Annotated in this window: 75 protein-coding genes and 2 pseudogenes; 50 read left to right on the top strand and 27 right to left on the bottom strand. The window is 57.6% G+C overall.

All coding sequences use genetic code 11. The features are described 5' to 3' along the window. Positions 1-684: 684 nt before the first annotated feature. From BK658_RS30895 to BK658_RS27670, 18 genes are all read left to right on the top strand, one after another. Entirely contained in the window at positions 685-1,572 is an 888-nt protein-coding gene (locus BK658_RS30895; protein ID WP_404943205.1) for a tyrosine-type recombinase/integrase, read from the top strand. 245 nt (positions 1,573-1,817) lie between these two features. Then, positions 1,818-2,129 (top strand): hypothetical protein, encoded by a 312-nt coding sequence (locus BK658_RS30890; protein ID WP_404943204.1) that lies wholly within the window; start codon positions 1,818-1,820, stop codon positions 2,127-2,129. An 828-nt stretch (positions 2,130-2,957) separates the two neighbouring features. Continuing rightward, complete coding sequence (locus BK658_RS27745; protein ID WP_123585091.1) at positions 2,958-4,445, top strand: methionine--tRNA ligase; 1,488 nt, start codon at positions 2,958-2,960, stop codon at positions 4,443-4,445. Further along, a complete protein-coding gene (locus BK658_RS27740; protein ID WP_123585090.1) occupies positions 4,442-4,930 on the top strand; it encodes a hypothetical protein in 489 nt (162 codons plus the stop codon). Before BK658_RS27745 ends, BK658_RS27740 begins: the two co-directional genes overlap by 4 nt. 2 nt (positions 4,931-4,932) lie before the next feature. Next, positions 4,933-5,400: a GNAT family N-acetyltransferase gene (locus BK658_RS27735; protein WP_123585089.1), complete on the top strand. Its 468-nt coding sequence runs from the start codon at positions 4,933-4,935 to the stop codon at positions 5,398-5,400. Positions 5,401-5,641: 241 nt separating this feature from the next. Continuing rightward, entirely contained in the window at positions 5,642-7,279 is a 1,638-nt protein-coding gene (locus BK658_RS27730) for an amino acid adenylation domain-containing protein (protein ID WP_123585088.1), read from the top strand. 233 nt (positions 7,280-7,512) lie between these two features. Next, on the top strand, positions 7,513-7,896 hold the full coding sequence (locus BK658_RS27725; RefSeq protein WP_123585087.1) for a cupin domain-containing protein: 384 nt from the start codon (positions 7,513-7,515) through the stop codon (positions 7,894-7,896). Between the two features lie 28 nt (positions 7,897-7,924). Further along, a complete protein-coding gene (locus BK658_RS27720) occupies positions 7,925-8,986 on the top strand; it encodes an NAD(P)/FAD-dependent oxidoreductase (protein ID WP_185019914.1) in 1,062 nt (353 codons plus the stop codon). Then, positions 8,983-9,900: a type 1 periplasmic-binding domain-containing protein gene (locus BK658_RS27715; protein WP_123585085.1), complete on the top strand. Its 918-nt coding sequence runs from the start codon at positions 8,983-8,985 to the stop codon at positions 9,898-9,900. The genes BK658_RS27720 and BK658_RS27715 overlap by 4 nt, the downstream gene beginning before the upstream one ends. Then, entirely contained in the window at positions 9,897-10,820 is a 924-nt protein-coding gene (locus BK658_RS27710; protein ID WP_221178625.1) for an alpha/beta hydrolase fold domain-containing protein, read from the top strand. The genes BK658_RS27715 and BK658_RS27710 overlap by 4 nt, the downstream gene beginning before the upstream one ends. A gap of 1 nt (position 10,821) precedes the next feature. Continuing rightward, a complete protein-coding gene (locus BK658_RS27705) occupies positions 10,822-11,187 on the top strand; it encodes a nuclear transport factor 2 family protein (protein WP_185019913.1) in 366 nt (121 codons plus the stop codon). A 33-nt stretch (positions 11,188-11,220) separates the two neighbouring features. Then, the gene (locus BK658_RS27700) at positions 11,221-12,615 is read left to right on the top strand and encodes a SidA/IucD/PvdA family monooxygenase (RefSeq protein WP_259740157.1); all 1,395 of its coding nucleotides are present in this window, start codon (positions 11,221-11,223) and stop codon (positions 12,613-12,615) included. Then, positions 12,612-13,934 carry a diaminobutyrate--2-oxoglutarate transaminase gene (ectB, locus tag BK658_RS27695; protein WP_123585082.1) on the top strand — a complete coding sequence of 441 codons (1,323 nt, stop codon included), beginning with the start codon at positions 12,612-12,614 and terminating at the stop codon, positions 13,932-13,934. Before BK658_RS27700 ends, ectB begins: the two co-directional genes overlap by 4 nt. Positions 13,935-14,113: 179 nt before the next feature. Further along, on the top strand, positions 14,114-15,766 hold the full coding sequence (locus BK658_RS27690; RefSeq protein ID WP_221178624.1) for an AMP-binding protein: 1,653 nt from the start codon (positions 14,114-14,116) through the stop codon (positions 15,764-15,766). After that, positions 15,757-16,455: a rhodanese-like domain-containing protein gene (locus BK658_RS27685; protein ID WP_123585081.1), complete on the top strand. Its 699-nt coding sequence runs from the start codon at positions 15,757-15,759 to the stop codon at positions 16,453-16,455. The genes BK658_RS27690 and BK658_RS27685 overlap by 10 nt, the downstream gene beginning before the upstream one ends. Positions 16,456-16,500: 45 nt before the next feature. Next, complete coding sequence (locus tag BK658_RS27680; RefSeq protein ID WP_123585080.1) at positions 16,501-17,820, top strand: NAD(P)/FAD-dependent oxidoreductase; 1,320 nt, start codon at positions 16,501-16,503, stop codon at positions 17,818-17,820. Between the two features lie 12 nt (positions 17,821-17,832). Next, complete coding sequence (locus BK658_RS27675) at positions 17,833-18,834, top strand: DMT family transporter (protein ID WP_123585079.1); 1,002 nt, start codon at positions 17,833-17,835, stop codon at positions 18,832-18,834. Between the two features lie 599 nt (positions 18,835-19,433). Next, positions 19,434-19,988, top strand: coding sequence for a hypothetical protein (locus tag BK658_RS27670; RefSeq protein ID WP_123585078.1), 555 nt, complete (start codon positions 19,434-19,436; stop codon positions 19,986-19,988). Positions 19,989-20,294: 306 nt separating this feature from the next. Here BK658_RS27670 and BK658_RS30885 read toward each other — a convergent pair. Together BK658_RS30885 and BK658_RS27665 are read right to left on the bottom strand one after the other, a co-directional pair. Continuing rightward, a pseudogene (locus tag BK658_RS30885) lies at positions 20,295-20,425 on the bottom strand (helicase-related protein); the annotation flags it as partial. A 92-nt stretch (positions 20,426-20,517) separates the two neighbouring features. Then, entirely contained in the window at positions 20,518-21,873 is a 1,356-nt protein-coding gene (locus tag BK658_RS27665; protein ID WP_123585077.1) for a serine hydroxymethyltransferase, read from the bottom strand. A gap of 1,659 nt (positions 21,874-23,532) precedes the next feature. Between BK658_RS27665 and BK658_RS27660 the strand changes: the two genes are divergently transcribed. Further along, positions 23,533-24,132: a helix-turn-helix transcriptional regulator gene (locus BK658_RS27660; RefSeq protein WP_123585076.1), complete on the top strand. Its 600-nt coding sequence runs from the start codon at positions 23,533-23,535 to the stop codon at positions 24,130-24,132. Continuing rightward, positions 24,122-25,000 (top strand): queuosine precursor transporter, encoded by an 879-nt coding sequence (locus tag BK658_RS27655; protein ID WP_123585075.1) that lies wholly within the window; start codon positions 24,122-24,124, stop codon positions 24,998-25,000. The genes BK658_RS27660 and BK658_RS27655 overlap by 11 nt, the downstream gene beginning before the upstream one ends. Before the next feature lie 210 nt (positions 25,001-25,210). Here the strand turns inward: BK658_RS27655 and queC are convergent, their stop codons facing one another. The 3 genes and pseudogenes from queC to BK658_RS30880 form a co-directional block, all read right to left on the bottom strand. Then, positions 25,211-25,909, bottom strand: coding sequence for a 7-cyano-7-deazaguanine synthase QueC (queC, locus tag BK658_RS27650; RefSeq protein WP_123585074.1), 699 nt, complete (start codon positions 25,907-25,909; stop codon positions 25,211-25,213). Positions 25,910-26,428: 519 nt separating this feature from the next. Continuing rightward, the gene (locus tag BK658_RS27640; RefSeq protein ID WP_123585072.1) at positions 26,429-27,811 is read right to left on the bottom strand and encodes an LLM class flavin-dependent oxidoreductase; all 1,383 of its coding nucleotides are present in this window, start codon (positions 27,809-27,811) and stop codon (positions 26,429-26,431) included. Positions 27,812-27,850: 39 nt separating this feature from the next. Continuing rightward, positions 27,851-28,006, bottom strand: a pseudogene (locus BK658_RS30880) (amino acid ABC transporter permease); the annotation flags it as partial. A 220-nt stretch (positions 28,007-28,226) separates the two neighbouring features. On the opposite strand from BK658_RS30880, the gene BK658_RS27635 reads away from it, so the two are divergent. From BK658_RS27635 to BK658_RS27620, 4 genes are read left to right on the top strand one after another with little or no spacing between them, the layout of a single operon-like run. Continuing rightward, complete coding sequence (locus BK658_RS27635; protein WP_123585071.1) at positions 28,227-29,264, top strand: isopenicillin N synthase family dioxygenase; 1,038 nt, start codon at positions 28,227-28,229, stop codon at positions 29,262-29,264. A gap of 28 nt (positions 29,265-29,292) precedes the next feature. After that, complete coding sequence (locus tag BK658_RS27630) at positions 29,293-30,108, top strand: MetQ/NlpA family ABC transporter substrate-binding protein (RefSeq protein ID WP_123585070.1); 816 nt, start codon at positions 29,293-29,295, stop codon at positions 30,106-30,108. Next, on the top strand, positions 30,105-31,085 hold the full coding sequence (locus BK658_RS27625; protein ID WP_123585069.1) for a methionine ABC transporter ATP-binding protein: 981 nt from the start codon (positions 30,105-30,107) through the stop codon (positions 31,083-31,085). Before BK658_RS27630 ends, BK658_RS27625 begins: the two co-directional genes overlap by 4 nt. After that, complete coding sequence (locus tag BK658_RS27620) at positions 31,082-31,753, top strand: methionine ABC transporter permease (RefSeq protein WP_123585068.1); 672 nt, start codon at positions 31,082-31,084, stop codon at positions 31,751-31,753. Before BK658_RS27625 ends, BK658_RS27620 begins: the two co-directional genes overlap by 4 nt. Before the next feature lie 354 nt (positions 31,754-32,107). Here BK658_RS27620 and BK658_RS27615 read toward each other — a convergent pair whose 3' ends face one another. The 5 genes from BK658_RS27615 to BK658_RS27595 form a co-directional block, all read right to left on the bottom strand. Continuing rightward, positions 32,108-33,220, bottom strand: a complete 1,113-nt coding sequence (locus BK658_RS27615) for an alkene reductase (protein WP_123585067.1) — start codon at positions 33,218-33,220, stop codon at positions 32,108-32,110. Between the two features lie 43 nt (positions 33,221-33,263). After that, the gene (locus tag BK658_RS27610; protein ID WP_123585066.1) at positions 33,264-34,433 is read right to left on the bottom strand and encodes an FAD binding domain-containing protein; all 1,170 of its coding nucleotides are present in this window, start codon (positions 34,431-34,433) and stop codon (positions 33,264-33,266) included. A gap of 117 nt (positions 34,434-34,550) precedes the next feature. After that, positions 34,551-36,788, bottom strand: coding sequence for a xanthine dehydrogenase family protein molybdopterin-binding subunit (locus BK658_RS27605; RefSeq protein WP_123585065.1), 2,238 nt, complete (start codon positions 36,786-36,788; stop codon positions 34,551-34,553). Further along, positions 36,785-37,258 carry a (2Fe-2S)-binding protein gene (locus BK658_RS27600; RefSeq protein ID WP_123585064.1) on the bottom strand — a complete coding sequence of 158 codons (474 nt, stop codon included), beginning with the start codon at positions 37,256-37,258 and terminating at the stop codon, positions 36,785-36,787. The genes BK658_RS27605 and BK658_RS27600 overlap by 4 nt, the downstream gene beginning before the upstream one ends. Next, positions 37,255-38,520, bottom strand: coding sequence for a c-type cytochrome (locus tag BK658_RS27595; RefSeq protein ID WP_123585063.1), 1,266 nt, complete (start codon positions 38,518-38,520; stop codon positions 37,255-37,257). The genes BK658_RS27600 and BK658_RS27595 overlap by 4 nt, the downstream gene beginning before the upstream one ends. Before the next feature lie 230 nt (positions 38,521-38,750). On the opposite strand from BK658_RS27595, the gene BK658_RS27590 reads away from it, so the two are divergent. The 3 genes from BK658_RS27590 to BK658_RS27580 all read left to right on the top strand — a co-directional run bounded on the left by BK658_RS27590 (position 38,751) and on the right by BK658_RS27580 (position 41,844). Then, positions 38,751-39,965, top strand: a complete 1,215-nt coding sequence (locus BK658_RS27590; RefSeq protein ID WP_123585062.1) for an MFS transporter — start codon at positions 38,751-38,753, stop codon at positions 39,963-39,965. 194 nt (positions 39,966-40,159) lie between these two features. Next, positions 40,160-41,059: a LysR family transcriptional regulator gene (locus BK658_RS27585; protein WP_123585061.1), complete on the top strand. Its 900-nt coding sequence runs from the start codon at positions 40,160-40,162 to the stop codon at positions 41,057-41,059. 107 nt (positions 41,060-41,166) lie between these two features. Then, a complete protein-coding gene (locus BK658_RS27580) occupies positions 41,167-41,844 on the top strand; it encodes a DsbA family protein (RefSeq protein ID WP_123585060.1) in 678 nt (225 codons plus the stop codon). Between the two features lie 90 nt (positions 41,845-41,934). Here the strand turns inward: BK658_RS27580 and BK658_RS27575 are convergent, their stop codons facing one another. Continuing rightward, on the bottom strand, positions 41,935-42,657 hold the full coding sequence (locus BK658_RS27575) for a pirin family protein (RefSeq protein ID WP_123585059.1): 723 nt from the start codon (positions 42,655-42,657) through the stop codon (positions 41,935-41,937). A 224-nt stretch (positions 42,658-42,881) separates the two neighbouring features. Here BK658_RS27575 and BK658_RS27570 point away from each other — a divergent pair, with 224 nt between their 5' ends. Together BK658_RS27570 and BK658_RS27565 are read left to right on the top strand one after the other, a co-directional pair. Then, positions 42,882-43,832: a GlxA family transcriptional regulator gene (locus tag BK658_RS27570; protein WP_123585058.1), complete on the top strand. Its 951-nt coding sequence runs from the start codon at positions 42,882-42,884 to the stop codon at positions 43,830-43,832. Between the two features lie 186 nt (positions 43,833-44,018). After that, positions 44,019-45,515, top strand: coding sequence for an ATP-binding protein (locus BK658_RS27565; RefSeq protein ID WP_123585057.1), 1,497 nt, complete (start codon positions 44,019-44,021; stop codon positions 45,513-45,515). Here BK658_RS27565 and BK658_RS27560 read toward each other — a convergent pair. Beyond that, positions 45,462-48,257: an ATP-binding protein gene (locus tag BK658_RS27560; protein ID WP_123585056.1), complete on the bottom strand. Its 2,796-nt coding sequence runs from the start codon at positions 48,255-48,257 to the stop codon at positions 45,462-45,464. The two genes, BK658_RS27565 and BK658_RS27560, sit on opposite strands and share 54 nt — an antisense overlap. A gap of 333 nt (positions 48,258-48,590) precedes the next feature. Between BK658_RS27560 and BK658_RS27555 the strand changes: the two genes are divergently transcribed. Then, complete coding sequence (locus tag BK658_RS27555; protein ID WP_123585055.1) at positions 48,591-49,166, top strand: flavodoxin family protein; 576 nt, start codon at positions 48,591-48,593, stop codon at positions 49,164-49,166. Positions 49,167-49,209: 43 nt separating this feature from the next. Next, a complete protein-coding gene (locus tag BK658_RS27550; protein ID WP_123585054.1) occupies positions 49,210-50,034 on the top strand; it encodes an alpha/beta fold hydrolase in 825 nt (274 codons plus the stop codon). Between the two features lie 33 nt (positions 50,035-50,067). On the opposite strand, the gene BK658_RS27545 is transcribed toward BK658_RS27550, so the two are convergent. Beyond that, positions 50,068-50,532 carry a helix-turn-helix domain-containing protein gene (locus tag BK658_RS27545; protein ID WP_123585053.1) on the bottom strand — a complete coding sequence of 155 codons (465 nt, stop codon included), beginning with the start codon at positions 50,530-50,532 and terminating at the stop codon, positions 50,068-50,070. 278 nt (positions 50,533-50,810) lie between these two features. On the opposite strand from BK658_RS27545, the gene BK658_RS27540 reads away from it, so the two are divergent. From BK658_RS27540 to ycaC, 5 genes are all read left to right on the top strand, one after another. Further along, positions 50,811-51,806 carry an MBL fold metallo-hydrolase gene (locus BK658_RS27540; protein ID WP_123585093.1) on the top strand — a complete coding sequence of 332 codons (996 nt, stop codon included), beginning with the start codon at positions 50,811-50,813 and terminating at the stop codon, positions 51,804-51,806. Between the two features lie 47 nt (positions 51,807-51,853). Next, positions 51,854-52,777: a LysR family transcriptional regulator gene (locus BK658_RS27535; protein WP_123585052.1), complete on the top strand. Its 924-nt coding sequence runs from the start codon at positions 51,854-51,856 to the stop codon at positions 52,775-52,777. Between the two features lie 150 nt (positions 52,778-52,927). After that, a complete protein-coding gene (locus BK658_RS27530; protein ID WP_123585051.1) occupies positions 52,928-53,557 on the top strand; it encodes an antibiotic biosynthesis monooxygenase in 630 nt (209 codons plus the stop codon). Beyond that, on the top strand, positions 53,554-55,392 hold the full coding sequence (locus BK658_RS27525) for an amidohydrolase (protein WP_123585050.1): 1,839 nt from the start codon (positions 53,554-53,556) through the stop codon (positions 55,390-55,392). Before BK658_RS27530 ends, BK658_RS27525 begins: the two co-directional genes overlap by 4 nt. A 68-nt stretch (positions 55,393-55,460) precedes the next feature. Then, positions 55,461-56,087, top strand: a complete 627-nt coding sequence (ycaC, locus tag BK658_RS27520; RefSeq protein WP_019690857.1) for an isochorismate family cysteine hydrolase YcaC — start codon at positions 55,461-55,463, stop codon at positions 56,085-56,087. Between the two features lie 43 nt (positions 56,088-56,130). Here ycaC and BK658_RS27515 read toward each other — a convergent pair whose 3' ends face one another. Together BK658_RS27515 and BK658_RS27510 are read right to left on the bottom strand one after the other, a co-directional pair. Beyond that, positions 56,131-57,558: a mechanosensitive ion channel family protein gene (locus BK658_RS27515; protein WP_123585049.1), complete on the bottom strand. Its 1,428-nt coding sequence runs from the start codon at positions 57,556-57,558 to the stop codon at positions 56,131-56,133. A gap of 86 nt (positions 57,559-57,644) precedes the next feature. Beyond that, positions 57,645-58,661, bottom strand: a complete 1,017-nt coding sequence (locus BK658_RS27510; RefSeq protein ID WP_123585048.1) for an alpha/beta hydrolase — start codon at positions 58,659-58,661, stop codon at positions 57,645-57,647. Between the two features lie 160 nt (positions 58,662-58,821). Between BK658_RS27510 and BK658_RS27505 the strand changes: the two genes are divergently transcribed. From BK658_RS27505 to BK658_RS27495, 3 genes are all read left to right on the top strand, one after another. Next, positions 58,822-59,718, top strand: a complete 897-nt coding sequence (locus BK658_RS27505) for a LysR family transcriptional regulator (protein WP_123585047.1) — start codon at positions 58,822-58,824, stop codon at positions 59,716-59,718. 132 nt (positions 59,719-59,850) lie between these two features. Further along, a complete protein-coding gene (locus BK658_RS27500; RefSeq protein ID WP_123585046.1) occupies positions 59,851-60,504 on the top strand; it encodes a hydrolase in 654 nt (217 codons plus the stop codon). Positions 60,505-60,570: 66 nt separating this feature from the next. Further along, entirely contained in the window at positions 60,571-60,984 is a 414-nt protein-coding gene (locus tag BK658_RS27495) for a DoxX family protein (RefSeq protein ID WP_123585045.1), read from the top strand. Positions 60,985-61,117: 133 nt separating this feature from the next. On the opposite strand, the gene BK658_RS27490 is transcribed toward BK658_RS27495, so the two are convergent. After that, entirely contained in the window at positions 61,118-62,857 is a 1,740-nt protein-coding gene (locus BK658_RS27490) for a dipeptidase (protein ID WP_123585044.1), read from the bottom strand. Positions 62,858-63,247: 390 nt separating this feature from the next. On the opposite strand from BK658_RS27490, the gene BK658_RS27485 reads away from it, so the two are divergent. Continuing rightward, positions 63,248-64,123, top strand: a complete 876-nt coding sequence (locus BK658_RS27485) for a DNA/RNA non-specific endonuclease (protein ID WP_123585043.1) — start codon at positions 63,248-63,250, stop codon at positions 64,121-64,123. Positions 64,124-64,251: 128 nt separating this feature from the next. Here BK658_RS27485 and BK658_RS27480 read toward each other — a convergent pair whose 3' ends face one another. Next, positions 64,252-65,016, bottom strand: coding sequence for a substrate-binding periplasmic protein (locus tag BK658_RS27480; protein WP_123585092.1), 765 nt, complete (start codon positions 65,014-65,016; stop codon positions 64,252-64,254). A 326-nt stretch (positions 65,017-65,342) separates the two neighbouring features. On the opposite strand from BK658_RS27480, the gene BK658_RS27475 reads away from it, so the two are divergent. Then, complete coding sequence (locus tag BK658_RS27475) at positions 65,343-66,227, top strand: alpha/beta fold hydrolase (protein WP_123585042.1); 885 nt, start codon at positions 65,343-65,345, stop codon at positions 66,225-66,227. A gap of 1 nt (position 66,228) precedes the next feature. On the opposite strand, the gene BK658_RS27470 is transcribed toward BK658_RS27475, so the two are convergent. Further along, entirely contained in the window at positions 66,229-66,999 is a 771-nt protein-coding gene (locus BK658_RS27470) for a DeoR/GlpR family DNA-binding transcription regulator (RefSeq protein WP_123585041.1), read from the bottom strand. 265 nt (positions 67,000-67,264) lie between these two features. Between BK658_RS27470 and BK658_RS27465 the strand changes: the two genes are divergently transcribed. Further along, complete coding sequence (locus BK658_RS27465; RefSeq protein ID WP_123585040.1) at positions 67,265-68,545, top strand: haloacid dehalogenase-like hydrolase; 1,281 nt, start codon at positions 67,265-67,267, stop codon at positions 68,543-68,545. Positions 68,546-68,839: 294 nt separating this feature from the next. Then, on the top strand, positions 68,840-69,400 hold the full coding sequence (locus BK658_RS30500; protein WP_259740155.1) for a hypothetical protein: 561 nt from the start codon (positions 68,840-68,842) through the stop codon (positions 69,398-69,400). Positions 69,401-69,976: 576 nt separating this feature from the next. Here the strand turns inward: BK658_RS30500 and BK658_RS27450 are convergent. Next, the gene (locus BK658_RS27450; protein ID WP_123585038.1) at positions 69,977-71,527 is read right to left on the bottom strand and encodes a sensor domain-containing diguanylate cyclase; all 1,551 of its coding nucleotides are present in this window, start codon (positions 71,525-71,527) and stop codon (positions 69,977-69,979) included. Between the two features lie 343 nt (positions 71,528-71,870). On the opposite strand from BK658_RS27450, the gene BK658_RS27445 reads away from it, so the two are divergent. Further along, positions 71,871-72,065: a hypothetical protein gene (locus tag BK658_RS27445; protein WP_123585037.1), complete on the top strand. Its 195-nt coding sequence runs from the start codon at positions 71,871-71,873 to the stop codon at positions 72,063-72,065. 165 nt (positions 72,066-72,230) lie between these two features. Here BK658_RS27445 and BK658_RS27440 read toward each other — a convergent pair whose 3' ends face one another. From BK658_RS27440 to BK658_RS27425, 3 genes are all read right to left on the bottom strand, one after another. Next, positions 72,231-72,587, bottom strand: coding sequence for a hypothetical protein (locus tag BK658_RS27440; protein WP_123585036.1), 357 nt, complete (start codon positions 72,585-72,587; stop codon positions 72,231-72,233). 715 nt (positions 72,588-73,302) lie between these two features. Then, positions 73,303-74,415: a CapA family protein gene (locus BK658_RS27430; protein ID WP_123585034.1), complete on the bottom strand. Its 1,113-nt coding sequence runs from the start codon at positions 74,413-74,415 to the stop codon at positions 73,303-73,305. Between the two features lie 173 nt (positions 74,416-74,588). Beyond that, the gene (locus BK658_RS27425) at positions 74,589-74,795 is read right to left on the bottom strand and encodes a hypothetical protein (protein ID WP_123585033.1); all 207 of its coding nucleotides are present in this window, start codon (positions 74,793-74,795) and stop codon (positions 74,589-74,591) included. Positions 74,796-75,148: 353 nt separating this feature from the next. Here BK658_RS27425 and BK658_RS27420 point away from each other — a divergent pair, with 353 nt between their 5' ends. Next, complete coding sequence (locus BK658_RS27420) at positions 75,149-75,412, top strand: hypothetical protein (RefSeq protein WP_123585032.1); 264 nt, start codon at positions 75,149-75,151, stop codon at positions 75,410-75,412. 205 nt (positions 75,413-75,617) lie between these two features. Here BK658_RS27420 and BK658_RS30495 read toward each other — a convergent pair whose 3' ends face one another. From BK658_RS30495 to BK658_RS27405, 3 genes are all read right to left on the bottom strand, one after another. Continuing rightward, on the bottom strand, positions 75,618-76,058 hold the full coding sequence (locus BK658_RS30495) for a hypothetical protein (RefSeq protein WP_123585031.1): 441 nt from the start codon (positions 76,056-76,058) through the stop codon (positions 75,618-75,620). A gap of 189 nt (positions 76,059-76,247) precedes the next feature. Then, positions 76,248-76,922, bottom strand: coding sequence for a DUF3313 domain-containing protein (locus BK658_RS27410; RefSeq protein ID WP_123585030.1), 675 nt, complete (start codon positions 76,920-76,922; stop codon positions 76,248-76,250). A gap of 283 nt (positions 76,923-77,205) precedes the next feature. Then, complete coding sequence (locus BK658_RS27405) at positions 77,206-77,886, bottom strand: phytanoyl-CoA dioxygenase family protein (RefSeq protein ID WP_123585029.1); 681 nt, start codon at positions 77,884-77,886, stop codon at positions 77,206-77,208. 378 nt (positions 77,887-78,264) lie between these two features. Between BK658_RS27405 and BK658_RS27400 the strand changes: the two genes are divergently transcribed. Further along, positions 78,265-78,891: a TetR/AcrR family transcriptional regulator gene (locus BK658_RS27400; protein WP_123585028.1), complete on the top strand. Its 627-nt coding sequence runs from the start codon at positions 78,265-78,267 to the stop codon at positions 78,889-78,891. A 193-nt stretch (positions 78,892-79,084) separates the two neighbouring features. Then, positions 79,085-80,356, top strand: a complete 1,272-nt coding sequence (locus tag BK658_RS27395) for an OmpP1/FadL family transporter (RefSeq protein ID WP_123585027.1) — start codon at positions 79,085-79,087, stop codon at positions 80,354-80,356. A gap of 112 nt (positions 80,357-80,468) precedes the next feature. Here BK658_RS27395 and BK658_RS27390 read toward each other — a convergent pair whose 3' ends face one another. Continuing rightward, positions 80,469-81,254: an SDR family NAD(P)-dependent oxidoreductase gene (locus BK658_RS27390; RefSeq protein WP_123585026.1), complete on the bottom strand. Its 786-nt coding sequence runs from the start codon at positions 81,252-81,254 to the stop codon at positions 80,469-80,471. A gap of 172 nt (positions 81,255-81,426) precedes the next feature. Further along, positions 81,427-82,887: an efflux transporter outer membrane subunit gene (locus tag BK658_RS27385; protein ID WP_123585025.1), complete on the bottom strand. Its 1,461-nt coding sequence runs from the start codon at positions 82,885-82,887 to the stop codon at positions 81,427-81,429. Positions 82,888-83,107: 220 nt separating this feature from the next. Between BK658_RS27385 and BK658_RS27380 the strand changes: the two genes are divergently transcribed. The 3 genes from BK658_RS27380 to fabF are packed head-to-tail and all read left to right on the top strand — an operon-like array spanning position 83,108 to position 88,714. Continuing rightward, a complete protein-coding gene (locus BK658_RS27380; protein WP_123585024.1) occupies positions 83,108-84,217 on the top strand; it encodes an efflux RND transporter periplasmic adaptor subunit in 1,110 nt (369 codons plus the stop codon). Then, entirely contained in the window at positions 84,214-87,363 is a 3,150-nt protein-coding gene (locus tag BK658_RS27375) for an efflux RND transporter permease subunit (protein ID WP_123585023.1), read from the top strand. Before BK658_RS27380 ends, BK658_RS27375 begins: the two co-directional genes overlap by 4 nt. A 58-nt stretch (positions 87,364-87,421) precedes the next feature. Further along, positions 87,422-88,714 (top strand): beta-ketoacyl-ACP synthase II, encoded by a 1,293-nt coding sequence (fabF, locus tag BK658_RS27370; protein WP_123585022.1) that lies wholly within the window; start codon positions 87,422-87,424, stop codon positions 88,712-88,714. The last annotated feature ends 222 nt before the right edge of the window (positions 88,715-88,936 follow it).

The following is an 88,936-nucleotide window of genomic DNA, read 5'->3' as shown; positions in this document are numbered from 1 at the left end:
AGTGGCATCAATTTAACGGGGAGTTGGTGTCCGGTTTTGAAGGGGCAAGTCCACTCTCCAAACGCTGAATAGCCACGTGTTTCGTAGGCAGAGTTGAATGTCGGCTTCTGGCCGAATCTGTCGAAAAGTAGCCTCCGGCAAAATCTCATCATCGACCGGCAGGAGAGCACAGAGCATGATGAGGCAGTTATTAAGTGGGCAGGAGCGGCTGTTTTCCTCATCAACCTTGAAGACCAAATCCCGAGAGATCATCTTTTGCGTAGGATTGATCGGCGTCTTGATCTAGGTGACTGGTGCCATTATTTCGCCGATTTCTATAGCCTGATTGGACGCTCCCCCCAATTGATCCTGGGTTGGTGATCCGCATGCAGATCGTGCGCTACTGCTATGGCATCCGCTCCGGGCGACCGAGTTGCGGTTCTTTTTTGTACTGAGGCTAACTGATTTCCAGCAAACCCATGGGGAACCAGGAAGAGCACTCGCGGCGAATGCGGACATTCGAAAACTGAATGCGCAAAAGGGGCCTCGAGAGCGTTTCGGTCTGGGGGATGGCGGGAGCTACGAATGCCTCTGAAGTGATTTGTAAAACATGGGACCTTTCCAGCCTCGCTGAATGTGTACATTATCCAGTACATCGAAAGCGCTGGCGGTAGAAAAACCTCAACGCTTTCAAGGAGAAAGAGTGTGGATTCCAGTCTCGTTTCCCGCTCCAAATACAGAAAAACGCCACTCAATGAGTGGCGTTTTTTTTGCGCGTTATTTTATTGGTACGTCCGTTCGCAACGTAAAAAACCTCGTAAAAATTGCAGCCTCAAGGATATGGATGGCTTGCACCTATTCGTCAGCTCGAAGGGTGCCAAGAGCTGGCATTTTCGTTTCAACTGGCTGGGTAAGCCGGTTCGCATCTCCTTAGGAATGTATCCGGAAATAAGCCTTAAAGACGCTAGGCTGGCACGCGATCAAGCGCGAGCCTTGGTCGCCAAGGGAACTGACCCTCGCGCGGCTCGAAGAGAGGATCGTTTTACCGCTTTGGCGGCTGATGAGAACTCCTTTACAGCAGTCTTCCTCGCATGGCGAACCTTCAAGGCAGTCACACTGAAGCTGGGACGCCAAACCTTGCTTTCTCAGATTGATCGCATCTTTGCCAAAGACGTTTTGCCTTTGCTGGGCCCTCTACCCATCGCCGAGATTTCTCGTCAGCACTTGATCGAGTTGCTACGCAGAATTGAGAGTCGTCAGGCGTTCACTACGGCAGAGAAATGCCGGACCTGGTTCAACCAATTGTTCCGCTATGCGATGGTTGAAAAAGGGCTGATGACCAACCCCTCGGCAGACCTTGATATTGTCGCGATTCCCAAACCGCCGGTGACGAACAATCCCTATTTGCTCATGGAGGAGATACCTTTCTTCCTGCAAAAGTTACGTACCTACGGAGGCAGCACCGCAACGATTATGGGTTTACGCTTGCTGTTCCTCACGGGTGTGCGGACCGGCGAGTTGCGCTTGGCTGTACCTGAGCAGTTCGACTTGGTACGAGGAATTTGGACAATACCGGCCGTGATCGTTAAGTAACTGCAGGTACGGTTAAGAAAGGAGGGCAGTAAGATCCCGCCTTATGTGGTTCCGCTCTCGCGTCAGGCGATCGCGATCGTCTATGAGTTGTTGAAACTTAGGCGTCCAGCTCAGCGCTACTTACTCTCTCATCGCAGTGATCTATCAAAGCGGATCAGCGAGAACACCCTTAATACGGCGATCAAACGTATGGGCTACGAAAGGCAGCTCACACAGGTCACGGAATTCGCGCAACGCTCTCTACCGTGCTCAACGAGCTTGGCTACGAGGACAAATGGATTGATGCGCAGTTGTCTCATGCGGAGCCCAACAAAATACGAGCCACTTACAACCATGCCCTCTATGTCGAACAGTGTCAGCGGATGATGCAGGATTGGGCTGACCAACTTGATCGATGGGAACGTGGGGAGAAGGGTATCGTCGCGGCTCCTGCGGCGAATCTATCGGGTGAGTTGGACATGATTGCGGAATACTTGAAGAGGCTGTCTGCTGGCGGAAGTCCTCAGCTTGGTGGTGCCTTGGGGCGTGAGCGCGCGGCGTTGTCGCGGAGGCTTTAACATGGCAAATGCCTTGGACTGATTGGAGTAATCGCTGCCATCGATTAGTTGGGATGGTTGCCTCGCGGTACAGGAAGTTTGCAATTGTCCCAGCGCCGCGTTGGTGATTGATCGTGCGCTTAGTGCGCCAGTTAAAGCCGGCGGAGGATAGTCGATGAAAGTTCGATACCGGTAAGAAATGGCGAATCAACCAGACCCCGAGTCATGCATGTTGCACCGTGAGGTGCAGGGTGAAACGTTGACAGGGGAAACCGATGGGCCAGCCATGTTGGGGGATACTTCAACTATCACGCCGTGCCAGGAAACCTGTTACGTCTTGATGGTTTTCGAGTTGCGGTCTGCCGCTTATGGCGGCAAGCCCTCAAACGACGTAGCCAGAGAAACAGGCTTCAGTGGTCGCGATATGGACGCCTTGCCGACCTCTATATACCAAGGCCCAGAACCGTTCATCCTTACCCAGAGGAACGCTTCGCGTCACGTACCTGAGGCAGGAGCCGTATGCGGTAGTTCCGCACGTACGGATCTGTGCGAGGGGTGGCAGGTAACCGCCATCCCTACCGCGACTATCAGGTATAGCGGATATCTTACACACAATGATGACATTGAGCCGTTGCATCATCGGCCCGAAGTTTTTTAGATTCATATTGCTATTACAGCGCTGGATGCGCTCAGGATCACGACGCCCTTGCGAAGCTGTGTTGTAGGACGCGAGGGGCGGCTTGGTGTGTATCAAGTAAAGGCCGAAAAGATTGATCGCGATACAGAAGTACGGGCCCATGCCGGATAAGTTTGGCGACTGTTCGATTACATCAGATGAAGCGAGATAGAATGAAAAGGAAATTCATTGTCACGATCACTCCGCCCACTCCGAACGGCGACCTGCATCTCGGCCACCTATCTGGCCCCTTCCTCGCGGCCGATGTCTGCGCCAGGATGTTGAAACAGCAAGGGCATGACGTACTGCTGTTTTGCTACTCCGACGACTACCAAAGTTATATGTTGCGAAAGGCACGTCAACTTCGGCGCGATCGGTTTGCGCTCGCCAAGCTCAATAGCAAGCAGATCCAACTGTCCCTCGAAATGATCAACATCGAATGCGACCGTTTCCTGCAGACCGCCGAAAGCGAAGCATTCGCAGAAAGCGCGAATCACTACTACCAGCTAGTCAAGCAGGCCGGGCAGCTGCAAAAGAAAGCGACCAAAGTATTCTACTGCGGTTCCTGCTGCGTGTACGGCTATGAAGGCCTCGGTCGCACGCACTGCAACTGGTGCGGCGCATCTTCCGATGCAAGCCAGTGCGAGGAATGCGCGCGCGCACCGGATATCGACTGCATTGACCACATGACCTGCATGCTGTGCCAGTGTCAAATGGAGCCGCGCACGGTAGAACGCTGGATTTGGCAGCTTGGGAAGAATTTCGCGAGCCTGCGTGAGCACTATCGGCATGCCCCGATGCGCCCGGCATTGCGCACCTACCTCGATGAAATGCTGGGCGACGAAAACACAACCTGGGGCATCACACGTCCCGGCGACGCCGGACTTCAGCTCGACGATGCGGTCGAAGAGTTGCGTGGACAGCCGATCCACACTTGGTTCATGGGATTGGCAGGCTATCGGGCAACTTTGAAAGAATACCTGGAACGCCAGTCCGAGTGCGGACAATTTTCCGAATGGTGGAACAAGGATACGCAACTGGTTCACTTTCTCGGATTTGATTGCTCCTATAGTCACGCGCTCGGCTACGCAGCCTTGCAGTCTATCGATCAGGATGCGCCTAAGCCAGGCGTCTGTCTAACCAATCAGTTTCTTAAGCTGGACGGCGAAGATTTTTCGACCAGTCGCGGCCATGCGGTATGGATCAGGGAACTTGTTGCCCAGCATCCGGCCGACTCGATCCGCCTGTTCACCGCCATCTGCGCACCGGAAAATGCGACCGAAAATTTCGATCGCACCCAGTTCGAGCATTGGCGCTGCGAGGTGTATGACCGCATCGTCGATTCCTATCACCGGGATTTCTCGCAAGCTTCCGCGTGCAGCGGCAGTCTCGCCGATGGCCACGCCGCACGCATCGAAGCTACTCAGAAGAGATGGCAGGCCGCTACATCACTCGAGGAGTTCTCGATCTCGAACATGGCAATCACCGCCTTGGAAGTATTCGAAACACTCGCCTCCACCGACAACCTGTCGGTACGGCGGCGCTATTGGGCCTTGTTCGCCGACATGATAGGCCCGTTGTGCCCCGATATGACGCTCGAACTTAAGACGCTGATTCACGCACCCGTTGTGCAGCCGGAACGCAAGCTGGAGCTTGCATGAATACGATGAAGTATCTGCCGCGTCTTTCCCAGTCGTATCCGACCGTCTCGGTCAATGACCGGAAATTCAAGGTCTACGGCGTATTTTCGGACCCAAGTAAGGTCGCGTGCTTTCCCAGTCAGGAAGAATTGGTCTCCCGCATCGGCGAGATGACGGGTGCGCCGACAGACCCTGCCGACCATGGGCTCGGGTTTGCGATCGTCCATCTTGCCCTCGATGGAGACTATCTCCTGCTGAGTCAGTGGGTCGACGCGAACATGCTGCAGCACCGCGTCTACAAGTGCGTTGTCGACAATCGCAAGCTAACTAACGTCGAGTCGCTCGCGGAAACCGGAATCATCGCCTGTGTATGGGAACTTGAAATCATGAAGTTTGAACGCGATTCCTGGGTGCGCACGATGTTGAACGCCTCTCCGGATGCGGTTCGGCAGCCCACCGGCGATCCGGAAGCCTATCTGCAAAGCACCTATACGGGGTGGGTATAAGCATGGATATCGAGGTCAGATCGATACGTCAGGCGGATCTTCCCCATCTATTGCGCCTATGTCGTCGTCATGCTGAATACGAGGCGGCAATATGGTTCGAGAATAACCAGATCGAACGTTGGTCCGAGGCATTGTTCTCCACATCCCCCGACCTGTTCGGCTGGGTGGCGGAGGCCAACGGACGCGTGTGCGGTTTCATGACAGTGACGGTCGATTATGCGACGTGGAATGCCGCGCATTTTTCCCATATGGATTGTCTGTATATCGAAGATGAATACCGAGGTTACGGTATCGGCCGGCGCTTCTTCGACTGCCTTGACGCATTTTGCCGCGAGCGAAATATCGGCCACGTTCAATGGCAGACGCCGCCAGACAATCAACTCGGCATCGGTTTCTACCAGCGCATGGGCGCGACCAACAAGCCGAAGCTACGTTTCTTTCACACGGTCTCACCGAGAGAAGAAGCATGAGTATCGATCATGCGACTTTCTGGCCGACGAAATACAGGTGCAGGATTTGAACCTGCCCTAGGTTCGTTTGATCGCCATCCCCACTGTCAATCGTATGAGGTATCGGTCGCTGATCACTAGATCCATGACCTGCAGTATCCCGATGTGATGTATTTCTGTATTGCGCAATTAAAGGCTGGGGTGCTGGAAAACCCCATCCGTATCCGTCAAGTCAACGAGACAACAAGGAAGTGCTGTGCTCATGAACGTGCCTTTGCCGCCCTGGTCAATTGATCCCGCATTCGAGTCGACGAAGGCGCCCGCGCTGGGCGACCTGTTTTGCATGCCTGCGGAAAATGCCCCTGGCAAACCCGCGGTTTCCGACGGTACCGATGTTTACACCTTTTCCGAACTCGAACAGCATGCGCAGACGCTGGCGAAGTGGCTGCATGAGCATGGCGTAGCGGCAGGTTCCCGCGTCGCCGTGCTGGCGGAGAAATGCGCGCTGATGCCGATCTTGGCCTCAGCAATATGGAAGTGCGGCGCAGTCTATGTGCCGCTTGACGGCGCGCAACCCCAAGCTCGACTACGGAAGCTGATCGAACGACTGCAGCCGAGCATGGTGATCGCGCTCGTAGAACAGCAGGCGCTGGCACCGAGGGACCTGTGGCTCGACCGCGCTTATCTGAAGGAGCTGCTTGCCGGACCTGCGATGGAATTCCGCACGGTTGCACACGATGCCGACGATCCGGCCTACATCATCTTCACGTCGGGATCGACCGGCGAGCCGAAGGGGGTGGAAATCACGGCTGGAAGCTTGACGGCGTATTTCGGGAATCACAACCAGGTATTGCGGTTTACGCCGGATTCGCGCGTATTCAGCTTGTCGCCCTTCCACTTCGACGTATCCATCGAAGATACGCTCCTGCCACTGTCGCTTGGCGCATTCGTTTACCAGTTCAGGCAAATGCACGTCGGTGCGATCATGCGATCGATACTGATCCGGGAGAAGATCACGCACCTGATCGCCGTGTCGACCTTGCTCACCTTGATTACCGAAGATGGCAAGCACATCACGCCGGAAAATTTCGCGCACATGGAAATGGTCATGACCGGTGCCGAAGTCTGCGATCCGGGCGTGATTAATCTTTGGAAGTCGCGTTTGCCGAACATCCGCATCATCAATGCCTATGGCCCGACTGAAGCGACCATCGTTTGCCTGACTCATCAGATCGATGTCATCGACAACGAAAGAAAGACTGCCTACCCGATTGGCAAGCCGTTACGCAACGTCGTCCTCAAGATCATGGCGGCGGGCAAGGAGGTACGTGAGCCGGGAGAAAACGGCGAGCTGTGGATCGGCGGTGAGCAGGTGATGCGCGGTTACTTCGATCAACCGGACGAGAACGAACGTGTCCTCGTGGTGGTGGACGGCATTCGTTATTACCGGACCGGCGACATCTGCTGTTTCGATGAGCGCGGCAATGTCGTGTTCCAAGGGCGGAACGACGACGAAGTGAAAATCAACGGCCGCCGCATTCACCTTGGAGAAATCCGGCAGCTGGCATTGACTTATCCCGGCATCGAACGTGCAGCGGTGTCGGTCATTCATCGAAATAACCGCGACTGCATCGCGCTGGTCGTAATGACGGCGAGCCTGCAGATCGCCTTGGATGCAGAACGGTATCTGCATCAACAACTGCCGACTTACATGCACCCGAACCTGTTCGCGTGGTCGCCAACCCTGTCGATCAGTTCGTCTGGCAAGACTGATGAACGTGTCCTCATTACGCGCTTGAAAGATGCAGCCAAGCTATCCGGTTCGAGTCATTTCGCCCTGTCCAACCGCAGCGTATTCGAACCCATCATGCAGACGCAGCAACGCGTGAAACCAACTTGACCATTTTGTAGAAGCATCTGTCCGAGATACTGGCGCGTCTGGTGAATCTTAGTAACATCGATTCAGCAACTAAAATGAAAAGCCTTGGTTTGGGTACGATTTTACGATCAATGTACTCCTTATCCTGTCCGGCGAGCTGAACGTCGATCTAGCCGAGCCTGTCAACAAGAGTGTGCCGCCGCGGGCCGCAGAAGTTCTAACTTCACTCGCATTGATGTTTCAGGAGGAAAGTTATGTTAATTAAAAAATTGTCGGATCAAACATTGGCGCACGAATACGGTTTGGACGGTGTGCGGACGTTTCCATGGACAAACGTGAACGCGCCGTTCGGATCGGCGTATTGCATTGTGGCGCCGCATAGCTCCTCGCTCGATCACGTTAACCAACCGGCGGACGAGGACGAACTCTTTATAGGCATCGAGGGCAAGGCTGTCGTCATCATCGGCGACGACGAGTTCGAAGTCACAAAGGGCGATCAGGTCTTCATTCCGCAAGGGCTGCGTCACTTCGTGCGGAACGACAGCGACAATCCGTTTCACTTCTACACGATCTGGTGGAATGACGGCGGCGTTGAGTTGTTCTCCGCCGCACGCAAGTCCCCGGAAATCCATGACTAAAGTTACGCCTATCTGCGGAAGACACCAGATGAAGGACGTCATTATTGTAGGCGCAGGACTGATGGGCTCCGCATTGGCCCATCAGTGCGCTCGCCTAGGTCTCGATACGATGCTGATCGAAGCTGGCTCGGCAGGTGGTGCTGGTGCCACGGCGCATTCGCGCGGTATCGTGCGCGTGTACGATCCTCATCCCAAACTCATGGAGTGGGCAGTACGCGGCGTGCGTGAGTGGAGCAATTGGACATTGCCCGGCCCTTCGCCGTTCGTAGTTTGCGGTTTGTATTATTTTGTCAAGCGGGCCAACCGCGAAGCGGCGCTTGCCGCGCTTTCTGGGTACGATCATGCGGAATTTCCGATTGATGTACTTCCCGCGTCCTCACCCGCGCTACCGGATAAGCTCAGACATCTTGTCGAGGGCGACGGCATCGTGCTGCATGAACCGTGTGCCGGATATGCCGATACCCGCCTAGCAGCTCGCATGTTCGTGCAGTCGGCCAAGGAGCACGGCGCAACGGTACTGGAAGGCAGCAAGGTCTTGAGGGTGGGCTGCAACGAGGAGTCGGCACATGTGATGCTCGCGCATGCGACCTTGCAGGCGCGCCGGATCGTCTTAGCAGCCGGTGCTGCGACCTCATCGCTGGCGCAGGTGCCCGGAATGTTCTGCCGGTCGATTCCGCTCAGCAGCGTGCGTAGTCCCGTGAAGGCCGTTCCGCCGTATTGCATCATCGATGAATTGTCGGGCGGATACATACGGCCGGATGGCTCGGAATTCCTCTTTGCCGGTGGGGCGCTTCAGCATGACGCGGCGAGACACGAGCAACTGTTGTTCGATTTGCCCGGTGCCGGAGTGCGCAATGCTGAGCTTGCGCAACACTTGACCGGTACGCAAGCTATCGAGCTGCTGGATACGCGGCCCGGTTACGACGGCTATACACCTGACTTCATGCCGCACATCGGTCCGAGTCCGGATGCTGAACGGATCATTTTTGCCACCGGCTTTTCCGGCCGCGGCGCAAAGTACATTCCGGCTGTGGCGGTCGAGCTAGCACGTCAGTTGGCGGCATTGTCGGGAACGGGAGTGCTGTCATGAGCATCCGTCTCGCCATGGTGGCCTGCCTCGACGAGCGACGCTCCGTTCACACCGTCACGTTCAAGCGCGCGGTCGCATTGTTTGCGCAATTCTGGAACCAGCGCCGGAACGAAGGCGGCGAAGTGTCGATCGAACTGTTCAATGACAACGCCGATGCCGACACGGCCGCTCAAGTCGCTGCCGACATCGTCGAGTGGCGTCCGCATGCGGTCATCGGTCATTTTGCCTCGGCGGCGGCAGCAGCAGCAGCACCTATCTATGCAGCGATGGATATACCGCTGCTTCTACCGGCGGCAACGGCACGCCACCTTACGCGAAGCGCCACGACATATCGCATCTGCGACCATGATGACAACTATGTGCACGCGATCGGCCGTTTCTGCCGGCGTCATGACTTGCGGCTTGACGATATCCGGCACGACGGGACCGTTCATGGGCGAAGCGTCGCCAATGCGTTGCGCAACCAGGCACCGGTATCGGACCAAGGGCAGAGTTGCATTCTGTTCAGCGGCAGCTTCCGGCGTTCGATCGAGTTCATGGCCGAGTGTGGCAGCAACGAGCGGACCTTGCTGTTGACCGACGATGCCCTGGCGCCGGAGATCATCGCTCCGGCACAAGCTTATGGCAGCGACGTCTTCATCATCGGCCTGGTTCCCAAGCCCCAAGGCCGGGATGCCGAACAATTGCGCAAGGCTTATCAAGCGACATACGGTGCCGAACCAGGCTGCTATTTCTGGGAGACCATCGCAGCGATGCAGATCGCGGTGGAAGCACGCGGGGAAAACTTGCAAGGAAAGACGTGGAACACTGTGCTCGGTAAACTGCGTTTCGATGACGAGCGCGAATGTTCACCGGCCAATTGTGCGGCGTATCGCGTGACGTCCGCCGGCGGTTTCGAGGAGTGTGAATTTTGAATCGTTTGCACCCAGAGTTCCGGGCGCTCGCCGCAGCGCGCAAGATTATCGGCGGTGGGCGGCCTGCCATCAGCATCATGGAAGACCGTGCCAATGCGGAACGGTGGATTAGGCGCTTCGCCAGCGGCGAAATAGAGGCCGGCGCGCATATCGTCAAGGGCGAGCATGCGACGGTCATTCACCCTGTCGCCGCTGACGGCGCGGCGCAGAGGGCGAACATGCGTGTGCTCTATATCCACGGCGGCGGGATGGTCTATTACAACAGCGCCATTTTCACTCCGCTGCTGCAATTCTGGGCCAACACGCTGGGAACGCCGATCGAAGCATTCGACTATCAAAAGGCGCCGGAGCACACGCTGGAGGAATCCATCTCGGGCCTGATGCAGTGTATCGACGCCCAGTTGGACGACGACGGCCGACCGACCGTACTGGCCGGCGACAGCGTCGGTGCGCTGCTTGCCTTATACATCGCGACACGTCATCGCCCCGGCCGTTTTGCCAAGCTGTTGCTCATCTATCCGGTATTGGAACTGCAGTCGGAACATCCTTCCTACGCGGAATACGGCGAAGGATATTTTCTCGACGCGAGCGCGATGCGGCGCTTCAGGGAATTCCTGCTGCCTTACTTCCAGACGCACGGGTTCGATCCGTTCAAGCTCAGCGCAGAGGAACGTTGCGCGCTTCCGCCCTGCACCTTGGTCACCTCCGGCTGCGATGTCTTGCGCGACGAAGGGTTGTCGTGGAAGGTCGCGATGGAGAAGAGCGATGTCGCTGTCCGGCATTATCACTTCGACGACTTGCCCCATGACTTCTGCCTTTATACCGGCAAGCTCGATGTCGCGAGAACGGCAGTCAAGCGCATTCTGTCAACCCTTAATGCCACAGAGACAAACGAGGTAGAAATGAATGGGGGTGTTTGAGATGGATCTGGAAAAACATTACCGATCGATTCTGAAGGATATCGTCGACGCATTTAACAAGATGGAGTTGTCGTCGATCATGTCCTGTTTTACGGACGATGTCGTTGTCCGATACAACGAACATATCATCGCTGGCGCAGACAGCTTGCGCGCGTTTCTGCTGGAACGTTACGCCGACCTAACCGAGTACAAGCTGGAAAAGACGTTGCGAGTATTTTCGGCGGATGTGGCGGGTGTGGAGGTCGTTGCCCGTTACACCAAAAAATCGAGCGGTGAACGAATGATAGTCAGGATCCATGAATTCCTTGAATTCGAAGGCCGCAAGATAAAACGCTGGGATTACGTCGGGCATGTCGCCGTCGCATGAAAGAACAATCAATACATGGATGTAGAGAATCTTATGCAAACTTACGACATCGTTGGCATTGGCTTCGGGCCAGCAAACATCGCATTGGCGATTGCCCTTGAAGAGTATCAATTCACCGGTTCGCGGCTGTTTCTTGAGCGGCGCGCAGGTCCGAGTTGGCAGCCGGAAATGCTATTGCCTGGGTCTGATATTCAAAACCATCCTTGCCGCGACCTTGTGACGCCGCGCAACCCGCGTAGCCGATACACCTTCATGAATTTTCTGGTAGAGAACCAGCGTCTGTTCGACCACCTTAACCTGGGGCTGGAGTTTCCGCTGCGTTATGAATATGCCCAATACGTGTCGTGGGTTGCAGATTTCTTTTCCAAGGATGTGCGCTACGGCACAGCGGTCGGTTCACTCCGGTTGGATCCGTACGATCCCAATCTGTTTATCGTGACGACGGAAGCTGGCGAGTCGATTAGGGCGCGCAGCGTGGTCGTCGCGCCTGGCCGTACGCCCTTGATCCCGACCCTATTTGCCGATTGCGATCCAGCCAAGGTGTTTCACCTGACCGAATTCAACCATCGCCTGGAGGCGTTGGGGAAAATGGCTCCTCTGCAGCATATCGCCGTCATCGGCGGAAGCCAGAGTGCGGCGGAGCTCGTTCTGCATCTGCGCGACCGCTGCCCGGATGCACAGATCAGCAACGTGATGCGTGCCTACGGCTATCGTTTGAAGGACACCAGCCAATTCAGCGAGCACGTGTATTTCCCGGAGTTTGTCGACTACTACTACAACCTGTCGGGCGATGGAAAGAAGCGTATCAACCAACATCTGCATTACACCAACTACTCGGCGGTCGACAAGGATTTGATCACCAGCCTGTACGCCAGGATGTACGAAGACAGGCTGCGCCAGGCTGAACGCATCCGCATGGCCTCCTCGAGCGAAATCCTATCCTGCGACCTTCAGGACGGAACGCAGGGGCGCTTGCAGCTTGAAGTCAAGGAGGTAAATACAGGTGCCGTGGAGAAAATCGAAAACATCGATGCCATCGTGCTGGCCACCGGTTTCCGCAACTTGGGCGTCGGCGAAGGCGAGGAGAGTTGCCCGCCGATCCTGAAAGATCTGCATGAACACTTGACGGTCAACCAGAACGGCATACTGCATATCCAGCGCGATTACAGCTTGTCGGCACGCGACGGCCATGCGGTCCCGCCGCTCTACTTGAATGGGCTCTGCGAATCTTCGCACGGCTATGGCGATGCTGGCTCGTTCAGCCTGCTGGCATTGAGGGCGCGTGATATTTACGAGTCGCTGTCAGGAAAATTGGAAAATTCAGCCGTCTCGCGACGGCCGGACGCCTGCACGGCAGCCCAGAAGCAGCGACAACCAGTGTGTCATACCGATCGTGTAGCCGAATTCACAGGAGCCGAAGTGCAATGAGTACGAGCAAGGATGAGAGCGCGATTTTCGCTCAGCACGAATCGACAGTGCGGTCATACTGCCGCCGTTTCCCGATGGTGATCGAACGGGCATGCGGAAGCTATTTGTACGACACCAACGGCACTCGCTACATCGACTTTCTGAGTTGCGCCGGCTCGGTGAACTATGGCCATAATCCGCCCGAATTGAAGGCGGAGCTGCTCAAGTACCTGCTGTCGGACGGCATTCAGGCCGCACTCGATATGCACACGGTGGCCAAGCGCGAATTTATCGATGCGTTTTACCAAACCATACTCAAGCCGAGACAAATGGATTACCGGCTCCAGTTCACCGGGCCGACGGGTACCAGCGTGATCGAATCGGCCGTCAAACTGGCGCGTAAGGTGACCGGGCGCAAAAATGTTGTTGCGTTCACCAACGGCTTTCATGGCATGTCCGGAACTTCGCTCGGCCTGACCGGCAATCGCTATCATCGGCAGCAGGTCCAAGACACCCACGTGACGAGAATTCCCTACGATGGGTATCTGCCGGGCGATGTCGACAGCGTTTCCTACCTGCGTAAACTGCTTGTCGATAGCAGTTCGGGTATCGACATACCTGCAGCGGTGGTTCTAGAGACGGTCCAGGGCGAGGGGGGGATCAATGTCGCCTCGGTGCAGTGGCTACGAGACCTGCGCGCGTTGACCAGCGAGTATGGCATCCTGCTGATCATCGACGATATCCAGGCAGGTTGCGGACGCACCGGTCAATTCTTCAGTTTCGAATTCGCCGACATACAACCCGACCTGGTTTGCCTGTCGAAATCGCTCAGCGGTTTCGGATTGCCGTTTTCCCTGTTGTTGATCGCGCCGCAGCACGACAAATGGCAACCGGCCGAAGACAATGGCACGTTCCGCGGCAACAACCTCGCATTCGTGTCGGCCACGGCCGCGCTGTGGCTTTTCTGGTCGGATCAAAAGCTGCAGCGGGATATCCAGCGTCGCGAAAAAATGGTGCAAACCGTTTTGCACCGGTTGGCTGAGCAATTCCCGAACGTCATCGCAGACGTGCGCGGACGAGGCTTGTTCTACGGCATGGAATGTGTCGACCCCACCATGGCCGATAGCATCGCGCAGGAATGCCTGCGCCAGCATTTGATCATCGAACGGTGCGGCGGGGAAGACCAGGTGCTCAAGCTCATGCCGGCGCTGACCATTGATGACGCCATATTGTCAGCGGGGCTGGAGATCATCGCGAATGCCGTTGCCACCTGCGTCAAGCGGGCGGAAGCATTGATCGATGTGCAATGTCGCGAGGCCGTAGCTTTCGCGGCGACATAGCACTACCGTGAACGAGTGATAATTGGGGTTTCGACTTAGAGCCCGAATCAGCAGTTTACCCTGCTTGCGCGGCGGCGTTTCTCGAGATGCCCGAAAGTTAGATCCTTAACATTCGCATCAATATTCCAACGCGATGGATAAGCGTGAGTTGGGTTTTACTCAGGGAAGGGAATAATTGAATGGATATTGCAGTCGACACTCAATCGGTGTCCATGCCGCCATGGTCGGTTGATCCAGAAGATAGGTCCGGTGCGGCACCCGCCATCGGGGATTTGCTGGTGGCCGCAGCGCTCAAGTGGCCGGAGCGCACGGGGGTGAACGATGGCGAGAGCAGCTACACCTATGCCGAGCTGGAACGGGGTGCCAGGACGGTCGCGGACTGGCTGGCCGGTCACGGGGTAAGAGCCGGGGATCGGGTGGTGGTGCTGGCCGAGAAACGGGCGGTCATGCCGATCCTTGCCGTCGCAGTGTGGAAGTGCGGTGCCGTCTACGTCCCGCTCGATGCAACTGAGCCGGCGGCTCGGCTGCGCGCATTGGTCACCCGGCTGGAACCGGTGGCTGTGATTACCCTGGGCGCTCAGGATCCAGGGATCTCAGCTAACTGCCTCCTGAACGCAGAGCATCTGGCCTCGCTCCTGGCCGGGCCAGCGGCGGACCATGTCACCGTGGCCCACCAGCCGGACGAGGCTGCGTACATCATCTTCGCCTCCAGCTCGAGCGGGGAGCCTCAAGGCGTCGAAGTAGATGTAGCCTCTCTGTTTACTTACTTCTGCAATCACAACCAAGTGCTTCGCTTTACTTCTAAGTCCCGTGTCCTGAGCCTGTCACCGTTCAACGTTGACGTGTCGCTCGAGGACACGTTGCTGCCCTTGTCGTTGGGTGGTTACGTCTTCCAGTTCCGAAACCTGCCCGCCGGGGCCGTCATACGTGCCGTGCTCGGCCGCGAACGGATCACCCACCTGGTCGCGGTCTCGATGCTCCTTGCCATGATCACCGGGGATGGGCGGCAGCTGACCCGGGCCAAGCTCCCAGATTTGGAGACTGTGATGACGGGTGCCCAGGTTTGCGATCCAGCGGTCGTGCGAATCTGGCGGGAGCAGCTGCCGCAGACCCGGTTCCTGCACGCCTATGGCCCGCCTGAGGCCACGATTTTCAGCGTGACCAAGGAGATTGGGCAGGTGGACGACGGTCCAGAGACTGTCTGCTTGATCGGTCGTCCGCTGCCCGGCATGGCGGTAAAGATAATGAAAGACGGGGAAGAGCTGTGCCAACCCGGTGCCGAGGGTGAGCTGTGGATCGGTGGCAAGCAGGTGATGCGGGGCTACTTCGACCGGCCAGATGAGACTGCGCGCCACGTCGTCAGCCTAGCCGGAACCCGCTTCTTCCGGACCGGGGATATTTTCAGTTACACCGTGGACGGCGACCTTGTGTTCCATCGCCACGACGATGGCGAGATCGTGTGGCTAGCCGGCCGGCGTACTCACCTGAGCGAGGTCCGCCGTGCCGCTCTGGACTGTTTGGGTGTGGAGGGGGCGGTCGCCGGAGTTGTCCGGCGCGCAGGCCGGGATCTTGTCGTCCTCGTCGTCCTGTCCCAGCAGCCGCAGGTGGTAACCAAAGTAGAGGAACATCTGCGCGCCGTACTGCCCGGCTACATGCGCCCGACAGTCTTCGCCTGGTGGCCCGCCGGATCGGCTGCGTCCACCCCTCCCGTCGAAGGGCGCGATCTGATCGAGCAGGCCAAGACTGCCGTTATGCAGTCGAACGTTAACCATTTTGTATTTTTGGCAGACGGGACCGTCGAGCCATTTGAAGAGGTACAACCATGTCAGTAGCAGTCAAGGAAAGCGTTACCAAATATCTGGAGGAGGCACTTGGTAGGCCGGTGGACATCCACCAGTACTCGGACGACACCACACTCAATGCACTGGGTCTAGATTCTCTCCTGACCGTTGGTGTGCTGGTCTCGCTGCTAGAGGATAGCAGCGTTGACATAGGCGAATACGCTGACTCCTTGGTGGCCCCGAGCACTCTGGGCGACCTGTTCGACATCGCCAACCGATTCATGTCGGACGGGAAACCTACGTCGGACGGAGGGGAGATGTCGCGAGAACGGCGTAGCCAGTTGGAGTTCTACCAAGAAAAGCTGGCGTACGAGATCGACTCGGCAGATCTGGAGGCGGCCCTCGCGAGCGGCCAGGATCTGGTCGTGGTAGATGGCCGCAGCAGTGAAGCCTACGAGGTGGAGCACATCCCCGGCGCGATCAGCATCCCGCACCGGTCGATCTCCCAGAACTCGCTCACCGACCTGAGCAAGTCGCCGCTGTACGTCGCCTACTGCGATGGCATCGGCTGTAACGCCTCGACGAAGACGGCGATCAAGTTTGCGTCCGCCGGCTTCCGGGTCAAGGAACTGATCGGAGGGCTGGATTGGTGGAAGCGGGACGGCCACGCCACCGATGGCACCGCAGGCCAAGCCCATAGTTACCACGTCGACTGCGGATGCGCCGACGGACCGGCGTAGGGTTCCGAAAAAAGTTAATTTTGGCAGAAGAAAGGAAGCAAATTAATGAGCACTCTGCGTTCTGATCGCACAGAGCTGGATGTCGCAGTGGTTGGCGGCAGCATCGCTGGCATGGCCACCGCGATCCGGTTCAGCAAGATGGGTTACCGAGTCGCCGTCCTCGATAAGAAGAAGATGGCCAGCCAGCCACACAAGCAACTGTGCACGCACTTCATACAGCCGCACGCGGTGCCGCTGCTGACCGAACTCGGGCTGGCGCACCTGCGCGGGTCGGATTGGTCCGTGTCCACCAAGGCCGTCTTCGTCACTCCCGGCGGCTTGATCGAAGGGCCCGGGAGCTACCTGTCTGAGGTGCCGGATTCGTTCGCCCTCAACTTGGAACGGCGTGTGCTCGATCCGGCCATGCGGGCGGCCGCGCAGGAACAAGGTGTGCAATATCTCGACGCCACCAGCGTGGAGGGCATTGAAGAGGACGAGGAGGGATGGAATCTCGACACGACCAGTGAGGCAGGGCGCCAACGCATCCATGCCCGGCTAGTGGTAGCCGCCGACGGGCGTCAGTCGCGGTTGGCCAAGTTGCTGGATAGCGAGGTCGCGCTCTACCCGAACGAGCGCGCCTGCCTGTTCGGTTATTTCTCGGGGATCGAGGCCCCGGAGGGCAAACGCTCGATCTTCGTCATGCACGAGCGTGACCTGGCCTGCACCTATCCGCTCGTCGAAGGCAGGACTCTGCTCGTTTTGTTCGCTGACAAGGCGCGAATAGAGAGCTGGCGCGGCACTGAGGAGCGGATGCAGCGCTTCCTTGAGTACTTCAACGCTCTACCGGAGGCTCCCTCGACTACCGCCGCGGTCCCGCTGTCGAAGCTGATGGGGTACAGCGACTATCCGAGCCAGGTTCGCCAGCCGGTGGTGGGCACGGTCCCGTTTGTCGGGGACGCGGCGCTGTCCCTAGACCCAATGAGCGGGGTCGGGTGCGGTTTCGCGCTGTCCTCGGCCGACTTGCTGGCCCGTTCCTTCGTCGGCCGCTCCCTGGATAAGGCCGGGATCGCGGAGGGTCTGGTCGAGTATCGGCAGCGGTTCTCCGACACGATTCTCCCTCACGTGGAGGGCATCTGCGCGGACTCTCTGGTTGAACGCAACGAGGCGTTCCGGCTGAAGATGTTCCAAGCCATCAGTGCCGATCCGGACCTGAGCCGGAAGTACTTAGCAATCACCGGGCGCATGCTGCTACCGTCCGAGTTCCACGCAGATCTAATGCGTGCGCTGACGAAACGGGCCTTCGCCGGCCGCAGTGCTAGCGCTAGTGGCGCCGTGACCCCGGTTAGATCGAACCACTCCAGCCCAGCCCATGCAACTGGTAAGTAGGGAGCCCCTGAAATGCGTATGCAATTTTCGCCGATGTTCATCGGTATCCTGTGCGGTTTTAGTGCCAACCTGATTTGGGGATTGGCGTTCCTGATCCCTCTACTGCTGCCCGACTCGGACTCGGTGGCTCTCGCCTTGGGCCGGTACTTGGTCTTTGGCGTGCTGTCCGCCGGAATTTTGATAGCCCGGCGCAGTGCAGAGATACGAGGACTGAATTGGCGGGTGTGGGGTACCGCCTTGTTGTTCGCGTTCTCCGGGCACCTGGGCTACTACTTCTTCCTGGTCCAGGCGATCACTCATGCGGGGGCGCCCATTGCCACGGCGATCATTGGCACCCTGCCGGTCACCATAGCGCTGACCGGCAACTGGATACGCAAGGAGTTCCCGTTCTCCCGCCTGCTGGTCCCAATCAGTTTTATTATTGTCGGTTTGATCTTGGTTAACGTCATGGAGGGGCGCTGGGACAGCGCGATGAGCGGCCGCCTGGATTCAGACTTGGTGATCGGTATCGCCTCGGCGCTTGTGGCGCTGGCCCTGTGGACTTCATACGCGGTGGCCAACGCGGGCTTCCTGCGCAGGCACCCGGAGATCTCATCGTCCACGTGGTCCACGCTCATGGGGATTGGAGCGCTGGCTCTGTCCCTGCTCGCCCTGCCGATCGCCATCGGCTCCGGTGCGGTGCACCTGCACCAGGGCGAGGCCGACAAGTTCCTCCCCCTGCTCCTGGGCGCACTGGTGATGGGAGTACTTGTCTCCTGGGTCGGCACGTTGCTCTGGAATCGTGCCTCCGGGTTGGTGCCGATCTCCATCGCGGGGCAACTCGCAGTGGTACAGACGATCGCTGGGTTGGTCTATGGCCTCACCTGGTCCCAACGCATGCCGCCGCCTCTGGAATTGCTGGGGATTTTTCTGCTTATCGGCGGTGTGCTATTGGCCATTCAGCGTACGCGTAATGTCCCTGGCACCCGCACAAGCAAAAGTCGAGATTTAAAGCCGCTAACAAAATCTATATAGACTCTCTCCACAAGTGGTGAGTAAAGCTTTTTTTCCAACCCTGTCGTCAGTGTGGTTGCGTTCGTATATCCGCGAGCCGGTGGTGCAGCGGATCCTGCACCACCTGGCGATGAAGCCTGGTCGATCGTAAGCGCTTCATGAACCCCACCTGATCAAGATGGGCGAAGCGCTTAGCTACCCAAAGGCAGGCCTTTACGCAGCTCAGGGTGCGGTACCGGATCGGGTGCACTACGTGATGGCCCGGCTCGACCCCTCAACCAAGAATCTATTCCTGTCACGCCGCGTTTCGATTTCCAATGAGCCGGTACTTGATGATCCGGCCGTCGAGGTCGCCGGGGCGAAATGCAGTTGCTCAAAAGACCAAGGCGAAGCACAGCGCGGCGGCAGAGGCCGATTTCGTTCGAACACCCAGCGGCTAGGGATGGTACCTGGACGAGTTCTTTCTACCGGACGACATGAGTGACGCCTAGGAGGCCGGCTATAGCGGAGTAGCACAGATTTTAGAGCCTTAGCTTCGAAAACGCCATGCGGCATGGCTGGTAGCGCCTTGCCATTGTGCGCCCTATCGTGATCCAGCCTACCACAGGAGAAAGTTTCAGATGCTTCCAATCATCGCTGTTGTTGTAGCCTCGGGCGCAATTGGTGTGACGGGTTACAAGCTCGTACGCCAATGCAAAATTTGCCAAAAGCGCCTGAAATGGACGGGCAGTTGCCTTAGCTGCGATGCAGTGATCTGCAGCGGATGTGCGAATACGATTGAGCCAGTCTTGGGAGGCAGGACCAAACTGCAAGCCGGTGGATACGCATGCCCTGGGTCATGTACAACCACCATAGAGGCCGTCGGTGCTGACTTGGTAGCAAAGTATGACGCGGAGCAGGAGCGCTTGCGGGCGCGTCGTGATCGTATCTCAAAGGTCCGCCTTGTGAGCGTGAACTACGGCGGTCAGCAGAAACCTGAACAGGATATCAAGCTGGTAACCGATTGGTTCACTGAGAAGTCTGATGCAGAGGAATCTGCTCGCATCATTGCTGTCGACAGCTACGACGTCGATGTTGTCTGGTACGTCAATACCATCTCAAGGCATAGTTATGGCCTGAGCCAAAGTGGTCCAACGTACTTCTATCAGGAGTGGAGGGTAGAGGGAGAGGTCTGATCAAGTAAGTTTGGACACCGGTTAAGGTTCATGCCGCTGCTTTGAGCTTTTCCTCCATGCCTCCCTCAGTATTCACCGACTCGTCTAAATAGGGAGATACAGCGATTTATACCGCGGGATCAAGATCCTTTCCCCGTGACTGACCAATTGGCGCCTGGCGGCAACGCCGGCTCTTGGGGCACACCAGATCCTAGCTTTGCGATACATTAAAAAATGGATCTCTGAAAAGAGATCCATTTTTTTTGTCCAGAGAAAAGTTTTTGTTTGGCTGTTCCCGCGATACTCCTTGAACGCACCCAAATCCAGCCCCGATCTTCTTGGTCATCAGATACAGGCAGGTGATCTGCGAGCTGCCGATATAGCCGAAGAAAATCACCCGAGCTGAGTGTTTCTGTCCGATCCGCAACAGCACGCGGTGCTGCCTGTTGCCGCGTGTAACCGTGAGTGCTTTGGCGACGACGGATAGTCTTATCGTCAGCCCCCATCGAGCCGCCATAGTGCTTGCGCCGGTGGCGGTCGATGGCCCCCCTCAGCGTTCCATGTAGTCGGCTATGGGGTACGTTGCGCACAACGCTTCGGCCTGTAAACGGAATTGCTCCTGCAGTGCGGGTTCCAGTGTGTACTCTTGCTCGTTGAGCGGCGTCACCTTGTCCAGGATCCGGCAAACCAAATCGACGACTTGGCGGCATCCCTGAGGGTCGATGTGGCGTTGCGCCATGGAGCCGGTGCCGATACGCAACCCACTGGTGGCGGATGACGATCGGGTCTCGCCCGGCACGCGATTTTTATTCACGATGATCCCGCAGCGCTCTAGCGCCGACTCCGCGATGGAGCCAGTGATGGCCCCACGCAAGCGAATCAGAATCGTGTGGTTTTCACTGCGACCTCCCACGACCTCGTAGTCGTGTGCCTGAAACGCACTGGCCATCTCATCAGCCGTGGCCCGAATCCGTTCCATGTAGGCGTCGAACTCCGGGGACATTGCGTAGCCCAGCGCGGCAGCCTTTGCAGCGATCATGTTGACGGCTGGCGCGCCCTGCATCCGGGGATACGCGGTTTGATCGAGGATACGACTAAAGGTTGATTTCAGGCCTGGAACCTTTTTGTTGGCGTCTTGCCCTGAAAGAATCAGGCCTCCGCGGGGACCCGCAAGCTGCTTGTGTGTGCAAGTCGTAGTGACGTGGGCAGCATTGATCGGGCTCGGATGTCGCCCCGTGGCAACAAGTCCGGCGATATGCGAAATGTCAGCGAGCAGGATGGCCCCGGCTTCATCGGCAATCTTGCGGAACCGCTCGAAATCTACGACCCGCGAGTAGGCAGTTGCACCGCAGATGATAATGCGCGGGCGATGAGCGAGAGCCAGTTTGCGCACCTTGTCGTAATCGATGAGTCCTTCTGATGTCGTGCCGTATCTGATCGCCTTGTAGTAGGTGCCCGTGAATGTGACGGAACTGCCGTGTGCAAGATGTCCTCCGTGTTCGCGGGCCATTCCAAGTAGAGTATCCCCAGGCTCAAGTAGGGCAGAGAGGACCTGGTAATTGGCGTTCGATGCCGAGTGTGATTGCACGCCTGCGTATTGGGCGCCGAACAGTTCCCGAGCTCTTCGGATTGCCAGAGACTCGACCAAATCGACGTTCTCGCAGCCTGTGTGATAGCGCCTGCCTGGCGTGCCTTCTGCCGTGACATTGACGAGCGCCGAGGCTGATGCCACCAAGGTTCGAGGCTTGACCGCACAGGAAGAAGAGACCAGTGACAGTGTTCGGTGTTGACGCGTGACTTCAGCGTCCAGGATCCTCGCCAGCTCGGCGTCTTCTGCTCGCAGATCCGCCAAGCCTCGTCGCAATAGGTCAGCTTGGTTGTTAAGCTGTTCAGTATTGACTGCCATTATTCGGTGTCCCTTCCTTGTTTGTTGAGTGCTGCGAACGACAGCACGGTTTCCTGGATTTCGCGTTCGTGTGTGCGTATGACGTAGTGCTAGCTGCCGGCTCGATCATCTCTGTGAACCTCCCCACAGACCGCAGATATCGAGCCCATGCCGTGTCCGGGGCTTCTATTGGCCGCGATACGGTGACCACCAATGAGAGGGGGCTGATCGTGGTGGTTATCGCCGCAGCAATGCAGGTTCCCGTTGCTGCCCCAGCGTAATGTCCTTAAACAATGAGTTGATCGGCATCAATCTGCATGTCCTGATTTGCGCGAAATAGATCGCGGCAATAGGGCAAAGCCGGACCTGACCGCAGGCTGTACGAGGTGCGCAATCGAGGCGATTTTCAGCTCAATTTGCGACTGACCTGAGCGGCCAGTTCGCAGTAATAACGTTTACCTCAGCGCGTCGATCAATTCGTCCTGGACAGTGGGGAGGCTGACCACCACAGAGGAAAAAGCGCTGAATGCCTAGATTCGTCGCAATCGTTGTCGTGTGGAGTTTGTTTGGGTCGAATCCAAAGAAGTGTCAACCGAAGAGGAACTACTTTTGGAGTTCTCCGCAGGAGGGGCGATGAGGTCTTTTCCAAAGTTCGAGGTGAGGTGGAAAAGCAAACTCAATCTCGATTTTTGCGCTTTTTCACATAAGCCATTGAAATACATTGATTTTTCTATCATACAAACCAGGTTTTCATCCTTGAAGCTTCCCTTTCATCCATGATCCATCAAACCATACCCGTGAGGGCTGTGTTTTTTGGCGTCTGTTCTCTCAAAAACCAAAAGCTGTATATGTGACCAGTAATTCCTTAAAGGTCACCTCTCCTCGTGTGATGATGTGAGAAGAGGATTGCTCAAAGCAGCATAGGTTTTTTAGCAAGAAATTCCACTTCATTAATCAAAAAATTAAACATTCTTCAAATTAAATGATTCTTTCTTGCTGACTGACCATGGGATTTCGCGGGCAGTACATTCAAAAAAAAGAGGCGATACTAGCCATCCAGGCTGAGCCGTCTTGATACCTGGATGTTCGACTCCACAACAGGAGGAGCTTCAGGCCCCGGGGGAAAAAGGGGCTTGAAGAATCTTCAGATCATGTATTAGGTCGAAGCCGCAGGGCCCTGACGACTAAGGCTCACACACTCTGCGAAACCAACGGGATACTACTTTGCCTCCAATTGTCAGGCGGCCAGGCCAGCGATATCTCGTATGCGCACCCCTTGCTTGAAGAGGTCAAAATCGCCGATCGGTAAGGGCTGCCTTCCAAGCGTTGTCGGTGGCCATTCGCTGACAAGGACTACGACTCCGAGCATCTGGGTCTTTATTGTTATAGCTAACGCATGCAACACTTCATCCCGCTGCGAACCATGAAGCGCAAACCCGAATCGGACTTCCCCAGCGATTTGATAGCCTCAAGTACCGGCAGCGCAACATTAACGGACGGATGTAGGCTGGCTAAAGGAGAACTACAGAGTGGGTACAGGTGACGAAAAATTCCCGAAAAGTTTTACTGCAATGATCTCGCTGGCCTAGTCATCTTCGTCGAGCAGCGGAATGACCATGCATGGCATGGTATCCATGGAAGTACCATTTGTCACAGCGATAAGGAAGTGGTGGGCATTTGATGCATAGAAGAGAAAAAATAGAGTGTTTGAAAAGTAATATTAAATACTTGATAAAAAGTCGCGGAGAGACGCAGTTGTCTTTGTGCAATTCCAGCGGTCTGACCAGAACGACTATATATAACATTCTGGAAGGGCGGGTGGTAAATGTGCAGCAGTCCACCATTCGTAAGATTTCTGATTTTTTTGGAGTGTCTTATGAGGAAATAGAGACTATTGATTTTGAAGAGAAGGAGGTAATAGAGAGTAGTATCTCTCTGCAAGGGAATATGAATCCAGCTGCAGTCCCTGTCATTAAAGAGAGCTTGGTTGTTCAAAATCTGGATAAAAGAATTGGTGAGTTGGCCACCCTCTACCCTTTAACTTATTTTTTTGGCTCGTCCTATAATTTAATAGGCGTACTTCTGGAGAGCAAAAATATTGGCATAAATGAGCCGGGAGATCTATTGATAATAAAGAAAGGCTCGTCGAGTGACGATAAAGAAAAGCTGGTGTACGACAGGATAACCAAAAAACTATTCATAACAAGCGAGGCCTGTTTCAGTTCGGATCGTATTTGTGTCGTGGGGGATATAATAGAGGAGCGGTTTAATGACGCGTGATGGCGAAGTCGAAAACAGCAAATACAAGTTGCTAGGGTTTGAGAACAGCAAAAATCTTGCTGTGATCATGATCATCGCTACAGGCAAGGTTATCAGGGTAAAGTTAAGCGAAGTGTTAAGTAGTGAAATAATGGACAATTTAAATAAAATGGAAATCAAGAACTTGTATAAGAAATTTTATTCTCAAGGGGGGGCATTAACCGCTTACGAAATGAATGATCGCCATGAAAGCTCATGGATGATTTATATTGTTCTAAATCTACTGCTGTTTACATTTTACATCTTTACCAGTATTGCTGCGACAAAGCCGATTTATTTAGAGCGCCTTGATATCATTGTTACTCCGGGCACTTTTCTTTATCCTCTGACGTTTTTAATAGTTGACTTGCTGAATGAGGCCTACGGTCTTAGACTTGCGAGGAAAGCCATATTATTTGCTTTTGCAAGTAATGCTATTATTATTGTTTTGCTGAATGCTTCTACCTATCTCCCAGGGCTGCCTGGCTGGAAGCTTGATATGCCTTACAATCAGGTTATTACTCATGTGTCTTCTGTGCTGGTAGCGTCCTCTGTTTCTTTTCTTTTTTCTGAAAATATAAATTCGTATTTGTTGTGCAAAATAAAAGAACTGACAAACTCCAGGTTTCTATTTTTGCGTGTGTTTTTAAGTACTTTTTTTGCGGTGATAATAGACAGCTTCCTTTTTTGCTACATTGCATTTTATGGGAGTATGAAAAACAGTGACATCTTGAATATGATTTATGTTCAGATAGCTATAAAGGTGTGTTTTGCTTTTTTTAATGTTTTGCCTGCCTATGGTGCAAGGTCATTGTTTAAAAAATATATAACGACAAGTCCTGTTAAGTAAGTGGGGTGTGGAATATTTTTAAAGAGCATGCTGCTCCAGTAGTAAAAGCGTATTGACAGTTTCTTTGCACAACGCTGATGGGGTCAACGCTCACTTAGTATGTGGCTGTCGTGATGAACCCCATTTGCGAGCGCGTCTAAGAGCGCCAGTCATTAGGGATGTGCCTATCATGCTTAAGTGAGCGTTTATTGAATGTGTTCTATTAAGTTTCTATTTTAATTTCAGTTTGTCTTTTAAGCTATTCATGATGTCTGCTTTATTTCCCAGATAATCATTTAATCCATTTGAACGAAGGTTGCAAGCGTCGCAGTTAGCGCAGCCACTTCCCTTTATGCCATTGTAGCAGGACAGTGTGTGGTGGCGAATCAAGTCTAATTGGTTGTGGTAGTCGGCCAAGGCCCACGTTTCCGCCTTGTTCAGCCACATAAGCGGAGTTTCAAGAAGTAATTTATATTCCATGCCTAATTCAATGGCTTTGTTCAATGCCTTGACAAACTCATTTCGACAGTCAGGATAACCAGAGAAATCTGTTTCGCAAACCCCTGTGATTACAGTTTTAGCTTGAACTTGATATGCGTAAATAGAAGCCAAGGTTAAAAACAGAATGTTTCTTCCTGGTACGAAAGTGTTTGGCAGACTTTCTCCGGAGCTATTCATGGTTGGAACTGGGATGTTGTCGCGTGTCAGGCTGCTGATCGCCAACTCATTTAGCAAGGAGGTGTCTAGTACTTTGTGCACTGTCACACCAAGTTTTTTTGAAAGGTGTTGTGCTACTTCAATTTCTGCACGATGGCGCTGACCATAATCAAACGTTATACAGTGTATTTCATCATAGAGAGGCAATGCATGGATTAAACAGGTTGTTGAGTCTTGTCCGCCACTAAAAACGATAACTGCTTTGTTACTCATGGTTCTGCTCCCTGCATTAATGTAGTCAGTGTAACGTTTGAAACAAAAGTTCGAGATCCAACCGCCGGTAGAATCCAGATGCTCATACCAAAGGATTTCATCCCTGGAGACGCCAGGCCTAAGGCCGGGCAGGCAAAACCATACCAGCAATGGCTGGGCGTGACAGCAGGAAAATCCTGAAGATTTGTGAGGTTGCCACCCTGCGGAAAACTAATGGAAACGTTCCATGAAACCCATATTCCAGGCCAGGATTTGATGCCCGATGCTTCGCTCCCGACGCCTTTGCGGAGCCAATACCTCATGATGCGTCCCGACGCCCACGGCCGGATCAGGTTCTCCGCCCAGCGCATTCATCTGCGCCCGTCAGCGGGATCAATCCAGAGTCTGGCCTCGGCGCTGTTTCTGACGTTGTAAACGTTTATGCGGCAGCGGCAGGGCCTCTCAGGCCGGCCCCGGTCCGCGACGTTATCGTCGCTCGCTCGGCGACTGCTGAATAACTCATAAGCAGTCGCCTGGGGGCTATAGGTCCTTGTCGAAGCGGAATGAGGCTCCGTAAGCCGAATCGGGTAAATGGTTGCCGCCATCCTCCCTCAGCCTGGACCTGAAGGTTCCACTTTGCGGCTGGGTTCTGTAGAGGCCGCGCTTCTGTAATTCGGGGATGATCAGCTCCACGAAATCTTCAAGTGTGCCGGGACTGATCAATGGATTGATCATGTATCCGCTGGTGCCGGAAATGCGCGCGTGTTCTTCGATCCGGTCAGCTACCTGTTGCGGAGTGCCCACGAGGATCAGGTCGCTGCCGCGGGTGACTTTGGCAAAACGTTGCTTCACGTCCCCGGCAGTCAACGGTTTACCACTGCCATCAGGGTGCATGACATAGGACGTCAGCCCTTCGGTATGGGTCGACAGTGCATCGCTGTCAGCGTAGCGGCTGATGTCGATGCCGGTGTCACCCGCATAACTGACCAGTTGCGCCTGCAGATGGTAGTTGCTTTGCAACGCGTCATATTTGCGTTGGGCTTCAATCTCGGTTTTCGCGGTGACGATACGCAGCACGGTCAGGGACTTTACATCCTCACGCTGGCGGCCGCGTGCCTGGGCCTTGGTCCATATGTCTTCCAGGCCTTGGCGGATTTCCTGAGGGTTGGATTTGGCAATAAAAATCAGCTCGGCGTGCTTCGCCGCGAACTCACGGCCACGCCCCGACCAGCCGGCCTGGATCAGCAGCGGTGTGCGCTGCGGTGACGGCGAGGTCAGGTGCGGACCGGCTACCCGATAATGCTCGCCAGCGTGATTGATCGGCCGTACCCGATCACCTCGGGCATACAATTGACGAGCCTTGTCGGCAACTACGGCGTCGTCGGCCCAACTGCCTTCCCAGAGCTTGTACACCACATCGAGGAACTCTTCGGCGCGCTCATAGCGGTCATCGTGTTTGATCATCTGTTCAAGGCCGAAATTACGCGCGGCGCTGGACAGATAAGAGGTCACGATGTTCCAGCCCACGCGGCCATTGGTCAGGTGGTCCAGGGTGCTGAAACGCCGGGCATGGGTGAAGGGGTGTTCATAGCTGGTGGTGACGGTGACGCCGAACGCGAGGTTGTCCGTTACCGCGGCCAAGGCGGGAATGATCATCAGCGGGTCGTTGGCCGGCGCTTCCACAGCCCATTTCATCGCGGCATCGGCATTGCCACCAAAGACGTCGTAGAAACCCAGCACGTCGCCGAAGAACAACATATCGAGGTTAGCCTGGTCGGCAATGCGTGCCAGGTTCGACCAGTAGCCCAGGGAGTTGATTGCCAGACGCTCGTCGGCCGGGTGCGTCCAGAGGCTCGGAGCACCGCCGCAGCCCACGCTGGCTTGTTCGTAGAGTGCAAACAACAGAGGTTTTGCATCGGACATCATCGCTCCAGAGAAAGTAAAAGTAGTTGAGGGGCGGATTCACCTTTGGTGCTTGAGCCCTTTGCCGAAATGTTGCTCAAGGTGCACCTGGATCCGTTCCGGGCCGATGGAGAGCGGCTAATAGATGACGGCTGCGGTGGTGAGCATTCCGATATAGCGATAAGAAGATCGGCCATACGACGGCGCCAGGAACATATAGATTGAAACGTACTATAAAATCTATGTGAACTTCTTTAATGGAATAACCAGCTTATATCGAGCTATATCAAATGGCTGACCTCAAACGCTCAATTTGCTGTCAAGAACCGAACCTAAGCTAATGCAAAAAAGATATTTATTACCGGTTTTTAAGATCGTTTAGCTTCAACAGGACGCCAGGCTGAGCGCGCTCAGCCAATTCACATGGGAGTGAACCATGCCGCACACACGGGACATCACCACTTTACCGACCCTGGATCTTTCATTGCTCGATGGCAGTCCGGTGCAGCGTCAGGCGTTTCTTGACGATTTGCGCCACGCCGCACGGGATGTCGGATTCCTTTACCTGACCGGCCACGGCATCGACAGCATCTTGTTGAAACAGGTGCAGGAGCATGCCCGACAGTTCTTTGCCCTGCCGGACAACGAGAAGGCGGCAGTTGGTATGATCAACTCGCCACATTTTCGCGGTTATAACCGTGCGGCTTCGGAGGTCACTCGTGGCAAGCCTGACCTGCGCGAGCAGTTCGATCTGGGTGCCGAGAGGGAGGCTTTGTCGCTCGACCCGAACAGCCCGCTCTGGGCGCGCCTGCAAGGCCCCAATCAATGGCCGGACTCGCTGCCGACACTCAAACCCTTGCTGCTGGATTGGCAGCAAGCCATGACCCGCATGTCGCTGCGCCTGCTGCGTGCCTTCGCCCAGGCACTGTCGTTGCCGCAGGAGGCTTTCGATCAGTTGTACGGCGACAAGCCCAATGAACACATCAAGCTGATGCGTTATCCGGGGCGGGCGCCAGACGAAAGTAATCAAGGCGTCGGGGCTCACAAGGATTCGGGTTTCCTGAGCTTCCTGCTGCAGGATCACCAGGCCGGCCTGCAAGTCGAGATCGAGGAGGGGCGCTGGATCGACGCGCTGCCTCGGGACAACACCCTGGTGGTGAATATCGGCGAATTACTGGAACTGGCCACCAACGGTTATCTGCGCGCCACGGTGCATCGGGTGCTGTCGCCACCCAAGGGCAGCGAGCGCTTGTCGATTGCGTTTTTCCTTGGTGCGCAACTGGACGCGGTGGTGCCGCTTTGCCCCTTGCCCACGGCGTTACTGCGTGAAGCGCGGGGCCCGGCCAGTGATCCTGACAATCCCTTGTTTCGTGACGTGGGCTGGAACTACCTCAAAGGCCGCCTGCGCTCCCATCCCGACGTTGCCCAGCGTTACTACGCTGATGCACTGATCCCCAAGGCCCTGAGTGCCTGACCCCATCACTTGATCAAGGACTATGAACATGTTCAAAAAAACAGGATTGACCCTGGCAGTGCTGGGCGGGCTGGTTGCTTCATTCAGTGCCCTGGCCCTGGAGCCGTTGCGAGTGGCAGCGGACCCCGTACCGCATGCGCAAATTCTGGCGTACGTCCAGAAGATCGACCCCCAGCTGAGCCTCAAGGTCATCGAGATCCCCAACGGCGTGAACTCTAATGAGTTGCTGGTGCATGGCGACGTAGATGCCAACTACTTCCAGCACTTGCCGTACCTGAAGTCTCAGGAACAGGCCCTTGGCGAAAAACTCGAGGTGGCTGCAACGGTACATATCGAGCCGCTGGGGATCTATTCCCATCGGCACAAAAATTTCGCCCAAGTGCCACAAAAAGGCACGGTAGCCGTCCCCAACAACGTCACCAACCTCAGTCGCGCCCTGTACCTGCTTCAGGACAATGGCCTGATCAAACTCAAGGCGGGTTTCAACGACCCGGCCATCGATCAGGCGACGCCCAAGGACATCGCCGAGAACCCGAAACAGCTGAAGATCCTCGAAATCGAGTCGCCGCAAATTCCCCGCGCCCTGGATGACGTGGACCTTGCGGTGATAAATGGCAACTACGCGCTGGAAGCCGGTTTGGTGCCGGCCAAGGATGCGCTGGGGCTGGAAAAGGCCGAGCACAACCCGTACGCCAATATCTTGGTGACCACGCCCACGTTGCGGGACGACCCACGGATCAAGCAACTGGCCAAAGACCTGACTTCGCCTCAGGTGGCCAAGTTCATCACTGACAGCTTCTCGGGGTCGGTGATCCCGGTTACGGTGGCGGACAGCAAGCCATGATCATCGTCGAGCAGTTGAGCAAAACCTACGCGTCAGGGCAGGCTCCTGCACTGGATCAGGTGTCCTTGAGCATTCCCGATGGAGCGATCTACGGGATTCTGGGGCGCAGCGGTGCGGGTAAATCGACGCTGCTGCGTTGCCTCAATCTGCTCGAGCGTCCCAGTTCCGGGCGCATTTTTCTGGACGGCGAGGACCTGACAGCCCTTTCCAGCATCGAACTGCGCCAGCAACGCCAGCGCATCGGCATGATCTTTCAAGGCTTCAACCTGCTGCACTCGCGCAACGTCTTCGACAACATCGCCGTGCCTTTGGAAATTGCCCGCGTCAGTAAAGAGCAGCGTCATTCACGAGTAAGAGAGCTGCTGGATCTGGTGGGCTTGAGCGATAAAGCGCGGGCGTTTCCCTCTCAACTGTCCGGCGGGCAGAAACAGCGGGTGGGAATCGCCCGGGCGTTGGCGGCGCGACCGGCTTATCTGCTGTCGGATGAAGCCACCAGCGCCCTGGACCCGGAAACCACGGCCTCGATTCTTGAACTGCTGCGCGACATCAATCGTCAACTGGGGTTGACCATTGTGCTGATCACCCATGAGCTGGATGTGGTCAAGTCCATTTGTGGTCACGCGGCGTTACTGGCCCACGGCCGGTTGGTCGAGGCGGGGCCTATCGCACACCTGTTGGCAAACCCGGAATCAAGTCTCGGTCGCTCACTGCTGCCGGGTTACAGCGCGCCCTTGGGTAACGATACCCTGGCCTTGGAGCTGAGCTTTTTCGACAGTCTTCTGGCCACCCCTGTGCTCAACGAATTAGTGCAGCGGCAGGGAGTCGAGGTGAACTTGCTGGCCAGTGGCGTCGAGTCCATCGGCGGGCGGCGGGTCGGGCGTTTGCGCGTGGCCTTTAGTCATCCCGGCGATAAGCTGAAATTGACTCGGGTGTTGGCCTTTCTCATGCAGCGCGGCGTCAGGGTGGAGCGCTCATGAACCGTACCATCGACTGGAACGAGATCCTCCAACTGGTGCTCAACGCGACGGGCGAAACCCTGTACATGGTCTTGCTGGCGGGATTCTTTACCCTGCTGATCGGCTTGCCTCTGGGCGTGTTGCTGTTCATCAGCCGCAGCAGTGGTCTGTACCCGATGCCCAAGCTCAACAAGGGCCTGGGTGGCCTGGTCAACCTTGGCCGCTCGTTACCCTTCGTGGTGATGCTGATTGCCTTGATCCCGCTGACCCGGCTGATAGTCGGTACGACACTGGGCAGCACCGCCGCGGTGGTGCCGATCACCATCGGCGCCTTTCCGTTCTTTGCCCGTATCGTCGAGAACGCCCTGGACGAAGTCGACAAGGGCCGGATCGAAGCCATCCTTGCCATGGGGGGAGATATTCGCCATGTGATCTTCAAGGTGCTGCTGCCCGAAGCGCTGCCCGCGTTGTTGGCGGGCATCACCTTGACCCTGGTGATGCTGATCGGCTTTTCTTCCATGGCTGGCGTCATTGGTGGCGGTGGTCTGGGGGATCTGGCGATCCGCTACGGTTATCAACGCTTCAACAACCAGGTGATGGTTGCCACCGTGGTCGTGCTGGTGATCCTGGTCCAAGGCGTGCAGAGCCTCGGCGACCGCTTGGTGCGCGCTCTGGCTCATCGACGTTGAACTCGACGTTCGCACTGACATGAGGAATCAATGCGGAGTCTGTCCAAAGCGCCCGACGCTGAATCCGTAAAGGTGAGTTTTGTGCTTGCCGACATGAATGAATCAGAGACTCTGACTGTTCCTGATCAACTCATAGGCCCGACGCACTAGCGGATTCACGGTATTGGGCCGAATCCACAAGTGATAGGAGGGCGTAGCGTCAAAGAAATTGCTCGATTTCAGACATCAGCGCTCCCTTGTACTGCACAGGCATGACTTCCAGAGCCAGCAACGAGCCTCGGCCAAGATGATTGCCAGGCTCGTCCAGCAGTCGCGAAGTAGTGAGGTGAGTGGCTTTTTTGTGCCCGATGTCCCTTATGGATGAACGGGATAATCAATGTATCCGCGCTGGTCGCCACCAAAGAAGGTGCTTGGGTCTGAAGTGTTGAGCGTCAGCCCGTTACGGATCCGCCGCGGCAAGTCGGGGTTGGCCAGGAACGGCCTTCCAAAGGCAATGATGTCAGCACGGTTGGCGGCCAAGGCTTGTTCTGCTGTTTTCGGATCGTAACCACCGGCGACCATCAGCACGCCTTTCCATTCCGTACGCAGTTGACCGATGATTGCGTCCCAGCGGGGATCGAAGTTCTCGTCCTTGACGGTGCCTACCACTGCAGGTTCCACAAGATGCAGATAGGCCAGGGGCCAGCGGTTCAGAGAGCGCACGATGTGGCCGAACGTTGCCTCGGGTGTCGCATCGCCCATTCCCATGAAGCGCCCCATGGGCGTAAGCCGTACACCTACTCGCTCGGCCCCCACCTCATCGGCAACAGCCTCTACGACTTCCAGCAACAGGCGAGCGCGATTTTCCACGCTGCCGCCGTAGTCGTCCTCACGCTGGTTGCTGTTGCTATTGATGAATTGGTCGAGCAGATAACCGTTGCCCGCGTGAATTTCAATGCCGTCCATGCCGGCTCTCAAGGCGTTGCGCGCAGCGCGACGATAGTCGCCGATGATTTGCGCAATCTCCGAGGTTTCCAGGGCACGTGGGACGGGTACATCGCTCCAGACACCATTGCCATCGTCATCGACGATAAACGTCTTACCTGGAACAGGCAGTGCGCTGGGGGCAATCGGTAGGGCGTTATCGGGTTGGAAGCTTTGGTGAGAGACACGCCCCACATGCCACAGCTGCATGAAAATCAGTCCTCCCGCTTCGTGCACTTGTGTACTCACCTGGCGCCAGGCATCCACCTGTTCATCGTTGTAAATCCCTGGGGTCCAGGCGTAGCCCTGGCCTTGGCGGGAAATCTGCGTGGCTTCGGTAATGATCAAGGCGGCACTTGCGCGTTGCCGGTAATACTCGGCGTTCATGGCGGTCGGAAGGTCGCCCGGCTGTCCGGCTCGAGAGCGGGTCAGAGGAGCCATGGCCACGCGATGAGCCAGTGTGTAGGGGCCAACCGCAATGGGTTGAAACAGGTGCTGAGTCATGGGTATTTCCTTGGGAGGGCATCGACCAGGATGCCGTGAGTGCTCAGGCGGACGGTGCCTGGTTGAATAGCAGGTGATTGCCGATCTCCGTGCCTTGTATCCGCAGTTTCCGACCCAGCGCCAGTTGGGCGGGCTCCCAGCTGCGAAGGGCCCGATCAAGGTCGTTGGGAAAGGCGCGCAGGGCCGCGGACAGGGCTAAGGCATTGGTTGCGGCCTTTGAGGTGCTCGCGGCGGTGTGTGGCCGTGGTATGGCGGCGGCATCACCGAGCAGCAATACCCGGCGGTTAACCATATGGTCGACGGCGAGATCCCGGATTGCCTGGACAAAAGGATGCTGGGTCGCTTGTACGACGGCGCGAAACTGGGGAGGCAGCAGGGCATCGGCCTGTTCGAACAGGTCATCACGCCAGGCGGGAGCCAGCCGGCCTTCAGGCACCGAAAAGCCGCGTTCGTGGCCATCCGCATCAGTCATGATGCGTGGGAGGATGTCGAGCGGAGCGACCCGGTACCAGACCCAGTTGTAGAGTCGGTGACCCGGTCGTAAATCGTTGTCTGCACCTGGCACCAGATAACCGAGGATGTGTGAGCCCTGGTGGTTGGCAAAGCTGAAGGTGCCGAACATTTCTTCGCGGACCCTGGCGGGTACGGCGTGCTCTGGTAGAAGACCTCGCCATGCCACATATCCTGCGTAGGTCGGCTGGCTGTCTGGCGACATCAGTCGACGTACCGTCGAGCTCCCGCCGTCGGCGCCAATCAAGAGCTGCGCCTGTGCTTCGTGTCCGCTGTCGAAGACGGCACGGACGATCCCGGGCCCGGTTTGATCGACGTTTACCAGAGTCTGTCCCCGGTGATAGTGCTCAGGTCCAAATGCATCGCGCAGTTTCGTATAGATCAGTGACCAGGAAGTCTGGACCTGAGGCATGTACGAATGACTTCGTATCGAGCCATCCGGACGAAATACTGTTCGGTACTCTGATCGCACGCCCAATTCACTGAGTGGAAGCTCGCACCCGCTTTGGCGTAGTGCCTCGACCACCTCGGGCTGCAATACGATGCCTCCACCTCGACTGTCGAGATCGTGGGTCGAACGTTCATACACCTCTACGTCCCATTGCGCGGCGCGCAGCAGATTGCCGGCGAACAGACCACCGAGCGAACCGCCTACGACAATGGCGCGGCGTTGATGATGCGATTGCGATGTAGTGCCGGACATGTTGTTTTCCTCCTGTTGGGCACTAACTTAATCCGCCGGGCCTTGAGTGATAATCCAGGCGTGGCTCTACGCTGCATTGCGTGAAACGCAACGTTTTGACGGGAGGTGGAGTTCAGGCTATGCCTGCTGCTCTGAGCGGGTCAGGAGGAGATTCAGCCAGCGTCGGCCGGTAGCGTTCGCCACGGCATTCCCGATGGCGGCGGCCATGGGGCCCTGGACGATCTCGGCCGCACCGAGAAATGGTTGTCCCGGCTGGTCGAGCAAATGCACGTCGACCTGCTTGGGTAACTGAGGAAAGCGCAGGATCGGATAACCGCTCCAATCGTAGCTGCGCACACCACCCGGGTCGTAACCGACTTTTTCATACAAGGTCCAGCTGGCGGACTGCACGATGCCTCCTTCCACCTGGTTGCGCAGGCCATCGGGGTTGACGATTTGCCCCACGTCCACTGCTACTACCACTCGATCGAGCTGAACCTCGCCGGTCAGCGGATGTACTTGCAGACGGACTGCTATGGCGCAGTACCCCATGATGTTCTTGTAGCGGGCAAACGCGAAGCCAATCCCGGAACCAGGTTCATTGCCTTTGTGCGGCCAGCCGCTGGCGTCCCGGACGCGTTCGACCACCGCGCGTGCTCGCGGGTCTGCCAGATGGGCGAGGCGCAAGGCAACCGGATCGGTGCCGGCCTGAGCGGCCAGTTCATCGATGCAGGCTTCGATGGCGAAGATATTGATGTGTGCTCCCAACGAACGCATGGCGGATGTGCGAAACGGCATTGTGGTCACGAAGTTCATGTCGATGCGGGTGCATGCCAGGGTGTACAGCGGCACGGCATTTCGATCGCCATCCCCTTCGGGCTGGGCGATCGGAACCGACGGCGCGGAGACGAATGGGCGGGCCAACAGCCGTGCGGGAATCAATCTGCCGGCATTTACGATGCGTTCGTTGTGCGGTGTCGTCCACAGCTCATAGGCCCAGTCCTGCAGTCTGCCCTGCGCATCGAGGCTGGCCTGGACCTCGGTGAGCATGGCGGAACTGTAGGGCTCCCAGAGATTTTCCTGCTCGCGCATCCATTGCACGCGCACAGGCGTGCCTGCGACACGCATCGCAATCAACGCGGCATCGGCTGCAGCGTCGTCCGCGCCGTTGTGGCCGTAACACCCGGACCCCTCGGTATGGATGCAGCGCACCCGCTCTGGCGCTAGTCCCACCATCTCGGCGATCCCCGCGCGAAGAGGGTAGACACCCTGCGTGTGGGTCCAGACAGTGAGAGTGCCATCCTTGAACCAGGCCACGGCGCAGGACGGGCCAATGGACCCGTGCATGAGGTACTGTTTGGTGACTCGTGCGCGATAACTCGCGCTGGCTCCGGCAGTCGGGCTACCTTCATGGCTGATCGGATAGCGGTGTGTGGGTAGGCGTGTCAACAACGAGTGGATGTCCTGAGATTCGGGGATCGCCTCTGCGCCGCTCCAGCGGGCCCGCTCATACCCGCTGCGCATCGCTTTAATGGCTTGCCACTCATCTCGGGCCACCACCGCCAGGTAGTTGCCGTCATGCACCACCTGCACCACCCCGGGCAGATCTTTTATAGACTCGGCATCGAAGTCTTCAAGGGTGCAACCAGGGCGGGGCGGACGGATGACGCGGGCATGCAGCATGCCGGGCAGGCGCAGATCCTGGACGAAAGCGGCGCCGCCACTGACTTTGGCCGGGATATCCAGGCGAGGAAGAGAATGACCGATCAGCTTGAAAGCGGACGCCGGCATCGATGGCGATTGCGCCTTCGCATAGTGGTGCAGGTCGACGCCCTTGACGGCTTCGGCGTATGACATCCGTTGTCCAGTCGGGCCCTGGATGACGCCCTCGTGGGTGGTCAGCAGTGCGACTTCGACTCCCCAACTGCGTGCCGCCGACTCCAACAGCAATTCCCGAACCTGAGCCGCTGCGTTGAACAAGGCGGTGCCGCTGTCGAAAATACTGTGGCTGCCGGCTGTATAACCTTCGTTGGGTGTCAGGGCGGTATCCGCGGTGAGCAGATGGATCGCGGTGGGCGAGATATCCAGGCGTTCCGCGGCAATCTGCAGAAGGGCAGTTTTTACCCCCGTACCCAATTCAACCTTGCCGGTGTAGACGGTGATGCCTTCGACACCGACGCGGATCCAGGCATTGAGGTAGGGGTTGGTGCGCAGGCTTCCAGGGAGATCGGGCGCCAGCACGACCGTGCCGAGCGTATCGACTTCGCTATCGGCCAGCGCATGACGCGCCGCCGGTACCAGAGTGAATGTCAGTACCAGCGCTCCTGCGCGCAGAAAAGCGCGGCGCCCCTGATCGACTTCATGGTGAAGTGTCATGTGGCGCTCCTGTCTTGTCTGGCAACACGGCTGATGGCATCGATGATCCGCAAGTGAGTTCCGCAGCGGCACAGGTTGGTCGCCATATGCTCGCGAATGGTTTGTTCGTCCGGATGGGGAGTGCGCTCAAGCAATGCCTGGGCGCGCATCAGCATGCCGGCGATGCAGTAGCCGCATTGAGCGGCCTGCGTCTCGATAAAGGCTTTTTGCAAAGGACCTGGACGCTCCGCCGTACCCAGGCTCTCGACCGTACGGATGTCCTTGCCTTCCAGCCCCATGCAGGGTGTCAGGCAGGAAAAGACCGGCTGGTCATCCACCAGCACAGTGCAGGCACCGCACTGTCCCAAACCGCAGCCGTACTTTGCGCCGTTAAGCCCCAGGTGATTGCGCAGCGCATACAGCAACGGCATGTCGGGCTCCAGCTCCAGCGAATGGGGCGAACCGTTGACGTTGAGGGTCATTTGGGTCATTGCGCCTCCTGGCGTAACTCGTGAAGGGTGGACGAAAGGTCTGCCCACGGCTGGCCAGGCTTGGCCTGCTCGCGAACAAACGATGCCAGCGCCGCAAGCTGCTCGTTATCCAGGCTGGCGGCGAAAGGCGGCATGACCGGTCCGGGTAGCCCTGGGGTGGCTGGCACACCTTCGAGCACTGTCTTGAGAAAGTTGCGCGCGCTCGCTGCATGCAGCGCTGATGTCCGATCCAGAGAGGGGCGTCCATCGATCTCTCGCATCGGCGCGGCCGGGCCATGGCACCCCGCGCACGCACCCTGGAACAGCAGGGCGCCAGGCGTCTGCTCGACTACCTCGGTGGGGCGCGTGATCGCCGAGGCGGGTAGGGTGGATGCAGGGTTATTGAGGCTCAGCAGGTATTCGGCAATGGCCTCGGCGTCGCTGGCTGGCAGGTTGGCCAGGCTGAGGCTGATCGGTCGCATCGACCCCGCGGCGGTGCCATGGCCCTCCACAACTTCAGCGCGCAAGTAGCTCACCAACTGCTCGCTGCTCCAGGGAAAGTCACGGTTGGCCATACCCAGCAGAGAAGGCGCCTCCCATCCGTCTACCGTCCCTCCTGCAAGGTGCTGAGCGGGTTTCTCGGCGCCCAGCAGGTTAAGCGGAGAATGGCAGCCGGCGCAGTGGCCAGGGCCTTCGACCAGGTAGCGTCCACGGTTCCAGGTTGCAGATTGCTGTGCCACGGGCGTCAAGGGTTCTGTCTGCAGGAACAGCAGATTCCAGAACGACACCAATGGCCGGATGTTCATCGGGAATTTCATCCGGTTCTGTATGGCCGCCGAGTGCACGGCGGGGCCGCTCATCAAATAGGCATAGACATCCGCGATATCCCCGTCCGTCATGCGGCGGTAGTGCACGTAAGGGAAGGCGGGATACAGCAAGTGCCCATCGCGCGCGATTCCTTCGCGCATTGCCCGCTCAAAGGCCGGCAATGACCATTGGCCAATACCGGTCTCGGCGTCCGGAGTGATATTGGTGCTGTAGAGCGTGCCGAACGGTGTCACCAACGCCAATCTACCGGCCAGGTGTTGGCCACCGGGACGCGTATGGCAGACCGCGCAGTCGCCGGCTTCTGCTACCCGCGCACCCTGTTGCACCTGAGCGGAATCGAAACGCTGTGGCGGTTTGGCCGGCACGATCGCCGGGTGCCACATCAACAGCGCAGCGCAAATCCCGCCTACCAAAGCTAGAACCACAGCGCCCACCCACAGCTGCCTGGCTTTCATGACGTCACCCTTCATTCGTCCGTGGAACCCGCGAGGGACTCATATCGCCGAGGGTAGAGAAGGGAGACGGGCGGCGGTATTAGCAAACTGCGCAACGGCGTTTTGCGCCATCGGCAACGCTGGGGTCGTTGCGTCATACGCATCGCTCAATTGCTCCAGCGGTAGATTCTCCTTGGCGAACGTCGCGTCTAGCCTTGCCGAAACTTTCTCCAAACGAATGAGGTTTCAGCATGCCCATCGGCAACGTTGCAACAACGGCAAGCACGACGGTGACGGGTGAACGGCCCGCATCAATCTCTGGCGCTCTGGTGGCCTTGTTGGCCTTCTGTTGTGGCGCCGTCGTCGCCAATCTTTACTATGCCCAGCCGATCGTCGAGCTGATTGCCCCGCAAATCGGTCTATCGAACGCCCATGCCAGCCTGATAGTTTCGCTGACCCAGTTTGGCTATGCCGCGGGTTTGCTCTTGTTGGTGCCGCTGGCCGACCTGATGGAAAACCGCCGTCTGGTGGTGGGTTTCACGCTCGCTGTGAGCCTTTGCCTGGTTGGCGCCGGCTTCACTCAGTCGCCTTCGTTGTTCCTGGCACTGTCATTGCTCATCGGCCTCACTTCCGTGGCCGTACAGATTCTCGTGCCGTTGGCTGCACACATGGCACCTGAAGAAACCCGCGGGCGGGTGGTAGGAAACATCATGAGCGGCCTGCTGCTGGGCATTCTGTTGTCGCGCCCGCTGTCGAGCCTGTTGTCGGAGGCTTTCGGTTGGCGCGGAGTATTCTTCAGCGCCGCGGGCCTGATGGCATTGATCGCCTGCATCATGGCCGTTGCCCTGCCACGGCGCATGCCGACACACCAGTCCTCTTATGGCGAGTTGATCCGCTCGGTATTTGTGCTCGCGCGACGCCATCCGAGCCTGCGTGAGCGCTCTTTGTATCAAGGGTTGTTGTTTGCCAGCTTCAGCCTGTTCTGGACCATCGTTCCTATTGAATTGATTCGCCAGCATGGTTTTAGCCAGGCGCAGGTCGCGGTGTTTGCCCTGGTGGGGGCCGTTGGTGCTATCGCGGCCCCGATTGCCGGCCGGCTGGCCGACGCGGGGCATGGCCAGCGCGGCACTCTCGTTGCGTTGATGCTGGCGCCTGTTTCCTTGCTGATAGGGGCTCTGCCGGGCAGTGGCTACCTTTGGCTGGTGGCGTGCGCGGTGCTGCTGGATTTTGCTGTGCAACTCAACATGGTGCTCGGACAGCGTGAGGTATACGCCATCGATCCGCACAGCCGGGCGCGCTTGAACGCCGTGTACATGACCAGCATCTTTGTCGGTGGAGCCTTGGGATCGCTGGTGGCCAGTCCTCTTTATGAGCTGGTTGGATGGAGCCTGTCGGCAGCCTTGATTGCGGCGGTTCCTGGCGTGGCACTGGTGATGTTTCTAAGCCGTCAGTACCGCAAGGGGTGAGCACCGTCGCGAACTATCGAGGCCGGAGTCGAAGAGAAGAAAGACTCGCCGCAGGGTAATGGGTGTCCCTGGGTGTCAGCGACCTGTCGATGGTGTTCTGGAGTCACACCCGTGCTTGAGCACAACCATGCAAGACACCTAATTCGTCGTCAGGCATAGTAGTTCGCTTGATTTTTCGCTCTCGGGATTGGCTGATGGACAAGTTGCTGGCGCTGAAGATGTTTGTTGAAACCGTGCGCTGTGGCGGCTACTCATCAGCGGCGCGCAAGCTCGGCCTCTCGACGTCTTCGGTGACGCGGCAGGTGGCGGGCCTGGAAAGCGAACTGGGCGCCAGCCTGCTTAATCGCACCACGTGCAACACCAGTGTCACGGTCGCAGGGCAGGCTTATTTCGAGAAGGCCGTGGCGATTCTCGAGGCCGTCGACGAAGCCGATGCCACCGTCGCCGACCGTGGCACCGAGGTCCAGGGACATCTGCGTGCCAGCGTTCCGGTGGAGTTCGGGCGGCGCATCATCGCTCCTCACCTGGGACGCTTGCTTGAGCGCTATCCGGGCCTGGAGATCAGCCTGTCGTTGAGCGACCGGGTCAGTGACCTGATCAGCGAGCGAATCGATGTGTCTGTGCGTCTCGGTTCTTCGGTGGTCAGCGATGACGTCGTCAGCAAGAAGATCGGTGACTTTAAGCGTTGGGTGGTGGCCAGTCCCGAGTACCTGAAACGTACCGGTCTGCCGCGCCACCCGAGTGACCTGCTGGAACATCAGTGCCTGCGTTTTGACTATGGCGCGGAGCACCACGATTGGACGTTCCGGGGTGACGAGGACACCCTGCGGCTGAGTGTGCAGGGGCGATTGCAGAGCAACAACGCCGATATCCTGCGCGAGGCGGCGCTGGCCGGTGGCGGAGTGGCGCTACTGGCCGACTGGCTGGTGCGTGACGATGTCGGCCAGGGCCGTCTTACCCGCGTGCTGGAACAATATGAAGTCAATCCCGGCACTGCCAGCAGCTGCATCAACGCGCTGTATCTGCCCAACCACCGCGGCTCCAGTCGCATCAATGTGTTCATTGAGTTCCTCGAGGAAATCCTCGCTTCCTGAACACCTTTCAGGTATTCGACAAAACAGCGTTGCGCGCCATGGGGCTACTCGTCCGGCAGATGCAGGTCTAGAGTCTGGCCATCATTTGTCGAAGGAAGGTGGCCGCTATGGATAACGTCATTCATCTGGCGTACGACTTCATCAATCCCTGGTGCTGGATCGGTGAGCTGAACCTGCGCAAGGCTATGGCGGCATCGAATCGGCCACAGCCGATCGTCTATGTACCATGCCGATCCGCTTTCGACCTTCCCGCCAGCCGTATCGAACAGGGTGAGTACGCCAGGCGCAAGTTCGGCAGCCTGTCGCGCAGCCGGATGTTCGAAGCGGAAATCACCCAGGCCGGCCAGGCGCTGGGTTTGCGTTTCGCCTTCGACCGAATCGAGCGTCTGGTCGATACCGACCCGGCGCACAGCTTGATGCTGGAGCGGGCCGCACGCGGCGGAGACTGTGCCGGTCTGTTCAGGCGTATCTTCCGAGCCTATTTCTGCGAGGGCCGCGATATCGAGGATGTGCGGGTTCTCGCGGAGCTGGGTGGGGACAGCAAGGTCCAGCAGGACCGGTTGCTCGACTATCTGCGCAGCGGCGAAGGAGTGACGGCGGTACAGCGCCACAAACGTGACGCCGCGGATTGGTCTGGCGGGGTGCTGCCGTTGCTTCGTATCGGCGACACCCTGGTATCGGGTGCCCAGCCCAGCGCATTGCTGGCTCGTGTGTTGCGGGACGCGGCGGCACCTGAGGTTCAGGTGGCCCACCGTCGTAGCGGTGGGCGAAGTGCATTAGCGTAACCGGCGTGCAGCGATATCCAAAACGATAGCAAAAAGCAACCCTAGCCTGCCAATCAAGCCCGGGGGCGCAGGCCCCCAGGCACGTTACGGTCAAGGCATTTGCGGCAGTTCTTGAGGACGCAAATCGAACACCAGCACTTCGGCATCCACACCGTTGCTCAAGGTCAGCGCCTGTTCATCGCGAACCCGAACGCCATCGCCTTCCTGCAATTGCAGGCCGTTGAGTTCGACCTTGCCCCGGGCCACATGCACGTAGGCGTAGCGATTGGCGGCGAGCGTGAGGCTGGCGCTTTCCTTGCCGTCGATCAGGCCGGCATAGACCCGAGCGTCCTGGCGAACCCGCAACGAACCGTTGGCCCCATCGGGGGAGATGATCTGTTGCAGGCGACCGCGTTTTTTCTGCGTGCTGAAGTGCTCTTGCTGATAACGCGGTTTGGCGCCGCCGACGTCCGGCACGATCCAGATTTGCAGGAAGTGCACCGGGCGAGTTGCCGAGTGGTTGTACTCGCTATGCGCCACGCCGCTGCCGGCGCTCATCAACTGCACGTCGCCGGGGCGGATCACCGAACCTGTGCCCAAAGTGTCCTTGTGTTCCAGGGCGCCCTCGAGCACATAGGAGAAAATCTCCATGTCCCGGTGCGGGTGTTGGCCGAAGCCTTTACCGGCCGCCACCCGGTCATCGTTGATCACCAGCAGGTCGGAAAAACCCTGCTCCCGCGGATTGCGGTAGTTGGCAAAGGAAAAGGTATGGAACGACTTCAACCAGCCGTGATTGGCCGCGCCGCGATCAGAGGCTTTGCGAAGGGTCAGCATGATGAAATCTCCTGTTTGGGACGAGAGTTCGTCCGAGTGAGGAGAAGGTTAATGTTTATCGGTGGGTGCAATAAGTAGATGGAAATTGAAAAACTGTCTCGTATGGGTTGACAGTTTTGTGCCGCGCATCACGTATTCTTATCTACCGATAACGCCACACTTGGCCATAATGTTCGGCGTCGGCACTACGTTCCTATTTCTTTGATATCAGTGATTTCCAACCCATGAAAACCGTGGCAATGGTGCTGTTTCCAGACTTTCTCCTGCTTGATATGGCCGGGCCCATGGAGGTGTTCTCCATTGCCAATCGGTATCTGGAGCCGGGCGACCATTATCAGCTGTCGATGATCGGCACCGAGCACGGCGCGTTGCGCGCTTCCAATGGTGTCAGCGTTCAGGCCGATGTGCATATAGACCAAGCGTGCGACAGCTACGACTTGTTGCTGGTGCCAGGCGGCCCGGGTGCCTACAACGAAAAGCATCCGCCGTTGCTCGAATGGCTGCAGGGCGCTGTTAACCGGGCGGCCTGTTATGGCTCGATCTGCACGGGTGCTTTCGTGTTGGGGCACGCCGGTTTGCTGGACGGTTATCGGGTGACGACTCACTGGCATTACACTGAACGGCTGATCAGGGGCTTCCCCAAGGCGATGGTTGAGACCGATCAGATTTACGTCCAGGATCGCAACCTGATCAGCTCTGGCGGGGTCACCGCCGGCATTGACCTGGCCCTGGCGGTGGTCGCTCAGGATCACGGCAAGAAAATCGCCCAGGACGTGGCGAAGGTCTTGCTGGTGGTGATGAAGCGCCAGGGCGGACAGGCACAGTTCAGCCCACTGATGGCTGCGGTGGCGTCCCATGAAACCCCGGTAACCCGGGTTCAGAACCATGTGCTCGAACACCTTGATGAAGCCTTCAGCGTCGAACGCATGGCCAGCCTGGCGAACATGAGTGCGCGGCACTTCGCCCGGATGTTTGCCAGGGAGGTGAATATGACGCCCATGGAGTTTCTGCAAAGCGCGCGCATCGACTGCGCGAGAAACCTGCTGGAAACCAGTGAGCTGCCGCTCAAGACCGTCGCCTACAAAAGCGGCTTCGGCAGCGTGCGGCATATGCGTTTTCTGTTCAGTGAAAAACTCGGCTTGACCCCCACCCAGTACCGCGAACAGTTCAGTTAGAGCTTTGTTGTCCGTCCAGCGCACCGCGATGGCCGTGACGCTCCCTCCATTGCAGTTGTACCGTCACCCATGCCTGCCAAGATACTCGTGAACTCTTGGCAATGGAGGTGCGGGAGCCTGGGCGAACTCGTGCAATGGATGATGCAGTACCTTGAACCGGGCCAGGCTTTCAGCACGTAAATGTGCATGAACAGACTCAGAGATTTAAATAGCAGTGCGGTGCTGCGGTTTGGCCCGTACGTGTTTCACACTCGTCAACGGCTGATCCTGGAAGGTGATCGGCCACTGCGTATGGGCGGACGGGCACTGGATATCCTCCAGGTGCTGGTCGAGCGCGCGGGCAACGTGGTCAGCAAGGACGAACTGATTGCCCACGTCTGGCCGACTTCGGTGGTCGAGGAGATCAACCTGCGCGTGCACATCGCTGCGCTGCGTCGGGCCCTCGGTGATGGCCAGAACGGGCGGTGCTACATCGTTAATATTCCCCAGCGCGGTTATAGCTTCATCGTCCCAGTGCAGTGCGAGTCGGACGCGATGCAGGTTTCGATCGAGACCGTTCAGCAGCCCCGGCACAACCTGCCGACACGGATCACGCCAGTGGTCGGCCGGGATTCGGTCGTTGGTAGTGTGGTCCGGAAGTTGCCGGTTTGCCGTTTCATGACCCTGGCTGGCCCCGCCGGTATCGGCAAGACCACGGTGGCCTTGCGCGCGGCCGAATTGCTGTTGCAGCACTATCGCGATGGCGTCTGGCTCGTTGATCTGGCGGCAATCGATGACCCTGCGCGGCTCGTCGATTATCTGAGCCAGACCCTTGAGCTGGACGTTGGCGTGGATGCACTGGCGCAACGGCATGCCTTGCTGGTGCTCGACAATTGCGAGCACATGCTCGAACGTTGCCGATCGCTGGTGGAGGGCCTATTGGTTTCGGCGCCACGGCTATCGATCCTGGCCACCAGCCGCGAACCGCTGCGGGCGGCGAGGGAAACGGTTCAGCGTTTGCCAGCCCTGGCGGTGCCGCCGATGTCGGCGCTGCATAGTGTTAGCGAGGTGATGAGCTATTCGGCGGTGCAGCTGTTTGTCAGCCGTGCCCGTACCCGCCAACAAGGGTTTGCTCTGCGTGAACAGGACCTGAAGGCTGTGCGGGAAATCTGTCGGCGCCTCGACGGTTTGCCCTTGGCCATCGAACTGGCAGCGGCGCAGATCGATGCGCTGGCACTGGTTGGGCTACGAGCACAACTGGACAACTGTTTTCAGCTGCTGACCCAAGGCCGGCGCACCGCCGTGCCACGGCATCAGACACTCAAGGCTGCGTTGGACTGGAGCTATCAATGCCTGAGCCCGCTGGAGCAGACCGTGTTGCAGGGGCTGGCGGTGTTCAAAATAGCCTTTACTTTGGACGCAGCCATCGGTGTCATCAGTTGTGCGGTGCTGCGGCCCATCAGCCTGGTAGAGGTGATAGAGCGGCTGGTGCTGAAATCGCTGTTGTCGGTTGAACAGGGCAATGGCATGACACGTTATCGGTTTCTCAACACGACCCGTACTTACGTACTGGAAAAGCTTGAACTGAGCGGACTGCTGCGAGTGTTTGAAATGCGTTATGCCCGCTACATCAGCCGGGCACGCTGGGTTTCAGGCCGGCCGGTGTCGTTGCAGCTCGTCGAGCAGACGGCGGACTTTGCTTAGGTCTGGCGTGTCAAAGCCTTCGGTGAAGCGGTTGTAGATTGGCGCCAGCAGGCCGTGGGCTTGTTGGAGGCGGCCTTGATGCTGCCAAAGCTCGGCCAGTGATGTGGCGGTGCGCAGTTCCCACGCCAGAGCACCCTGGGCTTTTGCCACTCCCAGCGCTTTGAGCAGCACGGTCTCGGCTGCACTCTGGCTGTTTTCTGCAAGCAGAGCATTCGCTCTGGCCCGAAGGATTTCCGCCGTGCTCCAACCCGCAGCGCCGTTTTCGGCCCGGGCCAGCAATGCGTCATCGACGAAACCGGCATCCAGGGTGACCATGATTTCCTTGATCAGCCCGGCGCCGGGTTGCGGCTTCGAATGAGCGTTATTGCCATCGATCACCTGCGCGTAGTGCCGGGCCCAGTTGTAGAACAGCAGCACCGAATGTTTTTGTGCTTGTTCGAGCAGCAGGCGCAAGAGGTTGCGGGCAGTTTGAGTGTCGCCGTTGTAGTGGGCGATCAGGCAACCGGACAATGCCAGCGTGTAGCAGATGGACGTGCCGTGGTCGATCTGGAGCGCAATGTCCAATGCCTGACGGGCAGTGCGCCAGGCCTTTTCCGGATGGCCTTGTAGCCAGTGGATTCGCGCGAGAATGGTCAGGGCGGCGACGCTCTGGTCGTACTGGACACCAAAGCCGTGGGTGAAGCGATTGAGATGCCCGCTCTGGGCCATGAGCTGGATGACTTGCTCGGCTTTGTCCCGGGCTTGTGGCTGATCGCCAGCAAAGTGCAGGGCCAGCACTTGCAAACGGTGTGTACTCAGGGACACAGCGGCGTTGCCTTGCAAACCCAGACGATCGAATTGCAGGCTCTGTTCCAGGGCCGTTTGGTAGTTGCCACAACTGAGATTGACCGCCATGTGCCCGGACACGGCCCTGAGCTGACCGGCTACGTCGTTGCAGCGTTCTGCCAGGGCTCTGGCGGTCACAAAGGCTTCGACGGTTTCGGCGGTGCCGCCTTGGGTGTGGTAGCAGGAGCTGCCGAGGGCCAGCTTGAGGGCCATTTTCAGATGAGGGCAGGGCTCAGGCGTCAACTCGAGCAGTGCCAGGGCCTTGCGCACGTACGCGCCGTGTTCCTTGAGCTGCGACAGTTCCTGCCAGAGTGGCGTCGAAACCGACGCCAGTCGGATCGCCAGTGCCTGCGGCCCTTGAGCGTTCAGGCCCCATTCGAGGGCCCAGCGGATGTCTTCCAGACTGCGGGCGTAGCGCTCGATCCATACGTCGGTCTGGATGTGCTCCCAGTCGTTCTGGGCCTGATGCATCATTGCCAGGCAGCACTCGGCGTGGCGCTCCAGGGTGTCTGGCAAATCATTTGCCTGGTCGAGTTTTTCCAAGGCATAGCTGCGGGTGGTGTCGAGCAGGCGATAAAACACCTGCTCGTCGCCGACCTCCACGTTCAGCAGTGACTTGGCCACCAGTTGCGTAATCGAGCCAAACACCTCGCGGGGCTCGATGTGTTCGCCGACAATCACGGCCGCCGCCGATTCCAGCGTGAAACCTCCCCTGAACACACCCAGTCGGCGCAGGCAGGTTTGTTCACAGGCACTCAGCAGCTCGAAGCTCCAGTCGAGTGTTGCGCGCAGGGTCTGATGCCGTCCCGGCGTCGTCTGACAGCCCTGTGTGAGCAGACGAAAACTCCCTTGCAGTTGCGTCAGCAATCCACTCAGGCCAAGGCTGTTCACTTGAGCTGCGGCCAGTTCGATCGCCAAAGGAATGCCGTCCAGACGGCGGCAAATCTCGATCGCCAGAGGCAGCTCGTCATCGCTCAGTTCGAAACTGTCATGGCTGGCCATCGCCCGTTCGACGAACAATTGCACAGCCGAAAAGGTCAAGGCTTGGTGGCGATCCAGTGCGGCGATGGGCGGGGGGCAGTCCAGAGACTCCAGGCGCCGAACGAACTCGCCTTCGGCCCGCAGGCTCTCGCGACTGGTGGCCAGAATGTGCACATCGGGCGCGCCACGAAGGATGCTCTCGCAGAGCAACGCGATGGCGTCGATCAGGTGCTCGCAGTTGTCGATGACCAGCAGCATCTGCCGCTCGCGCAGGAAGGTCGCGAGACAGCTCATCGGTTCAGCGTCGTGCAGCGACAGGTCCAGCAGCGTCGCCAGATGGGTGGTGATCATCAACGGATCGCTGATCGGGGCCAGGTCCAGCAGGCGAATGCCGTCCCGGTAGGATCCGATCAGTTGTTCGGCGACGCGCAGTGCCACCGTGGTCTTGCCGATACCGCCAGGGCCGACGAGGGTGATGAAGCGCTGGCGTGGCAATTGCCTCACAAGACTGTCGACCAAGGACTGGCGACCAATCATGCGAGTCCGCCGAATGGGCAGGTTATGGCCGCTCTGCTCGTGCCCGTCGCTCGGGGGACGCTGCTCGACGTGTTCCAGCGAGTACGGCGCGACAAAGCTGTAACCACGCTGGGCCACGGTGACGATGTAGCGCTGGCCGGCCTGACCGTCGCCGAGGGCCTTGCGCAGCGCCGCCATGTGCACTCGCAGGTTGATGTCTTCCACCACGCTTTTGGGCCACACCCGCGCGATCAATTGCTGCTTGCTGACCACATCCCCGGCGTGCTCCAGCAGAATCAACAGAATGTCCATGGCGCGCCGACCCAGGCGCAGGGGCTGGTCGGCCTCCAGCACCAGACGTTGTCCGGGGTAGACCCGGTAGGGGCCAAAATGCACGGCCTGTTCGGGGGAAAGGGTCAACGGGTCACTCCTGCTTGCATCCGTCTATCACTCGGTATCCGAGCATGTTCCTCAGGTTTTATCGTCAACGCAACGCGGTGACCGAGCGACTATGCTCTGTGCGCATTGGCTGCAGCGTTTCTGGCACCGTTCGCAAGCTCCGTCTTTACTGGGCGCGGCGGTGGCAAAAGGATGAGTCGGGGCTTTTGGCGCACCATTGAAAATTAACAACGTTTAACTCGTCCTGCGCCCGGTTTACACCCAAAAATCCAATACTTCCAGTCCATCAACCGAAGGCGCCGGTCTTCGTTCTTCGTGCAGCAAAAGGGATGAACACTTCAGGAGGATGCCGGAATGAGCGACGTGGTAGTGGTCTATCACAGTGGCTATGGTCATACGCAGGTCATCGCCGAAGCCGTGGCACAGGGGGTGGAGCGGCACCTGAGCAGTACCTGCCAGCTGATTCCGGTCGAGGAAGTGGACGGGCACTGGGACTGCTTGCACCGCGCCGACGCGATCATCTTTGGTGCCCCGACTTACATGGGCAGCGCATCGGCGTCCTTCAAGGGCTTCATGGAGGCCACCGCGTCGTTCTACCTGGCGCAGCCCTGGCGCGACAAATTGGCTGCCGGGTTCACAAACTCCGGTTGTCTGTGCGGCGACAAGCTCAACACCTTGCTGCAGATGGCAGTGTTCGCGGCTCAGCACTCGATGATCTGGGTCGGCCTCGACTTGCCGCCGGCGCGCTCCAGCGCTGGCGTGTTCGATGGGCAATTGAATCGTCTGGGCAGTTTTCTGGGGGCCATGGCCCAGTCGAATGTCGAACAGTCCCCAGAGTACGCACCACCTCCCGAAGATCGCTGCACCGCTGCGCACCTGGGCGAGCGGGTAGCGCGTCTGGCCGAACGAATGGGCCATCCATCGGATTGATTCACCCAAACACACCCGACGCCTTAATTAAGGAGCAATCGCCATGAGTACATTTACCACACGCGACGGTACCGAGATTTATTACAAGGACTGGGGCACCGGTCAGCCCATCGTCTTCAGCCACGGCTGGCCGTTGAATGCCGACAGTTGGGAGTCGCAGATGATCTACCTGGCCTCCAAGGGCTACCGGGTCATCGCCCATGATCGGCGTGGTCACGGGCGCTCCAGCCAGCCCTGGTTCGGCAATGAGATGGATACTTACGCCGACGACCTCGCGCAGTTGATCGAGTTGCTGGATCTACAAAACGCGGTACTGTTCGGTTTCTCCACCGGCGGTGGCGAAGTGGCGCGTTACATTGGTCGTCATGGCACTGGGCGAGTCGCCAAGGCCGGGCTGATTTCTTCGGTGCCGCCGCTGATGCTCAAGACGGAGGCCAATCCAGGCGGCCTGCCGATGGACGTGTTCGACGGTTTGCGCCAGGCGTCCCTGGCGGACCGTTCGCAGTTGTACAAAGACCTCGCCAGCGGGCCATTCTTTGGTTTCAACAAACCGGGTGCCAAACCTTCCCAGGGCATGATCGACTGGTTCTGGATACAGGGTATGACCGCCGGTCACAAGAACGCCTATGACTGCATCAAGGCCTTCTCTGAAACCGACTTCACCGAAGACCTGAAAAAGTTCGATGTGCCGACCCTGGTGGTGCACGGAGACGCCGACCAGATCGTGCCGATCGAAGCCTCCGGCATCGCCTCGGCCAAACTCGTCAAAGGCTCGAAACTGCTGGTCTATCCAGGCGCGCCTCATGGTCTGACCGACACTCACAAGGATCAGCTCAACGCCGATCTGCTGGCGTTCCTCAAGGCCTGATCAAAATCAAAAGATCGCAGCCTGCGCCAGCTCCTACGCGGATATGTGTACACCCGTAGAAGCTGGCGCAGGCTGCGATCTTTTGCTGTTGAGAGAGGGCAGGGCACGCACCGCCTGACAACGCCAGGCAAACGGATTGATGCCTTCGCTGCGGGTGAACATGTGGCAGAAGTGCGCCTGATCGCAGAACCCGCACTCCAGACTGATTTGGGTCAGGGTCAGGTCGGTGTTCTGGATCAATTGCTTGGCCCGGGCGATGCGCTGGCAACGAATCCAGTCCTGAGGCGACAGGCCGGTGCTGCATTTGAAGGCCCGGGAGAAATGACTGCGGGACAGAGCGCAGGCCCGAGCGAGCTCGGTGACTTCCAGTGTTTCACTCAGACCGTCGAGGATCAGTTTTTTGACCAGGCTTTCTCGCCAGGGAGAGAGGCCGCCGGTGGTGGTTTTTCGCGTTTGCGTGACCGACGCCCTGACGGCGTTGTGCTCAATGTGGGCCATGACAAAATTCCGTGTCGGTGGGAATGCGCTGGCGCACTGCGCGGCGGGTCAGCCGCTTCCCGCTATAGAAAACAGGTCTGCACAGAGGGATTCATTCTTGGTCGCGGGGCGCTGGCTTGCGAGTTAAACGTTGTTAATTCCGTGGGCGTGCGGCAGCCAACAATTGCACTGACTCAGCACATGGCTGCAATTTTCGAGGTGTGGGACGAGTGCATGATTTAGCCCATCTGGCGGGCGTGTGGATGGCCGCTTTTTCTGACTCGATCAAAGGTGAAGGCATGAAGCATTCTCTGAAGTGCACGCTGAGCGGATTCGGTCTGGCATTGGCGCTGACATCGGCTGGCGCCCTGGCTCAGGCGCCGACCCAGATGGCCACTCAGGTACCCGGTTACTACCGGCTGGCGGTGGGCGATTACGAAGTGACGGCGCTGTTCGATGGCTACAACGATCTGTCGCCGAATCTGCTCAATGGCCTGACCCAGAGTCAGATCCGTGCATTACTGGCCCGTCGCTCGATTGAAACACCGGGGGTGCAGACGGCGTTCAACGCCTTTCTGATCAATACCGGCAAGCAGCTGATCCTGGTGGACACCGGCGCGGGGCAGTGCATCGGAGCCACCGCCGGCATGCTCGCAGCGAACATGAAAGCGTCCGGTTATCAGCCGGAGCAGGTCGACACCATCCTGCTCACGCACCTGCATCTGGACCATGTTTGCGGACTGGTGGACGACAAGCAGCAACCGGTGTTCGCCAACGCCACGGTCTACGCGGCGAAGGCGGAAGCCGATTACTGGCTCGATCCTCAGGCCATGGCCAAAGCACCCGCCGGTGCCAAGGAGTTTTTCAGGATCGCCCAGGATTCCACCGCGCCGTACGTTGCCGCGGGGCGCTTCAAGACCTTCGACGCCGGTCAGTCACCGGTGCCGGGTATCGTCGATGCCGAACTGGAAGCCGGGCACACGCCGGGCAGCACCACGTACCGCTTCACCTCCCAGGGCCAGAGCATTCTGTTCATGGGCGATCTGGTGCATAACCTGGCGGTGCAGTTCGAGCATCCCGAAGTCTCGATCCGCTTCGACGTCGACAGTCAGCAGGCGATCAAGAGCCGGGACAAAGTCTTTACCGACGCGGCGACGAGCAAAATTTGGGTGACCGCGGCGCACCTGCCGTTTCCGGGTGTAGGTCACATCACCGCGGTGGATAGACGTTTTCAGTGGGTGCCTATCGAATACGGGCCTTACAAGCGGGCGGCCAAAGTGCCGATGATCGAGTGAAGTCCAACTGATTCGTGCCTGGCTGAAAACACAATGGGACTGTGCCTGTGAACCGTAACGATCTGCGCCGCGTAGACATGAATCTGTTGGTGATTTTCGAGGCGTTGATGTTCGAGAAGAACCTGACCCGTGTGGCTGAAAAACTGTTCATGGGACAACCGGCCGTGAGCGCTGCGCTGGGCCGCTTACGGGATTTGTTCGACGATCCGCTGCTGTTGCGCAACGGTCGCGGGATGGAGCCAACGGCGCGAGCCTTGGCGATTCTTAAAGAGCTGCAACCGGCGATGGACACCATCTCGGGTGCCGTCAGCCGGGCCAAGGAGTTTGATCCGGCAACGAGCTGCGATGTGTTTCGCATAGGCCTTTCGGACGATGCCGAATTTGGTTTGTTCCCGCCGTTGTTGCGTCAGCTGCAGCAGGAGGCGCCGGGAATTGTGGTGGTAGTGCGTCGGGCCAATTATCTGTTGATGCCGGCCTTGCTGGCATCGGGGGAGATTTCCGTGGGGGTCAGTTACACCACCGAATTGCCGGCCAACGCCAAGCGCAAGAGGCTGCGTGATATCGCCTGCAAAGTGTTGCGCGGTGACAACCGGCCCGGTGAGCTGACGCTCGATGAATACTGCCAGCGCCCCCACGCGATGGTGTCGTTCTCTGGCGACCTGAGCGGCAACATCGACCTTGATCTGGCCAAGGTCGGTCGTACCCGGCGAGTGGTGCTGGGGGTTCCGCAATTCAGTGGTTTGCGGGCGATGCTCGCCGGTACCGAAATGATCGCCACCGTGCCCGACTACGCGGCGTGTGCGCTGGTTGAAGGGTGTGCCTTGAGAGCCGAAGACCCGCCGTTTCCCATCGATGCGGCGCAACTGTCGATGGCCTGGAGTGGCGTTCACGATAACGACCCGGCAGAGCGCTGGTTACGTTCGCGGATCACTCAGCACATGTCTGAACCCTTGAACATCACAACCCCCTAGACAGTACTGAAGGCCGGGTCGCAAAGAGAGCACGTGCATTCAATTTTTTGTGCCCTGGCATTGGCACTATCGAATCAGTTATCGGCGCATCAACGTCGGTGTTTTTCAACTGGGCTATGCTCAATGATCGTTTTGCCGGAGCTTTCGGTTATGCCTGATTCCAATCGCCTCGACACTGCAACCGCGCGGCCGGGTTTCGATGAGGTCGTAACCTTGATCGTCAAACACCGGATCAAGGCCGGTTTTGAAGCACCTTATGAAGCCTGGTTGCGGCGCATTGTCGGTATCGCCGGGCAGCGCGAGGGACATTTGGGCGTGGACGTGATTCGCGGCAAGAATGCCGGCCTCGACATGTTCACCTGCGTGCTGCGCTTCTGCTCCACCGAGGCGATGCAGCGCTGGCTTGATTCGCCGCAACGGCTGGAGCTGGTCAACGAAGCCGCACCGATGCTGGCGGACGGCGACCAGACCGAGGTCCAGCCGATCAATGAATTCTGGTTTTCACCGCTGGCTGATGCCGCATCACCACCACCGCGCTGGAAGCAGGCGGTGCTGACATTGATGGTGATTCTGCCGCACACCCTGCTGGTGCCGCTGATCTGGGGGCCAGTACTGCGACTCAACGCTTTACTCTCCAATTACGTGATCGCCACCTTCCTGATCACCCTGACCATCGTGCTCTCGGTGGTGTACCTGTTCATGCCCATGGCGACCCGACTGTTCGCCCCCTGGCTGACAGCCGACCAGTCCCATTCCACTTTGCCTGAGGAAACGCGATGAACGCCGATCTGATTCTATTCAATGGCCAATTTCATACCGTTGACCGTGAAAAGCCCCTTGCCAGTGCGGTCGCGATCACCAACGGCCGCTTCGTCACGGTGGGTACCGATGCCGAGGCCATGGCCTTGCGCGGTTCGGGCACCCAGGTTATTGACCTCAAGGGCCGCTGCGTTATCCCTGGCCTCAACGACTCGCACTTGCACCTGATTCGTGGCGGCTTGAACTACAACCTCGAACTGCGCTGGGAAGGTGTGCCATCCCTGGCCGATGCCTTGCGCATGCTCAAGGATCAGGCCGATCGCACACCGACGCCGCAATGGGTGCGGGTGGTCGGTGGCTGGAACGAATTCCAGTTCGCCGAAAAGCGCATGCCGACGATTGAAGAACTCAACCAGGCTGCGCCGGATACGCCGGTGTTCGTTTTGCACTTGTACGACCGCGCCTTGCTCAACCGCGCAGCGCTCAAGGTTGTCGGTTACACGCGCAACACGCCGAACCCACCGGGTGGCGAGATTGTGCGCGACGCCAACGGCGATCCGACCGGCATGTTGGTGGCCCGTCCGAACGCGATGATTCTTTACTCGACCTTGGCCAAAGGGCCGAAGTTGCCGCTGGACTATCAGGTCAACTCGACCCGTCAGTTCATGCGTGAACTCAATCGTCTCGGCCTGACCAGTGCTATCGATGCTGGCGGCGGCTTCCAGAACTACCCGGACGACTACGCGGTGATCGAGCAGTTGGCCAAGGACCAGCAACTGACGATTCGCATTGCTTATAACCTGTTCACCCAGAAGCCCAAGGAAGAGCTGACCGACTTCAAGAACTGGACCAGCAGCGTCACCCTGCACCAGGGCGACGATTACCTGAGGCACAACGGCGCTGGTGAAATGCTGGTGTTTTCGGCGGCGGATTTCGAGGACTTCCTCGAACCGCGTCCGGACCTGCCGCAGACCATGGAAGAGGAACTGGAACCGGTGGTTCGCCACTTGGTCGAGCAACGCTGGCCGTTCCGTCTGCACGCCACCTACAACGAATCCATCAGCCGTATGCTCGATGTGTTCGAGAAGGTCAATCGCGACATTCCGTTCAATGGCTTGCCATGGTTCTTCGATCACGCCGAAACCATCACTCCGCAGAACATCGAGCGGGTGAAGGCGCTGGGTGGCGGCATCGCGATTCAGGACCGCATGGCGTTCCAGGGGGAATACTTCGTCGACCGTTACGGCAGCAAAGCCGCCGAGCACACCCCACCGATCAAACGCATGCTCGCCGAGGGCGTGCCGGTCGGCGCGGGCACCGACGCCACACGCGTTTCCAGCTACAACCCGTGGACCTCGCTGTACTGGATGGTCAGCGGTCGTACCGTCGGTGGTCTGGCGTTGTACGAGGAAGGCTTGCCGCGCACCACTGCGCTGGAACTGTTCACCCACGGCAGCGCCTGGTTCTCGTCCGAACAGGGCAAGAAGGGCCAGATCAAGGTTGGGCAACTGGCGGACCTGGCAGCGTTGAGCGCGGACTTCTTCAGCGTCGAGGAAGAAGCGATCAAGTGGATCGAGTCGGTACTGACGGTGGTCGGCGGCAAGGTTGTGTACGCCGCCAGCGACTTCGAAAAACTCGGGCCGGCCAGCGTGCCGGTGCTGCCGGACTGGTCGCCGGTGATGAAAGTCCCCGGCCACTGGCGCCCGAATTCGCCGATGCAGGCTCAGGTCCACCATTGCAGCGGCCCGTGCGCGGTGCATACGCACAGCCATGAAAAGGCGCGGCATTCGAATGCGCCGGTCAGCGATTTCGCCGGTTTCTGGGGCGCGTTCGGCTGTTCCTGCTTCGCCTTCTGATTCCGATAAAAAGCGCCGGCCTTCGTGACCGGCGCTCCCCGCAACAACCATCCACCGAGGAGTTTCACATGAGCAACGTTCCTTACTCGCGTCTGAACAAAGACGATGCCGTTGTGCTGTTGGTCGACCACCAGACCGGTCTGATCTCGCTGGTGCAGGATTTCAGCCCGAACGAGTTCAAGAACAACGTCCTGGCGCTGGGCGACATTGCCAAGTTCTTCAACCTGCCGACCATCCTCACCACCAGTTTCGACAGCGGCCCGAACGGCCCGATCGTGCCGGAACTCAAAGAGCAATTCCCGGACGCGCCGTTCATTGCCCGCCCTGGCCAGATCAACGCCTGGGACAACGCAGACTTCGTCAAAGCCATCAAGGCCACCGGTCGCAAGCAACTGATCATCGCCGGTGTAGTGACTGACGTGTGCGTGGCGTTCCCGACCCTGTCGGCGCTTGCTGAAGGTTTTGAAGTGTTTGTGGTCACCGATGCTTCCGGCACCTTCAACACCACCGTGCAACAAGCGGCGTGGGCACGGATGTCGGCCGCCGGTGCGCATCTGATGAACTGGTTTGCGGTGGCCTGCGAGCTGCAAGTCGACTGGCGCAATGACATGGAAGGTCTGGCGAATCTGCTGTCGCAGCGCCTGCCGAACTATCGCAATTTGATTAATAGCTATACCAAGTTCACGGCCAAGTAATCTGCTGAAAAAAATGCCCGCCGATGTGCGGGCATTTTTGTGCTCAACGTTTTTGCAACCACCCCAGAAATCCACCTTTCCTGACCTGCACAGGCTTGGCCATCAACGCCAACCGACTGTTCTGTTGCCGTACTGCCTGCAACGTGTTCAACGCCTGGCCCACTTCGCTGCGCTGCTCCATGCACTGGCGGGTCAGGTTCTTGTCGAGACGGTAGATGATGGAGGATGTCAGCGCGGTGAACGTCGCCTGGGACGGTGTATCGGCAAGGATGCTCTGTTCGCCCATGACTTCGCTCGGCCCCATGCGGCCTGCCTCGGTCAGGCCATTGCCATCGGACACGCTGGCGCTGACGACACCGGTGGCAATCACAAACAGGCTGTCCGGCACTTCGTCCAGATCCAGCACCACCTGGCCGGCGGTGTACTGCTGCGGCACCATCGATTCGGCGAGGCGGTCACGCTCTTCATGGCTAAGCGAGCGGAAAATCTTCACTTCATCGAGCAGCGCGCGGGCGCGAGTCGAGGGTTCGATCACGCCGTCCGGATGCCGCGAGATCCCCGCCGCTTCAAGGTGCCGATGGGCGAGATCGAACAGTTGATTGCGCACGTCGCCTTTCTTGCCCAGTTCGGCGATGAAACCGCTGGCCACGTATTCGGACATTTCTTCACCCGCCTCTTTGAGCAGCGCTTTCGGCGCCGGATCGAGCAACAGGCTGCTGCTGCCTTGCAGAGTACGGTCGAGGGCATCGAGCACCCGGCGCGGACGGACGTGGTTCGGCACCTTGATGCTGATCGACACGCCGTGCAGGTTGGTCGGGCGGCTGAGGTTGACGATCTTGGCCTTGGCCGCCACCGAGTTCGGCACCACGGCCAGGGTGCCAGCGCTGGTCAGCAGATGGGTGGCGCGCCAGTCGATATCAAGCACCTTGCCTTCGACGCCGTCGATCCTCACGAAATCGTCCACCTGATAGGGCTTGGTGGTGTTGAGCACGATGCCGGAGAACACGTCGCTCAATGTACTCTGCAACGCCAGACCGACCACGATGGCAACCACCCCGGAGGTCGCGAGCAAACCTTTGACCGGCAGCTCCAGCACATACCCGGCGGCAGCGACAATGGCGGCCAGGAACACCAGCGCACCGATCACGTCCTGCAACAACCGACCGCTGTGACCGATGCGGCGCATCAGGACCAGACCGATCACTTCGGTCAGCACCCGCGCGGCGTACAGCCACCAGAGAATCCCCAGTGCCGTGGCGCCCAGTTGTGCAACCCGGTCATCGGCGAACAATGGCGCCTGCAACGGGCTGACGCCGGCATTGATGACCAGCGCATTGAACGCCAGAAACAACACCAGACGCACACCGACCCGCGGTGCGCGGTGCTTGAACGGGACGAGGTGCCAGAGCAGAGCGTCGAGCACCAGAAGCAGGGCGCTCCAGGACAGCAGGTGGGCAAACATGAAAGTCATGGAATAGCTCCGCTGGAAAAGAGTGAATGGCTCGCTCCCACAAAAAAGCCCTTCGCCCCACATCGCTGTGGGGGAAGGGCCCTGGCTTAGTTCAGGTGCGTCTTGAGCTCAGCCGCCGCTTGTCGCACTGCTGCCTTCACTTCGGGTATCTGGCTCAGCGGATTGAGCAGGCCGAAGTCATGAATCATCCCGTTGTAGCGCACCGAGGTCACCGGCACGCCGGCCGCGTCGAGGTGGCGGGCGTAGCCTTCGCCTTCGTCACGCAGCACGTCGAATTCGGCGGTCTGCACCAGCGCGGCGGGCAGGCCCTTGAGCTGTTCGGCGCTGGCATTCAGGGGGGAGGCATGGATCTGCGCGCGTTCGGCCGGGCTGGTGGTGTAGTTATCCCAGAACCACTGCATCATGCCTTTGGTCAGGAAGTGGCCTTCGGCAAACTGCTGGTACGAGCCGTTATCGAACCCGGCGTTGGTCACCGGCCACATCAGCAACTGGAAGCGCAGGGCCGGGGTGTTTTGTTCCTTGGCCTTCAACGCCACCACCGCCGCCATATTGCCGCCGACACTGTTACCGGCCACCGCCAGACGCTTGCCGTCGACACCGATGTCCTTGCCGTGCTCGGCCACCCATTTCGTGGCGGCGTAGGCCTGGTTGATCGCGGTCGGGTAGTGGGCTTCCGGCGACGGGGTGTAATCGACGTACACGGCAACTGCCCCGGAGCCCACCACCAGGTCACGAATCAAGCGTTGGTGGGTCGGGAAGTCGCCCAGCACCCAGCCGCCCCCGTGGAAGAACATGAACACCGGCAATTCGCCCTTGGCCCTGGCCGGGCGCACCACCTTCAGGTTGATCGTCTGGCCGTCGACCTTGATCGCCTTGTCGCTGACTTCAACACCGGACAGATCGACCTTCACCGAGGCCTGGGCACCGGTCAGCACCGCGCGGGCGTCTTTCGGGCTCAGTTGCTCCAGCGGTTTGCCACCGCCGGCGGCGAGGGCTTCGAGGAAGGCCTGGGTGTTGTGTTCGACAGCGGGGCTGCCGGCAGCGAAAGCGTTGCCGATGGACAGGGCGAGGAGGGAAGTGGTGAGGGCTGTCTTGATGCTCATGGTCAATTCCTTTTTCAATCGTTTGAGTTTTTATGCCTTGGGATCGGGCTGCTGTGACGCTGGGGTTCAGGTCTCAGCAACACCGTGAGCACAGATTAATGAGGTGCCTGGATGTGAAAAAGCGGCTATAAAGCGTTTAACTGTCAACCAGGGAGTGACAATGAACCCGTTCGAAGACATGCGTATTTTTTGCCAGGTCATGGACTCCGGCAGCTTCACGGCGGCGGCCGATCAGTTGGGCCTGTCCAAGCAGTTCGTCAGCCGCCGGCTGATGCAATTGGAGGAGCGCCTCGGCGTGCGCCTGCTCAACCGCTCGACCCGGCGGCTGGATGTCACGCCCCTGGGGCAGAGTTATTACGAGTCGGCCTTGCGCCTGCTCAGCGAAGTCGAACACGTGGAGCAGGGCATCGCCGGCCAGACCAGCGAGCCTCGCGGCACCATTCGCTTGAGCGCGCCGCTGTCGTTCGCGGTGGCGCACTTGGGGTGCCTGCTGCCGGTGTTTTTACAGCGCTATCGCGACGTCACGGTGGAAGTGGACTTGAGTGACCGACCTGTGGACTTGCTCGGAGAAGGCTACGACCTGGCATTGCGCATCGGTGTGCTGGAAGACTCGACGCTGATCGCCCGACGCCTCGCTTCCATCCAGCGGGTGTACTGCGCCAGCCCGGATTATCTGGCCGAGCTCGGTACGCCGGTTCATCCCGAAGACTTGCACAGCCATGACTGCCTGCCTTACGGCCACGGTCGTCAGGTGCAATGGCGGTTCGAAGGGCAGGGCAAACCACTGACCGTGAACGTCACCGGAAGGATGCGGGTCAACAACGGTGAATTGCTCAAGGACGCGGCCATCGCCGGCATGGGGATTACTTATTTGCCGACTTTCATTGTCGGCTCGGCCTTGAAGGACGGACGGCTGGTGCCGGTGCTGGACAACTTCCGCCCCGGGCCTTTGACGTTATCGGCGGTCTATCCGCAGCATCGTCAGGGCTCGCGACCGGTGCATGCGCTGATTGAATTCTTGCGTGAACGGCTGGATCAGACCGAGGGCGGGCTTTAAATACAGCAGCCTCCAGATGCTTGGCGAAAGAATTTTCTCAGCACAAACTTTTCCAGAGTCGCACATCCATACAATCGCACTGCTGTGACGAAGTCGAAAATGGCGCCTCTCAAACGTATCTGGAGAAGTGTTATGGCAACCGCAAAAGCAGTACCAGGTAAAGGTCTGATTGATCCAAGCAACCACGCTCTGATCCTGATCGACTTTCAGTTGCAGATGTCATTTGCGACCAAATCCATCGACGCTGTCACACTTCGTAATAACGCCGCATTGATCTCCAAGGCAGCGAAGGAGTTTGGCGTTCCTTCCATTCTTACCACCGTCGCCGAAAAAAGTTTTTCGGGCCCCATGTTTGAAGAAATCACCTCGGTCTTCGCCGGTCAGGAACTGATTGACCGGACCAGCATGAATACCTGGGAAGACGAGCGCATAGCCGTCGCCGTGAACAAGATCGGTCGCGACCGAATCGTTCTTGCCGGTCTCTGGACTTCGGTCTGCATTGTTGGACCCGCGATCTCGGCGCTTGAACAAGGCTTCGAGGTCTACATCATTTGCGATGCTTGCGGTGACGTTTCGGATGAGGCTCATGAGCGCGCTATCGAGCGCATGATTCAAGCCGGTGCGCGTCCAATGACCTCACTTCAATACCTCCTGGAACTGCAGCGTGACTGGGCTCGCGGCGACACCTATAACGAGACGGTGAAAACCTCTATTGCTCATGGCGGCGCTTACGGTCTTGGTTTGATTTATGCCAAAACCATGTTTAACGCATCGGAAGGTCACTGATCTGTATTGCGCCTCTTCCTTGATGGGGAAGAGGCGCACTCGGGCGAGCGTTGGGAGCCAACGGATATGAATACGACGACGGCATCGGATGTGGCGCTGTGTTGGTTACGAATCACCGGTGTACTGATGCTGTTGCTGGTGCACGGATTGCCTAAGCTTTTCAATTTTGAACACGAACTGGTGTTGATCGAAGACCCGTTTGGCATGGGGGCTCGGTTGACCTTGTCGCTGGCAATTTTCGCGGAAGTGTTTTGTCCGATATTCATCGCACTGGGACTGCTGACGCGCCTTGCGACACTGCCTGTTCTCTTTTTGCTGGTTGTATCGGTTGTCCGGGTTCATCCCGAGTGGAGCCTGGCCGAGGGCCAGTTCGCCTGGCTGCTGCTGATCATCTTCTCGACGATTCTTGTCGGGGGGGCTGGAAGATTGGCATTGGGTACGAGTCTGTCGCATCGCTGGCCACTCCTGAGCAAACTGTAGGGAGGAAATGGTGAGTACGATGACTCAAGAGCAGGCACCGACTTCGGCCTCTTCTTTTGTTCCAGTACCCTCTAAACGGGATCAAGACGATCAAAAAAGTGGACCCGCCAGAATAGCGGGTCCGAAAGGCAGATCAGAGCTTCGGCAACTGGCCGACGCGTCCCAGCATCTCGGTCACGATCTGCAGGTCCAGCAGGAACTGGTCGACGGTCTTGAACTCGTTGTCGGTGTGGCCGGTGTACTTGACCTCGGGCCTGGCCAGGCCGAACTGCACACCATTGGGCAGTTCATGGACCGAGGTGGCACCGGCGGAAGTGCCGAACTTGTGTTCCATGCCAAGGTTTTCACTGGCCACGGCCAGCAGGGCCTTGACCCATTCACCCTCAGGGTTGCGGTGCATCGGCTCGGCGATCGAGTAGTTGAAGGCCACTGCAATATGGGTCTGCTTGCTCCAGGCGCCAAGCTTATCGGCGATTTCGGTTTTGAGCGTCTCCGGGGATTTACCGACCGGCACGCGCAGGTTGACCGCGAGCTTGAAGGCTTTGTCATCCATCCCGACATAGGTCAGGGACGTGGTCAGCGGTCCCATGAAGGCATCGGAAAAACCGACCCTCAATTTGCCACCCAGGTAGTCCAGGCCCCAGTTGTCGGCAGCATAGCGGGCGGCGTCGGTAATGTGGTTGTGCTTGAGCGCGACCTTACCGTCGAGGCTGTTGATGAGGCCCAGCATCCTTGCCACCGGGTTGACGCCTGACTCGGGCTCGGAGGAGTGGGCGGAAACGCCGGTGACCGTCAGCTTGACGTCCTTGCCGACGACCTTGGCGGTCACCTCGAAGTTGCCGCCATTGCGCTTGGCATAATCAGTGCCGGCCTTCTGCAGGCTGGTGGCCAATTCGGCAGGCTTGTCACCCACAACGGTGGCGACCGAGGTCGACGGAATCTGGTTGGTGGCCAGACCGCCCGTCATTGAGGTGATTTCGGCGCCTTTACCCTCTGCGGTACGCCGGACAAAGGTCGCCATGACGGTGCCGTAGCCTTTCTCGGCAATCACCACCGGGTAGCCGCCATCCAGCGCCAGGTTGTAGTTGGGTGTCGGGTTGTGTTCGAAGTAATAGGGGATGGCGTCACCGGTGGTTTCCTCGGTGGTGTCCACCAGCAGCTTGAAATTCCTCGCCAGCGGCAGCTTCTCTTCCTTGATGATCTTCATGGCATACAGCGCCACCACAATACCGTTCTTGTCATCCTCGGTGCCCCGGCCATACATGCGGTCGCCGACCTGGGTGACCTTGAACGGATCGAGTCGGGTGCCGTCTTTCAGGACCCAGTTCTCCGGAGTCACGGGGACTACGTCGGCATGCGCGTGAATGCCCACGACTTCATCGCCACCACCTTCGAGGGAGATTTCATAGACGCGGTTGTCGATGTTGCGAAAGTTCAGGTTGAAAGCCTGGGCAAGGCCCTTGAGCTTGTCGGCGATCTTGATGAATTCGGGATTCTCGTGCTGGGCGACGCCATCCACGCGGAAGGTCGGGATTGCCACCAGTTCGCGCAGGGTCTCGGTGGCAGCGTTGCCGTACTTCACCCGCGCATAGATGCCAAGCAGGCGATGGATCTCGTTCTGCTGTTCAGGGGAAAGGGGCTTGTTGCCCTGGAAAGCACTGATTGCCGGGCCGAGGTCGGCGGTTTTGGCAAGGTCGCTGTTGGCCAGGCTGCCCAGGAACTGCCTGAAATCCGTGACCGATGCATCATTGAAGGTCTTGAGGATGGTCGCGCTCTGTAGCGGTGTGATGTTGGCGTGCGCTGACGTAGTGAACGCCGAAAGGCTGGCCAGCATCAAGGTTGTCGCGGCCAGGTGCTTGAGTGAGAAGTCCATTGCTGGGGGCATTCCTTTGCAGGTGGTTTGTGAGAAATTTCTGATCGATGAGACAGAAACATTTCCAAACTAACACTATGAGGAAGTGGTACGGGAGTCCCTGAAGTGAGATCTGTCGCACAGAAATGCAAAAGCGACGCAGAAACGAAAAAGTCCCGGGAGGGTTTCACGGACTTTCAGAGTCGTTGGTCACGTCGTGGCAGGTCATGTTCATTGCTGTTTTTTGAGTGAAGGAAACTCCTTTGATTTCAATGGGTCAGACACCAGGTGCGAGTCTCGCTATTATGTTGTCCACATTGAAAAAAGGGGCATTGGCCTCTTTTTTCGCACCGACGATTTCAGGGCTTTGCCGCCAGTAACCTCCCTCAATCCAACTCAAAGATTCCAAGCATGAACCTACGCAAAATTGCAGTGGGGCTGTCAGCCCTTGTTTTGTTCTCGACCGGTGCGGCAGAAGCTCGCAACCTGCTGGATTTCCTCAAGCCGCCCAGCCAGCACGAGGAACAAGGGCACCGTTCAGGCTCAATCAGCCAGAGCGCGGCGATCGACCTGTATTCAAGCAAGCAGCAACAGGCATCGTTTGATGGGTGCGCAGACCTGTTTCCGGCAGCCAGGCCGATCAGCATGGCCAGCGTGCCTGCAACGATGAAACCCTTGGCCCTGTGTTCCGACAACTTTGCGGTGCTGTATTCGCAAACCAGCAAGACGCCGTTGGTTGTGGTTGAGCGTCTGAATTCGGCCCAGCTGGCAGATGCCAAGGGAGAGGAGCGAACCAATCAGTTCTATCCGGACCCACGCATTCCCAAGGACGGGCGGGCAGAGTTGAGCGACTACCGTGGCCAACATCCGGCAGTGGATCGTGGCCATCAGTCCCCGGCAGCCGATGCACCGAATCCGCATGCAATGGCCCAGTCCTTTGCCCTGTCGAACATGGTGCCGCAAGACCCGACCAATAACCGCAAGATCTGGAGCAAGGTCGAGTCTGATGTCAGAAAGTTCGCGCAGCGGGCCGATGGCAACGTCTTCGTCTTCACCGGTCCGCTCTTTGATGCAGGTCATAACACCATTGGCGACAACAAGGTCTGGGTGCCTGATCGCCTGTTCAAATTGGTTTACGATGCTTCGTCCAAGCGTGTCTGGGCTTATGTGCTACCCAATGCGGAAACTCGTATTGAGAAGCCGGTGGACTATGAGACTTTTGTGAAAATCACGGGACTCAACCTGCTGGGAAATCTGCCGGTCTCGGGTTCGGTGGTTCGCTCTTGATCTTCGAGGGGCCACTTTGCTGAACGCCATGCCGTTGACCAACGCTGACCGTTCAGCGGAGGTCACGGCTTGCGAGCCAGGCAAAACACGGTCAGGCCGGCGTCCCTTGCATGCATTCGAAGCAGCATTTATTGCGACAAATAGCCCTTTTGTATCCGTCCCAGAGTGCCGTCACTGCGAAGCGTTTCAATCGCTTTGCGCAAGTCTTGTACCTGTTGAGGGGAACATTGCTTCGAACAAGCCAGATAGAGATCTGTTCTGTTCATGACGGGACTCATCAGCAGCTTGCGTCGAGACACCTTCGGCCAAATGTATCGAGTCTCCGGGACACCGTTGAACCAGGCGTCGATGCGTCCTCTCAAGAGCATTTGCGCGGGGTTGTCGCCAATGGTCAGCGGGTAGATCTGTCGGTTGTCGAAGCCTTGGGCGCGCAGGATTTCCTCTTGTGCGCTGCCCAGACCTACACCGATCACTCGGTAGGTTTTCCTGGCTTCAGCGAAGCTGCTCACTGGCCGGTCAAGGCTGAAAAAAGCTCGCTCCATGGACATGATGGGAGCGATCCAGTTGAAGTGCTCCTCACGTTCTGGCGTACGTGACAACGGGGCTATCAGGATGTCCTGCTTCTCACTGACGTGTTTTTGCGCTCTGGCCCACGGCAGCGCCTGTACATGAGCGGCATAGCCGGCGTTGGCAATGGCCATCAGGACCGCGTCTCCGACGATTCCGTGACCTTTGGGATCATCGACAAACGTCAATGGGGGCGCATCGGGGATAAACAGTTCAACTGGTAATGGTGCACCGCGCGCGTTATAGGTCATCAGCAGCGATACCGACAGACACAGCCTGCAAAGGGCCTTGGTCCAGGTGCTCGATACGCGTGTGGTCCGGTTCATGATTGATAGTTCAGGCATTGGAAGTAGAGGGTCGACTCAACTCATCGCCGACTCAAGGCGGCAAACATCTTCCCATAGGCGCAAGGGTTATGCGATGGCAGCGAACCCCGGCGAGGCCTCTGCATCAGGTTTGAGAGGCCGGGATTGCGTGTCGGATCATCGTTTGTCACGGGGCGACGAAATAACTCGTTCGGGCCCTTGCAGACGGGAAAATCCCTGCTTAACTCTGAGCCTCTGGTCAGTCAGTGACTTATCAGTCACAACGATCGTCCGGGCAGTCGCTCACGCTGTGCGCTTAGTTCAATTTGTTCAGGGAAGAAAATGACATGATGCCGAAAACTGCCATCGTCGAGATTTGCAAGAAGTACAAGGTTTATACCGAGCACTATCTCAACGCCGCCGCTGACAAAACCATCATTCTGGTCAACGGCTCGCTGGCAACTACCGCATCCTTCGCTCAAACGGTGCGTTACCTGCAGCCGCGATTCAATGTGGTGCTGTACGACCAGCCTTACGCCGGTCAGTCGAGACAGCACAACCTCCATGGCCAACCGATCCGAAAGGAAGACGAGGCGCAGATACTGCTGGAATTGATCGAACACTTTTCCGTGCACCATGTGCTGTCCTTTTCCTGGGGCGGCGCGGCGACCTTGCTGGCGCTGGCCCAGCGGCCGCGTCGAATCGAGAAGGCGGTGATCAATTCATTTGCAGCGCGGATCAATACGCCGATGCGCGATTATCTGGAGAGCGGCCTGAACTTTCTCCAGGCCTGTGATCGGCCCAATGTCGGGCACTTGATCAACAGCACCATCGGCAAGCATCTGCCATCGTTGTTCAAGCGTTTCAATCACCGGCATGTCAGCAGCCTGGCCGAACACGAATACCGGCAGATGCATTTCCACGTCAATGAAATCCTGACCCAGGACATCCACTGCTACGCTGCCTGTGCCGACGCGATCGAAGTCCCGTTGTTGTTCGTCAACGGCGAATGGGATGAATACACTTCGGTGGAGGACGCCCGGCTTTTTGCCGCTCATGCCCGTCAGTCCCGGTTCCATACCATCAAGAACGCCGGGCACTTCCTCGATATGGAACACCCGGCAGCCTGGCATGACACACGGCAGGCCTTACTCGGCTTTCTGCAGCCAGCTTGCGGGACACCGAACCAGGTCCGTTATCGCTCTTTCAGTAGAGAAGCATCACTGATGTGAGCTACGCCAGGACAATGTGTTTCAGCTTGGCGTTCAGAGCGGCGAACGCCACTTCGGTGCTGGCCTTGTGGTTGGTGATGAGCACGTCGATGCGCTCTGGCGGGCAGAAGGCTACACGGCTCTCCACGCCGATCTTGCTGTAGTCGGCGAGGATGACCACGCGCTCGGCATGCTCGGCCATGGCGCGGGCCACTTCGGCCTCACGGTGGTCGTAGTTACTGGCACCGCGCTGGGCGTCGATGCCGACGGGCGACAACAGCGCGAGGTCGGCCCGATAGCGGCCAATCTCCGCCACCGTGGTGCCGCCAACCGTAGCAGGAGCACGGTCGTCGAGCGAACCGCCGAGCACGATCACCTCGTTGTGCTGGCCGCCCGACGCGGCGGGGTTACGCAATTGCAGCGCCACGTTGAACGAGTTGGTGATCACGGTCAGCCCGCCCAGCTTGGCCAGCTCTTCGGCAAGAATGACAGTGGTGGTGCCCGCGTCGATAAACACGGTCTGTCCGTGCGACAGCAGGCCGACCGCTGCACGCGCGAGGTCACGCTTGAATTTGACGTTGCTGTGCGCCCGCTCGGCGATGGGCGCTTCGTCTTCGACGCGAATGGCGCCGCCGTGTATCCGCTTCAATTCTCCAAGGTCTTCCAGGGCGACCAGATCGCGCCGCACGGTCTCGCGTGAAACATTCAGCTCCGTGACGATGCGGTCGGTGGTGACGCGCTGCAAGGTCGATAGCAGTGCGCGGATTCGCTGGTAACGCTCTTCTTGCCACATGCCTAGTGTCCCTGCTGTTTGAGTCGCTGTCCGAGCACGCATTGTGGAGGGGCGTCGGTCACTGTCAAGTTTGTCCCGGCCTCCATCAGCATGGGGCAGGCGCGGTCTGCGAATCATCAAAATGTAATATTGTGGCAATATTGTTTTTTTGTGTATTTGAAGTTAGCCTCATCGCGGGACGGTTTCCCCCCTCGTCCCTATTTTCGAAACACGCTTTCGCCATCGCCTCGGTTGTAACCTATCGTCTAGAAGTAGGAGCTATACCATGCAGCGTCGCCAGTTTCTGAACACCCTCGCTACTGTTTCCGTCGTAACCCCGCTGTTGTTGTCCTCCCGTATAACGCAAGCCGCCACGCCCTCGGCCACACCGAGCGCGCTGGATCCGGCGCGCTGGTCGCCACTGAACACCCAGCGCTTGCAGGCGGTGATCGACCAACACGGCGTCAAAAGCGCGTCCTACCGTCCTGATCAGCGCCCGTATGCGGTGTTCGACTGGGACAACACCTGCATCATGAATGACTGTGAAGAAGCGTTGCTGGTCTACCAGATCAATCATCTGCAGTACAAGCTGACGCCCGATGAGTTCGCCGCCGTGCTGCGCCAGGACGTGCCGAACGGCGCGTTCATGAAGGACTACACCACGGTGGACGGTAAACCGGTCACCATGGAAGACATCGCCAGCGACGTTGAAGCTGACTACCGTTGGTTGCACGCCAACTACAAGGGACTTGCAGGCGACAAAAGCCTGGAAGAGATCCAGGCCAGCGAGCAGTACAAGGATTTTCTCGCCAAGCTCTACTTCATGTACGACGCGATCTGCGACAGCTACCCGGTGGACATCGGCTACAAGTGGATTCTGTACTTCTACAAGAACATGACCACGGCCGAGTTGCAGGCGATGGCCGAGGCCTCCAACAACTACGCCATGGGTGACGCGCTGCGCAAGGTCAAGTACGAGAGTTCGCGCACGTTGCCGGGCAAGGCAGGCGTGGTGGCGGACACGCACTTCCATGGCATTCGCATCCATGAGGAAATCCGTGGCCTGATGCACACGTTGCGCGCCAACGGCATCGACGTCTACGTCAGCACCGCCTCGATCGATGACGTAGTGCGCGTGTTCGCCGGTCACCCCAATTACGGCTACGGTGTACCACCCGAGAACGTGATCGGCCTGCGCATGGCGATGGAAGACGGCAAGTACACCAGTCGCTATCAACCGGACTGGCACTTCAATTACGGGCCGGGCAAGACCGTTGGCATCAAGAATGTACTGGTGAAACAGAAGGGCTACGGCCCGGTGCTGGTGGCCGGTGACAGCGACGGTGATGCATGGATGCTGCGCGACTTCAACGACACGGCGGTGGGTGTGATCGTCAACCGCATGAAGAAAGGCGAGATTGGTGCCGACAGCCAGCAGGCTGCCACCCAGTTGGGCAAGCCGGACGCCCGTTTCATCCTGCAAGGGCGCGACGAGCACACCGGCCTGATGATTCCGGACGAAAAATCGCTCAAGTACGGTAAAGACGAACGTAAGCTGCTGGCCTGATAGTACTGGCTCGCGGGTGGTCGACGGCCATCCGCGAGCCGCAGTGCAACGACTCTGATCAGCTTGGCCAGAGGCCGCAGTGAGCTGAAGCTGACGTTGGCCGCGGTCACTGCAATCATTCCTGACCGCTTTAAGGGCCTGACGGTTGCCAGCAAGAAAGGGCTGCGCAATGCGCCTTGAAAACCGCCGCTTGGGCAAACAGTAGGGCATGGATCCGTTCGTCGTTTGTTCTGAACTACAGGCAACTGCTTTTGTCAGACAATCCGTAAAAAACGAACCATTATGGAATCTATCATGCCTTTGAAAAACAAGAAGCTAGCCGCAGTTATGTCATGCGTATTGATGCTGGCTGCCGCGCCTCTACTCCCTGCCGGGTTGTCTGTCATGGGCACGGCCTATGCTAAAGAAGGTGGTGGTCACGGCGGCGGTAATGGTGGCGGAAATGGTGGTGGCGGCAGTGGTGGCGGAAATGGCGGCGGCAGCGGCGGCGGTGCTCACGGGGGTGAAGGTCACTCGGCGGGTGCCAAGAGCAATGGTCGCGCTGAAGGTCAGGAATCCGATCACGACGGCCGGGCTGTTCGAGATCATGGCTTGAGCGGTAAGCATATTGGACGTGATCGCGATGACCACCTTGGACGCGATCGCGATGACCACCTTGGACGCGATCGCGATGACCACGTTGGACGTGACCGCGATGACCATCGTGGTCATGGAGCGGTGACTTCGGGTATTGCACACTCGAAAGCAACGCGAGGGGTGACGAAAGCGACTGCGATCTCGGCGACAACGCCTGGAGATCACAATGCAAAGGGTTTGAGTAAGGCAGTGACTTCGACCACTGATAAAATCCGATAAGCACAACGCGTTCAAAAAGCCGGGAAAACCATTGGTTGCCCGGCTTGATGAGAGCGTCAGCCTGACCGAGAAGCCCTGCAAGTTTACGCTTGCAGGGCTTTTCTCGTTTTCGGCCGAGGATCGACTACAGTTGAGAAGTCATCGATAGGGAGATCTCATATGAAGTGCTTAATTTGTCAGGCTACCGCCAAGACTGTTCACGCGCTGGGAGACTGCTCAGAGGTCAAATGCTCAGCCGGTTGTGGACACTTCAGGGTTTCGGCCAATCTTGTTGCGAAAATGACGTTGAAGCACGAATCCTTTGACCTTGAACGCACAAGGCGTTGGCTTGAGATGGCTCGGAATGATGAACCAGTGCCCTTGATATCGACCTACGATTACAACGTCTCCTTATTGCATCGCGACGCCGAAGAGAAAATGGCCGGCCGGCCAAATCGTTCCAGGGAATCGGTAACGTCGGATTAGATGGAGGTTTTTGCTTCGATGTGACAAAGCAGCCAGCTGCACCGTGGCGATGCGACGCCGATACCGTGCAATCACTGTTTGGCTGCTTTTTACTGTCGTCTGTCATCCTTGCTAATTTGAAATGACGGTCCTGTTTCTCCCGCTGGACTTGGCGATGTATAGCGCTTTGTCGGCGATATCCACCAAGCTCTCTACCGTGTTGACTTCCAGCTCGGAGAGTGAACTGATGCCAATACTGATCGTGACCACCCCTAGTGGAGAATCGCTGTGTTGTATTTTAGCGTGCTCCAAATCGAGTCGGATTTTTTCGGCCAGCAGGAAAGCCCCAACATAATCTGTATTTGACAGTACAACGGCAAATTCTTCCCCGCCGTACCGGGCGGCAAGATCGCCGGTTCGGTTTACATGCTTTCTGATTATTGCGCCCACGGCCTTCAGGCACTCATCACCCTGTACGTGGCCGTAGAGGTCGTTGTAGCTCTTGAAGAGGTCAACGTCGATCATGATCAGTGCAGTGCCGTCTAGTTTCTTGCGTTTTTTCCTGGCAACTTCAGCTTCTATAAAGAAATCAAAATGGCGTCGGTTGGCCAGCCTTGTCAATCCATCTTCGAGGGCCATTAAACCGAGAATCTTATTGGCGGCAATGTAGTCTTTCTGGGAGGCTTGCAATTCTCTTTGCGCTTGAATTTGCTGGCTCATGAGCTTGATGAGCCGATAGCCAATAAAACTGAGGATTATTAACAATATGGAGGAAATGATCAGGCTGGCAAGGGATTCGCTCCGCCAGTCAGCCAGTACTTCATTTCTATCAAATTCGGCGACGACAACAAGGGGGTACCCATTAATGCGTCGAAAGCCTATGACTCGCTCTACGCCGTCTATAAACGATTTGATGGTCGCCGTGCCTGAATTTACATCAGGCTTTAACAGGGCGAACACTTCTCCTTTTGATATGTTAATGCCGACGTCCTGGTCGCGAAATGGTTTGCGCACCACAATGTTGCCGCTGGAGGTCACCAGATTGATGAGGCCATTCGTTCCGGTGTCTACACCCTCGTAAAGACTGAGGAAATAGTTGAGGTAAATGGTGGCGATTGTGACGCCGGCAAAACTTCCGTCTGGATGGTTGATTCGGCGCGATACCGTCATGATCCAATCATTTGTTGAACGACTGCGTATGGAAGGGCCGAGATAAGGTCCCGGGTCCGTATGATCGCGATGATAAATGAAGTAGTCACGGTCCGAGTTGTTGGCGCCAGCGGGTATGACACCATTTGAATTCAGCAGCCAGCGACCCTGCTCATCATAGACAAAAAAGCCATGTATTTGAGGCAGGCGTTTTTGTTGTATTTTAAGTAACTCTTCCAGCTTTTTTAAGTTGTCTGCGTCGCGGTCTTCAGTTTCCAGCCGTTCCTTGACGCCTATCAGTACTGTGTCAGCCTGCGTAAGAGTTGCCTCGATATTGGACGATAAAGTCTTCGAGAGATTTGACATCTCGGTTTCCTTGTCGTGCAAATGGTACTCCAGGGAGTTGAAGATTCCCCATGTACTTATTGCTATCAGCGAGATGCATACGATGGCAACAAAGAGGATGACGTGTCCGACTTTGAGTTTGGCATCGGTCCACCCAGCGGAAAAAAATGAAGCCTTCCTTGTCAACATGAAATCCTGCCATTAGACGTGGGTATCAATAGTTAGCGTATTCTATTTTTTTTATACCGTTGAGGTATTTTCAGCGTGGGTATTCGTTTTCGCCATATGCGCATCTTGCTTATTGCCAAATACGCAGGCGGTCAAGTGACGACAGCGCTATTGACCCATGAATCATGCCTGCCCCCTCGATGAGCGATGGGCACTGCCCCACGCAGGGGGCACGAGCATCAAGAAAGCGACCACGACCCAGATCAGATAGGGGACGCTCAACGCGCAGCCCGTATCGGTATGGAATCTTGGAGATTACTGGAGTAAAAAATACCTTACCTGCCTCAATCCAGAGGATGTGCAAATGGTCATTATCATCAAAGAGCGCGATGAGCATCACATGTCTCATGAATCAAGTAGCGCGGGAATCAGGATGTGGGATGTCTTTCAAGGAGATGTTCTGGTCGGCGTCTATCACAGTGAAGCAGAGGCGTTGAAGTACAAGGATTTGCTGGAGAGCGGTCGATTGGACGGCCTCAAAAAACCTCCGAAAAGATAAGCTCAACGGAATGAAAAAGCCCGGCCCGGCCCAGTGCTGGGCTTTGTCGGTTTTGGGATTCATGTCTGTGGAGCCGGCGGCACGATGCGTCAGGAAACATGCTGAGTGGCCAGCTGCTGGTCAGGGCGAACACTTGCCGCTATAGAGGCTGACTTTGAGGGGGCGTTACTTGAGGGCAGAGGCAGAGATCTTTGAGTAAGTACCGGTATCAGTGGTGGCCAGCAAGCAGCGGCCATCCTTGAATTTTGCGTAGAAAGTTATTTCCCTTTCTGTATCGCATAGTAACCAGCCTGCCACTAGCCCAATCGGCCCTAGAAGCAATGCTCCCGCCAGACTCCATCGTATGACGCTGCCTTTCTTGTTGACGACTTCTTCGGTTGCTGTTTCCAGAGTTTCCAGATTTGACAGGGGTATCTTTAATTCGAGAGAAGGTTTCAATGCGGATTTCAGAGTGAAAAATCCAGATTGAAATTCAGCATCGCCTGCCAGAAAGTCACCGGATATCACCGTTATTTTCGACATGATTTTTTCTTCTTGTGATCTGGTCTGGCCCGTTGAGTACTGGGCTCCAAAGGCTCCCCTCAGTCAATCGACTTGCGACAAAAGGCGAGGCCGGCGGTCACTTGATCGACACCCGTCGAGGGTATTTACAACTGTCTGATCGAGATCAGGGCTGCTGGTTTTTCTGTGGGTGAAAGGAATTTTTTGTCGAGGTAGCGTGACGGTTGGAAATGGTCTATTAATTGACAACCTGCACCGTGAGGTAGGCGAGAAGTCAGCGCCTGGAAGACGTTCGATGATGCCCGGCGGCGGGGCATGAGTTGGCGGCTAGATTGCTTGGTCGTGGAAACTGACAGGTGCTCGGGAGTGGCTCATGTGGTGTTTGATCTGCTCGGAAGACGCGCGACATATTGAATCCGCAATGGATGGCATTGAAATGATCTGTCCTGAGTGCGGGCATTACGGCGTATCTGGCATCGTTAAGAGGGAAAGGAACGAGCGAAAATTCGATGTCGAGCGAACCAGGGTCTGGCTTCATCGCGAACGCGAGATCAACCCTGACCGGTGTCCGGTTATCAATAGCTCGAATGTTATCTGGGCGTCGGAGCCCTGACGGTTGAGATCCCATAGGTTATTCAGATAAATCCGGCGGGTTGCTACTATTCGAGTGAGGCGGGGCGTTACTGGGGATTCGTACAGGGAAATACGTGGGTAACAGTCTCGCCAATCTCAATTCCTACCAGCACAACGTGAAGGCATTTTTCGCGCCTGGCTGGATGCTGCTGCCCAAGCGTGCGCATTCGCGAGAAAGGGTGTCGTGCAACCATTGACAGTCATCCCCTTCGGCGCGGCAGATGCGAAAGCGACGGAGGCGGGTGGGGATCAGGTCCAGCGATTGCAGGAGCCCGCTTGGGTCCAAGGTGGCAAAGTATAGAAGCCCCAGGTCGCCGCGAAAGGCAGTGTGGTTCTCGATGCCTTCGTAATCGTTCAGGAGATCACCGCAGCCATAGAGAATCAGGCGTTCGCGGTACACCTCGATGCCCTTGATGTGGTGCGAGGAATGCCCGTGCACCACGTCAACTCCGGCCTCGTCGATCAAGGCATGGGCGAACCGAACCTGCTCCCGTGGGATATCGAACCCCCAGTTGCCGCCCCAGTGGATGGACGCGACCACCCGGTCTCCCGGTTTTTTGCCCGCAAGAATCCGTTTGGCCACAAGGTGCAGGCTTTGCGTCGACAGGTCCTCCAGCCGTGCGACGCCCGCGTGCCTGTCCGTGGCAGCCCAGTCTGGCGGGATGCCGCAGTCGGGTGCGCCGAGGCCAAACACCAGCAAGCGCCGCCCGCCAGGCTGCAGCAGCACGGCAGGCGCTTCGGCAGTTTGCCGGTTATGCCCGGCGCCAGCGCTGCACATACCGTTGTTCGACAGGGTGTCTAGTGTATCGGTCAGACCGGCTTCCCCCCAGTCCAACACATGGTTGTTGGCCAGCATGCAGCAGTCGATGCCGGCTGCGCTGATGACCGGGAAGTTCTCCGGACTCATGCGGTAATTGATGCCTTTTGGCTCCGGTCGTCCGCGGCGGGACACCGAGGTTTCCAGATTGATGATGCGTGCGTGTGGCTGGCGAAGTTCGAACTCATCCAGCGCAGTGCCCCAGACATAGGTGAAATCGACCGGGTGGGGAATCGATCCATTGAGTCTTTCTGCCAGCCGGACGTAATCGCCGGCATTCTTGACGTAAGCCTCGTAAAGCCGCGGATCGCCAGGATGCGGCAGTACTGAATCGATGCCGCGGGCGGTCATGACGTCGCCCGCGAGAAACAGCTTCAGCGTATCGGTAACAGTGGCCATGACACCCTCCCGGATAACCCGATCAGTTCACAGCAAGTTTTGCTCCCGCACTGTTCAAAATATCAATATTTACCCCCTTTGCGGAGTAGGCTCCGCAGCCCGCTGAGCGGCGGGGGCCGTGTGGCCTGCGACAAACCAGTGACGAACCAACCCGGTATTGAGATCAAACGCAGTCAGAGCATGTAGCCAGTTGCCGGTTCGAAGTGGTTGTCCTGCACTCCGGCGATCAGATGCAGTGGAATGTGCTGTTGCGCATCGGTGGAGGGGATTTCAAAGCTGCCCACTATTTGAAGGTGTCGCTCACTCAGCCCGGTCGACTCTTCTGCGTTTGCCTTAGCCATTCTCGCGTGGTTCGCTGCGATTTCATTGAGAGTTGACACGTTACATCTCCGGTGACTGACCAAGCGTATCGCTGGAGTCCTTAAGCGTTAATGTGGATTGCCGCCGCGTCAGAATTACGTCGTTCCGGGGCTGCTACGACCGGCTTTTGCAAACGCTAAGCCAGACATGATCACTATTGCGCTCCACGTTTTTATAGGCGACGAATGGTGTGGCGGAGTTGTCCATGAACCACGTAAACACATCCACCACGAGCTGCCGCTGAGTAAGGGGGAACCTTTATCTGGTGCCTAAATGACTTTTACCGAGACCGAATCCTTTGGTCAGGAAATGCTGAACATCTCTTTGCAGACAGCGTTCTAAATAGGTATGGGAGCCCAACAGGAGAAGCATCATGGTTCAGCGCCGCCGACACCATATCTCACAGATATCTCTTCAATTAGAGGGGGTGCGCGCCAACTTGTCACAGTTCAAGCAGGACGAGCTTGAAATACAGGAGACATTACGTGGATCTCCTGCACTCGAAATCGAAAAAGCTCTGGATGAGGCGTTTGACGAGATACGTGATTCGATAAACCATACCGAAGAACTCTTGAACGCGTTGGTTCAAAATGCTGAAAGAGGTCGTGAAACGCAGGCGAGCCAAAAGGCTGGTTAACGAGAGGGTGAGCACGCTGATTGACTGCATGGAATCGCCCCGTGCAGTCCAGGTGCTCTCCAGGTTCAAGGCGGAGAACCAAGAGAACTTTAAAACTACCGATGAGCCGAAACTGATGTTCAAGGTCGGCTGAGGTGGAATGAAAAAGCCCGCAACTGGCGGGCTTTCTGCATCATACGAGGGCATGAAGACGTAAAGATCGGGTCTACTGATCTTGTTTGGTGCTCGAAGTAGCAGCGTTACTCAGCCCCTTTTCATTGTGATCGCCAGGTGTGGTGTTTGAGATCGCTGTGGCCTTCGTAACTCCGTGTGTAGTTTTGGAGTGCGCAATCCCTGAAGTGGCCGAACCATGACCTTTGCTGTCATGGCGAATACTCCCGGTGTGCTTGCCACTGACGCCATGATCCCTGATTGCTTTACCATCATGATCGCTTTCCAGGCCTTCGCTACGGCCATTGCTGTCAGTGTCAGCAGAATGACCTATTCCCTGGCCACCGGCGCCGGCACCGCTACTGTTGCCGTGACCCGCACTGTTACCGCCGCCACCACTTTTTGCATAGGCAGAGGACATTGGGAGTAAAGGCGCTGCAGCCAGCATCATTACGCATGTCATCAAAGCTACGAAATTCGTCTTCTTTAAATGCATGATGGCTTCCATCGATGAGAGTGGGTTTGCATGAGTTAGGACGCATGGTATGCGTCCATAGTTCTCAGGCTTCAGACAGAAGGCGTGCTCTGTTGACCCAGTATCACGCTCGCCTCGTCGACGTCGATGATTTCTGACGCCGCTTTTGGCCTGGTATCACGAAACTGGAAGCTGGCTAACAGTTCATTGCTATTTGATGAATGCTTGCACATCGCTGCCCAGTTTTTTGATCGCCACTTTGAAGTCGTTGGCAGTCACCGGCTGGCTTGCATTTTTCAATTGTTCACCGAAGACCTTGCGCACTACTTTGGCCACGGTCCGGCCACTGTTTGCGTCGATCATCTCGGCCTCAATGTACAACTCGGTCTCTTGATCGCGGTGGCCGGTGGCTGCCTGAGTCGCGCCTATCGCGGCCGCAACCGGAACCACTTCATACCATTTCATACCTTCGTTGGATGCGCTGACCCCGGTAATCGCAACGCGTACGACCAGGACACGTGAACCGGCGGGGGCCGACTGAAGGTTCGGTACCACACGGTACTTTTGGCCCAGTGCGCGCTTGGCATTGTCCGTCATGTAGGTTTGCAGCTGGTCCAGCGTCTGGCGGTTGACCCGTTCATTGGGCTGTGGTGTCGGGTACAGTTCCAATCGCTTGAAGGCCACCGTGTCATAAGTGTTCGGGTTCCAGGACGGGGTCACCCAACGCATGGCCTTCTCACCGCTGGGTGTAGTGACTTCCTGCAAGTTGTTGTAGTCGGGAAGAAACCCTGAGTACTGTTCCTTCTCCGTGACTCTTGAGGTGCAACCGCCGAGCAGCAGGCTGGTCAAGGCAGCGCCGACAAGAAATTTTTTGGACAGACTCATACTGTTTACTCCATGGATTAAGACTTTCTATACCGCATCGAGTTGACGGCAGTGACAGGCTATAGGGCTAATACCTGCACGCTGGATTCCTTATGAGGCGGCCTGCATAGAGTGCCCTGAGTCCTTTGCTGGAATATGTCCCGCTTATTGCTATGCAGTAGAAATGTTACCCAACTGAAATATATTGCTGACTGGTGTTTTAGCTTTGCTTCTTTCTGAAAATGCTTTTATTGGGGACGCTTTGGGTGAGCGAACATCCAACAGTCGACTCAGCCTGGTCAGGCTATATAGCCCCGAAGGCAAAATCCGAAGGATCGAACCGATCGGTAGTGTCCATCCGAATACTTCGCAGGCTCACTGTTTCCAGGTGTGACGCGTATAGAGGCTCCGAAAAATAGCTAATCAGAATGGAGCGACGGCGTGCGCCGATTAAATTCAGACTGCCCGCATGCACTAAATCGACATCAAACACCAGGATGTCACCCGCGGAGCCTGAAAGCTGCACGGACCGGGACTCGTCACTGAAGTCGAATGGCGGCTCTCCCTGCCCAGGGCGATGGCTGCCGGGGACGATACGTGTCGCGCCGTTCTCGGGACCATAATCGTCGAAGTACGCCAGGACGTTCACAATGTCGCCTGGCCGTTGGGCCGACAAGTCGCGGTGCAGCTGCTGATGACCGCCACCTGCAAGGGGCTCGCGGCCTTCCACCTGCGAGAGGAAGAACCGTTCTCCGATCAACTCACCCACCACCGCCAGCACCTCCGGCAGGCGACACACAGCCTGAATCTTCGAATCAGCGTCCAGCAGCGAATGGCGCCAATCCATGCCGCGCGGCACTGGCCATTGGTCCGCCGGTTTCACGCCCGCATCGAACACGGCACGAAGGTCACCCAGCCATTCAGCCGGGATCGCTCGACGGAGCAGCGCATAGCCATCTCGATGGAGTTGCTCGCGGTCAGTCATGAATTCCTCAATTCCCTCGCCATTTACGCGTCTTGCAAAGCGCCCTGGAGCTGGACAACAGCATTGGGCAATCCTCAAGCGTAGCTTTTGCGAGTCTAGTGAGCAGAGCGAACTGTAGTGGTCCAATGATTCCGGACACCCATTTAGGCGAGAATGCTCGTCAGATAGAGGTGTCTGATGACCAGGCAACGTCGTTCCTTTCCCGCTGAATTCGCATGCCTATAAACGAGCGACGGTCGAGCGGCCTGAGCCCGTTTCACGTCTGATCGGCTGAAGTTTGTGATCGCTCGGGAAAGTCATTCAAAATGGTCGATTTGTGACTATATATCTTATCGGTCACAAGTTGTCAGTCCTCGATAGGGTGAGTAAGCTGTTCTCATGAATCAGCCATCAATATCTGCATCTTCGCCCAGCCCCCGTGGCCCAGCCGATCACGACATTCGAGACCAGATTGTCGCGGCGGCCAACGAACACTTCAGTCAATACGGCTACGGCAAAACCACAGTTTCCGACCTGGCTAAGGCCATCGGTTTTTCCAAGGCCTACATCTACAAATTTTTTGATTCCAAGCAGGCGATCGGTGAAGCCATCTGCGCAAATTGTCTGGCAGAAATCGTCGCGGCTGTAGAGCAGGCTATCAATGTAGAAGACCTGTCGCCGACGGAGCGCTTTCGACGTTTGGTCAAAACTGTGATCGCCACAGGTGTGAATCTGTTCTTTAACGACCGAAAACTCTATGACATTGCAGCGTTCGCGGCGTCGGAAAGCTGGCCCAGTTCGCAGGCTTATGACGCAAAGATCAAACGCTTCGTGTTGCAAATCGTGCGAGAGGGGCGAGAGATTGGCGAATTTGAACGCAAGACTCCGCTGGACGAGACAGTAGAAGCGATACATCTCGCGCTGCGGCCATTCGTCAACCCTTTGCTGCTACAGTACAACCTCGATTTCGTCGAGGAGGCGCCCACGCTCACCTCCAACCTCATTTTGCGTAGTCTCATGCCTTGACATTAAAGGTTTACGGCATACCCGAGTAAGCGCCAGATCACCAGGACGGCTTTTCACTTTGCCCTTCTTCCAGCTGTCGAAGGGCATTTTATTTATCTGCATGGTGACTATTGACTGGATTGGTCACATGAACAAATATGGTGATGCGTCGCTTCTACTGTTTCATCTCAGTGATACCCATAGAGTTCAAACAATGAAAACAATATTGCTCAAGAGCCCATTTGGCCTCGCTGTCGTGCTCGCGTCCTCAAACGCTTTTGCAAGCGGCTTCGCTCTTAATGAACAAAGCATCAGCGGGATGGGATCCGGGTTTGCTGGTCGCTCTTCCTCCGCTGAAGACGCGAGCACGGTCTTCGGTAATCCCGCGGGCATGTCTCGTTTGAAAAGGGAGCAGGTCAGCGTGGGGGCCGCGACTCTTTTTGCTAAGTCCGACATAAGCCAAACCCGCAGTACATTCGGGGGCCAGGAAGACGGCGACATGGTGCCAACCACCACAGTGCCTATGGGTTACTACGTCAAACCCATCGATGAGCATTGGGCGTTTGGCGTGGGCTTTTATGTACCTTTCGGTCTGATGACTGATTATGGCAGTGGTTTTGCCGGGCGTTACTACGCCAACAAAAGCGAGGTCACGACCCTTACGTTCCAACCCACCATCAGCTATGCCTTTAACGATAAAGTTTCGATTGGGTTCGGGCCGACCATCAACCGCATCACTGGTGAGCTGTCGGGGATGGTGCCCAATCCACTCAGCCCGGGTCGCAATGACGGAAAACTCAAAAGTACTGGCGATGACACGGCCCTCGGTTTCAACGCCGGTATCCTGGTGCAGGCTACAGACCGAACACGTTTAGGCATGACCTACCACTCCAAGGTCAGTTATCACTTGGATGCCAAGACCAAGGTCACTGATGGCATCTTTAGCGTGTTGGGTGTCAGCGGCCGCAGTTATGACGCTTCGCTGGATGTGGATACCCCGGAGTCAGTGGATTTCTCGGTGACTCATCAGCTTGGTAATGACTGGACCCTATACTTGGGGAGTACCTGGACTCGCTGGAGTCGCTTCAAAGAATTAACCATCGAGAACACTGGTTTACCCCCTTTGTTGAGCGGCTCGCTGGGCACCATTACCGAAGAACAGAACTGGCATGATACGTGGGCTCACGCTATCGGTACGGCGTATAAACTGAACAACCGATGGGTACTTCGCGCAGGCTTGTCGGTTGATCAGTCGCCCACCAACAACACCAACCGTGGACCACGCATTCCTACGGGCGACCGGACGGTTATCAGCTTCGGTGGTGGCTGGACTCCGGTGGACAATGTCACGATCGATGTTGCTTATTCCTATCTGTGGGAAGAGAGCGTGCAGGTCAACGACGCCTCGGCGACCAGAGGCGCATACAGTGCCAAATATAAGAACAGTGCGAGCGGGCTCGGTACTTCTGTTAGTTACCGTTTCTAATTGAGTGCCGTTCTGCGATAACTGTCCGGTCGGGAGCACGCGTTGCCTCCCGGCCTTTTAGAACACATCTCTGGCATTCCCCTTCAGGGAAAGGGCATCTTTGTCGCCCGTCTCAGACTCCCATTACCTGTGCCATAAGGCTCTGATGAAGCCGACGTGGCGTGGCCCAGGTCAAGACAGTGATGGCCTTGTTGCCAAAACCTGGCACGACACTCATACGTCCGGCTTGCAGCGCACGGATTCCTGCACGTACGACGGGTTGGGGCTGCATCATCACCCTTTTCAAAACCGGCGTGATCCTTTGCTTGGCGCTTTCTGCAAATCCGGTGTCCGACATCCCCGGGCAAAGTGCGGTAACGACGACACCATCGTTTTTCAATTCACGATGAAGCGCATCAGAGAAGCGAAGAACATAGGCTTTCGCGGCAGAGTAAACGGCGAAATTCTTCACGCCCTGGAAGGACAGCAAGCTTGCGACCATCAGGATGTGTCCACGCTTGCGGGCTCGCATGTCTGCCGCGAATAGGCGTGTCAGGGCTGTCAGACTGGCGATATCCAGATCAATCATGGTCAGGGAATGGCCCAGAGGCTGATCCAGGAAAGGCCCCTGCAATCCATGACCCGCATTGTTGATGAGCACGTCGATCACTATATTGCGCTCGCTCAGCCGCTCGTGCAGTTCGACGATCGCCAGGATTGAGGACAGGTCTACTTGTTCGACGATCACATCAATGCCGAAACGTTCGCGCAACTCCGCCGATAGTGCTTCGAGTTTACTCAGCCTTCGTGCTACCAGGACGAGCGATTTTCCCTGCGCTGCGTATTGCCGGGCAAACTCCTCGCCAAATCCGCTTGATGCGCCTGTGATGAGCACCCAGGAATTCTCGTTCGATTTCATTTCGCTGTTCTCCAGTTCGTTTCTATTGAGCAATTGGCGGCTGACCGCGTCGCAACAGAACGGCCTGAGACCAATGGTCGTCAGTCGCTGAGCGAAGCCCGCTCTCGGGTTGGGTAGTAGCTGAAAGAGGAGGGGGATGTGCGTGCATTAAGTGCCACGTCACCTGGTTAAATCATCGGGTCGCCACAGGCTGGGCTTCAGGTGGTTGCCAGCCACCACCGAGCGCCTTGAATGCTGCGACCGCCGCCCGTGCCGATTCCGTTCGTGCTTGCGCTCGAGCGTCGGAAGCCTGCAGCATCGTCTCGTCGGCATGGAGGACATCGATCAGGCTGGTCGTACCTTTCTGATAGGCAATGAACGACGATTGGCGAGCCCCTGTCAGAGACGCCTCCCCCCCGGTGAGGGTGGTTGCTTGGGCTTCCCGATTCACTAGTGCGGAGAAAGCGTTCTCGACATCTTCGGTGGCGCGCAAGACGGACTGGCGGTAAACGGCCAGGGCTTCGGCTTCCTGTCCCTTGGCTTGGTCGATTTGAGCGTTTATGCGACCAAAATCGAAGAGCCTCCAGTGCAGACCCAGTACGCCCGCTGACTGGCTGGCGCCGCTGGTGAACAGATTGCCGCTGGATACGGCCGTGGCACTACCCAGCAAGGCGCTGAGGGACAATTTCGGGTAGTACTCAGCAATCGCCACCCCGATACGTGCATTGGAGGCCGCAAGGCGGCGCTCAGCCACGATGAGATCTGGCCTGCGGCGCAGCAGATCGGCCGGCGTTCCCGTGGCCTTTATCTGCGGCGCAAGAGGAATGCTCCCCGTATTTGCCAATTGCGTGCGGTGAGTGCCTGGCGGCGTGCCGAGCATTACATCCAGTGCATTCATGGCAGCATCCAGGCCGGTCTGCAGGGCCGGCACTGTCGCTTGGACCTGCGATAGCGCCCCCTCGGTCTGGCGAACCTGATCGTTGGCGGCGAGGCCCTTGCTGTAGAGCAATTGGACCTTCTCTAGTAGCTCCTGCTGCGTTTTGACTTGTCGGTTCGCGATGTCCAACCGGGTCTGCAATCCGCGGATAGTGATGTAGATATCGGCGGTCTGCGCGGCGATGGCCAGTCGTGTGGCAGCAACGCCCGCCTCGCAAGCCTGGTACTCGGCCAGTGCAGCCTCGCGTCCGCGTCTCAGGCCACCAAAGATGTCCACCTCCCAGCTAGCATCGAGGTTGACCTCGTAGGAACTTCCGTACCGATCATAGCCAGGTGTTGAGTTCAACACCTGGCCGAGTGGGGTCTCGATTGACTGGTAAGAACGCGCGGCCTGGCCGCTGATGTTTCCCGAGGGCAGTAAAGCGGCATTTGCGGCGCCTAGTCCTGCCCGTGCCTGAGTGGCTCGCGCTGACGCCTGCGCCAGATCCAGGTTCTGCTCAAGTGCCTTGGATACGAAGTCGGCTAGCAGTGGATCACCAAAGCCTTCCCACCAGGCTACAAGGCTGGCCGGCGTCGCCCCAGGCCTCTGTTCGACAGAAGACTGACCCAGGTAACGGTCCGAAAGCGGGGCGTCCGGACGGTGATAGTCCGGACCGACCGCGCAACCTGTCATCAAGCTGGCACTCACCAAGAGAGCAACGGGGCGGAGGGGAGGCATTGAGGTTCCTTCAATTGAGGATGTTTGTGACCATGTTACGTTATGGTCACTTCCTGTCAATCGACGTTCTTTGCGCTAAGTTCGAAATAGGCTCAGCATATACGGCGATTCTAGCTCTGAGGTTGAGGAGCTTGATGCTTCATAATTTGTGACCATTGACAGTAATGGTCACAAGATTGAGAATATGACGCCTGTCCTATTTGTTTAAGTAAGGGAACCTATGCGCCGGCTTCGACCTGTCCCCATTGCCGCTTGCTTGTTGCCTCTAGTCCTGGCGGCGTGTGGCGCTTCATCCTCCGTTGAAGATCCACGCACGCATGCCCCTCTTGTGAGGTCCTCTGCGGTTCAGGGTTCGCCCGACGTCTCACGTTCTTTCACTGGCGTCGTGGCTGCCCGCGTTCAGGGCGACCTGGGCTTCCGGGTATCAGGCAAGATACTTGAGCGTCTGGTTGACACCGGTCAGACCGTTAAACGTGGTCAGCCGCTCATGCGCCTCGACCCCATCGACCTGGGGTTGCAGGCGCGAGCACAGCAAGAGTCGGTCATAGCCGCTCGGGCCCGAGCCAAGCAGACAGCGGATGACGAGGCTCGATATCGCGACCTGGTCGCCGCAGGCGCTATTTCTGCATCGGCCTACGACCAGATCAAAGCAGCGGCTGATACCGCAAAGGCGCAGCTCAGCGCTGCTGAAGCGCAGGCTGACGTTGCCCGTAATGCTTCTGGTTATGCGGTACTGTTTGCGGATTCAGACGGCGTTGTGGTGGAGACGCTCGCCGAGCCCGGGCAAGTCGTCAGTCCGGGGCAGCCCGTGGTTCGACTGGCGCGGGCGGGGCAGCGCGAAGCCATCGTGCATCTGCCCGAGACGCTACGCCCCACAGCAGGATCCACTGCGCAGGCGACGCTTTATGGCAACACCACGGGTGCTGTTACCGCGAAGCTGAGGCTGCTTTCTGACTCGGCCGACCGTATGACGCGCACCTTTGAGGCGAGGTATGTGCTTGAGGGCGCGCTGGCCAATGCGCCGCTAGGTTCGACCGTTACACTTCGGATCGCTGAAGGCACCGCGCAAGGGCTGGTGCTGCAAGTACCGATCGCTGCTGTTTATGATCCGGGCAAAGGCACTGGCGTGTGGGTCATCGCCGGTACACCTGCGAAAGTGACTTGGCGATCTGTTCAGGTCCTGGGCTTGAGCGACGATGCAGCACGAGTCGTAGGTGATCTCAAGGTCGGCGAGCAGATTGTAGCGTTAGGCGCACATCTGCTGCGCGATGGTGAGGAGGTAAGACTGGCTCAACCGGGTGACGTCAAGGTTGCCGGGAGTCATCCATGAGCGAGGGGCGCTTCAATCTTTCAGCGATCGCAGTTCGCGAGCGCTCTATCACGGTGTTTCTGATCTTCCTGATCGCCGTTGCGGGCATTCTGTCGTTCTTCCAACTGGGGCGTGCGGAGGATCCTCCGTTTACGGTCAAGCAGTTGACGGTCATTACCGCGTGGCCGGGCGCTACGGCGCAGGAGATGCAGGATCAGGTAGCAGAGCCACTTGAAAAACGCCTGCAAGAACTGAAATGGTACGACCGCACGGAAACCTACACCCGTCCTGGCCTCGCTTTCACGATGGTGTCACTGCGCGATAGCACGCCGCCCTCGCAAGTGCAGGAGGAGTTCTATCAGGCGCGTAAAAAGCTCGACGATGAGGCCAGGAAGCTGCCGGCGGGTGTCATTGGGCCAATGGTCAACGACGAGTTTTCGGACGTGACATTTGCACTGTTCGCCCTGAAAGCCAAAGGCGAGCCGCAGCGACTGTTGGTGCGTGATGCAGAGTCGTTGCGCCAACAACTGTTGCATGTGCCGGGCGTGAAGAAGGTCAACATTATTGGGGAGCAACCCGAACGTATCTTTGTTTCCTTTTCTCATGATCGGCTGGCCACCTTGGGCGTATCGCCTCAGGACATCTTTGCCGCGCTGAACAATCAGAACGTGCTCACGCCTGCCGGTTCGATCGAAAGCGACGGGCCACAAGTCTTCCTCCGGCTGGATGGCGCCTTCGACAAGGTGCAGAAGATTCGTGACACACCCATTGCGGTTCAGGGGCGCACGCTCAAACTCTCTGACGTGGCGACGATCGAACGTGGTTATGAAGATCCGGCAACCTTTCTCGTGCGTAATAACGGTGAAGAGGCCTTGTTGCTGGGGATCGTGATGCGTGAGGGCTGGAACGGTCTCGACCTCGGCAAGGCGTTGGACGCGGAGACGGTCAAGATCAATGAAGGCATGCCGTTGGGCATGACGCTCTCCAAGGTCACCGATCAATCTGTAAATATCAGTTCGGCCGTCGGCGAGTTCATGGTCAAATTTTTCGTCGCGCTGCTTGTGGTGATGCTTGTCTGCTTTCTCAGCATGGGTTGGCGTGTAGGCGTCGTGGTCGCTGCGGCTGTGCCGTTGACGTTGGCCGTGGTGTTTGTGGTTATGGCGGCCACTGGAAAGAACTTTGACCGTATTACCCTCGGCTCGTTGATCCTGGCGCTTGGACTGCTGGTGGACGACGCCATCATTGCTATCGAAATGATGGTGGTGAAAATGGAAGAGGGTTACGACCGCATCAAAGCTTCCGCGTATGCCTGGAGTCATACGGCCGCACCGATGCTTTCCGGTACGCTGGTGACGGCTATCGGCTTTATGCCTAACGGCTTCGCCCAATCGACAGCCGGCGAGTACACCAGCAACATGTTCTGGATCGTGGGCATTGCCCTGATTGCCTCCTGGGTGGTTGCGGTAGCTTTTACCCCGTATCTGGGTGTGAAGATGTTACCGAACATCAAGAAGGTCGAGGGGGGGCACGCGGCCATCTACAACACCCGAAATTACAACCGCTTCCGCCAGGTTTTGACGCGCGTCATCGCTCGCAAATGGCTGGTGGCCGGTACTGTTATCGCTACGTTTGTTGTGGCGATTCTCGGCATGAGCCTGGTCAAGAAGCAGTTCTTCCCTACCTCGGACCGTCCAGAGGTATTGATTGAAGTGCAAATGCCTTATGGAACCTCCATTGAACAGACCAGCGCCACCACCGCCAAGATAGAGGCCTGGCTGCAAAAGCAGGATGAGTCAAAAATTGTCACGGCCTATATCGGGCAAGGCGCGCCACGTTTCTATCTGGCGATGGCGCCGGAACTACCTGATCCGTCGTTCGCGAAGATTGTGGTGCTGACGGGCAGCCAGGAGGAGCGCGAGGCCCTCAAGTTCCGTATTCGCGAGGCCGCTGCTGAGGGACTTGCCCCAGAAGCGCGTGTCAGGGTGACTCAGCTTGTGTTTGGTCCGTATTCGCCGTTCCCTGTTGCCTATCGGGTGATGGGGCCTGATCCGTCAAAATTGCGCGAGATCGCGGGCCAGGTACAGGACGTGATGCAGTCGAACCCGATGATGAGAACCGTCAACGCTGACTGGGGGCCGCTGACGCCGACGCTGCATTTCGCTCTGGATCAGGATCGCTTGGAGGCGGTGGGGTTGACGTCAAACTCAGTCGCGCAGCAACTGCAGTTCCTGCTGGCCGGAGTACCGATCACCGCAGTGCGCGAGGACATTCGTTCGGTGCAGGTGGTCGGTCGCGCAGCGGGTGATATCCGGCTCGATCCCGCCAGGATAGAAGGCTTCACGCTGGTAGGCGCGGCGGGTCAGCGTATTCCGTTGTCCCAGGTAGGGGAGGTCGATGTGCGTATGGAGGATCCGATCCTTCGGCGTCGCGACCGCACGCCGACCATCACCGTGCGTGGCGACATTGCCGAAGGCCTGCAGCCACCGGACGTCTCGAGCGTGATCATTAAGGAGCTGCAACCGGTTATCGACAAGCTGCCTGACGGGTATCGGATCGAGCAGGCGGGTGCAATCGAGGAGTCGGGCAAGGCCGGTAAAGCGATGTTGCCGCTGTTCCCGATCATGATTGCCATGACGCTGCTGATCATCATTGTGCAGGTGCGTTCGATCTCGGCGATGATCATGGTGTTCCTCACCGCGCCTCTGGGATTGATTGGCGTGGTGCCGACATTGCTAATCTTCCAGCAGCCTTTTGGTATCAACGCTCTGGTCGGTCTAATCGCCCTTTCGGGCATTCTGATGCGCAATACGTTGATTCTGATTGGGCAAATCCATCACAACGCGCAAGACGGGCTGGATCCGTTTCACGCGGTGGTCGAAGCTACGGTGCAACGTGCCCGCCCGGTACTGCTGACAGCGCTGGCGGCAATCCTGGCGTTCATCCCCCTGACACACTCCGTCTTCTGGGGGACGCTGGCCTACACGCTGATCGGAGGCACGTTCGTCGGAACCATCATGACACTGGTGTTCCTGCCAGCGATGTACTCCATCTGGTTCAAGATCCGTCCTGACAATGCGGGTCAAACTGAAACGGCGAATAAGCAAGCAAACCTGGAGGATAGGACGCCGCCCCGTCCTCTCGCCGTTCACCTGACCACAAAGCTTTAGCCATAGGCCATAGCTTGCTGCTTTTTGTGGGCACTGACTGAGAAAAGAAGAGGGTTCAATGATTAATCTCGAAGGTCAAAAGCGGATCGTAGTCACGGGCGTCGGAATTGTCGGGCCTCTGGGGTGCGGAGTAGAAGAAGTCTGGAAGAGACTGCTGGCTGGGCGTTCTGGCATCCGTAACCTGCCCGACAATATTACTGAGGGTACGGGCGTTGCAGTAGGCGGCCAGGTGCCGTCTCTAGAAGATGATGCCATCGCGGGTTATGACCCGGAGCGCATCATCTCGGCCAAGGATCGCAAGAAGATGGATCGCTTCATCGAGTTCGCATTGGTGGCAGCGCACGAAGCTCTGGAGCAGGCAGGCTGGCATCCGACTGATGTAGCAGACCAGGAGCGTACCGCCACGATCATTGCATCGGGCGTAGGTGGTTTTGGCGCGATTGCCGACGCTGTACGTACCACCGATGCGCGTGGTCCTCGCAGGTTGTCGCCATTCACTGCGCCGTCATTTCTCGCCAACATGGCGGCCGGGCACGTTTCCATTCGGCACGGTTTCAAAGGGCCGCTCGGCGCGCCCATAACAGCCTGTGCGGCAGGGGTGCAGGCTATCGGCGATGCGGCCAGACTCATCAGAAGTGGTGAGGCGGACATCGCCATATGCGGCGGTACCGAAGCAGCGATAGACCGTGTGACTCTGGGGTGTTTTGCTGCGGCCCGCGCGCTATCCACTGGCATTGCCGAGCACCCGCAGAATGCCTCACGTCCCTTCGATCGCGATCGTGACGGCTTCGTTATGTCTGAAGGCGCCGGGTTGCTAGTAATCGAGTCGCTGGAGCATGCTCTCGCGCGTGGAGCCAAGCCCCTGGCGGAGCTGGTCGGCTATGGCACCAGCGCCGATGCCTATCACCTGACGGCAGGCCCGGAAGACGGCAGCGGCGCACGGCGCGCCATGGAGCAGGCATTGCGGCAGGCTGTTGTCAGTCCTGCCGACGTGCAGCATATCAATGCGCACGCGACCTCCACACAGGTCGGCGACAAGGGCGAACTGGCAGCGATTCGCTCGGTGTTCGGGAGTGACTCCGGCGTTGCGATCACCTCGACCAAGTCCGCCACCGGGCATCTTCTGGGAGCGGCCGGTGGCATTGAAGCCATCTTCACCGTACTGGCGCTTCGTGACCAGGTCGTGCCCCCCACGTTGAATCTGGTTCATCCCGATGAGGCGGCCGTCGGGCTCGATCTGGTCGGTCTGAAGTCCCGGAAGACGCTGATAACGCACGCGCTCTCAAATGGGTTCGGGTTCGGTGGGGTTAACGCCAGCGTCCTGTTCCGCCGCTGGGAGCCTGAATTTTGAGTGTGGCGCCAACAGTCGGTTGTGAATTAAGAGGTGAGTGAGAGGGTAGGGGGATTCTATGGTGTGGACGCCGGATGCGAGCCTCGTTTGCGCTCCATACGCAAAAACGCCGCTCTTTGAGCGGCGTTTTTGTTTGTGCGTAATTTGTTGGGCTTGTTGAAGACGAGATTGGACTTGCCCCTACTAAACCGGACACCAACTCCCCGTTAAATTGATGTTGCT

The organism is Pseudomonas brassicacearum (genome assembly GCF_003732175.1).
Classification (GTDB): domain Bacteria; phylum Pseudomonadota; class Gammaproteobacteria; order Pseudomonadales; family Pseudomonadaceae; genus Aquipseudomonas; species Aquipseudomonas brassicacearum_G.
This window is presented reverse-complemented; position numbering and strand designations above follow the sequence as displayed.

Bases quoted from the DNA above. Each gene is read 5' to 3' on its own strand.
- BK658_RS27745 (WP_123585091.1), top strand. From the start codon at position 2,958: ATGAAAAGGAAATTCATTGTCACGATCACTCCGCCCACTCCGAACGGC.
- BK658_RS27740 (WP_123585090.1), top strand. From the start codon at position 4,442: ATGAATACGATGAAGTATCTGCCGCGTCTTTCCCAGTCGTATCCGACC.
- BK658_RS27735 (WP_123585089.1), top strand. From the start codon at position 4,933: ATGGATATCGAGGTCAGATCGATACGTCAGGCGGATCTTCCCCATCTA.
- BK658_RS27730 (WP_123585088.1), top strand. From the start codon at position 5,642: ATGAACGTGCCTTTGCCGCCCTGGTCAATTGATCCCGCATTCGAGTCG.
- BK658_RS27725 (WP_123585087.1), top strand. From the start codon at position 7,513: ATGTTAATTAAAAAATTGTCGGATCAAACATTGGCGCACGAATACGGT.
- BK658_RS27720 (WP_185019914.1), top strand. From the start codon at position 7,925: ATGAAGGACGTCATTATTGTAGGCGCAGGACTGATGGGCTCCGCATTG.
- BK658_RS27715 (WP_123585085.1), top strand. From the start codon at position 8,983: ATGAGCATCCGTCTCGCCATGGTGGCCTGCCTCGACGAGCGACGCTCC.
- BK658_RS27705 (WP_185019913.1), top strand. From the start codon at position 10,822: ATGGATCTGGAAAAACATTACCGATCGATTCTGAAGGATATCGTCGAC.
- BK658_RS27700 (WP_259740157.1), top strand. From the start codon at position 11,221: ATGCAAACTTACGACATCGTTGGCATTGGCTTCGGGCCAGCAAACATC.
- ectB (WP_123585082.1), top strand. From the start codon at position 12,612: ATGAGTACGAGCAAGGATGAGAGCGCGATTTTCGCTCAGCACGAATCG.
- BK658_RS27690 (WP_221178624.1), top strand. From the start codon at position 14,114: ATGGATATTGCAGTCGACACTCAATCGGTGTCCATGCCGCCATGGTCG.
- BK658_RS27685 (WP_123585081.1), top strand. From the start codon at position 15,757: ATGTCAGTAGCAGTCAAGGAAAGCGTTACCAAATATCTGGAGGAGGCA.
- BK658_RS27680 (WP_123585080.1), top strand. From the start codon at position 16,501: ATGAGCACTCTGCGTTCTGATCGCACAGAGCTGGATGTCGCAGTGGTT.
- BK658_RS27675 (WP_123585079.1), top strand. From the start codon at position 17,833: ATGCGTATGCAATTTTCGCCGATGTTCATCGGTATCCTGTGCGGTTTT.
- BK658_RS27670 (WP_123585078.1), top strand. From the start codon at position 19,434: ATGCTTCCAATCATCGCTGTTGTTGTAGCCTCGGGCGCAATTGGTGTG.
- BK658_RS27665 (WP_123585077.1), bottom strand. From the start codon at position 21,873: ATGGCAGTCAATACTGAACAGCTTAACAACCAAGCTGACCTATTGCGA.
- BK658_RS27660 (WP_123585076.1), top strand. From the start codon at position 23,533: ATGCATAGAAGAGAAAAAATAGAGTGTTTGAAAAGTAATATTAAATAC.
- BK658_RS27655 (WP_123585075.1), top strand. From the start codon at position 24,122: ATGACGCGTGATGGCGAAGTCGAAAACAGCAAATACAAGTTGCTAGGG.
- queC (WP_123585074.1), bottom strand. From the start codon at position 25,909: ATGAGTAACAAAGCAGTTATCGTTTTTAGTGGCGGACAAGACTCAACA.
- BK658_RS27640 (WP_123585072.1), bottom strand. From the start codon at position 27,811: ATGTCCGATGCAAAACCTCTGTTGTTTGCACTCTACGAACAAGCCAGC.
- BK658_RS27635 (WP_123585071.1), top strand. From the start codon at position 28,227: ATGCCGCACACACGGGACATCACCACTTTACCGACCCTGGATCTTTCA.
- BK658_RS27630 (WP_123585070.1), top strand. From the start codon at position 29,293: ATGTTCAAAAAAACAGGATTGACCCTGGCAGTGCTGGGCGGGCTGGTT.
- BK658_RS27625 (WP_123585069.1), top strand. From the start codon at position 30,105: ATGATCATCGTCGAGCAGTTGAGCAAAACCTACGCGTCAGGGCAGGCT.
- BK658_RS27620 (WP_123585068.1), top strand. From the start codon at position 31,082: ATGAACCGTACCATCGACTGGAACGAGATCCTCCAACTGGTGCTCAAC.
- BK658_RS27615 (WP_123585067.1), bottom strand. From the start codon at position 33,220: ATGACTCAGCACCTGTTTCAACCCATTGCGGTTGGCCCCTACACACTG.
- BK658_RS27610 (WP_123585066.1), bottom strand. From the start codon at position 34,433: ATGTCCGGCACTACATCGCAATCGCATCATCAACGCCGCGCCATTGTC.
- BK658_RS27605 (WP_123585065.1), bottom strand. From the start codon at position 36,788: ATGACACTTCACCATGAAGTCGATCAGGGGCGCCGCGCTTTTCTGCGC.
- BK658_RS27600 (WP_123585064.1), bottom strand. From the start codon at position 37,258: ATGACCCAAATGACCCTCAACGTCAACGGTTCGCCCCATTCGCTGGAG.
- BK658_RS27595 (WP_123585063.1), bottom strand. From the start codon at position 38,520: ATGAAAGCCAGGCAGCTGTGGGTGGGCGCTGTGGTTCTAGCTTTGGTA.
- BK658_RS27590 (WP_123585062.1), top strand. From the start codon at position 38,751: ATGCCCATCGGCAACGTTGCAACAACGGCAAGCACGACGGTGACGGGT.
- BK658_RS27585 (WP_123585061.1), top strand. From the start codon at position 40,160: ATGGACAAGTTGCTGGCGCTGAAGATGTTTGTTGAAACCGTGCGCTGT.
- BK658_RS27580 (WP_123585060.1), top strand. From the start codon at position 41,167: ATGGATAACGTCATTCATCTGGCGTACGACTTCATCAATCCCTGGTGC.
- BK658_RS27575 (WP_123585059.1), bottom strand. From the start codon at position 42,657: ATGCTGACCCTTCGCAAAGCCTCTGATCGCGGCGCGGCCAATCACGGC.
- BK658_RS27570 (WP_123585058.1), top strand. From the start codon at position 42,882: ATGAAAACCGTGGCAATGGTGCTGTTTCCAGACTTTCTCCTGCTTGAT.
- BK658_RS27565 (WP_123585057.1), top strand. From the start codon at position 44,019: ATGAACAGACTCAGAGATTTAAATAGCAGTGCGGTGCTGCGGTTTGGC.
- BK658_RS27555 (WP_123585055.1), top strand. From the start codon at position 48,591: ATGAGCGACGTGGTAGTGGTCTATCACAGTGGCTATGGTCATACGCAG.
- BK658_RS27550 (WP_123585054.1), top strand. From the start codon at position 49,210: ATGAGTACATTTACCACACGCGACGGTACCGAGATTTATTACAAGGAC.
- BK658_RS27545 (WP_123585053.1), bottom strand. From the start codon at position 50,532: ATGGCCCACATTGAGCACAACGCCGTCAGGGCGTCGGTCACGCAAACG.
- BK658_RS27540 (WP_123585093.1), top strand. From the start codon at position 50,811: ATGAAGCATTCTCTGAAGTGCACGCTGAGCGGATTCGGTCTGGCATTG.
- BK658_RS27530 (WP_123585051.1), top strand. From the start codon at position 52,928: ATGCCTGATTCCAATCGCCTCGACACTGCAACCGCGCGGCCGGGTTTC.
- BK658_RS27525 (WP_123585050.1), top strand. From the start codon at position 53,554: ATGAACGCCGATCTGATTCTATTCAATGGCCAATTTCATACCGTTGAC.
- ycaC (WP_019690857.1), top strand. From the start codon at position 55,461: ATGAGCAACGTTCCTTACTCGCGTCTGAACAAAGACGATGCCGTTGTG.
- BK658_RS27515 (WP_123585049.1), bottom strand. From the start codon at position 57,558: ATGACTTTCATGTTTGCCCACCTGCTGTCCTGGAGCGCCCTGCTTCTG.
- BK658_RS27510 (WP_123585048.1), bottom strand. From the start codon at position 58,661: ATGAGCATCAAGACAGCCCTCACCACTTCCCTCCTCGCCCTGTCCATC.
- BK658_RS27505 (WP_123585047.1), top strand. From the start codon at position 58,822: ATGAACCCGTTCGAAGACATGCGTATTTTTTGCCAGGTCATGGACTCC.
- BK658_RS27500 (WP_123585046.1), top strand. From the start codon at position 59,851: ATGGCAACCGCAAAAGCAGTACCAGGTAAAGGTCTGATTGATCCAAGC.
- BK658_RS27495 (WP_123585045.1), top strand. From the start codon at position 60,571: ATGAATACGACGACGGCATCGGATGTGGCGCTGTGTTGGTTACGAATC.
- BK658_RS27490 (WP_123585044.1), bottom strand. From the start codon at position 62,857: ATGGACTTCTCACTCAAGCACCTGGCCGCGACAACCTTGATGCTGGCC.
- BK658_RS27485 (WP_123585043.1), top strand. From the start codon at position 63,248: ATGAACCTACGCAAAATTGCAGTGGGGCTGTCAGCCCTTGTTTTGTTC.
- BK658_RS27480 (WP_123585092.1), bottom strand. From the start codon at position 65,016: ATGAACCGGACCACACGCGTATCGAGCACCTGGACCAAGGCCCTTTGC.
- BK658_RS27475 (WP_123585042.1), top strand. From the start codon at position 65,343: ATGATGCCGAAAACTGCCATCGTCGAGATTTGCAAGAAGTACAAGGTT.
- BK658_RS27470 (WP_123585041.1), bottom strand. From the start codon at position 66,999: ATGTGGCAAGAAGAGCGTTACCAGCGAATCCGCGCACTGCTATCGACC.
- BK658_RS27465 (WP_123585040.1), top strand. From the start codon at position 67,265: ATGCAGCGTCGCCAGTTTCTGAACACCCTCGCTACTGTTTCCGTCGTA.
- BK658_RS30500 (WP_259740155.1), top strand. From the start codon at position 68,840: ATGCCTTTGAAAAACAAGAAGCTAGCCGCAGTTATGTCATGCGTATTG.
- BK658_RS27450 (WP_123585038.1), bottom strand. From the start codon at position 71,527: ATGTTGACAAGGAAGGCTTCATTTTTTTCCGCTGGGTGGACCGATGCC.
- BK658_RS27445 (WP_123585037.1), top strand. From the start codon at position 71,871: ATGGTCATTATCATCAAAGAGCGCGATGAGCATCACATGTCTCATGAA.
- BK658_RS27440 (WP_123585036.1), bottom strand. From the start codon at position 72,587: ATGTCGAAAATAACGGTGATATCCGGTGACTTTCTGGCAGGCGATGCT.
- BK658_RS27430 (WP_123585034.1), bottom strand. From the start codon at position 74,415: ATGGCCACTGTTACCGATACGCTGAAGCTGTTTCTCGCGGGCGACGTC.
- BK658_RS27420 (WP_123585032.1), top strand. From the start codon at position 75,149: ATGGTTCAGCGCCGCCGACACCATATCTCACAGATATCTCTTCAATTA.
- BK658_RS30495 (WP_123585031.1), bottom strand. From the start codon at position 76,058: ATGCATTTAAAGAAGACGAATTTCGTAGCTTTGATGACATGCGTAATG.
- BK658_RS27410 (WP_123585030.1), bottom strand. From the start codon at position 76,922: ATGAGTCTGTCCAAAAAATTTCTTGTCGGCGCTGCCTTGACCAGCCTG.
- BK658_RS27405 (WP_123585029.1), bottom strand. From the start codon at position 77,886: ATGACTGACCGCGAGCAACTCCATCGAGATGGCTATGCGCTGCTCCGT.
- BK658_RS27400 (WP_123585028.1), top strand. From the start codon at position 78,265: ATGAATCAGCCATCAATATCTGCATCTTCGCCCAGCCCCCGTGGCCCA.
- BK658_RS27395 (WP_123585027.1), top strand. From the start codon at position 79,085: ATGAAAACAATATTGCTCAAGAGCCCATTTGGCCTCGCTGTCGTGCTC.
- BK658_RS27390 (WP_123585026.1), bottom strand. From the start codon at position 81,254: ATGAAATCGAACGAGAATTCCTGGGTGCTCATCACAGGCGCATCAAGC.
- BK658_RS27385 (WP_123585025.1), bottom strand. From the start codon at position 82,887: ATGCCTCCCCTCCGCCCCGTTGCTCTCTTGGTGAGTGCCAGCTTGATG.
- BK658_RS27380 (WP_123585024.1), top strand. From the start codon at position 83,108: ATGCGCCGGCTTCGACCTGTCCCCATTGCCGCTTGCTTGTTGCCTCTA.
- BK658_RS27375 (WP_123585023.1), top strand. From the start codon at position 84,214: ATGAGCGAGGGGCGCTTCAATCTTTCAGCGATCGCAGTTCGCGAGCGC.
- fabF (WP_123585022.1), top strand. From the start codon at position 87,422: ATGATTAATCTCGAAGGTCAAAAGCGGATCGTAGTCACGGGCGTCGGA.